The 115343-nt window shown below is 45.0% G+C and carries 112 protein-coding genes, 1 other RNA gene, 2 pseudogenes, 2 riboswitches and 1 other annotated feature (2 of these 118 cut by a window edge); of the genes and pseudogenes, 33 read left to right on the forward strand and 82 right to left on the reverse strand.

Translation table 11 applies throughout. From position 1 onward, the window contains the following. Positions 1-318, reverse strand: the 5' end (the start) of a protein-coding gene (locus CDO84_RS15960) for an aminotransferase class I/II-fold pyridoxal phosphate-dependent enzyme (RefSeq protein WP_014480818.1). The gene continues 945 nt to the left of window position 1, outside the view; 318 of the gene's 1263 nt are visible here — the first part of the coding sequence; its start codon is at positions 316-318; its stop codon lies off the left edge, out of view. 867 nt (positions 319-1185) lie between these two features. On the opposite strand from CDO84_RS15960, the pseudogene CDO84_RS15965 reads away from it, so the two are divergent. After that, positions 1186-1971, forward strand: a pseudogene (locus CDO84_RS15965) (oxidoreductase); the annotation flags it as partial. Between the two features lie 89 nt (positions 1972-2060). Then, positions 2061-2522 (forward strand): metalloregulation DNA-binding stress protein MgrA, encoded by a 462-nt coding sequence (gene mrgA / locus CDO84_RS15970; RefSeq protein WP_014665328.1) that lies wholly within the window; start codon positions 2061-2063, stop codon positions 2520-2522. A gap of 44 nt (positions 2523-2566) precedes the next feature. Here mrgA and htrB read toward each other — a convergent pair whose 3' ends face one another. Continuing rightward, the gene (gene htrB / locus CDO84_RS15975; protein ID WP_040081867.1) at positions 2567-3943 is read right to left on the reverse strand and encodes a serine protease Do-like protein HtrB; all 1377 of its coding nucleotides are present in this window, start codon (positions 3941-3943) and stop codon (positions 2567-2569) included. 277 nt (positions 3944-4220) lie between these two features. On the opposite strand from htrB, the gene cssR reads away from it, so the two are divergent. Together cssR and cssS are read left to right on the forward strand one after the other, a co-directional pair. After that, positions 4221-4898, forward strand: coding sequence for a two-component system response regulator CssR (gene cssR / locus CDO84_RS15980; protein WP_040081865.1), 678 nt, complete (start codon positions 4221-4223; stop codon positions 4896-4898). Next, the gene (gene cssS / locus CDO84_RS15985; RefSeq protein ID WP_014665331.1) at positions 4895-6250 is read left to right on the forward strand and encodes a two-component system sensor histidine kinase CssS; all 1356 of its coding nucleotides are present in this window, start codon (positions 4895-4897) and stop codon (positions 6248-6250) included. The genes cssR and cssS overlap by 4 nt, the downstream gene beginning before the upstream one ends. A gap of 28 nt (positions 6251-6278) precedes the next feature. Here the strand turns inward: cssS and spxO are convergent, their stop codons facing one another. Then, positions 6279-6443 carry an anti-adapter protein SpxO gene (gene spxO / locus CDO84_RS15990; protein WP_003221681.1) on the reverse strand — a complete coding sequence of 55 codons (165 nt, stop codon included), beginning with the start codon at positions 6441-6443 and terminating at the stop codon, positions 6279-6281. Between the two features lie 167 nt (positions 6444-6610). Here spxO and CDO84_RS15995 point away from each other — a divergent pair, with 167 nt between their 5' ends. Continuing rightward, positions 6611-7486, forward strand: coding sequence for a TetR/AcrR family transcriptional regulator (locus CDO84_RS15995; protein ID WP_014665332.1), 876 nt, complete (start codon positions 6611-6613; stop codon positions 7484-7486). A gap of 39 nt (positions 7487-7525) precedes the next feature. Here CDO84_RS15995 and fumC read toward each other — a convergent pair whose 3' ends face one another. Continuing rightward, the gene (gene fumC / locus CDO84_RS16000; protein WP_014665333.1) at positions 7526-8914 is read right to left on the reverse strand and encodes a class II fumarate hydratase; all 1389 of its coding nucleotides are present in this window, start codon (positions 8912-8914) and stop codon (positions 7526-7528) included. A 66-nt stretch (positions 8915-8980) separates the two neighbouring features. Beyond that, a complete protein-coding gene (locus tag CDO84_RS16005; protein WP_003244599.1) occupies positions 8981-9166 on the reverse strand; it encodes a YvzF family protein in 186 nt (61 codons plus the stop codon). A gap of 117 nt (positions 9167-9283) precedes the next feature. Between CDO84_RS16005 and gerAA the strand changes: the two genes are divergently transcribed. From gerAA to gerAC, 3 genes are read left to right on the forward strand one after another with little or no spacing between them, the layout of a single operon-like run. Then, on the forward strand, positions 9284-10732 hold the full coding sequence (gene gerAA, locus CDO84_RS16010) for a spore germination receptor protein GerAA (protein WP_014665334.1): 1449 nt from the start codon (positions 9284-9286) through the stop codon (positions 10730-10732). Then, a complete protein-coding gene (gerAB, locus tag CDO84_RS16015) occupies positions 10701-11798 on the forward strand; it encodes a spore germination receptor protein GerAB (RefSeq protein ID WP_040081862.1) in 1098 nt (365 codons plus the stop codon). Before gerAA ends, gerAB begins: the two co-directional genes overlap by 32 nt. After that, positions 11795-12916, forward strand: a complete 1122-nt coding sequence (gene gerAC, locus CDO84_RS16020) for a spore germination receptor protein GerAC (protein WP_040081861.1) — start codon at positions 11795-11797, stop codon at positions 12914-12916. The genes gerAB and gerAC overlap by 4 nt, the downstream gene beginning before the upstream one ends. Before the next feature lie 7 nt (positions 12917-12923). Here the strand turns inward: gerAC and liaR are convergent, their stop codons facing one another. The 11 genes from liaR to CDO84_RS16075 all read right to left on the reverse strand — a co-directional run bounded on the left by liaR (position 12924) and on the right by CDO84_RS16075 (position 22938). Then, the gene (liaR, locus tag CDO84_RS16025; protein WP_040081859.1) at positions 12924-13559 is read right to left on the reverse strand and encodes a two-component system response regulator LiaR; all 636 of its coding nucleotides are present in this window, start codon (positions 13557-13559) and stop codon (positions 12924-12926) included. Continuing rightward, the gene (liaS, locus tag CDO84_RS16030) at positions 13537-14619 is read right to left on the reverse strand and encodes a two-component system sensor histidine kinase LiaS (protein ID WP_040081857.1); all 1083 of its coding nucleotides are present in this window, start codon (positions 14617-14619) and stop codon (positions 13537-13539) included. Before liaS ends, liaR begins: the two co-directional genes overlap by 23 nt. Further along, positions 14616-15341 carry a cell wall-active antibiotics response protein LiaF gene (gene liaF, locus CDO84_RS16035; protein ID WP_040081855.1) on the reverse strand — a complete coding sequence of 242 codons (726 nt, stop codon included), beginning with the start codon at positions 15339-15341 and terminating at the stop codon, positions 14616-14618. The genes liaS and liaF overlap by 4 nt, the downstream gene beginning before the upstream one ends. Before the next feature lie 33 nt (positions 15342-15374). Next, positions 15375-16247: a LiaG family protein gene (liaG, locus tag CDO84_RS16040; protein ID WP_040081854.1), complete on the reverse strand. Its 873-nt coding sequence runs from the start codon at positions 16245-16247 to the stop codon at positions 15375-15377. A 100-nt stretch (positions 16248-16347) separates the two neighbouring features. Next, the gene (gene liaH, locus CDO84_RS16045; RefSeq protein WP_040081852.1) at positions 16348-17025 is read right to left on the reverse strand and encodes a stress responsive protein LiaH; all 678 of its coding nucleotides are present in this window, start codon (positions 17023-17025) and stop codon (positions 16348-16350) included. Positions 17026-17051: 26 nt separating this feature from the next. Beyond that, positions 17052-17432 (reverse strand): cell envelope stress-induced membrane anchor protein LiaI, encoded by a 381-nt coding sequence (gene liaI / locus CDO84_RS16050; protein ID WP_040081851.1) that lies wholly within the window; start codon positions 17430-17432, stop codon positions 17052-17054. A 161-nt stretch (positions 17433-17593) separates the two neighbouring features. Then, complete coding sequence (locus tag CDO84_RS16055) at positions 17594-18862, reverse strand: MFS transporter (protein WP_014665343.1); 1269 nt, start codon at positions 18860-18862, stop codon at positions 17594-17596. A 168-nt stretch (positions 18863-19030) separates the two neighbouring features. Beyond that, positions 19031-19618, reverse strand: coding sequence for a cob(I)yrinic acid a,c-diamide adenosyltransferase (locus tag CDO84_RS16060; RefSeq protein ID WP_040081849.1), 588 nt, complete (start codon positions 19616-19618; stop codon positions 19031-19033). Positions 19619-19641: 23 nt separating this feature from the next. Beyond that, positions 19642-20970, reverse strand: coding sequence for an ABC transporter ATP-binding protein (locus CDO84_RS16065; RefSeq protein WP_082032974.1), 1329 nt, complete (start codon positions 20968-20970; stop codon positions 19642-19644). Next, on the reverse strand, positions 20970-22031 hold the full coding sequence (locus CDO84_RS16070) for a FecCD family ABC transporter permease (RefSeq protein ID WP_040081846.1): 1062 nt from the start codon (positions 22029-22031) through the stop codon (positions 20970-20972). The genes CDO84_RS16065 and CDO84_RS16070 overlap by 1 nt, the downstream gene beginning before the upstream one ends. Beyond that, positions 21994-22938, reverse strand: coding sequence for an ABC transporter substrate-binding protein (locus tag CDO84_RS16075; RefSeq protein WP_040081844.1), 945 nt, complete (start codon positions 22936-22938; stop codon positions 21994-21996). The genes CDO84_RS16070 and CDO84_RS16075 overlap by 38 nt, the downstream gene beginning before the upstream one ends. Positions 22939-23044: 106 nt before the next feature. Further along, positions 23045-23184, reverse strand: a riboswitch (cobalamin riboswitch). A 152-nt stretch (positions 23185-23336) separates the two neighbouring features. On the opposite strand from CDO84_RS16075, the gene CDO84_RS16080 reads away from it, so the two are divergent. Beyond that, positions 23337-24128, forward strand: coding sequence for an SDR family NAD(P)-dependent oxidoreductase (locus CDO84_RS16080; RefSeq protein ID WP_040081843.1), 792 nt, complete (start codon positions 23337-23339; stop codon positions 24126-24128). A 37-nt stretch (positions 24129-24165) separates the two neighbouring features. On the opposite strand, the gene CDO84_RS16085 is transcribed toward CDO84_RS16080, so the two are convergent. The 5 genes from CDO84_RS16085 to sigO form a co-directional block, all read right to left on the reverse strand. Beyond that, the gene (locus CDO84_RS16085; RefSeq protein WP_040081842.1) at positions 24166-25044 is read right to left on the reverse strand and encodes an SMP-30/gluconolactonase/LRE family protein; all 879 of its coding nucleotides are present in this window, start codon (positions 25042-25044) and stop codon (positions 24166-24168) included. A gap of 71 nt (positions 25045-25115) precedes the next feature. Next, the gene (yvrG, locus tag CDO84_RS16090; protein WP_040081841.1) at positions 25116-26858 is read right to left on the reverse strand and encodes a two-component system sensor histidine kinase YvrG; all 1743 of its coding nucleotides are present in this window, start codon (positions 26856-26858) and stop codon (positions 25116-25118) included. Next, entirely contained in the window at positions 26855-27568 is a 714-nt protein-coding gene (yvrH, locus tag CDO84_RS16095; RefSeq protein WP_003243545.1) for a two-component system response regulator YvrH, read from the reverse strand. The genes yvrG and yvrH overlap by 4 nt, the downstream gene beginning before the upstream one ends. A 151-nt stretch (positions 27569-27719) precedes the next feature. Continuing rightward, on the reverse strand, positions 27720-27959 hold the full coding sequence (rsoA, locus tag CDO84_RS16100) for a sigma-O factor regulator RsoA (RefSeq protein WP_014665355.1): 240 nt from the start codon (positions 27957-27959) through the stop codon (positions 27720-27722). Positions 27960-27962: 3 nt separating this feature from the next. Then, on the reverse strand, positions 27963-28493 hold the full coding sequence (gene sigO, locus CDO84_RS16105; RefSeq protein WP_082032973.1) for an RNA polymerase sigma factor SigO: 531 nt from the start codon (positions 28491-28493) through the stop codon (positions 27963-27965). Between the two features lie 201 nt (positions 28494-28694). On the opposite strand from sigO, the gene CDO84_RS16110 reads away from it, so the two are divergent. The 3 genes from CDO84_RS16110 to CDO84_RS16120 all read left to right on the forward strand — a co-directional run bounded on the left by CDO84_RS16110 (position 28695) and on the right by CDO84_RS16120 (position 30596). After that, positions 28695-28847, forward strand: a complete 153-nt coding sequence (locus CDO84_RS16110; protein WP_003244090.1) for a YvrJ family protein — start codon at positions 28695-28697, stop codon at positions 28845-28847. Positions 28848-28967: 120 nt separating this feature from the next. After that, positions 28968-30125 carry an oxalate decarboxylase gene (gene oxdC, locus CDO84_RS16115; RefSeq protein WP_040081839.1) on the forward strand — a complete coding sequence of 386 codons (1158 nt, stop codon included), beginning with the start codon at positions 28968-28970 and terminating at the stop codon, positions 30123-30125. 60 nt (positions 30126-30185) lie between these two features. Then, positions 30186-30596 (forward strand): acid stress-sensitive anti sigma factor RsiO, encoded by a 411-nt coding sequence (locus CDO84_RS16120; protein ID WP_014665358.1) that lies wholly within the window; start codon positions 30186-30188, stop codon positions 30594-30596. A 33-nt stretch (positions 30597-30629) separates the two neighbouring features. Here CDO84_RS16120 and CDO84_RS16125 read toward each other — a convergent pair whose 3' ends face one another. From CDO84_RS16125 to CDO84_RS16150, 6 genes are all read right to left on the reverse strand, one after another. After that, positions 30630-31856, reverse strand: coding sequence for an ABC transporter permease (locus CDO84_RS16125; protein WP_040081838.1), 1227 nt, complete (start codon positions 31854-31856; stop codon positions 30630-30632). Beyond that, a complete protein-coding gene (locus CDO84_RS16130) occupies positions 31849-32538 on the reverse strand; it encodes an ABC transporter ATP-binding protein (RefSeq protein WP_040081837.1) in 690 nt (229 codons plus the stop codon). The genes CDO84_RS16125 and CDO84_RS16130 overlap by 8 nt, the downstream gene beginning before the upstream one ends. Next, positions 32522-33715, reverse strand: a complete 1194-nt coding sequence (locus CDO84_RS16135) for an efflux RND transporter periplasmic adaptor subunit (protein WP_040081836.1) — start codon at positions 33713-33715, stop codon at positions 32522-32524. The genes CDO84_RS16130 and CDO84_RS16135 overlap by 17 nt, the downstream gene beginning before the upstream one ends. 170 nt (positions 33716-33885) lie before the next feature. Further along, positions 33886-34695 carry an ABC transporter ATP-binding protein gene (locus CDO84_RS16140; RefSeq protein WP_040081834.1) on the reverse strand — a complete coding sequence of 270 codons (810 nt, stop codon included), beginning with the start codon at positions 34693-34695 and terminating at the stop codon, positions 33886-33888. Positions 34696-34710: 15 nt separating this feature from the next. Beyond that, a complete protein-coding gene (locus CDO84_RS16145; RefSeq protein WP_040081832.1) occupies positions 34711-35721 on the reverse strand; it encodes a FecCD family ABC transporter permease in 1011 nt (336 codons plus the stop codon). Further along, on the reverse strand, positions 35721-36767 hold the full coding sequence (locus CDO84_RS16150; protein WP_040082511.1) for a FecCD family ABC transporter permease: 1047 nt from the start codon (positions 36765-36767) through the stop codon (positions 35721-35723). The genes CDO84_RS16145 and CDO84_RS16150 overlap by 1 nt, the downstream gene beginning before the upstream one ends. Positions 36768-36973: 206 nt before the next feature. Between CDO84_RS16150 and CDO84_RS16155 the strand changes: the two genes are divergently transcribed. Continuing rightward, positions 36974-37921 (forward strand): iron-hydroxamate ABC transporter substrate-binding protein, encoded by a 948-nt coding sequence (locus tag CDO84_RS16155; protein WP_014665365.1) that lies wholly within the window; start codon positions 36974-36976, stop codon positions 37919-37921. Between the two features lie 53 nt (positions 37922-37974). Next, on the forward strand, positions 37975-38247 hold the full coding sequence (locus CDO84_RS16160; protein ID WP_040081831.1) for a hypothetical protein: 273 nt from the start codon (positions 37975-37977) through the stop codon (positions 38245-38247). A gap of 38 nt (positions 38248-38285) precedes the next feature. Here the strand turns inward: CDO84_RS16160 and CDO84_RS16165 are convergent, their stop codons facing one another. Next, positions 38286-39695: an amino acid permease gene (locus tag CDO84_RS16165; protein ID WP_014665367.1), complete on the reverse strand. Its 1410-nt coding sequence runs from the start codon at positions 39693-39695 to the stop codon at positions 38286-38288. A 103-nt stretch (positions 39696-39798) separates the two neighbouring features. Then, positions 39799-39978: riboswitch (Lysine riboswitch) on the reverse strand. Between the two features lie 116 nt (positions 39979-40094). Beyond that, the gene (sspJ, locus tag CDO84_RS16175; RefSeq protein WP_014665368.1) at positions 40095-40235 is read right to left on the reverse strand and encodes a small acid-soluble spore protein SspJ; all 141 of its coding nucleotides are present in this window, start codon (positions 40233-40235) and stop codon (positions 40095-40097) included. Positions 40236-40400: 165 nt separating this feature from the next. On the opposite strand from sspJ, the gene CDO84_RS16180 reads away from it, so the two are divergent. Together CDO84_RS16180 and CDO84_RS16185 are read left to right on the forward strand one after the other, a co-directional pair. After that, positions 40401-40883 (forward strand): metal-dependent hydrolase, encoded by a 483-nt coding sequence (locus tag CDO84_RS16180; RefSeq protein ID WP_014665369.1) that lies wholly within the window; start codon positions 40401-40403, stop codon positions 40881-40883. A gap of 99 nt (positions 40884-40982) precedes the next feature. Then, positions 40983-42836 (forward strand): LTA synthase family protein, encoded by a 1854-nt coding sequence (locus CDO84_RS16185; protein ID WP_040081829.1) that lies wholly within the window; start codon positions 40983-40985, stop codon positions 42834-42836. Between the two features lie 28 nt (positions 42837-42864). Here CDO84_RS16185 and CDO84_RS16190 read toward each other — a convergent pair whose 3' ends face one another. Beyond that, positions 42865-43791, reverse strand: a complete 927-nt coding sequence (locus tag CDO84_RS16190) for a substrate-binding domain-containing protein (RefSeq protein ID WP_040082510.1) — start codon at positions 43789-43791, stop codon at positions 42865-42867. 110 nt (positions 43792-43901) lie between these two features. On the opposite strand from CDO84_RS16190, the gene modA reads away from it, so the two are divergent. Both modA and modB read left to right on the forward strand, forming a co-directional pair. After that, a complete protein-coding gene (modA, locus tag CDO84_RS16195) occupies positions 43902-44684 on the forward strand; it encodes a molybdate ABC transporter substrate-binding protein (RefSeq protein ID WP_040081827.1) in 783 nt (260 codons plus the stop codon). Then, positions 44656-45348 carry a molybdate ABC transporter permease subunit gene (gene modB, locus CDO84_RS16200; RefSeq protein WP_148267357.1) on the forward strand — a complete coding sequence of 231 codons (693 nt, stop codon included), beginning with the start codon at positions 44656-44658 and terminating at the stop codon, positions 45346-45348. Before modA ends, modB begins: the two co-directional genes overlap by 29 nt. A gap of 29 nt (positions 45349-45377) precedes the next feature. Here the strand turns inward: modB and pgoN are convergent, their stop codons facing one another. After that, positions 45378-46208: a glyoxal/methylglyoxal reductase gene (gene pgoN / locus CDO84_RS16205; protein ID WP_040081825.1), complete on the reverse strand. Its 831-nt coding sequence runs from the start codon at positions 46206-46208 to the stop codon at positions 45378-45380. Between the two features lie 222 nt (positions 46209-46430). Here pgoN and yvgO point away from each other — a divergent pair, with 222 nt between their 5' ends. Further along, positions 46431-46916: a stress response protein YvgO gene (gene yvgO / locus CDO84_RS16210; RefSeq protein ID WP_014665375.1), complete on the forward strand. Its 486-nt coding sequence runs from the start codon at positions 46431-46433 to the stop codon at positions 46914-46916. Positions 46917-46962: 46 nt separating this feature from the next. Here yvgO and CDO84_RS16215 read toward each other — a convergent pair whose 3' ends face one another. The 11 genes from CDO84_RS16215 to csoR all read right to left on the reverse strand — a co-directional run bounded on the left by CDO84_RS16215 (position 46963) and on the right by csoR (position 62816). Further along, a complete protein-coding gene (locus CDO84_RS16215) occupies positions 46963-48975 on the reverse strand; it encodes a Na+/H+ antiporter (protein ID WP_040081824.1) in 2013 nt (670 codons plus the stop codon). Positions 48976-49217: 242 nt separating this feature from the next. Next, positions 49218-50933, reverse strand: a complete 1716-nt coding sequence (cysI, locus tag CDO84_RS16220; RefSeq protein WP_040081823.1) for an assimilatory sulfite reductase (NADPH) hemoprotein subunit — start codon at positions 50931-50933, stop codon at positions 49218-49220. A gap of 25 nt (positions 50934-50958) precedes the next feature. Continuing rightward, positions 50959-52776 carry an assimilatory sulfite reductase (NADPH) flavoprotein subunit gene (locus tag CDO84_RS16225; protein WP_040081822.1) on the reverse strand — a complete coding sequence of 606 codons (1818 nt, stop codon included), beginning with the start codon at positions 52774-52776 and terminating at the stop codon, positions 50959-50961. A 170-nt stretch (positions 52777-52946) separates the two neighbouring features. After that, positions 52947-55271 (reverse strand): DNA helicase IV, encoded by a 2325-nt coding sequence (gene helD, locus CDO84_RS16230; protein WP_040081821.1) that lies wholly within the window; start codon positions 55269-55271, stop codon positions 52947-52949. A 192-nt stretch (positions 55272-55463) separates the two neighbouring features. Beyond that, complete coding sequence (locus CDO84_RS16235; RefSeq protein WP_014665381.1) at positions 55464-56072, reverse strand: trimeric intracellular cation channel family protein; 609 nt, start codon at positions 56070-56072, stop codon at positions 55464-55466. Positions 56073-56256: 184 nt separating this feature from the next. Beyond that, positions 56257-56673 carry a disulfide oxidoreductase gene (locus CDO84_RS16240; protein WP_014665382.1) on the reverse strand — a complete coding sequence of 139 codons (417 nt, stop codon included), beginning with the start codon at positions 56671-56673 and terminating at the stop codon, positions 56257-56259. Between the two features lie 4 nt (positions 56674-56677). Next, a complete protein-coding gene (gene bdbD / locus CDO84_RS16245) occupies positions 56678-57346 on the reverse strand; it encodes a disulfide bond formation protein BdbD (protein ID WP_040081820.1) in 669 nt (222 codons plus the stop codon). Between the two features lie 119 nt (positions 57347-57465). Then, positions 57466-59574, reverse strand: coding sequence for a heavy metal translocating P-type ATPase (locus CDO84_RS16250; RefSeq protein WP_156122880.1), 2109 nt, complete (start codon positions 59572-59574; stop codon positions 57466-57468). 158 nt (positions 59575-59732) lie between these two features. After that, complete coding sequence (copA, locus tag CDO84_RS16255; RefSeq protein ID WP_040081818.1) at positions 59733-62144, reverse strand: copper-exporting P-type ATPase CopA; 2412 nt, start codon at positions 62142-62144, stop codon at positions 59733-59735. Positions 62145-62227: 83 nt separating this feature from the next. Further along, entirely contained in the window at positions 62228-62437 is a 210-nt protein-coding gene (copZ, locus tag CDO84_RS16260; protein ID WP_040081817.1) for a copper chaperone CopZ, read from the reverse strand. Between the two features lie 73 nt (positions 62438-62510). Next, complete coding sequence (gene csoR, locus CDO84_RS16265; protein ID WP_003228404.1) at positions 62511-62816, reverse strand: copper-sensing transcriptional repressor CsoR; 306 nt, start codon at positions 62814-62816, stop codon at positions 62511-62513. Positions 62817-62943: 127 nt separating this feature from the next. Between csoR and CDO84_RS16270 the strand changes: the two genes are divergently transcribed. Then, on the forward strand, positions 62944-64020 hold the full coding sequence (locus CDO84_RS16270) for an oxidoreductase (RefSeq protein ID WP_040081816.1): 1077 nt from the start codon (positions 62944-62946) through the stop codon (positions 64018-64020). 36 nt (positions 64021-64056) lie between these two features. Here the strand turns inward: CDO84_RS16270 and azoRB are convergent, their stop codons facing one another. The 11 genes from azoRB to secG all read right to left on the reverse strand — a co-directional run bounded on the left by azoRB (position 64057) and on the right by secG (position 73946). Next, positions 64057-64692 carry an FMN-dependent NADH-azoreductase AzoRB gene (gene azoRB, locus CDO84_RS16275; protein WP_040081814.1) on the reverse strand — a complete coding sequence of 212 codons (636 nt, stop codon included), beginning with the start codon at positions 64690-64692 and terminating at the stop codon, positions 64057-64059. A gap of 137 nt (positions 64693-64829) precedes the next feature. Then, positions 64830-66746, reverse strand: coding sequence for an FUSC family protein (locus tag CDO84_RS16280; protein ID WP_040081813.1), 1917 nt, complete (start codon positions 66744-66746; stop codon positions 64830-64832). A 171-nt stretch (positions 66747-66917) separates the two neighbouring features. After that, positions 66918-67319, reverse strand: a complete 402-nt coding sequence (locus CDO84_RS16285) for a YvaD family protein (RefSeq protein ID WP_040081811.1) — start codon at positions 67317-67319, stop codon at positions 66918-66920. Further along, entirely contained in the window at positions 67316-67675 is a 360-nt protein-coding gene (locus tag CDO84_RS16290) for a DMT family transporter (protein WP_014665391.1), read from the reverse strand. The genes CDO84_RS16285 and CDO84_RS16290 overlap by 4 nt, the downstream gene beginning before the upstream one ends. Then, positions 67672-68244 (reverse strand): TetR/AcrR family transcriptional regulator, encoded by a 573-nt coding sequence (locus CDO84_RS16295; RefSeq protein ID WP_040081810.1) that lies wholly within the window; start codon positions 68242-68244, stop codon positions 67672-67674. The genes CDO84_RS16290 and CDO84_RS16295 overlap by 4 nt, the downstream gene beginning before the upstream one ends. Before the next feature lie 110 nt (positions 68245-68354). Further along, positions 68355-69149 (reverse strand): SDR family NAD(P)-dependent oxidoreductase, encoded by a 795-nt coding sequence (locus CDO84_RS16300; RefSeq protein WP_040081809.1) that lies wholly within the window; start codon positions 69147-69149, stop codon positions 68355-68357. Positions 69150-69331: 182 nt separating this feature from the next. After that, positions 69332-69694, reverse strand: a transfer-messenger RNA (tmRNA) gene (gene ssrA / locus CDO84_RS16305). A gap of 176 nt (positions 69695-69870) precedes the next feature. After that, positions 69871-70341, reverse strand: coding sequence for an SsrA-binding protein (smpB, locus tag CDO84_RS16310; protein WP_003220025.1), 471 nt, complete (start codon positions 70339-70341; stop codon positions 69871-69873). A gap of 144 nt (positions 70342-70485) precedes the next feature. Continuing rightward, positions 70486-72825, reverse strand: a complete 2340-nt coding sequence (rnr, locus tag CDO84_RS16315; protein ID WP_040081807.1) for a ribonuclease R — start codon at positions 72823-72825, stop codon at positions 70486-70488. 18 nt (positions 72826-72843) lie between these two features. After that, entirely contained in the window at positions 72844-73584 is a 741-nt protein-coding gene (locus CDO84_RS16320; protein WP_003242610.1) for an alpha/beta hydrolase, read from the reverse strand. Positions 73585-73715: 131 nt separating this feature from the next. Further along, a complete protein-coding gene (secG, locus tag CDO84_RS16325; RefSeq protein WP_003220028.1) occupies positions 73716-73946 on the reverse strand; it encodes a preprotein translocase subunit SecG in 231 nt (76 codons plus the stop codon). A gap of 148 nt (positions 73947-74094) precedes the next feature. On the opposite strand from secG, the gene CDO84_RS16330 reads away from it, so the two are divergent. Further along, positions 74095-74868, forward strand: coding sequence for an alpha/beta fold hydrolase (locus CDO84_RS16330; protein ID WP_040081805.1), 774 nt, complete (start codon positions 74095-74097; stop codon positions 74866-74868). Positions 74869-74901: 33 nt separating this feature from the next. Here the strand turns inward: CDO84_RS16330 and CDO84_RS16335 are convergent, their stop codons facing one another. After that, positions 74902-75135 (reverse strand): helix-turn-helix domain-containing protein, encoded by a 234-nt coding sequence (locus tag CDO84_RS16335; RefSeq protein WP_009968172.1) that lies wholly within the window; start codon positions 75133-75135, stop codon positions 74902-74904. 152 nt (positions 75136-75287) lie between these two features. Here CDO84_RS16335 and rghR point away from each other — a divergent pair, with 152 nt between their 5' ends. From rghR to CDO84_RS16355, 4 genes are all read left to right on the forward strand, one after another. After that, a complete protein-coding gene (rghR, locus tag CDO84_RS16340; RefSeq protein WP_014665397.1) occupies positions 75288-75695 on the forward strand; it encodes a transcriptional repressor RghR in 408 nt (135 codons plus the stop codon). Between the two features lie 29 nt (positions 75696-75724). Next, positions 75725-76144, forward strand: coding sequence for a helix-turn-helix domain-containing protein (locus CDO84_RS16345; protein WP_014665398.1), 420 nt, complete (start codon positions 75725-75727; stop codon positions 76142-76144). 91 nt (positions 76145-76235) lie between these two features. Further along, positions 76236-76562, forward strand: a complete 327-nt coding sequence (gene catR, locus CDO84_RS16350; RefSeq protein ID WP_003242888.1) for a catDE operon transcriptional regulator CatR — start codon at positions 76236-76238, stop codon at positions 76560-76562. A gap of 133 nt (positions 76563-76695) precedes the next feature. Next, positions 76696-78396 (forward strand): methyl-accepting chemotaxis protein, encoded by a 1701-nt coding sequence (locus tag CDO84_RS16355; protein WP_040081802.1) that lies wholly within the window; start codon positions 76696-76698, stop codon positions 78394-78396. 39 nt (positions 78397-78435) lie between these two features. On the opposite strand, the gene opuBD is transcribed toward CDO84_RS16355, so the two are convergent. From opuBD to opuBA, 4 genes are read right to left on the reverse strand one after another with little or no spacing between them, the layout of a single operon-like run. Beyond that, on the reverse strand, positions 78436-79116 hold the full coding sequence (opuBD, locus tag CDO84_RS16360) for a choline ABC transporter permease OpuBD (protein WP_040081801.1): 681 nt from the start codon (positions 79114-79116) through the stop codon (positions 78436-78438). A 16-nt stretch (positions 79117-79132) separates the two neighbouring features. Then, a complete protein-coding gene (opuBC, locus tag CDO84_RS16365) occupies positions 79133-80053 on the reverse strand; it encodes a choline ABC transporter substrate-binding lipoprotein OpuBC (RefSeq protein WP_040081800.1) in 921 nt (306 codons plus the stop codon). 11 nt (positions 80054-80064) lie between these two features. Then, positions 80065-80718 (reverse strand): choline ABC transporter permease OpuBB, encoded by a 654-nt coding sequence (gene opuBB / locus CDO84_RS16370; RefSeq protein WP_040081798.1) that lies wholly within the window; start codon positions 80716-80718, stop codon positions 80065-80067. A gap of 14 nt (positions 80719-80732) precedes the next feature. Next, positions 80733-81878 carry a choline ABC transporter ATP-binding protein OpuBA gene (opuBA, locus tag CDO84_RS16375; protein WP_040081797.1) on the reverse strand — a complete coding sequence of 382 codons (1146 nt, stop codon included), beginning with the start codon at positions 81876-81878 and terminating at the stop codon, positions 80733-80735. A 283-nt stretch (positions 81879-82161) separates the two neighbouring features. Here opuBA and CDO84_RS16380 point away from each other — a divergent pair, with 283 nt between their 5' ends. Further along, positions 82162-82695 carry a GbsR/MarR family transcriptional regulator gene (locus CDO84_RS16380; protein ID WP_040081796.1) on the forward strand — a complete coding sequence of 178 codons (534 nt, stop codon included), beginning with the start codon at positions 82162-82164 and terminating at the stop codon, positions 82693-82695. 31 nt (positions 82696-82726) lie between these two features. Here CDO84_RS16380 and opuCD read toward each other — a convergent pair whose 3' ends face one another. From opuCD to opuCA, 4 genes are read right to left on the reverse strand one after another with little or no spacing between them, the layout of a single operon-like run. Continuing rightward, positions 82727-83401: a glycine betaine/carnitine/choline/choline sulfate ABC transporter permease OpuCD gene (gene opuCD, locus CDO84_RS16385; protein WP_040081795.1), complete on the reverse strand. Its 675-nt coding sequence runs from the start codon at positions 83399-83401 to the stop codon at positions 82727-82729. 17 nt (positions 83402-83418) lie between these two features. Beyond that, positions 83419-84336, reverse strand: a complete 918-nt coding sequence (gene opuCC, locus CDO84_RS16390; protein ID WP_040081794.1) for an osmoprotectant ABC transporter substrate-binding lipoprotein OpuCC — start codon at positions 84334-84336, stop codon at positions 83419-83421. 13 nt (positions 84337-84349) lie between these two features. Continuing rightward, a complete protein-coding gene (opuCB, locus tag CDO84_RS16395; protein ID WP_003228349.1) occupies positions 84350-85003 on the reverse strand; it encodes a glycine betaine/carnitine/choline/choline sulfate ABC transporter permease OpuCB in 654 nt (217 codons plus the stop codon). Positions 85004-85025: 22 nt separating this feature from the next. Continuing rightward, positions 85026-86168: an osmoprotectant ABC transporter ATP-binding protein OpuCA gene (opuCA, locus tag CDO84_RS16400; protein ID WP_003243370.1), complete on the reverse strand. Its 1143-nt coding sequence runs from the start codon at positions 86166-86168 to the stop codon at positions 85026-85028. Positions 86169-86431: 263 nt separating this feature from the next. On the opposite strand from opuCA, the gene opcR reads away from it, so the two are divergent. After that, positions 86432-86989 carry an opuC operon transcriptional regulator OpcR gene (gene opcR, locus CDO84_RS16405; protein ID WP_014665408.1) on the forward strand — a complete coding sequence of 186 codons (558 nt, stop codon included), beginning with the start codon at positions 86432-86434 and terminating at the stop codon, positions 86987-86989. 18 nt (positions 86990-87007) lie between these two features. Here opcR and CDO84_RS16410 read toward each other — a convergent pair whose 3' ends face one another. Then, positions 87008-87643, reverse strand: coding sequence for an NAAT family transporter (locus CDO84_RS16410; RefSeq protein WP_080478277.1), 636 nt, complete (start codon positions 87641-87643; stop codon positions 87008-87010). 96 nt (positions 87644-87739) lie between these two features. On the opposite strand from CDO84_RS16410, the pseudogene CDO84_RS16415 reads away from it, so the two are divergent. Beyond that, positions 87740-88129, forward strand: a pseudogene (locus CDO84_RS16415) (YvbH-like oligomerization domain-containing protein); the annotation flags it as partial. Positions 88130-88261: 132 nt separating this feature from the next. Then, positions 88262-88960, forward strand: coding sequence for a zinc ribbon domain-containing protein (locus tag CDO84_RS16420; protein ID WP_040081793.1), 699 nt, complete (start codon positions 88262-88264; stop codon positions 88958-88960). A gap of 35 nt (positions 88961-88995) precedes the next feature. Here CDO84_RS16420 and CDO84_RS16425 read toward each other — a convergent pair whose 3' ends face one another. Beyond that, positions 88996-90813 carry a zinc ribbon domain-containing protein gene (locus CDO84_RS16425; RefSeq protein ID WP_040081792.1) on the reverse strand — a complete coding sequence of 606 codons (1818 nt, stop codon included), beginning with the start codon at positions 90811-90813 and terminating at the stop codon, positions 88996-88998. A gap of 126 nt (positions 90814-90939) precedes the next feature. On the opposite strand from CDO84_RS16425, the gene CDO84_RS16430 reads away from it, so the two are divergent. Beyond that, on the forward strand, positions 90940-91404 hold the full coding sequence (locus CDO84_RS16430; protein ID WP_040081791.1) for a GNAT family N-acetyltransferase: 465 nt from the start codon (positions 90940-90942) through the stop codon (positions 91402-91404). Between the two features lie 327 nt (positions 91405-91731). Here CDO84_RS16430 and eno read toward each other — a convergent pair whose 3' ends face one another. The 7 genes from eno to araE all read right to left on the reverse strand — a co-directional run bounded on the left by eno (position 91732) and on the right by araE (position 100643). Then, positions 91732-93024 (reverse strand): phosphopyruvate hydratase, encoded by a 1293-nt coding sequence (gene eno / locus CDO84_RS16440; RefSeq protein WP_003151625.1) that lies wholly within the window; start codon positions 93022-93024, stop codon positions 91732-91734. Between the two features lie 29 nt (positions 93025-93053). Further along, the gene (gene gpmI, locus CDO84_RS16445) at positions 93054-94589 is read right to left on the reverse strand and encodes a 2,3-bisphosphoglycerate-independent phosphoglycerate mutase (RefSeq protein WP_040081790.1); all 1536 of its coding nucleotides are present in this window, start codon (positions 94587-94589) and stop codon (positions 93054-93056) included. After that, positions 94582-95343: a triose-phosphate isomerase gene (tpiA, locus tag CDO84_RS16450; protein WP_003243394.1), complete on the reverse strand. Its 762-nt coding sequence runs from the start codon at positions 95341-95343 to the stop codon at positions 94582-94584. Before tpiA ends, gpmI begins: the two co-directional genes overlap by 8 nt. Before the next feature lie 30 nt (positions 95344-95373). After that, a complete protein-coding gene (locus CDO84_RS16455) occupies positions 95374-96558 on the reverse strand; it encodes a phosphoglycerate kinase (RefSeq protein WP_040081789.1) in 1185 nt (394 codons plus the stop codon). Between the two features lie 316 nt (positions 96559-96874). Continuing rightward, on the reverse strand, positions 96875-97882 hold the full coding sequence (gap, locus tag CDO84_RS16460) for a type I glyceraldehyde-3-phosphate dehydrogenase (RefSeq protein WP_003219957.1): 1008 nt from the start codon (positions 97880-97882) through the stop codon (positions 96875-96877). 46 nt (positions 97883-97928) lie between these two features. Next, positions 97929-98951, reverse strand: coding sequence for a gapA transcriptional regulator CggR (cggR, locus tag CDO84_RS16465; protein WP_014665418.1), 1023 nt, complete (start codon positions 98949-98951; stop codon positions 97929-97931). A gap of 297 nt (positions 98952-99248) precedes the next feature. Beyond that, complete coding sequence (gene araE, locus CDO84_RS16470) at positions 99249-100643, reverse strand: arabinose-proton symporter AraE (protein ID WP_040081788.1); 1395 nt, start codon at positions 100641-100643, stop codon at positions 99249-99251. 204 nt (positions 100644-100847) lie between these two features. Here araE and araR point away from each other — a divergent pair, with 204 nt between their 5' ends. After that, positions 100848-101936 carry an arabinose utilization transcriptional regulator AraR gene (araR, locus tag CDO84_RS16475; RefSeq protein WP_040081787.1) on the forward strand — a complete coding sequence of 363 codons (1089 nt, stop codon included), beginning with the start codon at positions 100848-100850 and terminating at the stop codon, positions 101934-101936. 48 nt (positions 101937-101984) lie between these two features. Here the strand turns inward: araR and CDO84_RS16480 are convergent, their stop codons facing one another. Beyond that, positions 101985-102995, reverse strand: coding sequence for an LLM class flavin-dependent oxidoreductase (locus CDO84_RS16480; RefSeq protein ID WP_040081786.1), 1011 nt, complete (start codon positions 102993-102995; stop codon positions 101985-101987). Positions 102996-103151: 156 nt separating this feature from the next. Further along, positions 103152-104030, reverse strand: coding sequence for a LysR family transcriptional regulator (locus tag CDO84_RS16490; protein ID WP_040081784.1), 879 nt, complete (start codon positions 104028-104030; stop codon positions 103152-103154). Between the two features lie 99 nt (positions 104031-104129). Here CDO84_RS16490 and CDO84_RS16495 point away from each other — a divergent pair, with 99 nt between their 5' ends. After that, complete coding sequence (locus tag CDO84_RS16495; RefSeq protein ID WP_040081783.1) at positions 104130-105047, forward strand: DMT family transporter; 918 nt, start codon at positions 104130-104132, stop codon at positions 105045-105047. A gap of 40 nt (positions 105048-105087) precedes the next feature. On the opposite strand, the gene CDO84_RS16500 is transcribed toward CDO84_RS16495, so the two are convergent. The 9 genes from CDO84_RS16500 to CDO84_RS16540 form a co-directional block, all read right to left on the reverse strand. Then, positions 105088-106431: an amino acid permease gene (locus CDO84_RS16500; RefSeq protein ID WP_040081782.1), complete on the reverse strand. Its 1344-nt coding sequence runs from the start codon at positions 106429-106431 to the stop codon at positions 105088-105090. Between the two features lie 68 nt (positions 106432-106499). Next, positions 106500-106735 (reverse strand) — a binding site (T-box leader). 97 nt (positions 106736-106832) lie between these two features. Next, complete coding sequence (locus tag CDO84_RS16505; RefSeq protein ID WP_040081781.1) at positions 106833-107879, reverse strand: glycosyl hydrolase family 18 protein; 1047 nt, start codon at positions 107877-107879, stop codon at positions 106833-106835. 108 nt (positions 107880-107987) lie between these two features. Beyond that, complete coding sequence (lutC, locus tag CDO84_RS16510; protein WP_040081779.1) at positions 107988-108710, reverse strand: lactate utilization protein LutC; 723 nt, start codon at positions 108708-108710, stop codon at positions 107988-107990. Beyond that, positions 108710-110149, reverse strand: coding sequence for a lactate utilization iron-sulfur protein LutB (lutB, locus tag CDO84_RS16515; RefSeq protein ID WP_040081777.1), 1440 nt, complete (start codon positions 110147-110149; stop codon positions 108710-108712). Before lutB ends, lutC begins: the two co-directional genes overlap by 1 nt. Before the next feature lie 26 nt (positions 110150-110175). Further along, positions 110176-110892 carry a lactate utilization iron-sulfur protein LutA gene (gene lutA, locus CDO84_RS16520; protein WP_014665428.1) on the reverse strand — a complete coding sequence of 239 codons (717 nt, stop codon included), beginning with the start codon at positions 110890-110892 and terminating at the stop codon, positions 110176-110178. A gap of 189 nt (positions 110893-111081) precedes the next feature. Further along, the gene (gene yvfU / locus CDO84_RS16525) at positions 111082-111684 is read right to left on the reverse strand and encodes a two-component system response regulator YvfU (RefSeq protein ID WP_040081775.1); all 603 of its coding nucleotides are present in this window, start codon (positions 111682-111684) and stop codon (positions 111082-111084) included. 16 nt (positions 111685-111700) lie between these two features. After that, the gene (gene yvfT, locus CDO84_RS16530) at positions 111701-112816 is read right to left on the reverse strand and encodes a two-component system sensor histidine kinase YvfT (RefSeq protein ID WP_040081774.1); all 1116 of its coding nucleotides are present in this window, start codon (positions 112814-112816) and stop codon (positions 111701-111703) included. Between the two features lie 3 nt (positions 112817-112819). Next, positions 112820-113557 carry an ABC transporter permease gene (locus tag CDO84_RS16535; protein WP_014665431.1) on the reverse strand — a complete coding sequence of 246 codons (738 nt, stop codon included), beginning with the start codon at positions 113555-113557 and terminating at the stop codon, positions 112820-112822. Further along, positions 113558-114463, reverse strand: a complete 906-nt coding sequence (locus CDO84_RS16540; RefSeq protein WP_082032948.1) for an ABC transporter ATP-binding protein — start codon at positions 114461-114463, stop codon at positions 113558-113560. It abuts the gene before it with no gap. A gap of 282 nt (positions 114464-114745) precedes the next feature. Between CDO84_RS16540 and rsbQ the strand changes: the two genes are divergently transcribed. Further along, positions 114746-115343 carry the 5' portion of a sigma factor SigB/phosphatase RsbP regulator RsbQ gene (gene rsbQ / locus CDO84_RS16545; RefSeq protein ID WP_014665433.1) on the forward strand. 212 nt of this gene lie beyond the right edge of the window, so the window shows 598 of its 810 coding nt (coding positions 1-598); it begins with the start codon at positions 114746-114748; the stop codon falls past the right edge of the window.

Below are 115343 nucleotides of genomic sequence, written 5' to 3' on the forward strand. Positions count from 1 at the left end.
AACTCCACTTGTTGTTACTCCGTACTTTTCTAATGCTTCTTTAGATGCTTTTAATACTAGGTGATGACCATTGAGTCCAGAATAGTTATAAGAACCAAGGTGTAACAGTTTTTTATATTGTTCCTCTTTTGGAAGGGGGGAAGTGGACTCTACTGAATATGCCGCAGAAACATAACGATGTGGAATGCTTTTAAACGTCCGTCCCATGACTTTCATATGATCGGTTTCTGTCAGCCAATCATATAAAAGCTTATTTCGTCTTGTTTTTGTTGATTGAAAAGTTAAGTCTCTATTCCTAGTGTTTACTAGACTCTCCATTTGCAACTCTCCCCAAAAATCCTATTTTTATACATTATAGAATTAAATGTAATATATTTCAATTATTTTGTAATAAAATAAAAAACCATTGATTACATTTAAATACGCCTATACGATCAATGGTATTAACGTGGATATTTACTTAAAGAACCGGATTTTTGTACGATACTGAAACTGATTATTATTTTTTTGGCAAACTGATTTATGCTGTTCAAATTAACTCCTTCAAAAACCCTTAATAGTATTGTGGGAAGAACTCATACATCTCGGGCGATAACCAGTGGCACTTTCTATCGAAAATACTCCACCTTTTGACCTCTAATGAGAGCATAACAATAGTAGAGGAAACTTAAAAAGCAACTAAGGAAGGTAGCGGATTTTTGTTGCAAAGGGACAGCCACCCGAGGAAAACCGTAGGAGGTCATACGGCGACCCGGACATCGATGCCCAAATACTTTGTGTTCATGGCCGCAACAGCAGGTGAAACTCAAGCTGCTGCAGAATCTGAAGGAGACATACTTTATTTCTGTCCAAGATTTTCGTCCGGGTACAACTGTAAACATCTGATCTGCCGCGATCCGATCGTATTAGTCCGAAAATGCTCCGCGTTTACTCATCTCTATTAGATTGCATCAGAAAAGATTAAAATGAAACCGGCTACCGATTGGAAAGCTACAGTTTTTCCCATGAATCAGTTGTCAACCTTTCTGAAAAAGTTTCTAGCCTATTAAGATTAGAAGCAAGTGACATCAATCTTTAGCCGATGAGCCTTTGGACTATGGTAGGGAATTGAAATTCAAAAAGGCACTCGTAAAACAGCTACTCTTCGCTTAAGGAGCAGCTTTCCCTTCTTCTTTTTTATAAACGGCAGTAAGGCTCGCCCGATCATTTTTCGTGATTGCCACATCAAGACAGCCTGAAAAAGCGGAACAGCTTCGGGAATTGGCTGCAGCACACAATGTGTCTGATTCCATTCTCATTACGGCTCTTGATGTCACCGATGAACAATCTATAATCTCATTCGGAAAAGCCATTAGTGCTTACGCCCCGATCGACCTACTCGTCAACAATGCTGGAACGGCTTATGGAGGATTTATCGAGGATGTGCCGATGGAACATTTCAGACAACAATTTGAAACGAACGTCTTCGGAGTGATCCATGTGACAAAAACCGTGCTGCCTTACATAAGAAAGCATGGCGGCGCAAAGATTATAAACGTGAGCAGCATCAGCGGACTGACCGGGTTCCCTGCGCTCTCGCCCTATGTAGCTTCCAAGCATGCATTAGAAGGTTTTTCTGAAAGCCTGCGTATCGAGCTGCTTCCGTTCGGTATCGAAACCGCTTTGATCGAGCCAGGCTCATACAAGACATCGATCTGGTCAACCTCATTATCAAATTTTATGTCGGTGCCTGCTGACGATTCAGCCTATCATCAATACTATAAAAAGATCCTTTCATACGTTGAAAAAAACGGAGAAGAAAGCGGAGATCCCCAAGAGGTTGCCGACCTCATTTATCAATTGGCAACAACAAAGCATTTAAAAAAATTGCGATACCCGATTGGAAAAGGCATCAAGCTTACCCTGCTGTTCCGATCGCTTTTTCCTTGGTCTGCGTGGGAATCTATTCTGAAGAAAAAACTATTCAGCTGACTTAAATTATAATTATTATAATTTAGTATTGATTTTTATTTAGTATATGATATAATTAAGTCAACAGATCACAAGGAGGACGTTATCTTATGAAAACCGAAAACGCAAAAACAAATCAAACATTAGTTGAGAATTCAATGAACACACAATTATCAAACTGGTTTCTTTTATACTCTAAGCTCCACCGTTTCCATTGGTATGTGAAAGGACCTCATTTCTTTACATTGCACGAGAAATTTGAAGAACTTTATGACCATGCGGCGGAAACAGTCGATACCATCGCTGAGCGCCTGCTGGCGATCGGCGGGCAGCCTGTTGCCACAGTGAAAGAATACGCTGAGCATGCATCTATCACAGACGGCGGAAACGAAACATCAGCCTCAGAAATGGTACAAGCATTGGTTAACGACTACAAACAAATCAGCAGCGAATCTAAATTCGTGATCGGCCTGGCTGAAGAAAATCAAGACAATGCGACAGCGGACTTATTTGTCGGATTAATTGAAGAAGTTGAAAAACAAGTGTGGATGCTTTCCTCTTATTTAGGATAGCAAAAAAGCTGAACCTTAATTGGGTTCAGCTTTTTGTTTTCTTCTTAGCTTGAGCTGCTTTCTGTCTGCTTCGTCAGTGTCACGTTCAACGTTTTCGTTTTTCCATTTCGCAGCACTTGGATTGTTGTTTGATCTCCGACTTTTAAGTCTTTGTAAAGGATCTGGCGGATATCCGCGCTGCTTTCCACGTCTTTACCGTTTAGTTTGACAATAACATCCTCAGATTTTATGCCTGCTTTTGCCGCAGGTGAATTCGCTTGAACTTCTTTTACATAAACACCTTTACCTAATTGATCCCCAAACAAGCCGAGCGTATTTTCCTGATAGGTTTCAGGAACTTGCGCCATGTCAATCATTTGCACGCCCAAAAACGGACGATCCACTTTTCCATTTTTCAGCAGCTGGTCAACAATCGGCTCGACATCATTGCTTGGGATCGCAAATCCGAGTGATTCCACACCGCTTTCGCTCACCTTCAAGCTGTTGATGCCGATGACCTGGCCGCTTGCATTGATTAACGGACCACCGCTGTTCCCCGGATTGATCGCTGCATCAGTTTGCAGCACGTTCATTTCCACCGTGCCCTGTGTTGTATCCACATCAATTGTCCGGTTCAGCCCGCTAATGATGCCTTGTGTCACCGTACCGGAAAACTGCTGTCCGAGCGGGTTGCCGATAGCGATTACCTTTTCGCCCGTGCGCAGCTGTGAAGAATCACCAAAGCTCGCCACTTTTTTGACGTTCTTTCCGCTGATTTCCAAAACCGCCAAATCAGTAATGGCATCGCTGCCGACAAGCTTGGCAGTTTCCGTTTCTCCGTTGTATAGCGTAACAGTCAGCTTGTTCGCGCCTTCAACGACATGGTTGTTTGTAATGATATACGCTTTATTGCTGTCTTTTTTGAAAATAACACCTGACCCGGTTCCGCTTTCACTTTCTGAGCTGGAGCCGCCGCCCGTGCCGAATGTGTTATTTTGAGAGGTTTGGATATTTGAAATTCCGACAATCGTCGGCTCTAAATCCTCTACCATATCAGCGACGTTTGAAGCGTTCGTTATCGGTGTCGAAGTAAAATTATCAGACTGCACCTGTTTATTTGCAGAAGCGGTCTCGGTCGCCTGATTTTGGTCTGACGGCAGATAAGGCGCGATGCCAAGCATAAGGCCCCCGCCGATAATACCGCCTAAAATCGGGCTTAGCCATGCGGCTCTCCGCTTCTTTTCTTTTTTCACAGCCGTTTCTTGCTTTTCCATTTCTAACGCAGAAGCTGTTTCCTGCCGTCCCGCATCATACGACACAGGCGCGTCAAGCAATTCTTGTTCAGAATGTCCTATCAGCTTCTGGTTTTCTGTATTAGACTGTTCTGTATGTGAAGGTTCTGTTTGATGTTGATCGTTTTGGTCATCACGTCGATAATCCATGTTCTTGCACTCCTTTAACGGTTATTCATTTATCGTTACATATTCATCGCATGTACAAGTTCAATTGTCCCAATAATGAGGAGAAAAGCAAAGCACCAAAATAGAATATGTTTGATCATCCTACATCTTCCTCGCTCTTTTTCTCTTCCTTTCTTCCCTTAACCATATCATAAACAAACATTGTGGGATAAAAATGAAAAGAATATGTGAAATTATGAAAATTGCCAGCCGTATGTTAAAACTAGTTTATAATGACGTTGAAAGGATGTGAAGAGCCTTGTCATACACCATTTATCTAGTTGAAGATGAGGATAACCTGAATGAACTGCTGACGAAGTATTTAGAGAATGAGGGCTGGAACATTACATCTTTTACGAAAGGTGAAGACGCCAGAAAGAAAATGACACCGTCTCCCCACCTGTGGATTCTCGATATCATGCTGCCGGATACCGACGGCTATACATTAATTAAAGAAATCAAGGCGAAAGATCCTGACGTGCCGGTCATTTTTATTTCCGCCCGTGACGCAGATATTGACAGAGTGCTTGGCTTAGAGCTTGGCAGCAATGACTACATTTCAAAACCGTTTCTGCCGCGGGAGCTGATTATCCGTGTGCAAAAACTGCTGCAGCTCGTATATAAGGAAGCTCCTCCTGTACAAAAAAATGAAATTGCCGTCTCCTCGTATCGGGTCTCTGAAGACGCCCGCGAGGTCTATGATGAAAACGGAAATATCATCAATTTGACGTCGAAGGAATTTGATCTCCTGCTATTATTTATCCATCATAAAGGGCATCCATACTCTCGTGAGGATATCCTCTTAAAAGTATGGGGACATGACTACTTCGGAACAGACCGGGTCGTTGATGACCTCGTTCGGAGACTGCGCAGAAAGATGCCAGAATTGAAGGTAGAGACGATTTACGGTTTCGGCTACAGGATGATGTCATCATGAAAAACAAACCGCTCGCGTTTCAGATATGGGTTGTTATCTCCGGCATCCTGTTAGCGATATCGATTTTACTGCTCGTGTTATTTTCAAACACGCTGCGCGATTTCTTCACCAATGAAACGTATACGACGATTGAAAATGAGCAGCATGTTCTGACGGAGTACCGCCTGCCGGGTTCAATTGAAAGGCGCTATTACAGTGAGGAAGCGACGGCGCCGACAACCGTCCGCTCCGTACAGCACGTGCTCCTGCCTGAAAATGAAGATGCTTCTTCAGACAAGGATTTAAGCATTCTGTCGTCTTCGTTTATCCACAAGGTATACAAGCTGGCTGATAAGCAGGAGGAAAAAAAGAAACGGTACAGCGCCGACGTCAATGGCGAAAAAGTGTTTTTTGTCATTAAAAAAGGACTTTCCGTCAATGGCCAATCAGCGATGATGCTCTCTTACGCGCTTGATTCTTATCGGGACGATTTGGCCTACACCTTGTTCAAACAGCTTCTGTTTATTATAGCTGTCGTCATTTTATTAAGCTGGATTCCGGCTATTTGGCTTGCAAAGTATTTATCAAGGCCACTCGTATCATTTGAAAAACACGTCAAACGGATTTCAGAACAGGATTGGGATGACCCAGTAAAAGTAGATCGGAAAGATGAAATCGGCAAATTGGGCCATACCATCGAAGAGATGCGCCAAAAGCTTGTGCAAAAGGATGAAACAGAAAGAACTCTGTTGCAAAATATCTCTCATGATTTAAAAACGCCGGTCATGGTCATCAGAGGCTATACACAATCAATTAAAGACGGGATTTTCCCTAAAGGAGATCTTGAAAACACTGTAGATGTCATAGAATGCGAAGCGCTTAAGCTGGAGAAAAAAATAAAGGATTTATTATATTTAACGAAGCTGGATTATTTAGCGAAGCAAAAAGTGCAGCACGACATGTTCAGTATCGTGGAAGTGACGGAAGAAGTCATCGAACGATTGAAGTGGGCGCGGAAAGAACTATCGTGGGAAATTGATGTAGAAGAGGATATTTTGATGCCTGGTGATCCGGAGCAATGGAACAAACTCCTCGAAAACATTCTGGAAAATCAAATCCGCTATGCTGAGACAAAAATAGAAATCAGCATGAAACAAGATGATCGAAATATTGTGATCACCATTAAAAATGACGGTCCGCATATTGAAGATGAGATGCTCTCCAGCCTCTATGAGCCTTTTAATAAAGGGAAGAAAGGCGAATTCGGCATTGGTCTAAGCATCGTAAAACGAATTTTAACTCTTCATAAGGCGTCTATCTCAATTGAAAATGACAAAACGGGTGTAACATACCGCATAGCAGTGCCAAAATAGACTGTAGATGTTTTTGCAGTCTATTTTTTTATGTGAAAGAATAGCCGTTAAAATCTCTGTAATTTGTTTTGAGCGGCTGTTTGCATTGATGAACCCATTTTTTCTCTGACAAGGTCTGCTTCGGATATTTGACTTTCTCCACTTTGATACCTCTGTTTCGCAAGCGGCTGATCATTTCGTCCAATTCTCTCATTCTAGATTCACCCTTTCGCTTGAGCTTTGACCATTCGGTCATCTCAATTTATAATATAAATAATACATGATAAAAAAACAAGTTACAATAAGGTTAATTTTATAACAGAAGGTGTGACTATATGGTCATATCCTAGCAGGCCTCAGGGCTCCGAAAGGGTGGAACCATTGAAGGAAAAAGAAAAGCTGATTATTGAAACAGCCTTAAAACTGTTTGCACAAAAAGGATACAACTCAACATCAGTCCAAGAAATAGCAAAAGAATGCAAAATATCTAAAGGCGCTTTTTATATTTATTTTCCTTCGAAAGAAGCGCTTCTTCTGTCTATGCTGAACTACTATTATGATAAAACGTTTACCCGAATTTTAAATATTAAAACGAAGGACGAAAGCCCCAGAACGGCTTACCGCAAACAGCTGACCGTACTCTATGAAAACATCCTTGAACACAAGGATTTTATCAGCATGCAAATGAAGGAAGGTTCTCTGCCTTACACAGAGGAAGTGGAGCAGTGCGCAAAAAAAATCCGCCAGTCCTCACTTCAATTTCATATCGACAGTCTGCTGAACATCTACGGAAAAAAAGCGGAACCGTACACTGCAGAGCTTTGTTTTTTAATAGAGGGCATCAGCCAGATTTACCTGGAATGCATGATTTTGCTCGGGTATGCTGTGAAGCCGTCTCAATTAGCTGACATCATTATGAATCGAATTGATGATATGGTAAAAGGCATGTCTGAACGGCACGAAAAGCCTTTCATCACATTGGAAGAGGCGAGCTCTTTATTTGGGCCTCTTACGCACGGCCGGCCTGACCCGCTGACTGAATCGATTGTGAAAAGCCTACGTGACAAAATTAACAGCTTACACACAAACTCCTCTCTTGAATTATCGGAGAGCTTGGATATACTTGAAGCAGAAATGAAGAAAAAAACACCGAAGCTGGCAATTATAAAAGGGATGATTCATAATCTGACGGAGTCTGAAGCGCTCGCTAAAGATGCGGAGCAGCTTAAATATTTATTAAAACAGCAACATATTTAGAAGAACGGCTGCTTAAAAAGCAGCCGTTTTTTCTTTCTATTACGCCTTTGGTTTTACCATGTCTTCCGGCTTAACCATTTCGTTAAATTGCTCCTCTGTCAGCAATTCAAGCTTCAAAGCCGCTTCTTTGAGTGTCAATCCCTCTTTATGGGCAAGCTTGGCGATTTTCGCCGCGTTTTCATAACCGATATGCGGGTTCAGCGCCGTAACAAGCATTAATGAATTTGACAGGTTTTCCTGAATGGTTTCTTTATTAGGCTCAATACCGATCGCACATTTATCATGGAATGAATTCATGCCGTCACTGAGCAGCTGCACAGATTGCAGGAAGTTGTAAATAATAACAGGCTTAAACACGTTCAGTTCAAAGTTCCCCTGACTCGCCGCAAAGCCGATTGTCGCATCGTTCCCCATGATTTGCGCTGCGATCATTGTTAACGCTTCGCTTTGTGTCGGGTTGACTTTACCAGGCATAATGGAGCTGCCCGGCTCATTTTCAGGAATGACGATCTCCCCGATGCCGCAGCGAGGTCCGCTTGCCAGCCATCTGACATCGTTCGCGATTTTCATTAAGTCAGCCGCAAGCGCTTTTAATGCGCCATGCGCATAAGTGATTTCGTCATGGCTTGTCAGCGCGTGGAATTTATTCGGCGAGCTGCTGAACGTTTGGCCGGTCAGTTTGGTGATCTCTTCTGAGACAAGCTCTCCAAACTCTGGATGAGCGTTGATACCCGTTCCGACAGCCGTTCCACCAATTGCAAGCGCACGCATTTTATCAGTCGCTTCCAAAATCATTTCCTTCGAACGGTCCAGCATGTAAACCCATCCGCTGATTTCCTGTCCGAGGGTCAGTGGCGTAGCATCCTGAAGATGCGTGCGTCCGATTTTGACAATATCATTGTATGCTTTCGCTTTCTCATCCAATGTATTGCGAAGCTGATCAAGCGCCGGCACAAGCTGCTCGTAAACAGCCAAAACAGCGGCAACATGCATCGCAGTCGGGAATGTGTCGTTTGAGCTTTGGCTGCGGTTCACGTCATCATTTGGATGAATCGTTAGATCAGAGTTCTTCTCTTTTAATAAAGCAGTCGCACGGTTGGCTACCACTTCGTTCATGTTCATATTGCTTTGTGTGCCGCTTCCGGTCTGCCATACAACAAGCGGGAAGTTGTCATCGTACTTGCCTTTGAGCACATCATCACAAACTGCTGCAATCGCTTCTGCTTTTTCAGCATCCAGATTGCCAAGGCGTTTATTAGCAAGAGCCGTGCTTCGTTTTAATATTGCAAACGCCTTCACAACACGCATCGGCATTTTTTCAGAACCGATCTTAAAGTTCTCCTTGCTTCGCTGTGTTTGGGCGCCCCAAAATTTATCAGCAGGAACTTTTACTTCTCCCATGGTGTCTCGTTCAATTCTGTATTCCATTTATGTATCCCTCCATAACGGTTGCTTCAATAGATCATAATTCGCCAATGACACAAAAAATCCTTTTTATTTTTCGATCTTGGCAGATTTTAATTTTAATTCAAGATATACGCGGGAATCCTTTGAATATTTGTATTTTGGATTCGTCCTGCCATACTCCTTTGATGTATAAGAGACATCATAATGCTGTTCAAATGATCTGATGAGCTGTTCGATTTCTTCTTGTTTACCAGCAAGTCTTACCTGTGCCACTTCGTCTCCTCCGCTTTCATAAAAAAACTTACTCCATGAAATACTCTAACACAGTATATCATTTTTTTAACAGGAAAAGATAACCTCTACTAAGGTTTTGGATAAGAGGTGACCTCATTGGAACAAACAGAGTTTAAGGAATATATACACGATAATTTAGCATTGTTGCTTCCAAAATTAAAAGAAAACGATGATCTTGTGAAAAATAAAAAAATGCTTGCGAACGGATTGGTTTTTTACTATCTCTATTTCAGTGAACTGACTGATGAGAATAAGGTGTCAGAAGCCATTAAAACTTTGATCAAAGATGAAGAGACCTTAACGCTTGACCAGGTCAAAAAACGCCTTGACCAGCTTGACGCAAGACCTATTGAAACCGCCAAAAAAACAATTGAATCGATTCTCAACGGCAATTGTGCCGTGTTTATCAACGGATTAGACAAAGCCTATATTCTAAGCACAGGAAAGAAAAAAACAAGAAGCCTGACAGAGCCGACAACTGAAAAAGTAGTTCGCGGCCCAAAAGTTGCGTTTGTAGAGGATATCGATACAAATCTCGCTCTGATCAGACAAAGAACCTCTCATCCGAAATTAATCACCAAAAAAATCATGATCGGCGAAAACAAGCTGAAGCCTGCAGCCATTATGTATATTGAAGGCAAAGCAAAAAAGTCCGTCATAAAAGAAGTAAAAGCGCGGCTTAAAAATATCCAGCTGGAGGATATCCAGGACAGCGGAACGCTCGAGGAGCTCATTGAAGATAATAAATATTCACCTTTTCCGCAGATTCAAAATACGGAGAGACCTGACAAGGTATCTTCAGCCCTGTTTAACGGCCGTGTGGCAATTTTGGTCGACAGTTCACCATTTGTGCTGCTGGTGCCGGTTTCTCTCGGCATCCTGATGCAGTCCCCGGATGACTACTATGAACGCTGGATTTCAGCATCTCTTATCCGGTCGCTGCGTTTTGCTTCTATCTTTATCACCTTGTTTTTGTCATCGATTTATATTGCACTTGTTTCCTTTCATCAGGGGCTTCTGCCGACCGCGCTCGCCGTCACGATTTCGGCAAACAGGGAAAACGTGCCGTTCCCTCCGATATTTGAAGCCTTGCTGATGGAAGTAACTATCGAGCTGCTAAGGGAAGCCGGACTGCGACTCCCCAATCCGCTCGGACAGACGATCGGCCTCGTCGGGGGCGTAGTAATCGGACAGGCGGCTGTAGAAGCGAATCTCGTCAGTTCGATTATGGTCATTGTCGTCAGTGTCATTGCCCTGGCATCCTTTACTGTTCCTCAGTACGGAATGGGGCTGTCTTTCCGGGTGCTGCGTTTTATTTCGATGTTTTCCGCCGCTATTTTAGGGCTGTACGGCATTATTTTATTTATGCTTGTCGTTTATACGCACTTAACGAGACAAACGAGCTTTGGGTCTCCGTATTTTTCGCCAAACGGATTCTTCAGCCTGAAAAATACGGATGACTCCATTATCCGTCTCCCAATTAAAAACAAACCAAAAGAGGCGAATAATCCAAATGAGCCAAAAACAGACTCCACTGAAACTTAATACCTTTCAAGGTATTTCGATTATTGCTAATACAATGCTTGGGGCCGGACTTTTAACCTTGCCTAGAGCGCTGACCACTAAGGCTAATACGCCTGACGGCTGGATCACGCTGATATTAGAAGGTTTCATTTTTATTTTCTTCATTTATGTAAACACGCTCATTCAGAAAAAACATCAATACCCTTCACTCTTTGAATATTTGCAGGAAGGGCTTGGGAAATGGATCGGCAGCATCATCGGCCTTTTGATCTGCGGCTATTTCCTTGGCGTAGCCAGCTTCGAGACCCGGGCAATGGCTGAAATGGTGAAGTTTTTCCTGCTGGAGAGAACGCCCATTCAAGTCATTATTTTAACGTTTATTTGCTGCGGCATTTATTTAATAGTCGGGGGCTTAAGTGATGTGTCGCGGCTGTTTCCCTTTTATTTAACGATAACCATTATTATTTTGCTGGTTGTGTTTGGGATCAGTTTAAAAATTTTTGATATTAATAATTTGCGTCCTGTTTTAGGCGAAGGCCTTGGACCTGTTGCAAATTCCCTTACTGTCGTTTCCATCTCTTTTTTAGGAATGGAAGTGATGCTGTTTCTTCCTGAACATATGAAGAAAAAGAAATACACGTTCAGATATGCTTCTATAGGATTTTTGATTCCGATTATCTTATATATCGTTACGTATGTTATCGTTGTCGGGGCTTTGACCGCTCCCGAGGTGAAAACGCTGATTTGGCCGACTATTTCTCTCTTTCAGTCCTTTGAGCTTAAAGGCATATTTATTGAACGGTTTGAATCGTTTTTACTGGTGGTCTGGATCATCCAGTTTTTCACAACTTTTGTCATTTACGGATACTTTGCCGCTAATGGGTTAAAGAAGACATTCGGATTATCGACTAAAAAAAGTATGGTGATCATCGGCATAACGGTCTTTTATTTTTCTCTTTGGCCGGATGACGCCAATCAAGTCATGATGTACAGCGATTATCTTGGATATATTTTCATCTTCCTGTTTCTGCTTCCCTTCATACTCTTTTTCATTGTAGCTCTCAAAAGGAGGATTACAGCAAAATGAAAACCCGGATTTTATGTATGTTTATATGCACCCTATTGCTGTCCGGATGTTGGGACAGCGAGAATATCGAGGAATTAAGCTTGGTGATCGGAGTAGGCCTAGACAAGCCCAACGATAAAAATTTAGAGCTGACACAGCAGATTCTCGTGCCGAAAAAAATCAGCGCCAAGGAGGGCTCTTCATCTGACCCGACACAGTTGTCTATCACAAAGGGGGAAACTGTCCATCAAATGATGAGAACCTCTGCATTAAAGCATAATCCTACGTTTTCACAGCATTTGCGACTTATTCTGCTTTCCAAGAGCGTGATTGCGGATGAGATTGGAATGGACGCGATCATTAACCAGTTTGTCAGAGACAACGGAACAAGGAGGAGTTCCTACGTCTTTATCACCAACGGCCGAACTAAGGATATATTTAAAATGAATGATGAAGGCGAGCCCGCATCCAACGTGATATATGATCTGACAGAGAATAATAAGGTGACGATCAGAATGATGGAGCCAGTTACATTGGGGGAGATCTCAGAACACTTAACCTCTGACGATTCATTCCTCATCCCTCATGTCGGTAAGGAAAATGGCAAGCTCGCGATAAACGGAGCCTCTATCATCAAAAACAAATTATGGCACCGGGATCTCACCCCGATTGAGGTTCAAAATGTCAACTTATTTTCAGGCACTGTCGAAGGAGGCGTCATTGACTTGAAGCGCGATGGCCATCTCTTTTCTTATGAAGTATATTCGAGCAAGCGGAAAATCAAGACGGACTACAAGGATGGAAAGTTCAAATTCACTGTCACCCGAACTATTGAAGGTCGTCTGTCTGAGGACTGGAATCCAAATGAAGATTCGTTTAAGGATTCATATATTAAAAGTATTGAAAAGACAGTCGAAAAACAAGTACACAAATCAGTAACGACATTTATTACAGAGAAGCTGCAGAAAGACATCAAAGCGGACGTAACCGGATTGGGAAACCAAGTCAGAATTCATTATCCTCAAAAGTGGAAAAAGATCGCAAGAAAATGGGACGATGATTATTTCAGCAATGCGGAAATAGACTACCGGGTCAATGTGATCGTCAGAGACTTCGGAACGAAAGGCGCAAACAAATAGGAGCCGCCTATTTTACGAGATGATTTCGATGCGCGTACACCGCCGCCTGCGTCCGGTCACTGACATCCAGCTTTGATAAAATATTCGTAATATGTGTTTTGACTGTTTTAATCGTAATAAACAGTTCCTCGCCTATTTCTTTGTTTGTTTTTCCTTCTGCGATCAGGCAAAGTATTTCGAGCTCCCGTTTCGTAAGTGATTCATGCGGGAGCGCGTTTTCACCTGAGTGGCGCAGCCTGGACAATACTTTTCCCGCCACTTTTGATTCCAGCATTGGCTCTCCCTTGCTTGCGGCGCGAATGGCATCGGCGATTTCTGCCGCTTTTGAGGTTTTCAACAGATAGCTGAGCGCGCCAGCTTCAATAACCGGGTACACTTTGTCATCATCAATGAAGCTTGTGAGAACAATTATTTTCGGGTCGGAAAGCTCCCGGCAAATTTGCTTTGTAGCTTCGATGCCATCCATGCCTTCCATGACTAGATCCATTAAAATGACATCAGGCAATAGTTCCGCAGCAAGCCGAACACCTTCGCCGCCGTCCGATGCTTCGCCGATGACTTCAATATCTGGCTGCGCCTCCAAAAAAGCCGCGAGCCCCATTCTGACCATTTCATGATCATCAATCAATAATACTCGAATCACGTTCGTTCTCTCCTTTTTCTTCCGGGAAAATCGGGACCTTCACTTCGATTTGTGTGCCTTTTCCTTCTACTGAAATCACTTCGGCAACCCCGCCGATTTCACTTGCACGTTCTTTCATAGAATTTAAGCCGTATGAGGATGCTTTCACCTGGCCCATTTTAAAGCCTTTTCCATTATCAATCACCTTCAGACGGAGCTGACTGTTCTTTATACCCAGGATCACGGTTACTTTAGACGCTTTTGAATGTCTAAATACGTTTGAAAGGGCCTCCTGCACGATTCTGAACAAGTGGTCTTCAACACCCTTGGATATCGCTGTGTCTTGTATATCCCACTCAATATCAAGCGGCTGATTTTTTCGGAACTCGTCCAAAAGCTCCGTAAGGCCCTCCTTCAGCCCTTTTCCTTCAAGGGTGACAGGCCGTAAATGGAGCAGCAGTGCCCTCATCTCATTTTGGGCTTCGCCTGCCATATGCTCGACCATCTTGATCCGCTTGACTGTTTTATCATCAGCATCCTTCACATGTTCCAGCACGGCTGATGTCATCATCGATATGGCAAAGAGCTGCTGGCTGACAGCATCATGCAGGTCTCTGGCCAATCGCTGGCGTTCTTCCGATATGACCGATTTCTTCATTTGCGCCTGCCATTCCGCACGTTCATTGGAAAGCTTCTGCAAGGATGCGACTTGAAGCTCCACGCGCTTCGCCATTTCGTTCAGCTGATCAGCGGCCAGGCCGATTTCATCATCTCCGAGCGGCGGTATGCGATAAGCGAAATTGCCGTTTTCAAAGGTTAAAATCGATTCAATTAATGTATCAACCCTTGTCTTCAATCGGTTGCCGTACATATACCCTGAGGCGAAACCAATCGTCACGCTGATCAGCAGCAAAATTAGGATAAACGGTATTCCGAACCAGCTTGATAACAGCAAAACACGCGGATCGAGCCGATAGTAAAACATCATAAAGGTAATCAAGCAGGCAAAAAGCAGGAGGCTGATTCCCGTTGTCATGCGGATGGCGCGCCATTGAAGACTGGCAAGCAGTTTTTTTCTCATACGTACTTCACATCCACATCACCGATAAATAGGGAAACGGACACTTTGACCCGGCGCTTTGACTCGCTGAAATCAGTTGACGCGGCATATACCTTCGTGCTTAATCCGCTTTTCTTCGAGCCGATCAGATTGATGTCACCTATGAAAACAGCCGAGCTGACAGCCACTTCAAGGTCCGAGGGTACATAAATATCAACGTTTCCAATGACTCCGCTAATGACGATCGTGCTTTCTCCTTCGGGAATCATCGCTTTAGATAAATCGATTTTGATATCACCGATAAAACCAGAGACATTTAAATCATTCAGGTCAAACGGCTGCTTCATCATTTGCAGCTCTCCGATAAAAAAGCTGCGCATGTCAGGCTGTTTCACATCTTTCGGCGGCTCATGATGTTCTTTTTTATTGAGGTTGACCCGTTTCTCATTCGGTTCGAATATCGGCTTCCCTTTGACAAGCCTGTAGCCGGCGTAAATCAGGAATGCGGCAAACGCATAGCCGAATAAATTAAAGGTGATGCTGAAGAGGTTTTTCAAAAATAGAAACGCGGCAAAGATATACATGACCGAGCCAAGCCAATCACGGGAATATTTTTTAAGGAAATAGCCGGCAATCAGAAAAAAGAGCGGCCAAAACAGCAGATCGCCTATTCCGATAATTTGCAAAAACATACTGATGCCGAATAAAGCAATGATAAATCCAAGAAGCTGTTTTTTTGTCATTCCTGGTGTCCGCCTCCTTTCTTCTGCCTGGTGCTACCGAATCGTTACATCCCCGCTGTCCGTTTTGATACCGATTGGATGCCGGCCGCTTCCTTGCGAGCCTGTGATGTGATGCTGTTCTTTATGTGCTGTATCAGCAAATGAATACGGCGAACTGACGTCACCGCTCGCTGATTTCGCTTTGACTGTAAAGCTGCCGTTTTTGGGAAGGCTTAGATTGGCATCACCGCTTGTCAGCGTGACAGATAGGGGCCCGGTTACCTTTTTCAATACAGCATTAAAATCTCCCGAAGTCATTTTTACATCGAGAGAGCCTGATACATCAGCCAGATTTGCGTCTCCTGAAGCTAAGTCAATGCCGGCTGTTTTGTAATCGGTATTTGAAATGGTGACATCTCCGGATGACCCCTTTACTTTCAGTTCTTGAAGACGGACGTCTGTCACTCTCGCATTTCCGCTCGCAGATACTGCGTTCAGCCTGGAAAGCGCAAGATGGTCATTCCCGGCCACAGACACGTCCCCGCTTGAGGTTCGCACTGTCAGATCACCTTTGTAATCATACGGAAGCCGGACGATAAGAGTCGAACGGTTAAACCCATTCAAAAATTGAAATTCTTTTTCCTTTACGGTCAGCACCAGTTTTCTTTTGTTTTCAGTCACAAATAACTTTCCCGAGTCTCCTTCAATGCCTGCTGATATGTCATTTCGTTCTTCCGCTATAATCCGGACATCCTTGCTATCGGACTCTATGACCATGCTGTCAATGTCCCGCGGCAACGCGCTGGCTGAATCGGCTTCTGTGCCATTTATGAAACCCAAGCCTGCGGCAAACACGTCTTTTACGACGACGGCGAAAAAGACAAGAATACCGGCAATGATCAACAGTTTGCCAAGCATTTTTTTCATTCGGTTTCATCCTTCTCATTCATTCTATTATAAAGGAAAAGCTTGCGAATTGATACGTGCGGAAGGGAAGGACTTGACCGCAAATCCTTCCCCGTTCCGCTTATTCATTTGCCGCTTGTGTCTTGTCTGATTTTTGCAGTGAGAGCGCCCGCATTTTTTCAATCTCCGCTTCCACATCATCTGCGAATTCTTTGCGTGTGAGTTCGGTGCCGGCTTCCGCTGACTTTGAATAATCCGCGCGGATTTCCATTTCTTCAATACGATTTTCAATACGTAAAAATTCACGATACGCACTTTCACTGTCAATTTTGTCAAATGTCGTATTCATATGCTCTTTAGCTTTCGCCGCATTTGCCCGCGCAATCAGCGCCTGTTTTTTATCCTTTACGTCTTGAAGCTTTGTTTCAAGTGCCGCCAGCTGTTCTTTCAGGTCAGCCAGCTGACTGTTAGCCTGTTCATAGGAAACTTTATGCTCTGCCGCCTTCCCTTCTAAATACTTCATTTCAGTCAGCGCTTTTTTCGCCAGTTCTTCTTCACCTGCGTCAAAGGCGAGCTGTGCCTGTTTTTTCCGTTTGCCAGCCACTTCAGCGGCTTCTTCATATTTTTTCTTAAATTGATAGGCAATCGTGTGCTGTTTCACAATTGTTTGCTTTGCTTTTGCAATGTCACTTTCCATATCGCGTACATATTGATTCAGCATTACCTTTGGATTCTCCATTTTATCAAGCCCTTCATGAACTGACGCCACAAACATGTCTCTGATTCTTTTTAATACCATACCTGATTCCTCCTAATATATTGATATTATTTTTTCTTCAAAAATTCTTCCCATTCGTCATCAAAGTGAGATTGGTAGGCAGCTGAAGCCGGTTCAGGCTCAAAAGATGATACACCGTTGTCAGCTGATCCGTTTTTCATCAGCTTCCAGCCGTAATACACCATAGCGGCTGCCAATGCGATTCCGACGACAAACGGAAGTGAGCAGATGAGCATAATGGCTCCGATACCGCCCACGATGATTCCCGTGATGGTTTTTCCTGCGGCAAACCTTTTGACTCCTGCGTATGTCATTAAGCTCCCGATGGCGAGCGGGATGATAAAGCCGAAGCTTCCTCCTCCAAAAAAGACGGAGATCCCAAATACAATTAATAAGAATCCGCCTACTGTTTTTTTGTTTATCTTCATGCAGATCCTCCTTTCGTTTTCCTTGTCTTCATCTTATACAAGTTGGCATTTATGCAAAACGAATCAGAGATTGATTTTTATATAAGACCCGAGTCGTATCTCGCACCGGACCCATAAGCACAAAAAAACGCCATGCACGAGGCATGGCGTTTCAAAACCCTTTACAGATGAACACTTGCTTCCCTTTCTTTAATCAGGTCGGACCTTTCTGCTTTGGCCAGTTTTGTAAACAGCAAAATTCCGATACCCGCAATAATTTCGACAATCCCTCCGGCAGCGATCACTTTTCCTGAGCCGAAAGCATTTGCGGCATATCCGCAAATGACAGCTCCGGCAGGGATCGAAATATTGGAGATCATATGTATAACGGCGTAAACCTGCGGCTGATCCTCACTATCCACAGACGTCTGGATAATCGTGTACTCAGGAACATTAACAGCACTGACTGCGGCGCCAAAGGTAAACGCGGCGAAAAACACGAGCGGCAAAAAGGTGTTCATCCCGGTAATAAAGAAAGCAAATCCTTCAATAATGCCGGCAGTGACGAAAAGCAGCCCATACCTGTTTACTTTGACTTTCGCCAGCACAAATCCTAATAAAAATGCGCCTGCGGCGGTGGTGGCCTTTAAAAGCGAGTAAACGATCGGCTGGCCGTTTAAATCTTCCGCAACGTATACGGCTGAGAGCGCTTCCCAAGGGGCAGCCGCGAAATTCATAAAGATACAGTAAATAGCGAGCGGATATAAAATCTGATGCTTTCTGACGAGCCTAAAACCGCGTTTCAGTCTTCCGATATACGTGCCTCTCTGTGTCACAACAGCAGCCTCTGATTGAGACTCAACCGCAGTGTACTTAATAAAAAGGACGAGAAAACCTGACACCAAATAGAGCACAAGTGCGATAAGCATCGTATAAGAAGGGCTGATAAATGTAAGAAAAGCGCCGCATAATGTGACAGCCCCGAGCCGGACAATTTGAGCGGAGGATTGCAGCACAGCGTTTGCTTTTTGAATGCCCTGTTCATTTACGATTTGAGGAATCAAAGCGATTGAGGCGGGATTGTAGGCAGCTCCAGTAGCAGAATGCACAATCATAAGCGTCATGACAAACCACAGCGGAGAGAAGCCCGCAAAATGGCATAGAGGGATAATCAAAACAATTGCTGCCCTTGTCAGATCTGAAAAGTACATCCAAAATTTCAGCGTGCTCTGTTTCATAAATGGCCCTGTCACAGGCGCCAGCACGGCTTCCGGCAAAAAAGTGACAGCAATCAATAAAGCAGTGCCGATCGCACCTTTGCCATCATAAATTAAAAACCATAATATTGAATTAAATGCGAACATATCGCCGGATATCTTGACTATTCTTGAGAAAAACAGATAATTGAAATTTCTCTTCCAGATGCTATCACTTTCAATTAAATTCACCATCCATCAGAGCCCCCCACTGCCTATTTTTTACATCTATTTATTACAATATCTCATTTTTCCATTTTTCAGTCAATAATTCATAAGGTTCATTTTTTGTCGCAAAATGGGAAATTGACAGGGTGAAAAACAAAAAAGCCGGCATGTATATGAACACGCCGGCTCTCACTTTTACTTTTCCGATTCAATGCTGTTTCGGTCCCGAAACACAATAGCACTTCTTTCATATTCTACATCGCCAATACCGCTTCTTGCATTCACAACCCGTGCAGCGGCAAAGAAATAGTCGGACAGTCGATTGAGATAACGCAGCACTGTTTCATGAATCTCCTCCGATTTCATCAGTGTCACCACTCTTCGCTCTGCCCGCCTTGTAATGGTACGCGCCACATGGAGAAGCGAAGCACCCTTCGCTCCGCCTGGAAGAATAAATTTCTTCAGTTCCGGCGCTTCTGCAGTGTAGGCATCAATGCGCGTTTCTAAAAAGGAAACAGATTCTTCCGTTAGCTTATAGTCTTTTCTTTCTGTGACAATTGCCAGATCGCCTCCGCAGTCAAACAGCTCATGCTGGATGGTCAGCAGCTCTGCTGTCAGATCTTCAAAACCGGGCTGCCCGGAAAGCTCTGCCAAAGCAAGCCCGAGAAAGCTGTTAAGCTCGTCAACCGTGCCGTAGCTTTCGACGCGGGGACTGTCCTTGTCCGTTCTGCCCCCGATTAAGCCCGTTTGTCCCTTATCGCCTGTTTTTGTATATAGTTTCATACCTGAACCTCCTTTACACAGACTTATTCAAACAGCTCAGCAGCCTCTTTTACACATTCAGCTGTTCCGTTCTTTATCAATTGATTCAGCTGCTGTTCTGTGTTTTCGGATTGCTGAGTTTGGGTCGCGGCGACGAGAATATCACCTGTATCTCGTCTGTCTCCCAGCACTTTCGTCCGTTCTGCTTCGGCAGCCATAAGAGCTTTGATGAAGAATTGATCTGACGCATAGCCATTAATCAAAATCCAAATGGAAAAGCCGGTCAGAACGCATATGAAAACAGATAACTCTTCATCCTCAAACGTTCGATAAACGAAACGGTCAAGCCTTTCTGAAGATGCGGTCGCACACGTTTCCTCCAGTTGAAAACCGTTCTCTGAAAGATAGGCTGTAAGTCCTTTTATCGGATCTGACTGATCTGGCAGCCGTTTATGGATCAGCGTTCTGCTCCACGAAAACCCTGCACCTATAGGCGTCGAGGACAATGTTCGAAGGGGGATTTCCGCTTGCAGAAGAATCTCATCACGCCCCGCTTGGAGCAATGCTTCAAATGGGGTAAACTGGCACTTCGCGCTGTCTTTTTCAGGCTGAATCACAATCATCGGTTTAGGTGAGCTTTGATGAACCAAGGCGGTGACATCTGTATCGTACACCGCCTTTATGCGATGTTCTGTAACAGCATATTCCGGTTTTTGCTTAGGCCCTGCGGTGCCGTTTTTCATAAACATGAGCCCATCACAGTACAGGCTTGCGGTGTTCAAATCATGAAAAACGCTGACAGCTGCCAATCCGCTTTCACTCGTCAAGCGTTTGATCAGATCAAGCAGGTCTTTTTGATAAGCCAGATCGAGAAAATTGGTCGGCTCGTCCAAAAATAAAATACGCGGCTGCTGCGCCAAAGCTTGGGCCAAATACACCCTCTGCTGTTCCCCTCCGCTTAGTTCGCGGACCGGCTTTTGCGCAAAAGCGGCCACTCCTGTTTGCTCCATTGCTTTCTGTACAATGGCTTTATCCTTTTCAGTCTGCTGTCTGAACAGCCCCGTTTGGAACGGATATCTGCCAAAGGCCACAGTTTCTTCGACCGTAAAGGTGAAGGCTTGATCCGTTTTTTGCGGCAGGACAGCCATGATTTGCGCCAGTTCCTTCGGTTTATAGTCCGCCAGCGGTTTTCCGGCCAGATAAACGCTGCCTTCTTTGGCCGGCAGCGTTCCTGTCAGCAAGTGCAAAAGCGTGGTTTTCCCGCTTCCATTAGGGCCGAGAATTCCGAGGAATTCCCCCTTCTCCACTGTTAAGCTGACATTGTTGACCAGACAGCTGTCGCCGTATCCTCCCGACAATCCTTCTGCCTTCATCATAAGCTTTTCCTCCCGCGGTGCTGCCGAATTAAAATTAGAGCGAACACAGGCGCTCCAGCCAAGGACGTAATGATCCCGATCGGCAGTTCAATTGGCTCAATGATCGTTCTGGAAAGCAGATCGGCTAAAACGAGAAACCCTGCCCCGAGCAAGGCGGACAGCGGCAGTAAATGCCGATGGTCTGTTCCCCACAAAAGCCTTGTGATATGCGGAATGACAAGGCCGACAAAGCCGATCGTTCCTGACACTGCCACAGCGCTTCCGGTCAAAAGAGAGCCGGCTATTAAAATCAGCATCTTCCTTTGCTGAACGCTGACTCCGAGAAGCTTTGCTTTGTCTTCTCCATATGTCATCACGTTCAGCTCCCTTCCGTTTATAATCAATAAAATGGTTCCCAAAAGAAAAAACGGAAGAAACAGAATAACATAACTCCAGCCTCTCATTGAAACGCTGCCAAGCAGCCAATGCACAATCGGAAGCAGGTTGTCTCCTGTCAAGGCGATGATAAGAGAAATAAATGCGCCCAAAAAAGAGTTGATGATAACACCAGTCAAAATGAGGGTGGAAACAGACATCGAAGTGTGAACGAGGCGGCTGAAGGAAAGGACCGCCGCGATCGTGGCAAGCGCCGCGGCTACACTCATAACCGGGAGTGTAAACCCTCCGATGCCAGGAAGCTGCAGGCTAAAGAATAGGGTCACAACCGCGCCAACTGAAGCACCGGATGAAACACCGAGCGTATAGGGATCAGCAAGCGGATTTTTCAGCAGCCCCTGAAAAGCGGCCCCTGCGATAGAAAGAGCCGCCCCCACAAGGGCGGCCAGCACAACTCTCGGCAGTCTGATATTCATCATAATATTTGTGTACATCGGATCATCAGAGCCGATAGAGCCGCCGAAGCCTTGATGCCAAAAGACACGAAAGACTGTGGGAATAGGAATTTGCAGGCTGCCGCAAGAAATTCCTAAGATGATGCTCACGGCTAAAAATGAGAAACCAATGATATATGCGGTAAAACGATTATTTCTTAAACGTATCTGGGTAAATGCTTTCCGCAAGTTCTTCGACCCCTTCGATCAGACGGGGACCCGAACGTGTCACAAGATCAGGGTCCACATCATATACACGATGATGTTTCACAGCATTGATTTCGCTCCAGCCATCGCGTTTTTCCACAGCTTTCGCTTTCACACCGTCCGTTGTAACAATTGCATCAGGATTGAGTTTTACGATCGCCTCATCTGTCATTTGCACCCATCCAGTCTGATCCGCCGCTGCGTTTTTAGCATGGATGACATTCAGCATTTCATTCATAAACGTATCTTTTCCGGTTGTATAAATGTCCGGGTCAGGAGAAACCTCGATAAATACACTTTTCCCCTCGTCCTTTGAAATGGTTTTCGCTTTTTCTTTAATATCCTTTATATCTGATTTCATGCTTTTCACGAGCTGATCGGCTTGTTTCTCAGCCCCGGCAGCTTCTCCAATCATTTCGATTGATTTGTACACCTCGGAGAATGATTGTGCATCATTGACAGTCAGCACGGTAATGCCCGCAGCCTTCAGCTGTTTGATGGCATCCGCTGATGCTGACATGGAAGACTCGTGAGCCAGAACGAGATCCGGCTTTAGAGAAATGACTTTTTCAACGTTTATATTCATATCTCCGACTTTTTCAACCTTTTTGACTTCCTTTGGATAGGTATCGTTTGTGGTGACACCGACCACTTTGTCACCGAGGCCGAGCGCATATGTAATTTCTGTGTTGCTCGGCATTAATGAAACAATCTTTTTCGGCTCTTTTTTGATGGTTACATCCTGGTTTGACGCATCATCAATGGTGACAGGGAACGCTTCTGTCTTTTGTTTTGCCTTGGAATCCTTCTGATCCGCAGAATTGCCGCAGCCTGCCAGCATAACAGCGGCCAGCAGGAGCGCAGTCCATATCCCGACTCGTTTTTTCATACACTTTTCCTCCTAAAAGAACTAAAAAAAGCATCTCTACGACGGTAAAGATGCTGTAAACAACACAAAAAAGCCTATTGTTTACACATCATCTGTCCTCGCAGAATTCGTGCTGATCAAACAGGCAGGTATCCTGGCTCTTGGCGCTTTGGCCAATTACAGTGGCGGGACCGCACCGGCTTGTACCGGTTTCCCTTTTAAGCCGGCTGTTGTCCACGGACCGGCACCTATTTGACATTCGTATCCTTTTTTCGGAGTAATTATACTATATGACTGACAGGCTTGTATATGCGTCCTGAATGACTTTTCCCGTATTGTGTATGGGAGCAAAATCCTCGTAAACACTAAATTTGATCTTGTATACTTAATACCATCATCAATCAAAAGGAATGATTCTTATGAATTTACAGCTAAAAAACAAACTCGTCTTAATCACCGGCTCAACGTCCGGCATCGGGAAAGCCGCCGCAAAAAGCTTTCTGCAAGAGGGTGCGGCAGTCATTGTCAACGGACGCAAACAGGAGACTGTCGATCGTACCATTGAAGAGCTTTCTGGCTATGGAACAGTGCACGGTGTTGCTGCCGATTTGTCAAAAACAGATGAAGCAGCGGCTTTTATCGAAAAAGTAAATGAAATCGGTGATATCGATATCCTTGTCAACAACCTTGGTTTCTTCGAGGTAAAAGACTTTGCCGATGTGACAGATGAAGAGTGGAATCAATATTTCGAAGTGAACGTGATGAGCGCTGTTCGGACAAGCCGGCACTTCCTTCCAAAGATGCTTGCCAAAAACAGCGGCCGCATTTTAAATATTGCAAGTGAAGCAGGCATCAAACCGCTGCCAACGATGATTCCATACTCAATGACAAAAACGGCGCTGATCAGCCTGTCAAGAGGAATGGCTGAAATGACAAAAGGCACAAATGTGACGGTCAACTCAGTGCTTCCGGGACCTACTTGGACAGAGGGCGTGGCATCCTATATGGAAGGCGCCGCACAAGCAGCCGGCCAGGATACAGATACATTTATCAAAGACTATTTCAAGGTCAATGAGCCAACTTCGCTTATTCAGCGATACGCGACAGCAGAAGAAGTCGCCAACACAATCGTATTCCTCGCGTCTGACGCCGCCTCCGCCATTAACGGCACGGCACAGCGTGTGGAAGGCGGCATTATCCGTTCTCTGTAACATGCAAAAACGCATCCGTCTATCGGATGCGTTTTTTTTATACGTCTCCAGCAAATGGTACCGGATGATATCCGCCTGTTTCCAGTTGTGCTGAAAACAACCCTCCAGCGTGAGGCTGCTCGAATCTTTCTTTTTCTGTCATTTGTTCCGTTGCCGTTGTAATGTAAAGGGTTTTTAAGTCTCTGCCGCCAAACGCGCAGCACGTGACATACTTAGCCGGCACGCTGATTGAATTGATTTCTTTTTTCTCAAACGGGTCAATGTGAACAACGCGGCTGCCGCCAAACAGCGCCACCCACAGCATGCCATTTTGGTCGATTGTCATGCCGTCCGGCAATCCGTCTGATTGGTCAAAACGATAGACAGGTTCTGGATTTGAAACATCTCCGCTTTGAGGGTCATAGCTGTAGCGCACAATCTCCTTCGTCGGCGTGTCGATGTAATACATCAAATTCCGCTCGCGATCCCAATCCAAACCGTTTGAGGTCGAGACTTGATCTTTGATTTTGACAAGACTGCCGTCTAGATTCAAACGGTACAGCGATGCCTGTTTTTGCTCGCCTTCCATGCTCGTCGTCCCCGCCCACAGCCTTCCGTACGGGTCACATTTAGCATCATTAAATCTCAGGCTCTCATGCATGTCCTTTGGCTGTTTAATTTTTTCCAAGCTATCATCCCGAAGATGATACAGGTAAAACCCGTCCTTCATCGTCATAATCAGTTCATCCTTGGAATATTTCGCAAGCGCCGTCACAAAGGATTTGAATTTGATCGATCGGTTGATTTTTTCTTCAGGGTCAAAAATGTGGAGCTCGCTCCCCAGGATATCAACCCAATATAAGCGGCCGTTTTCTTCATCCCATAACGGGCCTTCTCCAATCACTGCCCTAGTGTCTGCTTCCAATACTGCATCCATGTGTTACACCTCTTTAGCTTCAGTCTATATATTGTTATTCCCGGCAAAGAGGTGTCCAAACCACATGATGTTTATTGTTTTTTAAAAAGGATGGTAATGACCGTCCCAATGTCCATTCTGCTGTTTACATGGATCGTTCCGTTATGCAGATGGACAAGCTCCTTGGCAATCGCGAGCCCGAGACCCGTTCCGGCAGTTGAATCTTTTGTGTTCGTCCCTCTGTAGTAACGGTTAAACAAATGGGTAATCGTTTCTTCATCCATTCCTTTCCCATTGTCCTTCACCTTTAAAGAAATATGATTTTTTGTTTGTTCCAGAATGACTTGAATCTCTGTTCCTTTGTTGTTGTGCTTCACGGCATTCCCAAGGAGGTTTTCTAATATGCGCCTGAACCACGCTTCATCAAGTGCAAATTCAATATGCTCTTCTTTGGATACAAACGAGATATCATACCCTTCAGAAAACGGATTTTTCTTAAAATCCTCAATGACATTTTTAAAAAACGGGATAAGGCTGGTAAGCCTTCTCTCAATAGGAAGAGCATCATTTTTCAGCCGATATGTTAAATTTAAATCTTCAATCAGCTTGGACATGTATTCAGATTTTTCTCTGACAACCTGCCCCATTTCTTTCACTTCTTCCGGCGACCAGTCATACTGCTTCGACTCGAGCATCATGCTGTAGCCGTAAATGCTGCTGAGCGGTGTTTTTAAGTCATGTGACAAACCGGCGATCCATTCTTCCCTTGTCGCCTGGATTTTTTCCCTGTTTCTTTTATCCCTTCTCAGCGTTTCGGTCAGCTGATCCATTGATTCAAATATCTCTCCGAAAAAGCGGTACGGCTGTTTGATTTTCCCCTTTTTATTTTTGCTGACAGGATGGCCTTCCCGGTTTCTGGGTTCCTCAAGCTTCCCTTTTGACAGATTGACCAGCCATCGAATCGTGTGAAAAATCGGCAGCCCGAACCGGAACATATACCAAACGGTCATCCAAATGATATACATGAACAAAACGCCCATAACAAGAAACATCGCTTTTAATACAACCTTCAGGAATGATTTGTTAAACTCCTGATCGGTTACATAGACAGGGTTCGGCACCGTAGCGACCATCCATCTGTCTTTATTGAGAATCTTAACGGAAATTTCCCGCTTATAGTTCCAAGGTTTAGAGCTGTATTTCAGCAGCTCCAGCTGGTTCATCGTTTTTCTTTCGCTTTTTGTGCTGTTGATGCTGTCGAGAATGTTTCCATTGCTGTCTAACAGGTAAATAGCGCCTTTTTTCTGCTTAATATAGTCGATGGTGCCAGACTTATAGTGCGCTAGAGCGTCTATCTTTTGTTCACGCTTTTCAACGGAAGTCAGGAGCTGTTCACTCTTTGATTTCCAGCCGAACAATAGAAGATACGACTTATCTTCAATATTGATAGCCCAATAATTCAGTTTATAGTTATGAAGCTTTTTGATTTTATAAATAGACAATAGCTCTTTCTTGGTATAGGTGCCCGGCACGTCTTTTGGCACGCCGTAGGAATAATCAGTGTTTCCTTCCGAATCAATGATTTGCATCCAGCCGTGCTGTTTATCGACAGATTTCTTCAGGAAATTATCCACTTCCCATGTCCCGTCTTCGTTTACATCGAGATATGCTTCAAGTGTGTCGGTCGTCGCCTTCGTCAGTCCCGAATTGGATTCCGCATCGCTAAAACGAGCGTCTAAATAGAAAAACGACGCAACAAGCATCACCGTAAGCAGCAGGATCACAATCAGCATCTGCCCGAAAAAGTGAAACAAAAACTTCCATCTTAACCTCATGACCGCTTGCCTTCAGGATTTGGGATAAAACGATAGCCGAGACCTCGAACGGTTACAATATACTCCGGATTGCTCGGATCGCGCTCAATCTTCTCCCTAAGCTTGCGAATATGAACCATGACGGTGTTGTTGTCACCATAGGAAGGATAGCCCCATACTTTTTCATATATTTGATCCTTGGAGAGCACCACGTTTGGGTGTTCACAAAAATACTGCAAAAGCTGCAGAAGCTGAGCTGAACAAGCAACAGCTTCCCCGCCTACGATCAGCTCGGCATTTTGCGGAGAAAAAGTAAAATAATCATATGTGTATGTTTGATTTGAACTCGTTTCTTTCGATTGATATGTACGCTTGAGATGCGCTCTGATCCGCGCCGCTAATTCCAGCGGATTAAATGGTTTTGTGATATAGTCATCAGCTCCGACCGCAAAGCCCGATAATTTGTCCGCGTCGGATGATCTTGCCGTCAGGAAAAAAATCGGAGCGTCTGAATACTCTCTGATCAGCGTGCAGGCTTCAAAACCGGACATTCCGCCCATCATGACATCCAGCACAATTAAGTCAACCTTATTGGCCTTCACAACAGGAATCGCTTCTTCTGCGCTTGCCGCATCCAGTATATTTCGATAACCTTCTTTTTCGAGAACGCGTTTGATCATGTCCACAATCGCTTTCTCATCGTCTACGATTAAAATTGACGCATTTTCCACTTTTATGTTCCTTTCTGTCACTGTTTTTTTCATCTTATCATTATATCGTTTATTTATGGTACATTTTTGAATACATTGGAGCTTGGCAAATCAAAACAGCAAAAAAGGAGCAAACAAGCGCTCCCTTTTGATGTTTTTTTATATGAAAATATTATGAGTTCTCATCTACCATGTACAAAATAAACTCCCAAAATCCAGGGACATCCTGACACAAAAGCATATCAGCCTTTTCAAACATTTTGATCTTCAGCTCTTGCTCTAAATCTTCTCTTTCTTGATAGGACGTATTGCTGAGTTTTTTTCTGATCATCGGTGAAAAGCATGCAATCAGGTGCTCAATGTCAAAAGTCTCGTCATTTTGTTTCTTTTTTTGTTCAAACTGGCCGTTCACAGCTTACTTTTCCCCCTTTTTTTGCGCCGCTAGCTGCTTTCTGATATTCTCCAGCCCCTTTTTATGAATGTTGGAAATGTTTTGCCGGGACTCCCCTAATGAATCTGCAATCTCCTGCATCGTGGCACCGTGAAGATACACTTTCGTCAGCACGCTTTTTTGTTTGTCAGTCAGATTCTGAATCGCTTGGTAGAGCTGATAATCCTGAACATGCTGACTCAAATCATCCTGCCGGTCTAAAAATTCGTCAAATGCATCGCTTCCTGTTTCGGAAGGAAGTCGATCTCCTGCCTCCGGATGATCAACCGTCAGCGGATACCGTTTTTGATTTTTGCGAACCCGCTTATCAAAATCAATAGAAAAGATGCGAATCATTGAATTCATATACTTGACGATGCGGATTTCTTTATAAAATTGCTTAAATAGCTCGTCCAATGATTTTGCATCTTTTTCGTTAGGGCTTTCCATTACGTTTTTGAACAAACGGTAATGCTGAGGATTGCTCAAAAAATGCTTCACGATGGGATGCTTCATTATCTCCTTACATTTTGACCGTAAAAGACTTTGATAGTCCATCAAACCGCCTCCCTACTAAATTAAATGAAGGAAAGCAAAAAAAAGTAAACTACTACTTTCCGCCTAGTGTCTTCCAAAATACTTTGCAGCAGTTTACGTTTTATCGGATTTCCTTCACTTACATACATGACTGCAGAAAAAGAAGGGAGGTATTTTCCTATGGATCAGGTTTTTATAGAGGAAGTCGTAAAACAAATCGGCAATTTGGGGTTTCCCGCGCTGATTGCAATGTACCTGCTGACCCGGTTCGAAAAGAAGTTTGATCAACTCATAGAACTAATGACAGAACTGAAAGATCATGCAAAAAAATAATTTTTCAATCAAAGTTGACTTTTCACTGATTTTTTTCACTTAACAAAACAGAAGGGAAAACGAAAGGCCTTTCACCTTCTCTTTCTGCTATCACAATTAAATCTAAGGAGGAAACATTTCATGAAAAAACAAAATGATATTCCGCAGCCAATTAGAGGAGACAAAGGAGCAACGGTAAAAATCCCACGCAATATTGAAAGAGACCGGCAAAACCCTGATATGCTTGTTCCGCCTGAAACTGATCATGGCACCGTCAGCAATATGAAGTTTTCGTTCTCTGACACTCATAACCGATTAGAAAAAGGCGGATATGCCCGTGAAGTGACAGTACGTGAACTGCCGATTTCAGAAAACCTTGCATCTGTAAATATGCGGCTGAAGCCAGGCGCCATTCGCGAGCTGCACTGGCATAAAGAAGCAGAATGGGCTTATATGATTTACGGAAGCGCAAGAGTCACAATTGTTGATGAAAAAGGGCGCAGCTTTATTGATGATGTAGGTGAAGGTGACCTTTGGTACTTCCCGTCAGGCCTGCCGCATTCTATCCAAGCGCTGGATGAGGGGGCTGAATTCCTGCTTGTGTTTGACGATGGATCATTCTCAGAAAACAGCACGTTCCAGCTGACAGATTGGCTTGCCCACACTCCAAAAGAAGTGATTGCTGCGAACTTCGGCGTGACAAAAGAAGAGATTGCTAATTTGCCAGGCAAAGAAAAATATATATTTGAAAACCAACTCCCTGGCAGCTTAAAAGATGACATTGTGGAAGGGCCGAACGGCGAAGTGCCTTATCCATTTACTTACCGCCTTCTTGAACAAGAGCCGATTGAATCTGAGGGAGGGAACGTATACATTGCAGATTCGACAAACTTCAAAGTGTCTAAAACCATCGCATCAGCGCTTGTAACAGTAGAACCCGGCGCCATGAGAGAGCTGCACTGGCATCCGAATACACACGAATGGCAATACTACATCTCCGGTAAAGCAAGAATGACCGTCTTTGCATCTGACGGCCATGCCAGAACGTTTAACTACCAAGCCGGTGATGTCGGATATGTACCATTTGCAATGGGTCATTACGTTGAAAACATTGGGGATGAACCGCTTGTCTTTTTAGAAATCTTCAAAGACGACCATTATGCCGATGTATCTTTAAACCAATGGCTTGCCATGCTTCCTGAAACATTTGTTCAAGCGCACCTTGACTTAGGCAAAGATTTTACTGATGTGCTTTCAAAAGAAAAGCACCCAGTTGTAAAAAAGAAATGCAGTAAATAATAGACTTACAGCTTGCAGAGAGCACTCGTTCTCTGCAAGCCTTCATAAGGAGCTGAACCTGTGAAACATCAAACGTCTTCAAAACTTTTATTGCGGCTCTCCATCAAATACTTGCTGGCCGCAGCAGCAGTGGTGTTGACCTATTTTGCTGTCATCTATATATTATTTTCTTTAGCGGGAACGAGCTACCGCTCAGCAGCTCATGTCCTGCTTTTTGCTGTGTTATTTCTTATCCTTGGGCTATTCCTAGAACCATTTGAACGCCTGATGATACATAGTTTTACATTTTTCAAGACAGACAAACGCTTATTCATTCTCCTGGCAGGCATCGTCCAGCTTCTGTTTTTATGGATGACTGCTCATACAACAGACGAAATGATCAGCGACATCTGGCTGTCTACCACTGAAGAAATGATCATCGCAGCCGTATTTTTGATTTTAGACAAATGCAACTCAGCACTTCCCAGCTAAAAAAAGAACGCATTCCAATTGGATGCGTTCTTTTTATTCATAGCGCAGCGCGTCTACAGGCTGAAGCTTCGATGCCTTGATGGACGGAAGCAAGCCGAAGATAATGCCGACTGCCATTGAAAAGATGAGTGCTCCGACAACAGCTGGAATGGAGACGATAAAAGGCATCGGAAAAATGACCGTCAGCAGCTTGGCGATGCCGAAGCCCGCCAGCACACCGAGTATTCCGCCAATGCTTGTCAGCACGACAGCCTCGGTTAAAAATTGAAATAAAATCACACGCCGCTTAGCACCGAGCGCTTTCTTAATTCCGATTTCTCTCGTGCGCTCCGTTACGGAAACGAGCATAATGTTCATGACGCCGATACCGCCCACCAAAAGTGAAATACTGGCGATTCCGCCAAGCAGCAATGCAAATGACTGATTAAAGGACTCCACTTCCTGCGCGATCTCCTGAAGATCCATTACACTGTACTCTGCTTTCTCCAACTCAGCTTCTGACAGTCCCTGATTTAAAAGATCCGCAGCCATTACACCCGCTTCTTGGATATGCTCAGAAGAGTCAGCCTGCACGGCAATCTGGGTTGGCGCGTCAAACCCTTCAATAAGCGGCCACACTTTTTTCGGCACGTACAAAACCGGATTTGCATAGTCGCCTTCAAACATGCTTTCCTGCTGATTTTTTTCTTTAAAAACACCGACGACCTTAAACGGCACACCATTCATTTCAATGCTTTTATGCAGAGCGTCTCCTTCTGGAAACAGTTCATCTCTGACAGCTTCATTGATCATCACCACCTGGTGTGTGGTGTTTAATTCGTTTTCCGCCAGCTTTCTCCCTTCGGTTATTCGGATTGGGAACATATCGAAGTAATCATCGTCCACTCCGTACACTTGGGGATACGAAACGTTTGTTAAATGAAAAACGCTCGCGCCTTCTGACATGTAATATAAGGATAATCCTTTGACAATAGGATCAGATTTGATCGCCTTTACTGTATCTTCCGCTACAGGCGGCGCGGATGTATACGATACCTGAGGGCCGCCCTCCTCTTCACCGCCAGACGGCTGGTAGACAACGTTGATCGCGTTGTTTCCCATGCCGATCATACTTTGCTTTAATTGCTCACTTTGGCCCTTCAGCATCGAGACAATCGCAATGATCGCCGCTATGCCGATAATCACGCCGAGCATTGTCAGAATGGATCTTAATTTATGAGAGAAAATGGATTGAAAGGAGATTCGAATATGTTCAAGCATGGCTGATATCCCCTTTCTCATCTAATACCAACTCTCCGTCTCTGATAAAAACGGTTCTATCAGCTTTTTTGGCGACGTCCGGGTCGTGGGTTATCATAATAATGGTCTTGCCTTCCCGATGAAGTTCGGAAAACAGTGACAAAATTTGTTCACTTGATTTGGTATCAAGCGCCCCGGTCGGTTCATCAGCTAAAATAAACCTCGGCTGATTGACAAGGGCTCTCGCTATCGCCACCCGCTGCTTTTGACCGCCGGACAGCTTAGGCGGTTTGTAGGAGACCCTGTCTTTTAATCCGACCTTTTCCAGCGCTTCATATGCCCGTTGCCTTCTCTCTTTTTTCTTCACTTTATTGTAAATCATCGGCAGCTCGACATTTTGCAGCGCGGTGAGACGCGGCAGCAAATGAAAAGTTTGAAACACAAACCCGATTGATTCGTTGCGAATTTCGGCTAAAGCTCCGTCTCTCCCTTTCAATATATCGATCTGATCAAGCGTATAGGTTCCCGAGGTTGGCCTGTCCAAACAGCCGATAATATTCATTAACGTTGACTTTCCAGAACCCGAAGGCCCCATAATAGCCAAAAACTCCCCTGCCTGGACGGTCAGATTGATATGTTTCAAGATTGGAACTTCTTCTTTTCCCAGCTTGTACGATTTCGAAATATTATTCAGTGTCAGCATTGACTGTAACCTGCTTTCCTTCCTTGACCGCTGGATCAGGGTAGATTACATAATCTTCCGGCGTCAGGCCGCTCTTAATTTCCACCATGTTATTTTCATCAGTCTCGCCGATTTCAACAGGCTGCTTGACCGCTTTCTGCTTCTCATCCGCTTTCCACACGTACGGTTCGCCGTCATCCTGAATGACCATGTCGGACGGCAGCTTGATCGTATCCGCATCATCATCATCACTCACCACTTCGATGTTGACATGATAGCCGACTTCAAGACCTTTATGGCTGTCTAATAAAATGGTAAAAGGATAGTTAGAGGACTGAGGATTCATTTCTTCATCAGAAAAGCTTTCTGATTCTTCACCCTCGCCTGCTCCCGCTGGAAGCTTGCCAATCGAGGTGACCTTTCCTTTCCACTCACCCTCACCGCCTGTTTTCAGTGTGACCTTGACTTTGCTGCCTTTTTTGATCGTGTCCATTAACAGCTCGTTGATTTGACTCTTGACTAGATATTTGCCTGTCGAAACAATCTGGATATACGGGCCTGTTGCCTGGTCGCCTGTTGCCCCGTCAGCGATATCCTGATTGACACTTTGAACGATTCCGTCATGCTTGCTTGTAATGACATTGGAACCTTTGTTTTTCGTCAGGCCAGCCAGTTCTTTTTGATGCTGTTTCAGTTCGAGCTGGCTTGTTTTCAAATCGAAATTCGCTTGGTCAATTTCATCTTGAAGCTGGGCTTTCTCTTCTTTCCCTGCCGCTTTCAGCTTCTTTTCCGTTTCTGTTATTGATTTTTGCAAACGGCCGATTTGCAAAGTTGTCATTTCGATTTGCAAGTTAGCCTGCTCAATTTCATCAGAGTGATCCTCACCCTCATACTCAAAAAGCTTATCACCCTTTTTAACCTGATCGCCTTCTTTGACGTATGTTTTTTTAATACTGCCTTTTTCTGAATCTATGTATACTTTCTGCTGTTTTTCAGGTTCAACCTTTCCAGAAAACGTTTGGCCTGATTCTGAATCTCCTCCCATGTATACCGCTACCGATTCAGCATAGGGCTCCGATGATACGGCAATTTGGTTCATGTGAGTAAAAAAGTAAAAACCGCCGGCGCCGATCCCAGCCAGTACAAGCACACCAGCACAAATCGCACCGCCAATAAGCCATTTTTTCTTCTTGGACACAACGATCTCCTCTTTCTGTAAACATTGTAATATTTTCGAAACATTCTAACCAATATTATCTATTAATTCAAAAAGACTTGCAATCTTTTTATTAAAATGACGGAATCAAATAGAAAAATTGTATTTTCGCGGCGAATAAAAAAAATCCCGGCTTCGAACCGGGATTTTTCTTACACAGAAACAAGCTCTTTTTCATTTTTAATCAGATCATAGGTCAAGCATACAGGTTTATTTGTACGGGGATCACTCACGATTTCAGCATCAATCTGAAATACCCGCTGCAAAATATCCGGTGTCATGACCTCAAGTGCAGTACCTTCCTTGATGACCGTGCCTTTTTTGAGCGCGATCATATAATGGGAAAAACGAGCTGCGTGGTTAAGGTCATGAATGACCATTAAAATTGTCCGCCCCTGCTCTTTGTTGAGTCTGTCAAGCAGCTGCAGAATTTCAAGCTGGTGTGCAAGATCAAGATACGTCGTAGGTTCATCCAGCAGCAGCAGCTCCGTCCCTTGCGCAAGCGCCATGGCAATCCACACGCGTTGACGCTGTCCGCCTGACAATGCCTCAATCGGCCGTTCAGCAAATACAGCCATGCCTGTTTCTTCAAGCGCCCATTTGATAATCCGGCGGTCTTCGTCATTTAATCTGCCGAATCCTGATTGATGCGGAAACCTGCCGTACGACACCAATTCGTGCACCGTTAGGCCGCTCGGCGCTTCAGGTGTCTGTGGCAGAATCGCCATATCTTTCGCAATGTCTTTTGTAGACATTTTATGAATCGCTTTGCCGTTTAAATAGACGGCCCCTGCATGCGAACGCATAATTCTGGACATTGTTTTTAAAATCGTTGATTTCCCGCAGCCGTTCGGGCCAATTAAGGTGGTAATTTTCCCTTTAGGAATCGATATATTTAAATCCTTTACAATCACCCTGTCGCCATAACCGATTCCAAGCTGTTCCGTTGATAATGAATTCATATTCGGCCCCCTCCTCTAATTCGCTTTCATCAATAAATAAATAAAGTAAGGCGCACCTAGCACGGAAATGACAAGTCCGACCGGAATTTCTGATGGTGCCAATACATTTCTCGCCATTGTATCAGCGAGCAAAAACAGGAATGCGCCGATGAGGGCGGAGACCGGTATCAGCGTCTGGTGACGCGGACCGGTCAGCCTTCTAGCCACATGAGGCGCGATCAATCCGAGAAACGCGATGCCTCCCGCAGCTGCCACACATGAAGCGGCAAGAGTGACGGCTGCCAGAAGAAGAATCCGTCTCTCCCTTTCAACAGGAGTGCCCAGTCCGGTCGCTAGTTGGTCTCCTAGCTGCAATATGTTCAAATAGCGTGCCTTATATAAAGTAAATGGTAGCAAGATCACAATCCAAGGAAGGATCGCCCAGATCATATTCCAGTTCGCCCCCCATATTGAGCCGGATATCCAAACCGCGGCTTGCATAAAATCATGAGGATCCATCTTGAGCTGAAAAATCAGCAACAGGGCGTTGAATCCGGCATTTACCCCGATGCCGACTAAAATCAGCCGAATCGGTGTGACGCCCTTTTTCCATGCCAGAAGATAAATGAGAAACGCAGCGAGGATTGCTCCTGCCAAAGCACTGAACGGCAGCATAAATGTTCCGAAAAAGCTTAGATCTGAAGCTGATCCTTGAAAAAAGTATATAAAAAGCACAACAGCAAGTGAACCGCCGGCGTTAATTCCGAGAATACCAGGCTCGGCAAGTTCATTTTGAGACACGCTTTGCAAAATGGCTCCAGCTACGGAGATCCCTGCTCCAACAAGCAAGGAAAGGATGATCCGGGGCAGCCTGAACTCAAATAAGACAAGTTCATCACGCGCTGTCCCTTGGCCGAAAAAGACCTGAAGCGTTTTAAGCGGTGCAATTTTGATAACACCCAAATTGAGACTGATAAAAAAGACCAGCACGATGAGCATAAGGGTCACAGCCATTACGGCGAGCGATTTTCTTGTTGTTGTTTTCATTACAGCCCTCTCCTTTCACGACGTGCCAAATAAAAGAAAAAGGGAACGCCGATGAGAGAAGTCAGTGCGCCGACAGGCGTTTCAAAGGGTGCGTTTATGAGTCTCGCCGCTATGTCAGCAAAAACAAGCAAGACAGCACCGAGCACCGCCGAGCAGGGAATGATCCACCGATAATCCACACCGACCAAAAACCGGGTAATATGCGGAATGATCAGCCCGATAAATGCGATGGTGCCGGCTATGGAAACCGCAGCTCCGGTCAAAATCACTACGATAAGCATGCCAACCAGTTTCACCGCTGATGTATATTGTCCTAGCCCTTTTGCCAGATCGTCACCGAGACTTAACACTGTCACAGACCGGGCGATGAAAAACGCGAGCGTTAAACCGACAGCCCCTGCAATAAGCAAAAGCTGGACCCCCGACCATTTCACACCCGCTACCCCGCCTGCGTACCAAAAGCTGATATCCTGAGCCACATCAAAGCGGATCGCAATGGCGGTTGAAATTCCGGTAAAGAAATAAGTAACTGCCGTACCCGCCAGAGCAAGCTTTACAGGCGTAAGCCCGCCCCTTGAAAACATGCCGATGCCCATTACCGTCGATGCCCCCAGTCCCGCTCCCGCAAAGGACCATAGCACAAGCCCCATTGCAGAAAGTCCGGGAAAAAAGGCAAACGCAATCGAAACCGCAAACGCAGAGCCTGATGTCACACCCATAATCGAAGGTTCTGCCAAAGGGTTTCTCGTCATCCCCTGCATGATCGCTCCCGACACTGCTAACAATGCGCCTACAAGAGCGGCAGCCGCCGTTCTCGGCAGCCGAAGATCATGTATAATTTGGTGAGATGTCTTTGTCGGCTGATAATGAAAAATGGCGTCCCATACAGTGTGCAAATGAATATCCGCTGCACCGAGGGATATGGATAAAAGTGCGCCAAGACAAAGCAGGCATAGACCTGCAATAAGGACGATAACCGCGCCATATGTCCTTGACGTCCATTGGATTTCTTCTGATGCAGTCTGTATATTTTTATGTTGACTCAACTGCCGTACTTCCTTTCTGATACTGATAATGATTATCAATTGCTGTTTCAGTATATCACTTTTTTCAACAGATTTAATAGCGTGTTTTGAACAAAAATGAAAATGCATTTGCAAAAATATCGTGTCAACCGGCACTTGCAGTGGTATAATCACAGTTGATAATGATTCTCTTTTTCATCTATTTTTTTAGAAAGAAGGTATGAGATATGTCCCATATATACAAGAAACTCGGAGCCGCGTTTTTTGCCCTGTTATTGATTGCAGCGCTGGCAGCCTGCGGGAATAACTCAGAAAGCAAAGGCTCTGCCTCTGATTCAAAAGACGCAGAAACCTTTACATACAAGGCTGAAAACGGAAATGTAAAAATCCCCAAGCATCCTAAACGGGTGGTTGTCATGGCTGACGGCTACTACGGCTACTTCAAAACACTTGGCATCAACGTTGTCGGTGCACCTGAGAACGTATTTAAAAACCCTTACTACAAAGGAAAAACAGCCGGCGTCGAAAACATCGGAGACGGCACTTCGGTTGAAAAGGTCATTGATTTAAACCCTGACCTGATTATCGTCTGGACAACACAGGGTGCTGATATTAAAAAGCTTGAAAAAATCGCGCCGACTGTCGCAGTAAAATACGATAAGCTCGACAACATCGAACAGCTGAAAGAATTTGCAAAAATGACAGGAACTGAAGATAAAGCTGAAAAATGGCTGTCCGAGTGGGATAAAAAAGTTGCGGCAGCTAAAACAAAAATCAAAAAAGCGGTCGGTGACAAAACCATTTCCATTATGCAAACGAACGGAAAAGACATTTACGTATTCGGTAAAGACTTTGGAAGAGGCGGAAGCATTATTTACAAAGACCTCGGCCTGAAGGCGACAAAGCTGACAAAAGAAAAAGCCATTGACCAGGGACCTGGTTATACAAGTATTTCATTAGAAAAGCTTCCTGACTTCGCCGGAGATTATATTTTCGCAGGTCCATGGCAATCAGGCGGTGATGATGGCGGCGTATTTGACAGCTCCATTTGGAAGAACCTGAACGCCGTTAAAAATGGCCATGTCTATAAGATTGATCCGATTGGCTTCTATTTCACCGATCCGATTTCATTAGAAGGCCAACTGAAGTTTATTACGGAAAGCTTGACTAAATAAACGAAAGAGCCGGACAGGCGGCTCTTTTTTTCATGCAATAAAAGGAGCGGCTCATGTTAAACCACATCGGATATTTTTTTACTCAATTCATATTAAGCTGTATCATCATCGCGATCAGTTTTTTTAACGGGCTTTATATCGGAAAACCTTTTTCAGATGTGTTTTTTGTTTTTATCTTAGTCCTTATTCTGTTTGGTTTGCTGGAGAGGCTGAAAAACCGTTTTTTGCAAATACGATTATCCGTAAAGGTTTTTCTTTCTATTTCAGCTTTCCTGTCAGCTGTTTTAACAATCGGGTTGCTAACAGGAGAAATTGCATTTCAATAAAAAAAGACACCTGACAAAACAAATCAGGTGTCTTTTCATTATGCTTGTTTTTCTTTTTGAAACTTTTTATTCACAAATGGATAAACAATCAAGCCGACAAAGAATAAACCGATTCCGAGAATAAATGTCGTTAAATCTGCTGTGCCTGTTACAATAACAAACACGGAATATGCACACGCCAGTATCGCGATCAATCCGTCTCTTACACGGGAGCCTTTCAGCTGGTCATACGTTTCACCTTTGATGACTAGCTTCAAGCTGTAAATTGCAGATACCAGATACGGTATTAAATATGCGAGTGTCGCCGCTGTCGTTAAAAATGTAAATGCGTCACTTATTGTCCGGGAAATAACGGAGAAAATGAAGACCTGTGACATGACGTTTGTAATAATGAGTGCAATGACCGGACTTCCCTTTTTATTCGTTTTTGCAAAAACTGCCGGGAAATCTCCTGCTTTAGCGGCTTGGTATGGCACCTCAGAGCCAAGCAAAATCCAGCCGAGCATCGTTCCGAATAAACAAAGGATAGCCAAAAGCGCCATAATCACGCTTCCCGCGTTTCCAACAATCGCATAGAGTACATCAACAAATGGTTTTTCAGAGCCGACAAGCTTATCATGCGGCAGAACACCCATCGTAATTAAAGTCACTATAATATAAATGCTCAAAGCAATCAGCAAGCCGGTAATCGTCGCACGTTTCACATCACGCTGAGAACGCGCACGGCCGGACAGGATCACCGCGGATTCAATTCCGACAAACGCCCACAGTGTAGAAATCGCGGCGTTATGAACCTGGCCGCCAATTCCAATGCTTGTGCCGTTTTCTCCTTGAACCGGGAAATAAAAATGACCGAATAATGTCGTTTGAAACACAAATAAACCGGCAACGATAAAGAAGACAAAACCTAATACTTTAGAAAGCGTTGTGACAAAGTTCAATTTACTTGCACCGTTAATGCTGGCAACAAGAATCGTGTGCGTTCCCCATAACAAGATCGTACATACGGCAAACGTCAGCAATTGGCCGAGGGTCACCTCTTGCCCGCCAATCGAAAACATCTCACGTTTGTCAACCAAGATCGGGAAGAATGAAGTCAAGTAACCGGCGAGACTTGTGATGATCGCCACGTTGCTGATCCAGCTCGCCACCCAGTAGCCCCACACCATTGTGAAACCGGCAGCGTTGCCTTTCTTCGGATCGGAAAACAGCGCTCTGGCATAACTTTGCGGACCCGCTGTCAGTTCAGGCTTGCGAATGGACAAGTGCCCGAACACAAGCGCAATCATCAACACGCCGGCACCTGTCAAAAGCCAGGCGGACGTAGCGCCAAACGGACTTGCGATTGAAGCAAGCGAGCTCGGCAAGGAGAAAATTCCTGATCCAACCATATTTCCAACGACAAACGCCGTTAATAACCAAAAACCCCATTTTTTTGTCTGTTCCATTCCAGTACCTCCATGATTCTTTGTACGGACCAGACCCCGAGATCATATAAACGCAAAAAAAGCCTGAACAAAAGTCCATGCTTAAAGAAACACACACCCTTGATCTCCGGATAGCCCTCCGCGAAAAAGCACGCGGCAGTCCTGCACTTATTCAGATACAGTCCCAGCATAGAGAAGGATCGGCTTTCTCCACACTTCGGCGCTGATGCCTTTTACACATGTTTAACAGCTCCTGTCAGCCTAGCATGTGTGACTCATCATCCACGCAACCTCTACCTCACTGAGAAAGAGTGAGGATTTAATTATTCAGTTACTCCCAGAAGGTTATCAAAGAAAGGATGATCTGTCAAAGGGAACAGATGGAAAATACGGATAGAGCCAAGCCCTATCCGCATGTGATTATCGATTATTTTTCTTTTTTTGCACAGCTTCTTGAAGCGGATCATCTTTTAGAGCTGAACCTGCATCTTCAAGAGCTCCTTGGATTACGCTTTTTTCTTTTTCGGAACGTTTTCCTTTATCTTTATTAAAGAAACCCATTCGTATCACCTCTTTTTAAAAATAGGTACATGTTTAAGATGCCTTTTTCCTGAAAAATTATGCGGGAAATTTTTTATCGTCCAAAGTCCTGTTGATCAAACATACATTCTCTTGATATATTTGTAATTCAGAGATTTTTTGCAAAAGATAAAGGAGAAGCGGCAAATGACAGGAAAAACACACATCATGGGAGGCATCGCTTCTTGTACGGCAGCAGCTTATTATTATGGATTTGATCCAGTGCTTATGGCTGCGTCAGGCGCGGTTGGGGCATTGATTCCCGATATCTGCCACACGCAAAGCAAAATCGGGAGAAAATTTCCTATTTTATCGAAAGTGGTCAGCTCCGTTTTTGGCCACCGTACCTTTACACACAGCCTGCTGTTTATGCTCATCATGTTTTTTATCACTTCTACATATATTCCAGATAAAAACATCTCAGCCGGCTTAATGATCGGAATGGCGAGCCACTTGATTCTTGACGCTTGGACGGTGAACGGAATCAAATTACTATTCCCTTCAACGATCCGCGTGCGGCTTCCATTATATATGAAGACAGGCAGTTTTTCTGAGCAGCTCGTGCTAGCCGGCCTGACCCTTGCTTCATGTTACTACTTTTATATGCTGTTTCATGGGCGCATGTTGTAAACGCGAGTGCTGAAACTTGTCTGAACCGGCGGTTTTTAGTAGGTTTTACTTAAGAAGCATTTCATGCAGATGATCAAGAAAACGTGAGGAGTCATATTGATGAAAGGAACCTTTTTTCACAATCAGCGGTTTTTATGTTTTTCGATCTTGTTTATGTGGATCAAAACGTATGTGATATATAAACTCGGCTTTGATTTGCAGATCGACACTCTGTTGGAAGAGCTGATCTTGCTGATCAATCCGCTCAGCTTTATCCTTCCTTTATTCGGGATCGGCCTGCTTCTGAAAGGAAACAAGCAGCGGGTCTTTTTGCTGATTGCCAATTTGGTTCTGACTGTCATCTTGATCTCCAATACGATTTTTTACGGCTTTTATATCGATTTTATTACCATTCCGGTTTTATTTCAGGCCAGCAACATGAGCGATATGGGCAGCAGTGTAAAAGAACTGTTCCATCCTCTGTTTATTGCCCTGTTTGCGGATTTGGTTTGTCTGCTGCTGCTCGCCAGAAAAACGAAACAGCCGCAGACAAAAGCCGCTCCCCGCACGATCAAACGGTACTATGCAGCTTCCTGCGGCATGATTTTATGCACGCTGGCACTTGCAGAAGTACAGCAGCCGAAGCTTTTGGCACATTCCTTTGACCGGGAAATGCTCGTCAAAAGCATCGGTCTGTTTCAGTTCCATATATACGATACGATTTCTCAGACTGTTAATATAAGCGCGAAGGCATTTGCCGATGAAGACAGCATATCTGCCATTAAAAATTACACAGAGGCTGATTATAGCAAGCCTGATCAAAGCAAATTCGGACTGGCAAAAGGACGCAATGTCATCTTTGTAACACTTGAGTCGACCCAAAGCTTTGTATTGAATGAAAAAGTCAATGGAAAAGAAATTACCCCATTTATGAATGATCTCGTTAAAAAAAGCTATTCCTTTGATCATTTCTATCAGCAAACAGAACAAGGGAAAACATCTGATTCAGAATTCATCGTTGCTAACTCAATGTATCCTTCCCTTAGCGGCGCCGTCTTTTTCACGAAAAGCGACCATCAATTTCATACGATGTACAAATCGCTGAAACAGCATGATTATTATTCAGCCGCCTTTCATGCCAACCATAAAACATTTTGGAACAGAGATGTCATGTACGATACATTTGGGATTGACCGCTTTTTTGATGTTGATGACTTTCATGTCACTCCCGGAACATCGACAAGCTGGGGCTTAAAGGATAAGGAATTTTTAGAGCAGTCCGCCGAAAAGCTGAAAAGTCTGCCGCAGCCATTCTTCAGCAGTTTCATCACGTTAACGAATCATTTTCCGTTTGAGATTGATAAAAAGGATCAGCTGATTGATGAATACGATTCGAGCAGCGCCCTGCTAAACCGTTATGTGACAACGGTGCGCTATGAGGATGAGGCATTAAAGCATTTTATCAAAAAACTGAAGGACGAAGGCTTATACGAAAATTCGATGATTGTATTTATGGGGGATCATTACGGCATTTCAGAAGCCCATAACGAGGCGTTGGCAGAGTTTTTAGGAAAAGGCGATATCACGCCGTATGACAATGTTCAGCTCCAGCGGGTGCCGTTTATCATACATATCCCGGGAATTACCGATCAACAGCCGGAAACCATCTCTGATGTTGGCGGACAAGTCGACGTCAGACCGACACTGATGCATTTACTCGGCGTTGACACAAAAGGCGATATTCAATTCGGCAATGATTTGCTGTCGGGCGATCGCACACCATTCGCCGTTCTGCGAAACGGAAGCTTTATTACGAACGATTTTATATACACGAAAAACACGTGCTACAGCAAAAAAACAGGTGAAATACTGGAAGATCAGGATGCGTGCCTCCCTTATAAGGAGAAAGCAAACGAAGAGCTGTCTCTCTCTGATAAAATTTTAAATGGTGACCTGCTCAGGTTTTCCGAATGAAAAAATCCCTCTATATAAAGAGGGATTTTTACGTTTCCAACATCACCTTGCCAGTCAGCTTTGTTTCATAGCCATTTAAATGAGACAAGTTCGCCTTGTAGTCCTCAGAATTCAAAATCTCCTTCACGGCTTTGAGCAGCTGCTCATTTTTTTTCAAAACGATGATATCATATTGTTCATCGATGAGCGGGATAAAATCAACACGTCCCATATGTGCCGCGTGCTGCGCCCCGATTCCCGCGTCAGCCTGTCCGCTTGAAACTTGTGAAGCGGCAGCGTAATGATCGGTCACGATATCGCCGTATCCCTTTACATCAGCCGGCTTCACACCAAGCAAGCCAAGCTGTTCATCAAGGAGCACCCTTGCGCCAGAACCCTTTTCCCTGTTGATGATCCGGATATCAGCTCTTTTCAAGTCTTTCCAGCCTTGAATGTTTTTCGGATTCCCTTTTTGCACATACAGACCTGCTTTGCGGAGAACGACATTGATGAGACAAAACGGTTCACCTGACAAAATCCGTTTTACATAAGGCGCGTTATACTGGCCCGTTTCTGCATCGTACAAATGAAGGCTGACAATGTCACACTTGCCTTGATACATATCAATCAGGCTGTTTAAGCTTCCTTTGTATTTACGGAGCGGCGTCTCCTGAATGGCATTCTCCAAATGCTTGCTGAGAAGATCCATCGAAATGTCCTGTCCGCTGATCATGACATTCGGTCTGCCGTCCGGTTCAGCCTCCTGCATCTGTTTCTGCGCTTCTGTTGCAGCGATGGGCTGAGACATTCTCATATTCGTCTTATATTGCTTTAAATCTTCTTCATCCACACGCATCTGCCTTCCAACACGGTAAGCAGGCAGCACGCCTTTTTTAATCAAATCATAAACGGTCAGCTTTGATACCTTTAGCAGACCTGCAACTTCTTCTATCGTATAGGAAGAGGTTTCATTCATCATCATCACTCTCCTATTTTATTATACCTTTTCGCCGAATGTAAAAAAACCCACATAAACCAAACATAATCAGTTATAATTAGATATAACTAATCATAAGGGGTGCAATCATGTTTAAGAAGTATTCTATTTTAATCGCAGCCTTAACCGCTTTTCTGCTTGCAGCAGGCTGTTCTTCAAATCAGTCTTCAACAGACAGCGGGAAAAAAGTAACATTAACGATCTCAGCTGCCGCAAGCGCGCAGGATGCACTTGAGGAAATCCAAAAAAATTATGAAAAAGAGCATCAAAATATTACCATCCAAGATAACTATGGCTCATCCGGCGCCTTGCAAAAACAGATTTCTCAAGGAGCAGGAGCAGATCTGTTCTTCTCAGCTGCTGAGGATAAATTTAAAAAGCTGGTGGATGATGGGGATATCGCAAAAAAAGACAGCACTGATTTAGTCGGCAATGAAATTGTGCTGGTCGTACCGAAAAACGGAGATTCACCTGTGACAAGCTTCAGCAATCTGGCTGAATCAGAAAAAATCGCACTCGGCACTCCGGAATCCGTACCGGCAGGAGCTTATGGGAAAGAATCACTGACAAAACTGTCTTTATGGGACAACGTGAAGGATAAAATTGTGTACGGAAAAGACGTTCGCCAAGTTCTTTCTTATGTGGAAACCGGCAATGTAGACGCAGGTATTGTTTATAAAACAGATGCCCTGGTCTCGAAAAAGGTCACCATTATTGACGAGGCAAAAGCAGATACACACAGCCCGATTGTCTATCCGTTAGGAATCGTAAAAGATACAAAACACCGTAAGGAAGCGAAGGAATTTTACGAATACCTGCAATCTGATGAAGCAATGAAAGTATTTGAGAAATATGGTTTTACTGCTGAGTAACATAAACGCTTCAGAATTCTTAACACCTGTTATGCTTTCCTTTCAGGTGGCGGCAGTTGCCGGAATTGTTGTCATTATTCTCGGAACACTTGCTGGGGCTTGGATGTCACGGGCATCATTTTTCGGAAAAACTGCGCTCGAAACATGTTTTATGCTTCCGCTCGTTCTTCCGCCTACTGTTGTCGGTTTTATTTTGATCGTCATTTTCGGAAAGCATAGCTTCATCGGACAAGCCATCGAGTGGATCTTCCGGCAGCCTGTCATTTTCACCTGGTGGGCCGCTGTGATCGCCTCGGCTGTTGTAGCCTTTCCGCTCATGTATCAATCAGCCAAAACCGGATTTGCTGATATTGACCCCGATATACAGGGTGCGGCAATGGTAGACGGCGCAAGCAGATGGAAGGTCTTTATCCATATCTCCGTCCCGCTTGCCTATCCTTCATTGCTAACCGGGAGCATCCTCAGCCTAGCGCGGGCGCTCGGAGAATTTGGCGCAACACTCATGTTTGCCGGGAACATCCCCGGTGTTACACAAACACTGCCGACGGCCATATATGTTGCATTGGATTCCGGAAACAATACCCTTGCCTGGGCGTGGGTCGTCTGTATTGTTGTCATTTCCTTTTTGATGCTGTTTTTCATTCAACAGAAAAAAATGCACTAAAAAACTCCCCGTAAAGGGGAGTTTTTTGATTAAAACAGAAGCTCATCAGGATTTGGGCCGACACGCTCATCTTTGTTTAATGCGTCAATTTTATCCATGTCTTCTTGAGACAATTCGAAATCAAAAATATCAGCGTTTTCGATGATACGGTGTTCTTTAATGGATTTTGGAATGGTTACAACTTCATGCTGCAGATCCCAGCGCAAAATCACTTGAGCTACAGATTTATTATGCTTTTCTGCAATCTGTGTCAGTACTTCGTTATCCAAAAGCTGCCCCTGCATGAGCGGAGACCATGCTTCCAGCTGAATGCCGTGTTTTTTACAATAGTCTCTTAATTCTTTTTGCGTCAAACGAGGGTGAAATTCAACTTGGTTCACCATCGGTTTGATTTCAGCATCTTTTAACAGCTCTTCTAAATGATGAACTTGGAAGTTGCTGACGCCGATCGCGCGGATTTTGCCGTCTTTGTACAGCTTTTCAAGCGCGCGCCATGTATCTTTAAATTTATCTTTTCCAGGCCAATGGATCAAATATAAATCTAAGTAATCAAGCTGCAGTCTTTCCAGGCTTTTTTCAAAGGCAGCAAGCGTTGTTTCATAGCCTTGATCTTCATTCCACACTTTTGATGTGATGAAGAGCTCTTCTCTTGCCACACCGGATTCTTTAATCCCGATGCCAACACCTTCTTCATTTTTGTAGATCGCTGCTGTATCAATGCTGCGGTAGCCGTTTTTAATTGCCGCTTTCACTGATTCAGTCGCTTCACTGCCATTTTCCACTTTAAAAACACCCAGACCGAACCAAGGCATTTCAACTCCGTTATGTAACTTTACCGTATCTTTTAAACTTGTTGGCACTTGAACATCCATCCTTTCACTGAAATGTAAGCGTCTATATTATCTCACATTCCTCTCAGCCGATACCAATAATACGCTTAAGGCCCTGTTTTTGCTTCTTTTTTCACAGCCAAGGTAAAACAGGGTACTATTTTTTTCCTATTTTAACAATATTGAGATTACAAATACATGGAGCCGGGTATGCGTTTAGTGTAACCAAATGAAAACAAAGGAGGAAACAACTTGAAACGTATTCGTATCCCAATGACACTTGCTCTTGGTGCCGCTTTGACAATTGCCCCTTTGTCCTTTGCTTCCGCTGAAGAAAATCCTGCTCCGAAGATCTCGCAGACAACAACCGCCGGAACAACTGCCGCTGATGTAGGTTTAAACGTCAACCTGGATGTACTTGGAATTGCCAACCAGATCGCTGATGCCATCAAATCCGCACAGAATCGGGATGGATTTGTGAAGAATCTCATGGAGTCTTCCTTCTACGCGTCCGGCCAAAAATATAACGTCATGGTATTTAACTTAAGCCAGGAATATGAAGATCATTTGAACGGTGTGCAATTTTATGGCTCAGCCGTTTATGACGGCATTACGTATGGCATTTGGGTATTTGAAGACGGAACGTTTACAAACAAAGGTGATGGCGGCTGGATTAACTGGGCCTTTAGAGGCTGGTTCGACCGGGATGGCAGCACTGTCGAATTTCATCGCCCTTAATATAGAAAAAAGCTGGCGCTCTCACGCACCAGCTTTTTTGCTGCATTTATTCGCCGCCTTCAAGCATGGCGGCTTCGACATCATTAATGTATTGGCGAAGCTCATGGGAGATGTCCCGGGAAATTTCTCTTTCCTCGAACAGCGTTTGAATTTCATTTCTGATCGCCTGCACAGCCTTCAGCTTCACTTCCAGTTTTTGATTTTCAAAATGTGCGCTTGATTTTAACTCATGATGGCTGTTTTCCAGCCTGAAAATTAACTGTTTATAGAATGTAATGACAGATAAAAACACTTCCTTATGTTCTTCCGTCTTATGCTTTTCCAAATATTCTATCGCTGCTTTTGCCGTTTTTACTCTTGTTGCCCGTATCAATCCCGCTTCATTTAATATCGACATCTCCGGCTTTTTATGTTCACCGAAGAAAATCCAATACATCAGCCTCTTGAGCCTTGTTTTTGATAAGCCGACCTTAAACGGGTTGGCATACAAAATTTCCAACTCGTTAAATCGTTCTTGCAGCACATTTGCTGTTTCTTCCGGGATGTCTCCCCGCTCCAGCATTTTCATCAGTGCCTCTTGCTCAGCTTTAACCCCTTGCGCACGGACCTTTCGCTCATGCTTTTTGATACGATTAGATGACGTATACTGCTGAAAACGAAGGTTTTTCATTTTCTCATTGTATTCAGCTATCACCGCAAGAGAGGCCGTTTTGTTTGTATCGTTCATGTCCTCTTTTATCGTTTGAAGAGCTGTTTTGATCAATTTGCGTCTCGCCGTCAGCAGCTTCTTATTTCGTTCCTCGTCCTCTTCTTCTTTTTCAGTCAGAACCGGCAGCACTACGGTGGCAATGACAAGCGTGCATAAAATGACGCCGGCTGCTAAAAAGAGAATCAGATTTCTTTCCGGAAACGGCGTGCCGTCCTCCAGGAAATACGGAATGGAGAAAGATCCCGCAAGCGTTACTGCTCCACGCACACCGGAAATCGAAATTAACAGTGTCGAACGAAGACCCGGTTTATAGATGTTTTGATCTTTATTAAAGAACCATTTGCCGTTCCAAAAGAACAGCACCCACAGGAATCTGAGGAGCATTAACGTAAATGTGATGACCAGGATATAGCCGATCACCTTCATGTTGCTGATGGCGGTATCGTTAAAGATAACAGAAATCACATCAGGGATTTGCGTGCCGAGAATAACAAAGACCAGGCCGTTCAAAATAAATAAAATAATGTTCCACGTACTTGAGGAGACGATTTGCAGCTTGATCATCGTTGATTCCAGACGATCCTGTTCAACCGCATGAGTGATCCCTCCCGCCACAACAGCTAAAATGCCGGAAACGCCGATTTCTTCAGCGGCCAAATAAATCACAAACGGTGTCAAAATTTGAATCAGCATATGCATCGTGACATCCTGCATGCCAAGGCGGCGGAGAAATAGGCGAAAACGAATAATCAAAAATGAAATGATTACCCCGCACAGCAAGCCCCCAAGAGAAATAAAGACAAAGCTGACAGCCGCTTGCGCTAGTGAAAATGCACCAGTCACTGCCGCCGCAATCGCAAACTTAAAGGCTACAAGACCTGACGCATCATTCATCAGCCCCTCACCTTCAAGCAGGCGAAGAATCCCTTTTGGCATTTTCACTCTTCCTGATAATGCGCTGACAGCGACGACATCAGTCGGTGAAAGAATGGCCGCAAGTCCAAAGGCCGCTGCCAGCGGAATATCAGGAATCATCCAGTGAATCGTATAGCCGCCTACAATCACAGTTGCGAACACAAGGCCGAGGGCAAGCAATAAAATGGGCGCTCTTAAATTCCAAAGCTCCGCCCGCGGCGTCCTCTTTCCATCATTAAATAGCAGAGGCGCGATAAACAGAACAAAAAACAATTCGGTGCTTAATTCAAAATGAAGTCCCTGTGGAAATGAGGCGGCAAGAATCCCAAGGGCCACCTGAATCAGCGGCACCGGAATAAACGGAATAAATCGGTTCACGATATTAGAAATCGCAATAATCGTTAATAAAACAAGCACAACTAAAAATATGTCCAAATGCATGACCTCCTTCGTTGTTGTCTTTCGTGCATGGTGAGTCTTGTCTAAAAGTCGCTGAGCCAGGCTGGCCTTGCATCCGATACGTGGTTTCGCAGGAGTTTCCTCCACACTTGTCTTCTTTTATAGTACCCTTTTTAGGGTATTTTTTCTCATGATATGCTCACAGTGAACTTTTTTGCATCAGAGCAAATTGCAAAAAAAGAGACAGGAAGCTATTCCCCGTCTCTCGTCTTTCATTCTCAATCATGAAAATTCGTACCGTCAGTTGTTGCTTTAATAATGCCGGCGCGGATAACAAAGTCACCGAAATGCTCGCCTTCCTCACGTTCTTTCGCATAGCGGGAAAGAAGGACGCGAAGCTCGCTTAAAATGTCTGCTTCACCGATGTTTTCACGGTACATTTTGCTTAAACGGCTTCCGTCAAAGGCAGCGCCAAGATACATATTATATTTGCCCGGCGCCTTTCCGATAAATCCAATCTCACCGAGTGCGTGGCGTGCACAGCCGTTCGGGCATCCTGTCATGCGAATGGTGATTTCCTGATCACGAAGGCCGTTTTCGTCAATAATCTCTTCAACCTTATCTAAGAGGGTTGGCAAATAACGTTCTGCTTCCGCCATTGCCAATCCGCAGGTTGGAAGAGCGACGCAAGCCATCGAGCTGCGGCGAAGTGCTGAATGATGCTTGCCGTCAGTTAGGCCGTATTGCTCGATTAACGCACTGATTTCATCTTTTTTCTCGCTTGAAACGTTTGCGATAATCAGGTTTTGATTGGCTGTCAGACGGAACTCGCCTGTATGAACTTTGGCGATTTCCCGTAAGCCTGTCATCAGCTTATAATCATCGTAATCCGTTATACGGCCGCCTTCGACAAACAGCGTGAAATGCCATTTATCCTCGATGCCTTCCACCCAGCCGTAGCGGTCGCCGTTATGATCGAAATGATATAGCTTCGCTGCTTCCAGGCTCCAGCCGAGACGGTTTTCCAATTCTTCTTTTACGGTATCTAAACCGAGGCGGTCAACCGTGTATTTGAACCGCGCATTTTTGCGGACAGAACGGTTTCCGTAATCGCGCTGAATCGTAATCGTTTTTTCAGCAACGTCATACATTTGATCGGGCCGGCAGAATCCGATGACCTTGGCTAATTGCGGATATGTGGCTGTGTCGCCATGCGTCATTCCCATGCCGCCGCCAATCGCCACGTTAAAACCGATCAGCTTGCCATCTTCGACAATCGCAATGAATCCAAGATCTTGTGAAAAGACGTCAATATCATTAGACGGCGGAACGGCAATACCGATTTTAAACTTCCGCGGCAGATAGAGCGGTCCGTACATTGGCTCGACTTCTTCCTCCGGCGTGCCGGCCACTCTTTCCTCATCAAGCCAAATTTCATGATAGGCTCTCGTCCGCGGCAGCAGATCATCACTTAATTTCTTAGACCACTCGTATACCTCTGAATGGATTTCAGACTGATAAGGGTTTGATGCGCACATGACGTTACGGTTTACGTCTCCGCAGGCTGCGATCGTATCCAAAAGCGCTGAGTGGATCGTCTGGATGGTTTTCTTCATGTTCCATTTCAAAATCCCGTGCATTTGGAACGTTTCACGTGTCGTCAGTTTTAATGTGCCGTTCCCGTATTTCTGAGAAAGGTCATCCATGACAAGCCATTGCTCAGGCGTTGAAACGCCCCCTGGCATACGCACGCGCAGCATGAACTGATAGGCCGGTTCAAGCTTTTGCTTTTGGCGTTCATTGCGGAGATCGCGGTCATCCTGCAAATAACTGCCGTGGTGCTTCATCAGGCGGTTGTCATCATCAGGAATTCCTGCACTGATCCGATCGAGCATCACTTCTTTCAGTGTGCCGCGCAAATAGTCGCTTTCTCTTTTAATGCGTTCAACATCACTTGGAGAGCCGTCCGGTGCTTTTAAGATTTTGGTCACCATGTTGAAAAACTCCTTTCAAGTCAAATCAGTATACATCACGCTGATAGCGTTTTTGCTGCTGCATATCGGCAAGATAAGCTTCCGCTTCTTCGCGGCTCATATTGCCTTCTTTTTCGATAATTTCAAGTAATGTGTTATGGACGTCATGCGCCATATGCTTTTCATCTCCGCAAATGTAAACAGCCGCTCCTTCTTGAAGCCATTCGAACAACTCTGCGCTCTGTTCAAGCATGCGGTGCTGCACATATACTTTTTCTTCCATATCACGTGAGAACGCCACATCCATTTTTGTCAGCACACCGTCTTTGAGCCAATTCTGCCACTCTGTCTGGTAAAGGAAATCCGTGACAAAGTGCTGATCGCCAAAGAACATCCATGCTTTTCCTTCTGCTCCCGTCTCCTCACGCTCCTGCATAAAGGAACGGAAAGGTGCGACGCCTGTCCCGGGGCCGACCATGATAATTGGTGTTTCAGGATCTTTCGGAAGCTTAAAGTTTTGGTTGTGCTGTACATAAACAGGCAGTGTGTCCCCCGGTTGCAGTCGTTCCGCACATAAAATTGAGCAGACGCCTTTTCGTTCACGGCCGTGCGCATCGTAGCGGACTGCGCCGATTGTTAAATGCACTTCATCCGGATTTGCGGATAAACTGCTTGCAATCGAATAAAGGCGGGCAGGCATTTTTCTCAAAATCGAGACGAATTGCTGCGCAGATACACTGAATGGGCCATAATCACGGACGAGATCAAGCAAATCGCGTCCTTCAATATAAGCTTTTACATTCTCCTCATTTCCCGGGGCTAAAAGGTCTCTAAGCTCCTCACTTCCCGTCAATTGGGCTGCTTGTTCAAGAAGCGGTTTTGTGAGAACGGTAATCTCATAGTGAGAAATCAGCGCTTCTTTCAGCGGACGGACATCACCTTGCTTATTAAGCGTCACAATTTCTTCCGGGTCCCAATTCATTTCCTTAAGGAGCAGTTCGACAAGCTCTGGATCGTTTTCCGGATAGACGCCGAGGCTGTCACCAGGCTCGTAAGTCAGGCCAGATCCTTCAAGAGACAGCTCCACATGACGTGTTTCTTTATTTGATCCTCTGCCGTTTAAATTCAAATTTTCTAACACTTCAGCCCGAAACGGGTTTGTTCTGGAATACGAAGACTCACCGGTTTGAGCCGCAGCCGCCGGCGCAGGTGCGGCGCTTCCGCCCCCAGCTTCATTTAATCCCTTCAATACACCCTCAAGCCATTCGGCTGCCGGTTCATCATAGTCAAGATCGCAATCAACGCGCGGAGAAATCCGTTCTCCTCCGAGTTCTTCTAAGCGCTGATCAAATTCTTTCCCTGTCTGGCAGAAAAATTCGTACGAACTATCACCAAGCGCCAAAACGGAAAAACGCAGATTTTCAAGCTTAGGCGCCCGTCTTCCGTGCAGAAATTCGTGAAACGACAGCGCGTTATCAGGCGGATCGCCTTCACCGTGCGTACTAACCACGATTAAAAGATTGGTTACCTTCTTCAGCTGATTCGGCTTAAAATCGCTCATGGATGAGACGGTCACTTGAAAACCGCTCTGTTCAAGCTGCTTGCCGGCATTTTCTGCAAGCCCCTGTGCGTTTCCTGTTTGTGAACCATAAAGAACGGTCACTTCTTTTGAAACGGCCGGTGCTGGTGCCTCCACAGACACAGCTGCCGCCGGCGCACCCGCAGTTTCTTGGGCGGAAACAGATTGTGCGGATAAATATCCGCTCAGCCAGATTTTCTGGGATTCGGTCAAGGTCGGCAGAAGGCGGTTAAGGAGCTCTGCCTGCTCCTGATTAAACGGACTGTTCATTACCTGAAGTTGCAACGTATCCACCTCACAAAGTTATAAACTGATCGAAAATTGCATCTAATTGAACTTTACCGGAATACTAGGCTTAAGTAAAATATATTTACATGATGATAACTATTAAGAATCCTAATGATAAAACAGCCCTGCTTCATGTAAATAGAAAAAAGAGAAGGACTCCCTTCTCTTCATTCCGCAATCTGATATAAGTGAGGCGGCACAGCGGTTACAAACGGACTGGCTTCACCTGTATAAAATAACGTCAGCATGTGCATTGCACGGGTGCACGCAGTATATAAAAGCCTGCGGTCGTGCTCTGTATGATAGTGTTCTTCAGATGCATCATAGACAAGTACTGCGTCAAATTCAATTCCCTTCGCTAAATACACCGGGATCACGCAAACTCCCTTTTGGAATGGTTGATTTTCTTTATGAATCAGGCGAACATCTGCATATTCACTCATGTGGGCGTGCGCCTGTATGCATTGCTGCACAGCCTTGCAAATGACGGCTATTGTTTCGTGCCCTTTTTTCTTGAGCAGTCCAATTTCTTGCGCGAGCTTTTGGCAAAGGCTCTCATGTCCTTCAGTTTTGACCACGATCGGCATTTCCCCGTTTCTGTTAAACGGCTCAATATCCGCTCCATCTTGAAGCATCGCTTTTGTAAACTCGACAATCTGCCTTGTCGATCTGTACGTTCTCTTTAAACGAACATACTCAGCAGGCTCATCTTCAAAGCACGCATCCATACGCTGATCCCCGTGTATGGCATGAGCGTAGATAGACTGATTGATATCACCAAGCACTGTCATGCTGGCAGCCGGAAAAATGCTTCTCATGTAAGCCATCTGCAGCGGTGAATAGTCCTGAGCTTCGTCAATAAATAGGTGTTTGATTTTCGTATTTTTCTTTCTGCCCTCAATCAGATCCTGCATATAAAGAAACGGTGCCGCGTCCTCATAGAGCAATTTATTTTCCGTAAATGCCGAACGGGTCAGCTCTCCTATCGCTGCCGTCTTCTCATGCTGGGATTCCCCTTCCCATCCGGAAAACAATTGCAGATACAGCTGGTTCACATCAAGAAATGCCAGGAGTCTGACCGCTTGTTTGAGCGGTTTGAAAGCTTTTTTCACAATGATGGCGGCAAGCAGCTGCTGCTCTCTTTGATAATCGTTAAACGTACTCTCGCTGAACCGTTTCCTTTCCTGCAGTTTCTTGTACACGTCCAAGTAGTCCTCTTTGTCGAGCAGCTCAGCTTCATGAACGACCCAATCCTTTCGACGCTCCTTTTTCTCAAGCTTGTTTAGCTCACTCAGCAGCCACTTCGCGGTTTGTTCCATCCGGTTCGGGATCGAGTGATTTTGATCCAATGAGTAAAAATAGGATTGAATCTGTTCCTTTGTAATCAGCTTTTGGCCGCGGAAAACAATATTTTTAAAAATCATCCCTTCAGAGGACAGCCTTGTGACGTATTCACCAATGAATTGCTGAAAAGATAAACCCGCCTTCCATGTGATACCCGCAAGCCTTGTTGAAAAATCGCCTTCCTTTGTTTCAGTCAGGCAATATTCAAGCTGGTCAAAGGGGCTTTCACATTGAAACCTGCGGCCAAGCCGATGCTCGATATATTCCTGAAACGTCGCCTGCTCCATATTCTCTTCTCCTAACTCAGGCAAAACAGAGGAGACATAGCTGTTAAATAAGAAGTTAGGAGAAAATAAAACGATTTGTCCGGCATCAATGACGCCGCGGTGCCTGTATAACAAATAAGCGACACGCTGAAGCGCTGCCGAGGTTTTTCCGCTCCCAGCCGCTCCCTGCACGATCAGGAATTTGCTTTTTTCATTACGGATAATTTGATTTTGTTCTTTCTGAATCGTAGACACGATGTTTTTCATTTGGGTATCGGAATGATGGCTTAATACCTCTTGCAGCATTTCATCGCCAATCGTCATATCGGTATTAAACATCGCCTTGAGATCGCCGTTTTTGATCATAAACTGTCGTTTCAGCACCATTTCCCCTTCTATCGTTTCACCGGACACCTCGTACTCCGCTTTTCCTGGGGAATAATTGTAGTACATACTTGATATCGGCGCCCTCCAGTCATAAATCAGAAAGTGTTCCTCCTTCTCATCCAAACAGGAAGCTAAACCGATATAAATTCGCTCTGCCTGCTCCTCGCCGTTTTCAATAAAATCAATCCGGCCAAAATAAGGCGATTTTTTTAATTGTTGAATTCGTTTGAGCTGCTGGGCCATGCGCCGATGATTCCGTTCCCGATCAGACAGCAGCTCTGCCTGCTGCTTAATGCTTGCCATCGTTTCAACCGCTTCATGGGCATCATCAAAATTAACCTTCACATCCTCCCAAAAGCTTTTTCTTAATCCGATGATATCATGCTTCAACCCGCCCGCAGACGTTTCCAGAAACCGCTCTTTTTTTCCGAGTTCCTGCAGCACCTCATCTATTCTTGACTGCTCTTCCTTCCATTCCTTATCCTTCTGATTCATGAACGGCACCTCCAGAAAATAGTTGACAAACATAGATGAAATACTGTAAAATATAATTGGATACATATATCAAATATATGATGAAAACTGGCAAATACAATTTATCTTATCACATTTACCCAAAATCAATCAAGGTTTGGGTTATTTATATGCAAAAAAACCGACTTCACATCGAAATCGGTTTTTTTGCTATTAATTATCTAAGCGAAAAGAACGGTTTGGCAGCTTCCAATTAAACATATAGGAACAAACCCTGCAGACAACGAGCACAAAAAACAGAACGTATAAGCCTACCGAGTTCCCCAGCCAGCCCAATCCGACGATTAATCCGCCGAGAGCCGCCCAGACCGCGTAAATTTCCGCCTTCAGCACAAGCGGTTTGCGCCCGGCAAGAAGGTCGCGGATGATTCCGCCCCCGCTTCCCGTCAGCACCGCAGCCACAATCACGGCACTAAGCGGATGGCCCATTTTGACGGCATACAGTGCGCCTTGGATAGCAAAGGCTGCGAGGCCGATCGCATCTGACAAATTGCCCCACTTATTCCAATGCTTCAGCAGCAGCTTCGGAAACAGAAACACAATTGTAATAGATAAAAGCGCGATTTGAAAATACGCTCCCTGCTCCCATAGCGCTGACACCGGAACACCAATCAGCAAATTGCGGATCGCTCCTCCTCCAAAAGCTGTAACGATCCCTAATATATAAACTCCTAAAATATCGTATTCCTCTTCCATCGCAACAATTGCGCCGCTGACTGCAAACGCAATGATGCCAATCACACTGAGCAGCTCCCAAGCCATTCTGATGACTCCCTTTATGTTTGTTAAATTTTCTGACGACCTCTAGATTTTATAATCGCTCAAGCGTAAAAGCAATAACATTTTTATGAGAAAAAAAGATAAATTTAGAGGGAATACGGCTATTGCTGATGGACATGAGTTTTGCGAAATTAAAAAGCGCCCAGGCATACGAGGCGCTTTTGGGTTATTCAGATTTTTCGCCCTTCAGCAGGCACATAAAAACGATAATCAGGATAAAAGCAATCAAGGCCAGGAATGGAATTGTAATAAAACCAAACCAGTTAATATATTGGCCCGAGCACGGCACGCCGCTTACACACGGCTTAATGCCGCTAAAGCCGGGCACTTTTTGCTCTAAGTAATGCATGATCGAAATAAATGCCCCGATCATCGCCATCGGAAGCACATATTTTTTCACGCGTGTGTCCCCTTGAAAGGTGGCAATGCCTAAAATCAGGACGAGCGGATACATGAGGATACGCTGGTACCAGCACAGTTCACATGGAATGAACTTTCTGATTTCACTAAAATACAGGCTGCCCAGCATAGCGACAAGAGCCACAACCCAGGAAGCATATAAAAATACGATTCTATTTTTCATATCGTTACTTCCCTTTCAGCTCTTTTTCTATCGTTTCTTTGATTTCATCATAATTCGCAAAATTTTTGATCACTTTATCATTGACGTAAATCGTCGGTGTTGCATTTATGTTCATTTTTTGATTAAGGTCAGAATCCTTTTCCACTTGAGAAGCGAATGTTTCCTTATCAAGATTTTTCTTGAGCGTCTCAGGTTTTATCTTTGTGGTGCTTTTTGCAAGATCACCGAGAACGCCCGGGGTTACCCATTCCTGTTCTGTATCCGGCTGTTTTTCGAACAGCTTTTCATGGAAGTCCCAGAAAGAGTCAGGGTCTTCCTTCCATACTTCTTCTGATGCAAGAGCCGCTAATCTTGAACCTTTTCCATGGAACATGACGTTCACGAAAGAAAATTTCACATCGCCCTTATCAATAAAGTCTTTTTGTATTTTTGGAAAGATGTCACTGTTAAACACCTTGCAAGACGGACATTTGTAATCTCCGAATTCTACTACAGTTACCGGTGCATCGTCCTTGCCAAGCACAGGCTGGCCTTTAATAGACGGCTGTCCGGAAACCGCTTCGTCGCCTTGTTCCGTTTTGTTATTAATGATGACAATGGCTGCTAGCAATGCAACGACCACAACCGTAAGGATGACCGCGAATTTCGCAGAAGACTGCTGTTTCTTTTTCACTCCGACACCTCATCGTTTTAAAATTAAAAAAGAAGCGGATCGCAATTGACCCACTTCTTTATTTTAACAAGACAAGCACAGATAAGAAAACCCCGAAAAAATGAATTCTCTCCGACAATTTATTTGTTTTTAAGACGCATAACACGCATGGCGTTTGCAACAGCCAGCAGCGTAACGCCGACATCAGAGAAAACCGCTTCCCACATAGTCGCAATTCCAAATGCACCAAGAATGAGGAAGATCGCTTTTACGCCTAAAGCAAAGCCGATGTTTTGCCACACGATACGCCGTGTCCGTTTCGCAATCCGAATCGCTTCCGCAATTTTTGACGGCTGATCTGTCATCAGCACGATGTCTGCGGCTTCTACCGCGGCGTCTGAGCCAAGGCCTCCCATCGCGGCCCCTATATCTGCGCGGGCAAGCACTGGTGTATCATTGATGCCGTCACCGACAAAAATGAGTTTTTCATTAGGCAAAAGCTTGGCTTCCAATGCTTCGACCTGCGCGACTTTATCCTGCGGGAGCAGCTCTGCATATACCTCATCGATGCCAAGCTGTTTTCCGACCGCTTCCCCCGTTTGTTTCGAATCACCCGTCAGCATAGCTGTCTGTTTGATCCCAAGCGACTTCAGATCAGCAACTGCTTGTGCTGCGTCTTCCTTTACTTCATCCGCTATGATGATTGCTCCGGCATATCGTTGACCAACGGCAACGTGTACGATTGTTCCGGCTTTTTCATCCGGGACATCCTCAATTTGTTCTCTTTCCATGAGCTTTTTATTCCCGGCAAGGATCTCAGTTCCATTTACCTTTGCAAAAATGCCGTGGCCGGATATTTCCTCATATGATTCTATGGCGTCAGGGGAAAGCATTTTTCCATAAGCTTTACGCACTGATTCGGCAATCGGATGCTGTGAATGAAGCTCAGCGTATGCCGCCGCTTCAAGTAAGCTGTCCTTTGTAAATCCTTCCGAAGGCTTGATTTCTGTCACTTCAAAGCTGCCTTTTGTTAATGTTCCCGTTTTATCAAACACCGCGTATTTGACTTGATTCAAGGCTTCTAAATAATTGCTTCCCTTTACAAGCACTCCAGCCTTCGAGGCCGCTCCGATTCCTCCGAAGAAACCGAGCGGAATAGAGACAACTAGCGCACAAGGACAAGAAATCACTAAAAAGATAAGCGCGCGGTACACCCAATCGGAAAGAGCGGCGCCAGAAACAACAAGCGGCGGAACAAAAGCCAGCAATACCGCGATAATGACAACAGCAGGTGTATAATACTTAGCAAACTTCGTGATAAAGTTTTCTGTCCGGGCTTTGCGGCTGCTCGCATTCTGAACCAGGTCTAATATTTTTGATACTGCTGAGTCCTGATAGCCCTTTGTGACTTCAATATGCAGAACGCCGTTTTGATTGATAAAGCCTGACATGACCTCTTGTCCTTCCGCAGCTTTTCTCGGAACGGACTCACCTGTCAACGCAGATGTATCAACCATCGCTGACCCTTGCACGACCTTACCGTCCAGGGGTATGCTTTCTCCCGGATTAACCACAATGATATCTCCTGTCTGAACATCCTCCGGAGAAACCTGTTCGATGCCGTTTTTTGTTTTCACATTGGCGTAATCAGGCCGTATATCCATTAAGGCACTAATTGATTTTCTGGACTGGCTGACTGCGGCTCTTTGAAAAAGCTCACCGATTTGATAAAACAGCATAACGGCGACTCCCTCAGGGTATTGCTGAATCAGAAAAGCACCAATTGTGGCAAGGGCCATCAAGAAATGTTCGTCAAACACTTGGCCGCGGATGATGTTTTTGACTGCGCGGATGACAATGTCACCGCCAATGATCAAATAAGCAGCGAGAAATAGGCAAAATTCAATGGTGCCTGAATGAACCAAATATGCCGCTGCGCCGAGAATGACAGCCGCCGCCATTCTGATTAGCATATTGACCATTCGATTACGATAGCCGTCATCCGCTGATTTCTTTTTATGCTTTTGGCGAACCGTTACATGCGGATCGATTGATTTCACTTTTTTCTCTATTTTATTTGTGACCCATTGCTCTTCTTTCCCATCGGCCGAGACAGTTAAGGTGCTTGCCGCAAAATTTACCGCGCATCCGTCAATTCCTTTTATGCCTTTGACTCCATTTTCGATTTTTTGGGCACAATTGCTGCAATCCAAACCGTCCAGAACGTATTCCTGTTTCACTAGTCTCACCTTACCTTCCGATTTAGGGTTCCCTCTTCAAAGCGTATCAATGAGCATTGATTTGTTATACATATATGAGCATATACTCATATAATAGTTACACCTATTATATGTTGTTTTCCAAGAAAGTGTCAATGAAAAACAAAAACCGGCATATCGCCGGTTTTTCATTTTACTTTCTGCAGACGAAGAGCGTTCAGAACTACGGAAACGGAGCTGAATGCCATTGCTGCTCCCGCTATCCATGGTGCTAAAAATCCTAGCGCTGCGATTGGGATGCCGAGGCTGTTATAGCCGAGCGCCCAGAATAAGTTTTGTTTAATGTTTTTCATTGTCAATCTGCTCATGCGAATGGCGTCGGCAATGCTGTTTAGATCGCCGCGAATCAGCGTAATGTCAGCTGTTTCCATGGCAATATCCGTGCCTGTTCCAATCGCCATGCCGATATCGGCTGTGGCAAGCGCCGGCGCATCGTTAATTCCGTCGCCTACCATGGCTGTTTGGCGGCCTTCTTTTTGCAGGCGGGCAATTTCTGCCGCCTTTTGTTCAGGAAGGACTTCCGCAATAACACTCGTAATTCCCGCTTCCTTCGCGATGGCTTCTGCGGTTCTGCGATTGTCTCCTGTCATCATGATGACATCAAGCCCCAACTCTTTCAGACGAGCAACAGCCTTCTGCGACGTGTCTTTTATCGTATCTGCAACCGCTACTAGCCCCGCTGCCTCCCCATCAATGGATACAAGCATAACCGTTTTCCCTTCGGCCTCAAGCTCTTCCATTTTGGCGAGAAGAGCCCCATGCTCAACCTGTTCGCTCTCCATTAGCTTTCTTGTGCCGACGAGAATGCTTTTCCCTCCGGCTTCAGCCAAAATGCCTGCGCCGACTTTCGCTTCAAAACGGGTTAGCTTCGGTATCTCTAGCCCTTTTTCTTTCACGCCAGCCACAATTGCTTCGCCGAGCGGATGCTCCGATCCCGTTTCCGCTGCCGCTGCAAATTGAAGCAAATCTGTTTCTTCAAAACGTCCGAATGGAATGGCATCCGTCAGACGCGGCTTCCCGTTTGTCACGGTTCCGGTTTTATCAAGAACAATGGTATCGAGACGATGTGTTTTTTCTAAATGCTCGCCGCCTTTAAATAAAATGCCGAATTCAGCAGCGCGTCCAGATCCAGCCATTATGCTCGTCGGAGTGGCAAGACCGAGGGCGCACGGACAAGCAATGACAAGAACCGCAATGAACTTGCTGATCGCTTCAGCAAAATCGCCAGGAGCCGCCCAAAGATACCAAATGAGAAAAGTGAGAACGGCAATCCCCAATACAATCGGCACAAAAATGCCTGAAATCTGGTCAGCGAGACGCTGGATCGGCGCTTTTGACCCTTGTGCTTCCTCAACAATTTTGATGATATGAGAAAGGGCAGTGTCCTTCCCGACGTTGACAGCTTTAATTTTCAGGAAGCCGTTTGCGTTAACGGTTGAACCTGTCACACTGTCGCCAGGATTTTTATCAACAGGAAGACTTTCTCCTGTAATCATCGATTCGTCAACCGCCGAGCGGCCTTCAATCACTTCTCCGTCGACAGGAATTCGTTCACCAGGTTTGACGTAAACAATGTCATGAACGAGCACTTCGGCGATCGGGACGATTTGCTCCTTTCCGTCTCTTACGACAGTCGCTGTTTTCGCTTGAAGCTTCATCAGCTTTTTAATCGCATCCGAGGAACGTCCCTTTGCTTTTGTTTCAAACAACTTGCCTAGTAAAATCAGCGTCAGCAAAATCGCGCTTGTTTCATAGTAAAGGCCGTCTGTATGTCCGTTGGAACCAAGGCTTTGAAAAGTAAGATATAGACTATAGGCGTAAGCAGCAGTCGTTCCGAGCGCGACCAATACATCCATATTGGCGCTTTTATTTCTGAGTGCCTTATATGCACCCGCATAAAACGGCCAGCCGATCAGAAACTGGACTGGTGTCGCCAGCGCAAACTGCATCCACGGATTGAGGAATATATCCGGCACCCAAATGAATGATGTAAATGTAAAATGGCTCACCATCGCCCAAAGCAATGGGAACGACAGAACCGCTGAAAAGATCAGTCTCGCCGTTTGCTTCCGTTCTTCTTTCTTTTTAGCAGCAGCTGCTGCACCGTCCTGATCATCCTTCAGCTTTAGCTTATATCCAAGCTTATCTACCGCTGCTTTCAGATCGCTGACAGACGCTTCTTTTGGATTGTATTCGACTGTAACTGTTTCTAAAGCGAAGTTTACAGGGGCGTTTGCGACGCCTTCTATTTTGTTAAGCCGCTTTTCAATCCGATTGGCGCAGGCCGCACAGGTCATGCCTTCAATATCGAATTCATCTTTTTCTGTAACGACATGATAGCCCAGCTTCTGTATTTTTTCCTGAATTGCTGCAGCCCCTGTTTCAGCAGGATCGTAGATTACATTTGAAGTTTCCGTTGCCAGATTGACATTGGCATCTGCGACACCGGGCATCCGCTTCAGGCCTTTTTCAATTCTGGAAGCACATGCCGCACAGGTCATACCAGAGACCTGCATTGCGACTTCCCTTTGTTCACTCAATATACTCACTCCTTTATATACACCCGGGGGGTATATAAAAATGAAAGAAATATCGCATCTCCATAAAGGCGCGATATCTTGAATCAATCGGCTACATCATAGCCCTGATCTTCTATCGCATCCGCAATGTCTTTGACGGATACTTTGTCAGCATCAAACGAAACATCGACTTTACCCGCTTCCAGATTGACATGAACAGCACTGACGCCGTCCAGTTCTCCTACGCTCGTTTCTACTGCTTTGACACAGTGCTGACAAGACATTCCTTCGACTTGCAATGTTTTTTGTTCCATATGAATTCCTCCTGTTTATTCTTTCTGTTTTCATCCTACCATACCCCCGTAGGGTATTACAATAAAAAACGCTTTATGATTTTGTGAACTTTTTAAATACATCCAACAGCTCAGAAATGGCTTGTTCCCCGTCTCCGCTTTTGATGGCATCCGCTACACAATGATGGGCATGATCCTCAAGCAAATGAAGCGCCACATTTTTCATTGCCGCTTGAACAGCTGAAATCTGCACAAGAATATCTACACAATATCTATCGTTTTCCACCATGTTTTGAATGCCTCTGACCTGACCCTCAATCCGCTTAAGCCGGTTTGTAATCTGATCTTTTTCTTTCGAGCTTTTATGGTTTAATGTTTTATGTTCGTTATGCTTTTCCATGCGTACACCTCTGTTTAATGATATTAATTCCCATTATACTGATTGTCCAAACGGTTGTCTAAGCATGCCGACGCAAAAATTGAATCAGTTAGGTTTTACCATTTCATCAGGAGGGTATATACTTCTGTTGATAACGCTTTTAAAGGGGAGAAGAAAAGTGGATACGATCAAGGTTGGAATATTAGGATACGGATTGTCCGGTTCTGTTTTTCACGGGCCGCTGCTGGCTGTTCTAAATGAGTATCACATCAGCAAAATCATGACATCACGGACGGAAGAAGTGAAACGGGATTTTCCTGATGCTGAAGTTGTGCATGAGCTTGAGGAAATCACAAATGACCCCTCCATTGAGCTCGTCATTGTCACCACACCGAGCGGCCTTCATTACGAGCATGCTATGGCGTGCATACAAGCGGGAAAACACGTCGTGTTGGAAAAACCGATGACAGCGACGGCCGCAGAAGGGGAGAAATTAAAGAAAGCCGCTGATGAAAAAGGCGTATTGTTAAGCGTATATCATAATCGGCGCTGGGATAACGACTTTTTAACGATTAAAAAGCTGATCTCTGAGGGATCTCTTGAAGATATCAATACATATCAAGTCTCCTATGACCGGTACAGACCTGAGATTCAGGCGCGGTGGCGGGAAAAAGAAGGCGTTGCCACTGGCACGCTGTATGATCTCGGCTCCCACATTATAGACCAGACCCTGCATTTGTTTGGGATGCCTAAAGCCGTGACTGCAAACGTAATGGCTCAGCGGGAAAATGCCGAAACGGTTGACTATTTTCATTTAATCCTGGATTACGGCAAGCTTCAAGCCATTCTATACGGAGGATCAATTGTTCCGGCAAACGGTCCCCGTTATCAAATCCATGGAAAAAGTTCCAGCTTTATCAAATACGGAATCGACGGGCAGGAAGATGCACTCAGAGCGGGAAGAAAACCAGAGGGTGACAGCTGGGGTGCGGACGATCCGGAGTTTTACGGACAGCTTACAACCGTTCATGGCTCCGATAAAAAAACAGAAACCGTTCCATCAGTAAATGGCTCCTATCTCACTTATTACCGAAAAATAGCGGAAAGCATACGAGAAGGTGCTACGTTGCCAGTCACTGCTGAGGAAGGTATTGATGTCATCCGCATCATTGAAGCCGCGATGAAAAGCAGTAAAGAGAAACGAACCATTATGCTGGAGCAGTAAAACAAAAGCCTCCCCAAATAAGGGGAGGCTTTTTCATTAGAATGTTTTTCCTGCTTCTTTCGCACGCTTAATCGCGTCTTCTTTGATTTGCTGTGCTTTATCAGGCTCCGCATTATGTCCCTCTACGAAAATGCCATCGAATGATGGTACCCCGAAGAAGTTCATCATGATGCCGATGTAGCGGTGCCCCATTTCCATCTCAGCCGCAGGGCCTTCTGAATAGTAGCCGCCGCGCGCTTGGATATGAATTGCTTTTTTATCAGTCAACAAGCCAATAGGGCCTTGTTCTGTGTATTTGAATGATTTTCCTGCAACAGCAACAGAATCGAGATACGCTTTCATCACTGGCGGGAATGAGAAGTTCCATAAAGGAGTAACAAATACATACTTATCAGCTGATGCAAATTGATCGCTAAGCTCTCCCAAACGGCCTACTTTCGCTTTTTCGCTTTCAGAAAGCTCTTCAAAGCCTGTACCTGACTGAAGCTTTCCCCATCCGCTAAATACATCTGCGTCAATGTGCGGGATGTTTTCTTTGTACAAATCGATATGTACAACTTCATCATTTGGATTCGCTTCTTTGTAAGATTCGATAAATGCTTTACCTGTTGCCATACTGTACGAAGTTGCTTCGTCATGCGGATGAGCAGTGATATATAATACTTTTGCCATTTTTACCAGCCCTTTCGTTTTTAAAAATCACACATCAATTATTATCATACAGATGCATAATGATTATTCTATCTCTCTTAGACTTTATTATAGAGACAAAGAAATTTACTTTCAAGTAAAACATCTCGAATTAAAGATTATTTAACTTTCCAAACAGCTTTCTTTTCAAAAGCTGTTCTCAAGCCGGAATACAGCGCGGACAGTTCTTTACTGATTCGAGGATAATGAGGGACATGCGGCACTTGAATATCCGCCGGCATCCTTTTCACTATAAAGGATTGCTCAGCCTGTTCAAAAAACGCCCGCAGCTGGTTGATCTCTTCATCAGAAAACGGAGCAGGCGGACGGCGGTGAGCTTGGGCCGAAAGCAAATAGTACCCTAAGTGCTGAGCACCGGAAATGGCAGGCCAGAGCGCCTCCGCATTCGCATGAGGAAACTCTCCAAGGGCCTTGTCATACGCATCCCGAAGCCTGACAAGACTCACCCTTAACTTGTGTTCGTCGGCATTCTGCCCGGTTAACAGTTTCTCCATAAACTGCCCTTCCAGCCGGATGACGTTCCTCATCAGTTCAGGCAGTCGCTTCGTTGAAAACCGCCGCCACAAAAGCATTGTTCCCAATAGCCCGATCACGCTGCCGACAGCTACGTCCGTCAGCCTCGCTAGCATAAAATAACCGGTGTCCGCGCCGCCATGCATACTTTCTGTGATAACAAGCGCATTTGCGGTTAAAAAGGGAACAGCCAGCGCATAATTGCGGACGATCAGCATCTCAAGAAGACATTGCAGCGCTGCAATACAAAACGCAATATAAACACCGCCCGGCTTAAAAAACAGGATTGCGCCTGCCAGCATAACACCGATCACCGTTCCGACCGAACGCTGAATAGCCCTGTGAAGCGTAAAAACAACAGTAGTGCCAAGCATGACCGCTGCTGCCGAAAGCGGAATCCAATAGGAGCGTGCAAAGCCGAATGCGAGGGCAAACATATCGGCGGCAAACAGAACAATTCCGTACTTTAACGCTCTAATTAAAACTGGAGACTTCCAGTCAAAAGCATTTCTCAAAAAGTAAAAAGAGGATGGCAGGCGGCTCGGTTCCCCATCAAGCTGCTTTTCCAAACGTCCTGAAGCGATATGCAAAACCTCGTTGATTTCTTCAAACAGCTTTCGCTTTGGCTCAGATTCATTTTCATTAATCTGAAACGTATTGAAAATCCGTGCATGTGCAAGCATATCTCCGGTTTGACGAAGTGCCTTTTCAATCTGCGCGGTCTCTCCATCCGGCGTTTCAGCTGAAAAATGAATAATGGCAAGGAATATGTCGTCAGCTTTTTCAAGCAGGCGGAAAAACCGTTCATCATGCCACGATTTTTTCCGTCCGTTCCCTTTACCCAGAACGGTTTGGCGGGCTGTTCTGAGCATGAGCACCGTCTGATGCTGCGCATGATGAAAACCTGGCGTTCCGACGGCTGAAAGACATGCAGCCAGCTGATCATATGTTTTTTGCAGCACCGCTCCCTCCGGTCCATGCTTGTTCCATAACCAGCCGATTAGCGTGATGCCCATGGCGAAAATGCCTCCGAGAAACGTCAGTCCCGCTCTGAACAACGCTTGTGAAGGATCGGCCGGAAGACCGGAACTGACTAAAAAGGCAAGGACAAAAAACATCGGCGCAGGGCCTTGAATGCCGAGCGCGCTAAAAATAAACATTGCCGCTGCACCGACCATCCCCAAAACAGCCGCCATCATCCAAAGCGTCCCGGACAAAAGCGTCCCTAAACAAAATGAGAGGGCGATCCCAATAGAAACCAAGAGCAGCTTCAAGGCGCGCTTTTTGTAAGATTCACCGCCAGCATATAAATAAACAAAGCCTCCGATACTTGCAGTTAGTCCGTAATCCGTGTGACCCGCTAATGCGCCGACCAGCACAGGAAACCCTGAAGCGAAACCTGATCCGATAGCCTTTTTCCAAGGAAATGGATTCGCATGAATGCGAAAGGCATCCTTCACGATAGGCATGATTCTTTGATTGTTCTCAGCAGTTTTGTTCATTTGACAAAATCCTTTTCAATGAATATATAGAACTCTTCCCATTTCTTCGCTTTAGTATGCCCAAAAACACGGTTAGCTCCTCAATTGGTGTGCCCGATAAAAAACAGAGACTTAAACCGTCTCTGCTTGCATGACATCAGTTTATTCGCAATATCATAAAAGCGGCACCTGTCAGGACTGCTTCGTCCTTCTGCTTTCCTTTAAGAGCAGGTGGATAAAAAATAAAGGGTAAATCAATAGATACCCATTAAACAGCCACCACACAAGATCAAAGTCCCTGCTGAATGTCCAGAATGATATCGCCTGCAGGCCTGAACAACAGGTCAGCACAAGAGAAATCAGCGCCATCAGCTTCCACTCAGCACGATTCACCCGCTGTAAGTACAAGCTGTACAACCCTGTCACAGAGATCAGGATATCCAGAGGAAAAAAAGACCAGTTCCAGGCGATCATAAACGGATGGTCATGATGTTTAAAGGCCCAGTTTTCCGGTATGAGCGAAAACCCGGCTGACAGCCAGTACAAGATAAAGCCAATATCAGTCACGAGAAAAAAGAGCTTCATATATCTCATTTGTACTGCCCGCTTTTATGTACCGGCTCAGACACCCCAGCCTGCTCGATCAGGTTTAAAGACACAACACCGGCAATAATCAATCCAATTGAAATGACTTTCATGACACTAACATGTTCTTGAAAAAACAAAAAACCAACCACTGTAATCAGGACGATTCCCATCCCTGACCATACAGCATATGCAACAGATACGTCTATTGATTTTAGCGTAAGCGTCAGAAAGAAAAGACTCCCTCCATAAAAGAAAATCAACAGCACACTGGGAATAAGTTTTGTAAAACCGGACGATAGCTTCATGCTGACCGTTCCCGCAACCTCAAACAAAATCGCCAAGCATAGAAACACCCAATTCACGTTGCATCAGCCTCCTCATCAGCTGTTATACCGTTAAACAAAACATCTACAATTGATTCAAGAACCTCTCCTGTCGTGAACTGATGTTTCAGCGGATATTCAGGGTCATACACTTGGTTGATGCTCCCTATATACATGTGAACAAACAGGTCCGGATTGATGTTTCTGATTCTCTTTTGCTGTTTGCACTCGTTTAATAATGCTAGGACGATCGCCCATTCTTCCTTAATAAACGTGTCTAATGTAAGCCATGCGTCATAATGGTATTTCTTTAGTTCATTTAATAATCCCATGTTCAGCAGTTCCATCCCCTGCGGAAGGCTGATCAGCATTTTTTTCACCTTTTCGAGCACATTTAAACGTTCATTTTCATAGATGTCTCTTTCCATTTGCTTCATTTCAGCTATAAATTGTTCGACAACCGCCTCAACAAGCTGATCTTTAGATGAATAATATGCATAGAGCGTCCGCTTGCTTGTTCCCAGCGCTGCCGCCAAATCATTCATCGTAAATGAAAATCCTTTCTGTTTAATTAGCCGGATGGTTTCCGCCAGAATTCTTTTATCCATATCAATCCCCCGCTTTCGGTACTACAAAAACTGTTTAAGTACCAAAATTATACGACAGCAATTTATGGAAATCAACAATATATAAAAAAACCTCTCCAATTGGGAGAGGTTTAAAAGACACTGCGGACCAAACCGCCGTCCGCCCGAAGCGCTGCACCATTGATTGCGGAGGAAAGCGGGCTGCTTAAAAATGTCACGAAGTGGGCGATTTCTTCCGGACGGATCAGTCTTTGAATAATAGATGTCGGCCGGTTTTCTTTCATAAAACGCGCCTCAGCTTCTTGAACAGTCAGGTTTTCATCAGGATACAGCGAGTTCAGCATGGTTTCCACACCCTCTGTTAAGGTAGAGCCCGGCATGACGGTGTTGACTGTGACATTCGTGCCGGTTGCCAGCTCCGCCAAACTGCGGGAAATGGACAGCTGCATTGTTTTCGTCGCACTGTAATGGGCCATCTCCTGTGACGGCATAATCGCCGCTTCACTGGCAATGAAAATCACACGTCCTTCTTTTTTCTCGATCATGTTATGCAAATACTTGCGTGTCAGCCTTACACCGCTCATAATATTCACTTCAAAAAAACGAAACCATTCATCATCCGGAATATCAAAATACTCCGCCGGTTCAAAAATCCCTAAATTGTTGACCAAAATATCAACGTGCGGATATGCCTGAAACAGCTCATTGCAGCCTTCTTCTTTTCCCAAATCAAATGCAGCCGGATACAGGACCGCTTCAGCATGTTGTGTTTTCAATTCATCTATCGTCTGATTCACTTTCTCTTCCCGGCGTCCGTTAATAATCACTGCCGCCCCTTCTTCAGCTAATGAAGAGGCAATAGCTTTTCCGATCCCCGATGTCGAGCCGGTAACCAGTGCGGTTTTTCCTTGTAAATTCAGCTTCATTCTTCATCCCTCCGTTTTTGATTCCTCTTATTTATTAACAGGAATCTGATTGGTGAAACATCTGCTCTGCAAACAGTATGAAACAGCTGGGATTGAAATGGAAGTACGCACTTTTTGGTGCCTGTGATTTGGAGAAAAAATAAAGCAGAACCTCTTGAGAGGTTCTGCTTTATTGTCAGTATGTATGGAGACGGTGGGAGTCGAACCCACGTCCAGAAACATCGATTACTTAAGCGTCTACGAGCGTAGCCTGCATATTTATGGTTTCACTCATCTTCTTGCCTGCGGGCGGGCCTTCCGAGAGCTAGTCTGTTCATCTCTTCTTACGTTCTCAGACGGGAACGCAAGCGTAGCCTACTTAGATGTGCTCTTCACAGACACATAGGCAATGTCAGGAAGAGCTCGCTGCGCTTATTAGGCAGCTAATGCTACGTTTTGGTTAAAACTGTTAGTTTTGCCAGTTATATTTAAGTGCGTGTTTACGAGATCGCCTCTCGGCTCGCAGCTCAAGCTCGATCCATCCCTGTCGAATCCGTAACGTCCCCTTGGTATAAGGGAAATACGGGAGAAAATATCAAGCTCTCACTCAAACTGGCTATAGTCTTATTATAACATGATCACGGCTCTTTTCAATTGTCAAATCCTTCAAATGAATATCGTTGTGATCTGATCGTGAACACAGTATAGCACAGGCCTGATTTTCGAATCAAGCACTATGCCTTTAGAAGCCTTTTTGACTGTCTCTGAATGCTCTTTCGATTTCCCGCTTCGCGTCCTTGCGCTTCAGGTCTTCCCGTTTGTCATAGTTCTTCTTTCCTTTTCCAAGGCCGAGAAGCACTTTGGCAAAGCCATTTTTCAAATACAGCTTTAGCGGAACGAGAGAATAGCCTTTTTCCTTTGTTAACCCGATCAGCTTGTTAATCTCCTTACGGTGCATTAACAGCTTTCTCGTACGGAGCGGATCGTGGTTATAGCGGTTTCCCTGCTCATATGGGCTGACGTGCATATTGTGGAGAAACACTTCTCCCCGTTCGATTTTGGCGAAGGAATCCTTAAGGTTTACGCGGCCGGCGCGAATCGATTTGATTTCGGTTCCTTGCAGAACGATGCCTGTTTCATAGGTTTCTTCTATAAAATAATCGTGGTTGGCTTTCTTATTTTGAGATAATACTTTTCCTGACCCTTTTGGCATGCCAGAACCTCCTCTCTCTAAGGAAAAACTGTCCACCTTTTGCGATACGCTCTATTTTACCAAATGTCACGTACCGCTACAATGAAAAGCTGTTTCCGAAAGAAAGCAAATAGAGCGCTGCGGCCCTATTTGCTGGTTGAGCTGTTATTTCTTCTTTTTCCGTTTCTGTTTCGGCGCATTTTGGAAGCCGCGTTTTTTCTTTTTCTTCTTCGGCTTAGTGAACCATTCTCCTTTTTCCTCAGACGGCGCTGGAGAAACAGGTGTATTGGTGCTTTGAACGCGTTTTCTGGCAGGCTTTCCGCGTTTTCTGCTCCGGCTGCTGTCCAATTCTCTCGGACGGCGTGGAGAGCCCTTCATGCCGACGATTTCAAAGTCGATATTGCGCTCATCCTTATTGACATCGACAACCTTGACTGTGATTTCATCCCCGATGCGGAAGACGTTTCCTGTCCGCTCGCCGATCATTGCGAAATGCTGTTCGTCAAAACGGTAGTAGTCATCTGTCATAAAGCTGACGTGTACGAGTCCTTCGATTGTATTCGGCAGCTCGACGAACATGCCGAAGTTTGTCACAGAGCTGATCATGCCGTCAAACTCTTCACCGATTTTATCAAGCATGTATTCCGCTTTTTTCAGATCATCCGTCTCACGCTCGGCGTCAACTGCACGGCGCTCCATAGATGATGTATGTTCAGCGATATCCGGCAGGCGTTCAGCCCACTTTTCCTGTGTCGCTTCATCGACTTTGCCGTTGATCAAATACGTACGGATTAGACGGTGAACGATTAAGTCCGGGTAACGGCGGATCGGCGATGTGAAATGCGTATAGAATTCCGTTGACAGACCGAAGTGCCCCAAGCTTTGCGGGTCGTATTTCGCCTGTTTCATCGAACGGAGCATAACAGTAGATATAACCGTTTCCTCAGGTCTGTCACGCACAGCGTCCAGAATGCTTTGCAGGGCGCGCGGGTGAATATTTCCCGCCGTTCCTTTCACCACATAGCCAAATGTCGTCACAAACTCTAAAAACTTTTGCAGCTTTTCAGCATTCGGCTCTTCGTGAATCCGGTATATAAACGGGACGTTCATCCAATGGAAATGCTCCGCTACTGTTTCATTTGCCACAAGCATAAATTCTTCAATGAGCTTCTCGGCGACAGAGCGTTCTCTGATCACAACGTCTTTAACCGCTCCTTCGTCATCGACAAGCACCTTTGCTTCTTTGAAATCAAAGTCAACGGCGCCGCGGTCCATCCGCTTATCGCGAAGAATTTGAGCCAGGCGCTCCATGTCTTTGAACATCGGAACAAGAGGCTCGTATTTTTGTTTCAGCTCTTCATCATCGTCAACAAGAATTTTATTCACATCTGAATATGTCATTCTTTCCGTTGTTTTGATGACACTTTGGAAGATCTCGTGCTCTGTCACCTGTCCCTGACTGTTAATGGTCATTTCACAAGAAAGCGTCAGGCGGTCAACCTTTGGATTTAAGGAGCAGATGCCGTTTGACAATCTGTGCGGAATCATCGGGATGACACGGTCAACCAAATACACACTCGTCCCTCTTTCAAGCGCTTCTTTGTCAATCGGTGAGTTTTCGGTTACGTAATGGCTGACATCAGCAATATGAACGCCAAGCTTGTAGCTTCCATCGTCCAGCTTCGTCACGGTAACTGCATCATCCAAATCCTTCGCGTCCGCCCCATCAATGGTGACAATCACCTGGTCACGGAGATCACGGCGGTCTTTCAGATCTTTTTCATCAATTGTGTCAGGCGTACTAGATGCCTGCTCCATCGCATCAGCTGGAAATTCTCCCGGCAGGCCATGCTTATGAATGACCGATAAAATATCAATGCCCGGATCATTTTTGTGGCCGAGAATGGTTTCAATCTCACCCTCAGCGTTCATGCGGCCTTCAGGATAGCTCGTCAGCTTGACAACAACCTTATGCCCTTCCGCAGCTCCATTTTTCCCGTTTTTCGGAATGAAGATGTCACTCGTGATTTTTTTGTCGTCCGGAATGACAAAGCCGAAGTTTCTCGTTTCTGTATACGTGCCGACAACCCGCTGAATCGCTCTTTCTAAAATCCGTATAACGGTTCCTTCCTGCCTAGAGCCGCTTGACTGTGAATTCAGGCGAACCATGACGATATCGCCGTTCATTGCCGTATTCAGCTCATTAGGCGGAATAAACACATCGCTTAACGACGTATCCTCAGGCAGCAAAAAGGCGAATCCTTTCGCATGCGCTGAAATCTTTCCTTTTATTAAATTCATCTTCTCCGGAATGCCGTAGCGGTCGCTTCTCGTCCGTACGATAAGCCCTTTTTCTTCCAAGGTGACTAACGCTTTGACGAGCTCTTTAAACTCCTCGGCTTCCGTAATTTTTAACATCTCCTCTAGTTCCTGAACAGTCAAAGGCTTATATGCCTCTTCCTTCATAAACGAGAGAAGCTTTTCCATAAATGCTTCTTTTTCCATTATCCGACCTCCTGTTGATTACCAATCGAGCTTCTCTAAAAATTCATACACATCCTGATGGACGAGGTCACGTTCTTTGTCGAGTGTAATGACATGGCCTGATTCCTCGTACCATTTCAGCTGTTTATCATCAGTTTCCACTTCGTTGTAAATAATATTGGCGCTTTCGGTATTAATCATGTGATCATGACGGGCCTGCACCACAAATGTCGGTGAATAAATCATATCGACATTGTTCCGCACATCAGCAATTAAGTCTTGCAGCGCCTTGAGGGTATTCATCGGCGTTTTTTCAAATTCTTTCATTTCCTCTTCAATTTGCTCAGGGCTTTTCCCCTCAAACTTTTTGTAATTGCGAGCGTATGAAAGAACACCCTGATACATGACCTCTTCACTCTTAATATGCATCGGTGCGCACATTGGGACAATTCCCTTTATGGGTACAGTGTAACCCAATTTCAGCGAAAAAACCCCGCCAAGCGACAGTCCGCAGGCAGCAATGCTCTCATAGCCTTCAGATTTTAAGTATTCATAGCCATCCATTACGTTTTTCCACCAGTCTTCAGGCCCCGTATGTACAAGTTCTTCAGGCGGGACGCCATGTCCTTCATATTGAGGCGCGTGGCACGTATAGCCCCGTTCATTCAAATATCTTCCCAGCATCCTTACATCCGCTGTATTTCCTGTAAAGCCATGCAGCAAAAGCACCGCTTTGTCTCCGCCTTTAAATGTAAATGGTTTTGGTGTCACAACTTTCATGCTCATGTCTCCCTTTCTATCTGCACGATCATTATAGTTTTCCACAGTTTAATCAGAAAAAAACGTTATGAATATCAGCCAGAAACGTGAAAAAGGCCTGACTTCACATCAGACCTTATACAAACATTGCCCTATAGGATATAAGCAAGCGCAATCGTTAACACGAAAAACAAGACTGCCAGCACTACCGTAATGCGGTGCAAAATTAAATCAAGACCTCTTGCTTTTTGTTTCCCGAAGAGCTGCTCCGCTCCGCCTGAAATCGCACCAGATAATCCGGCGCTTTTACTGGATTGAAGCAAAACGACAATAATAAGTGCAATGCTGACGATAACCAATAAGGTAATCAAAACTGCGTGCATCCCTTACACCTCCAGACTCACTGGCTACATTACTTCTATTTTACATGAAAAGGGTTGGCATGTCACGCTGTATCAGACGCCAAAAGGCCGGATAAGACGTTTTGTCTTGGTTATCCTATTCATATGAAAAGGTCAAAGGAGAAAAGCGATGCCGCTTATCAGCATAGCCAACAGGAAACATCTTTTTTATGAAGAATATGGACAGGGAATCCCTATCATTTTTATCCACCCGCCGGGCATGGGACGCAAGGTTTTTTATTATCAACGCCTTCTTTCAGAGCATTTCAGGGTGATTTTTCCCGATTTAAGCGGGCACGGTGACAGTGAACACACGGGTGAACCCGCTTCTATTTCCTATTATGCGAACGAAATCATACAATTCATGGACGCTTTGTACATTGATAAAGCTGTGTTTTTCGGGTATTCCGCCGGGGGCTTAATCGCGCAGCACATCGGCTTCATCCGCCCGGACAAAGTGTCACACCTGATTCTGTCCGGCGCCTACCCCGCTGTTCATAATGTAATTGGCCAGAAGCTGCACAAACTGGGAATGTATCTGCTTGAAAAAAACCCCGGTTTGCTCATGAGAATCCTCGCTGGGAGCCACACAAAAGACAGACAGCTTCGCAGCATATTAACAGGCCATATGAAAAAAGCAGACCAGGATCAGTGGCATCAGTATTATCTGGATTCGCTAGCCTACAACTGCATTGAACAGCTGCCCCGGCTAAACATGCCAATGCTTTTTATGTATGGCGGCCTGCGGGACTGGACCTTTACAAACGCAGGCTATTACCGAAGGGCTTGCAGCCATGCCGAATTTTTCAGATTGGAATATCAGGGACATCAGTTGCCGACAAAACAATGGAAAACATGCAATGAACTGGTGACAGGGTTTGTGCTGACACATCATTCAAGATAGAAAACGCTTGGATCTTCTTGCGTTTTTTCTCTTTTATTGACTTTTGTCAACAAAATCATAGTAAAAAAGATCCTCAAATTTCAAATTAAAGTAGTGAAGCATTTTACCGATCACAAGCTGCCCCGGCCTCCTTTCACCATTCAGCACACGGCTCAGTGTGGCGGGTGAGACTCCGATTTCCAGCGCAAGCTGATTAAGGGAATAATCGTTATTAACCATATACTGCAAGACATAATCACGTCTAATCTGTATCTTTTCTACTGGCACTTTCCTCACCTTCCATTCCTGAAAAAACTTTTTTCTATAGTTTTACATTACGGCTTATGTTAACTTTTGTCAATACATTTCCAGTCTACCTATTCCCTTTAGTCAATAAACATACTAAAATATGAGTAACAGTGAGGGACGGGGTGAGACATATGGAAAGCTTTGGCGAACAATTGCGGGCATTGCGCGAGGAGAGAAAGTTAACGGTCAACCAGCTGGCGACTTATTCAGGCGTAAGCGCGGCCGGCATCTCCAGAATCGAAAACGGAAAACGGGGCGTTCCCAAACCCGCCACCATCAAAAAACTGGCGGAGGCCTTAAAAATTCCTTATGAGGGGCTTATGTACAAGGCTGGTTACATCGAAGAAGTTCATGAAGCCAAGGCTCCTTATGAAACGAAGTGCAAGCTGCTCGAAAAAGCGGAGGCCTATGACCTGAAAAACCTTGCGCTTCTTGAGAACGAAAAATGGCAATATCTCAATAAAGAAGATTTGCTCATGCTCGATCATTATTTTTCGTTTATTTCAGACGAAGCCAAAAAACGGTCTGCTGATGACTGACTATTGATAGAAATGAGAGGCGATAGACCATGTCACCGTTCGGACAGCAATTACGGGAGCTGCGCCGCGCCCGCAAACTGACAGTGAATCAGCTTGCGGTGTACTCAGGCATCAGCTCGGCCACCATTTCAAAAATTGAAAACGGCAAACGCGGGACGCCAAAACCCGCCACGATCAAAAAACTGGCGTCCGTCCTGAAGGTGCCGTACGAAGACCTAATGGCCGCCGCAGGCCATATTCAGGCCTTTCCTAAAGAAATCCGCGAAGCATCTGAAAGCTATCAGTCCGTTTATGACATTTATCAGACGGCTGTCACGCGCGGAGCGGAGCACCTCCCGATTTTCAATAGCCGAAAATGGGAACATCTTTCAAAGCAGGATATTGAAAATCTCAGCAAATACTTCGATTTTTTATCTTCGGAAGCAAAAAAACGCGCTTCTTCCTCATAATCCCCTATTCCTCTTTCTGCATTTCATCAATCACGCTTGCATACCTTCCCTCGTTATTTGCGTTATAATAGTGACAGACGAGGTGAAAAGTATGAACCAATCAGAAATGTGTCCTAGATTTGAAAAAGCAGTCGACATCTTAAGTAAACGCTGGGTCGCTTTAATCGTATTTCAGCTCTTGAACGGGTCGCAGCGATTTAGCGAAATTGAAGCAGCACTTCCAAATCTAAGCGGCAGAGTTCTGTCAGAACGGCTGAAAGAACTTGAGCTTGAAGGAGTAGTAAAGCGGGATGTCATCCCTGAAACTCCTGTTCGCATCGAATATTCATTGACCGATAAAGGAAAGGCGCTAGCCCCCATTTTAGGTGAGATTTCTAAATGGGCGACTGAATGGATTGACCCTTCCTTTCTTGACTAATTGCTAAAACGGTTCTGATCTCAAAGACGAGAAAAAGAACCGTTTTTTATTTTTTTATTTTCCAGGTGAAAAAAAGATATCTCAGCCGATATATAGTACATCCACACATTACGTTTTTAAAGGAGACCACTATATGCGACTGACGATTTCCCGCAAATTCAGCCTGGTATTTTTGACACTGATCCTGATCAATTTACTTGTAGGCGGAATAGGCGTTCTTAATATGCAGCATATCATTCAAAAAACAGATGAAATCAACACAAAATGGATTGACGGCATCAAAGGAATCACTTCAATTAATTATGTAACCGAGCACCTGTCTTCTAAAGAAAAGGACTTTCTGATTTATACAGACAAAAGCAAGATGGATACACTTGATCAAGAAATGAATCAAATCATGGAAGACATTAACCAAAAGCTTGATAGCTATAAAAAAACAATCTCCACTGATAAAGAGCAGAAACTGTTCGAGCAGCTTCAAACTGAAGTGAACACCTATATCGATATTCATGCGCAAATAATCGAGAGCGGCCGCACAAATGACATGGACAAAGCAAGAGGTTTATTGGTTCAAACTGAGGCCAGCTTTGAGGATATGAAAAAAACAATCACTCAGCTTGTTGACTACAATAAAGAAGGCAGCAACACAGCAGTAAAAGAAACGAAGGCCGTCTATCAAAAAGGGCTCATTTATACTGCTCTGCTTGTGGCAGCTTCGATCATCGTCAGCATTTTCATCTGGCTTTATATCGCGCGAAACATTGTAAAGCCTATCATTCGCATGAAGGAGTCTGCCAATCATATTGCCGAGGGAGACCTGTCGAACGACATGGAGCCGCTCAACTCAAAAGACGAGCTGGGCGACCTGAATGAAGCGCTGCAAAAAATGGTAGGGAATCTGAGAGATATTGTCGGATATTCTAAAGACATCTCAAGCCGGGTTCTTTCTTCTTCACAGGTGCTTGCTACCGCAACGAATGAAACAAGATCCGGCAGCAAACATATTACTGAAACGATGAACGAAATGGCTGAGGGCTCTGAACAGCAGGCCCAAGACGCTGTAACGATTGCCGAATCGATGAATGAGTTTACCGAAAGCATTGATAAAGCCTATAATCACGGCATTACAATCAGCGATACGTCTCAAAACGTTCTCGAACTCGCGGTAAGCGGAAACGAAAATATGGATACGTCATTACAGCAAATGAAAACCATCCACCATATCGTTCAAGAAGCCGTGCATAAAGTGAGATCACTTGAACAACATTCTCAGGATATCAACAAGCTCGTTCAGGTCATCAACGGGATTGCCGAGCAAACGAATTTGCTGTCCCTTAACGCCGCGATTGAAGCTGCCCGCGCAGGAGAAAGCGGCAAAGGCTTCGCCGTTGTGGCTGATGAAGTCAGAAAGCTGGCTGACGGCGTTTCTGATTCCGTGCAGGACATTACCCGGATTGTAAATGGGACACAGCAGGAAATCCACTCCGTTATTAAGTACTTGGAAAGCAGCTTTACAGAAGTCGAAAAAGGAACGGAAAACCTGACAGACACCGGACAGGCTATGCAGCATATCAAACAATCTGTCACTCATGTTGCAGACAGCATTAAGGAAGTTACGGATGGCCTGAAGCAGTTAACAAACCAATCGATTACCATCAATCAATCGATTGAAAATATCGCTTCTGTATCCGAAGAGTCGGCCGCCGGCATTGAAGAAACATTTTCAATTACCGAGCAATCCGCCCATTCGATGGATCAAGTGCTTCAAAATGCTGAGGAGTTGGAGCGGCTGGCGAAGGAGCTTAATGCAAAGATGGATCAGTTTATAATTTAAATAGAAAAAAGAGGCTGGACTCCAGCCTCTTTTTCTATTCTATGCAGCTGATTGAACGTGTTTGGCTCTTGTTCTTTTTTTCTTCACCGGACTTAATGCCCGCTCCAGCCAGGCCATGAGCAAATCGGCTGCCACCGCCATCACCGCAGTCGGTATCGCCCCGGCTAGAATAATCGCAGTTCCATTTGTCGCGTTTGATCCGCGGACAATCATGTCCCCAAGGCCTCCTGCGCCGACAAATGTGCCGATTGCTGTAATCCCAATGGCAATGACGAGAGCCGTGCGAAGGCCCGCCATGATGACAGAAAGCGCGAGCGGGAGCTCAACCATTCTGAGCACTTGGAATTTCGTCATGCCCATTGCTTTTCCCGATTCTAGGTAGGCATGCTCAATGCTGACAATCCCTGTGTACGTGTTTCGGATAATCGGAAGCAGGGAATACAGAAATAATGATACAATTACGGTATTTGCGCCGAGCCCCATAACAAGCATCAAGACGGCCAGCATAGCGAGCGCGGGGATTGTTTGAATAACGTTTGTTACGGCGAACACCCAAGCTGACAAACGGCGAAAATGCGCGATGAGGATTCCGGCCGGGACCCCGACGACAGCGGCAAACAAAACGCCGTAAGCCGACATGAGAAAGTGGCGGCCAAATTCACCCATGACGTAGCTGCCATTCTGCGCGTAATACGTCATTAACTGTTCAAGCACGTTCATTGACCCCTTCCCCCTTTCACGATTCGAAGTAGTGATGTTTTTCTAAATATTCCTTGGCAACGACAGACGGTTCCTTTAGATTGCCGTCGACTTCATAGTTAAGCGCCTGCATCGTGGCTGTGTCGATTTTTCCGATCATTTTCTTGATGATGCCTTCAAGCTCAGGATGTTCTTTGAGCACCTTTTCCGGAATAACCGGAGAGCAATCGTACGGCGGGAAAAATTGTTTATCGTCCTTCAGTATTTTGAGACCATAGGACTTGATTCTTCCATCGGTTGAATACGCAAGCACAATGTCCATTTTTCCGCTTTTCACCGCATCGTACACAAGGCCGATCTGCATTGGATACGTGCCGCCGAATGTCATGCCGTAGGTTTTCGTAAAATCCTGATAGCCGTTTCCTTTGAGCTTCATCCAATAGTTATCGACGCCAAGCTTTAATTGCGGCGCCTGTTTTTTTACGTCTGATACGGTTTCTAAATGATATTGATCTGCCAGCTTTTTGCTGACCGTAAAGACGTACGTATTATCAAACCCGTAGGAGTCATACCATTTTAAATCGTATCTTTTTTTAAACTCCCGCTGAGTAAGCGCCAGCGCTTTGTCCGGGTCTTTTTCCGGTTGCATTCTCAACGTTCCTGTCAGCGCGTCTCCCGTATATCTTGTGGCTGCAATGTCGATTTCCCCGTTCATTAAAGCCTGCTGCTGCACCGCGTTGGAGCCAAGATTTTTAATTGTTGTTGTTTTGAGATCAGTATGGTGTTCGATCAACTGGCCAAGCATGCTGGCGATGATTTCTGATTCGCTCATGCTTTGCGCGCCGATTTTAATGGTCTGGTCTGGAGCGGCGCTGAGACCAGGAAGCGAACAGCCGCTCAACGTCAATGTTGCCGCAAGTGCTAAACCAATCATTAATGTAAGATATTTTCTTTTCATAAGCCGCCTCCTTATGACACTTCCTTCAACCTTTGCATGCCGGCAGGTGTCAGTTTTCGTTCAGCCACTGCCAGCACATAATCAATCACAATCGCCAATATTGTGACGGGAACCGCGCCCCCGATGATATATTCCGGCTGATATAAATTTAGTCCGATAAAAATGTAATCACCCAATCCGCCGCCTCCAATAAAAGAAGCAAGCGTGGCCCAGCCGATTAAGTAAATCGTCGATGTTCTAATTCCCGCCATGATCACTGGCGCGGCAAGCGGCAGCTCCACCAAGCGGACTTGTTCAGCCGGCGTCATTCCGATGCCTTTGCCAGACTCGAGCAAATTTTTGTTGACGCCGCGAATGCCGGTATACGTGTTGCGAAGTATCGGCAATACGGAATAGAAAAACAAAGCCACAATGGCTGGAACCTTCCCTACACCAAGGAGCGGGATAAAAAAGGCAAGGATAGCCAGACTCGGCAGCGTCTGAATGATATTCACAATGCCGATAATGGTGCCGGCTCCTTTTTTCATTCTGGTCAGCATAATGCCGAGGGGGACGGCAACCAGCACGCCTAAGATAACAGCAATGAGCGATATCGTAATATGCTCGTATGTTTTATAAAAAAGCTCGCCTCCGTTGGTTTGCAAAAATTGAACAATATGATGCATGACTTATCCCCTCCCTATGACAATACCGCGAGCTGCTTTTCTTCTCCCCAGAGGGAGTCATACACGATATCGACCAGACTTGCTCTCGTCACAATTCCGATTAAACGTCGGTTTTCATCCACAACAGGGACATATTTGACACCCCGTTTTAAAATTTTGCGGACCGTGTCGCGCAGCAATGTGCCTCCCAATACTGTGTATAGATCTTCATGTAAAACCTCTCCTACGAGATTGGCCTTTTTCCGGCATTGATCAATGATTTCAACATCGACATAACCTTGCAGAACGTGGTCGTCATCGACGACAAGCAATGAATCGACCCGTTCCTGCCTCATCAGCTGAATGGCCTCAGAAAGCGTTTTGTCCGCGGTGATCGTTACAGGCTGAGTATTCATAATCTGGTCAACCCGTTCAACATCCGGGCTGGATGACTGAATCAGCCGCTCCTTGCCGATAAATTCCTCAACAAATTCGTCTGCCGGATTTCTCAAAATGTCATCGGGCGTTCCAATTTGAACGATTTCTCCCGCTTTTAAAATCACAATCCGGTCTGCCAGCTTAATCGCTTCATCCATATCGTGGGTAACAAATACGATGGTTTTATGTAAGGTTTTTTGCAGTTTTTTAAATTCTTCCTGAAGGGAATCCCTCGTAATCGGGTCGAGTGCCCCGAACGGTTCATCCATTAAGATAAGCGGCGGCTCCGCGGCAAGTGCCCGTAATACACCAATTCGCTGCTGCTGCCCCCCGCTTAATTCATGAGGGTAACGGTCTAAATATTCTGGCCCCATATCGACCAATTTTAAAAGCTCACGCGCCCGCTCTTTCCGTTGCTGTTCCGGCCATTTCAGCAGTTTTGGGACGAGTGAGATATTCTGCTGAATGGTCATATGGGGAAACAAGCCGATTTGCTGAATCACATAGCCAATTTTGCGCCTGAGCTCTACAGGATCCTGTTCCATAATGTTTTCGCCGTCAATGAAAATCTTCCCGGCGGAAGGCTCAATTAATCGGTTAATCATTTTCATCGTTGTCGTTTTTCCGCAGCCGCTCGGCCCGATAAAACAGATAAATTCGCCTTTTGCAATCTTAAGATTCACGTTGTTCACGGCTTTTTTGCCGCCCTTATATGTTTTCGAGACATTTTCTAATGTCAGCAAACATCGCACCTCCAAAATTAAGTTTATTCAATTTGTTCAGTTTAAATTTAATTTTTCAGACAATTGAATGCTTCCCATTATAGATTAAAGTTTATAAAATAAAAAGTTTACAATTTGTTCATATTATTTATAAAGTATGTGTAAACGCTGATTTACCTGCATTGACGTGTGTTGATCTCCTTATTGCTCCAATTTCCTGCCAAATTCTCTTTTGACAGCATTTTCGCCGTATCAAAAATGTGGTATATTGACATCGGAATTGTTAGCTGAAAGGATGAAACCGTTGGAGAAAGATCCGTTAACGATCATTGAACAAGCCGAGGACCATTTTATAGAAAGAATTGCGGAAAACATGCATGCATTTGGAATGCCCTCTACCGTCGGACGTGTGCTGGGCATTATTTATATGAATCGAAAACCGATGACGCTTACCGAATTATCTGAGGCCACCGGCATGAGCAAAACACGCATGAGCCAGGTAGTGCGGGAAATGCTTGATGCCAATATCGCCGAGAAGGTGTTCGAAAAGGGCGTCCGAAAAGATTTATATGAGGTTGAACAGGATTACTATCAAACGTTTATCACGCTGTTTTCAGCCACCTGGAGCAAAGTCGTCAGCAAAAACAAAATGATGCATAAAAAACTCAATCGGGAGCTGCTTAGCGTGTTGGATGAAGAGCTTACTCCTGAAGCGGAAAAAAAAGTGAATGAACTGCTGAAGGAATTAAAGGAATGGCTCGATTATTATAATTGGCTCAGCCGTTTGATTGAGTTTTTTGAGAGCGAAGACATTTTTAAATATGTGCCCAAGCCGTAAAAAACGCCCTGTTATTACAAGGCGTTTTTTCTTATGCAGCACTGGCCAGGTTTTTCTTCTTTTTCTTTTTAATCGGGCTTAACGCTCGTTCAAGCCAGCCCATGACCAAATCGGCAATCACCGCCATCAAAGCTGTGGGGATTGCTCCAGCTAATATAATCGCGGTTCCGTTTGTGGCATTTGATCCCCTGACGATGATGTCTCCGAGACCTCCTGCTCCGACAAATGTCCCGATGGCCGTAATGCCGATGGCAATGACAAGCGCAGTGCGCAGGCCGGCCATTATGACAGAAAGCGCAAGCGGAAGCTCGACCATCCGCAGCACTTGAAATTTTGTCATCCCCATTGCTTTTCCGGATTCAAGATAAGCATGTTCAATGCTGATAATCCCTGTATACGTATTTCTGATAATCGGCAGAAGAGAATACAGAAATAATGACAATATCACCGTATTAGCGCCAAGCCCCATGACAAGCATCAGCACGGCGAGCATGGCGAGAGCCGGGATCGTCTGAATGACGTTCGTGACCGCAAAAACCCATCCGCTTAATCTTCTGTATCTGGCTATCAGGATGCCGAGCGGAATTCCAACAATGGCGGCAAATAAAACGCCATACACCGACATCAGAAAATGGCGGTAAAACTCCTGCAGCACGTAACCGCCGTTTTGCGAATAGTAAGTGCCAAGCTGCTGTAGTACTTCCATATGATCCGCCTCTTTTCTTAGTCAAAATAATGATGTTTCTCTAAAAATTCCTTTGCTACGACAGACGGCTCCTTCAGCTTGCCATCCACCTCATAGTTCAGCTCCTGCATCGTTTCCGTATCGATTTGCCCAATCAGCTTATTGATCACACCCTCAAGCTCGGGATGCGCCTTAAGCACCTTTTCCGGAATCACCGGTGAACAGTCATACGGCGGGAAGAAACGCTTATCATCTTTTAAAATTTTCAAGTCATAGGCTTTAATCCGTCCATCCGTTGAATAAGCCAGAACGGCGTCCATTTTCCCATTTTTGACTGCGTCATAGACTAGCCCGATCTGCATTGGATACGTTGTGCCGAACTCAAAGCCATATGTGCTGACAAAGCCTTTATACCCATCGCCTTTTCGTTTCAGCCAAGCATTGTCGACGCCTAATTTATATTGGGAGGCATTTTTCTTCAGGTCAGACACGGTGTTAATATGCCCCTTCTCCGCAAACTTTTTTGTTACGGTGAAGGCATATGTGTTATCAAAGCCGTAGGAATCAAACCATTTATAAGAAAAGCGCTTTTGAAACTCGTTCTGCACAATGTTCAGCGCTTTTTTCGGATCTTTCTCCGCTTCCTTGCCGAGGGTGCTTGTTAAATCAGTTCCGGAATAGCGCGTGGCAGAAATATCAATGTCACCGCCCAGCATCGCTTGGTGCTGCACATAGTTTGACCCGAGGTTTTTCACTAAAGCGGTATTCAAATCTGTATCATGTTCAATAAGCTGCGCGATCATATTCGCTACAATTTCTGATTCAGTCATGCTTTGCGCCCCGATTTTGATCGTGTCGTCTGAAGCGCCGCCGAGTCCCGGCAGAGAACAGCCGCTTAGCAGTATGACCAAACCTAGAGCGCACGCGCCAAGCCATTTGATTTTTTTCGTTTTCAACAGTGCCAACTCCTTACGAAACTTCCTTCATCCCTTGCAAGCCTTTCGGCGTCACCTTTCGTTCTGTCACAGCCAGCACATAATCAATGATAATGGCCAGAATTGTGACAGGCACGGCACCGCCAATGATATATTCAGGCTGATACAGGTTCAGGCCGATAAAAATATAGTCCCCGAGGCCGCCTCCCCCGATAAACGACGCAAGTGTCGCCCAGCCGATTAGGTAGATCGTTGATGTGCGGATACCCGCCATGATGATGGGAATCGCCAGCGGGATTTCGACGAGCCGAATCTGCTCCCAGCCGGTCATGCCAATCCCTTTTCCCGATTCCAGCAGGTTTTTATTTACACCTTTAATGCCGGTATACGTATTGCGCAGGATCGGCAGCACCGAATAGAAAAATAAAGCGACAATCGCCGGCACCTTTCCTACGCCGAGAAGCGGAATAAAAAAGGCTAAAATCGCAAGACTCGGCAGGGTTTGCACAATGTTTACGAAACCGATAACCGCACCTGCGCCTTTTTTCATTCTGGTAAGAGCAACACCGAGCGGCACTGCAACGATAATGCCCAATACAACGGCTATGAGTGAAATATATAAATGCTCTCCTGTTTTATACAGCAGCTCTCCGCCGTTCGTTTGCAAAAAAGTCATCATTTGATTCATCTTAAAAGAGCTCCTCCCCTGGTCAGATCGTCATGAGCTGGTTTTCCTCGTCGCCCCATATGGAATCGTATACGATATCAACGAGGCTCGCTCTTGTCACAATCCCTGCTAAATGGTTTTGTTCATCGACGACCGGAACATACTTGATCCCCTGCTTCAAAATTTTTCGGACTGTATCGCGAAGTAGCGCCCCTTTTTGAACGGTATATATATCTGAGCGGTATACATCGCCAACGATGCTCGCTTTTTTGCGGTTTTGATCAATCATTTCCACATCAACATAGCCCTTCAGCACGTTTTGCCGGTCCACAACAAGCAGCGAGTCAACACGTTTTTCTCTCATCAGCTGAATCGCCTGAGAAAGCGTTTTGTCCGCAGATACCGTCACCGGCGTTCTGTTCATCATTTGCTCTACCCGCTCGATATCCGGTCTTGACTGAATCAGGCGTTCTTTCCCGATGAATTCTTCAACAAATTCATTTGCCGGATTCCGGAGAATCTCATCTGGTGTGCCGACTTGAACGATTTCTCCCGCTTTTAAAATCACAATCCTGTCAGCAAGCTTAATCGCTTCGTCCATATCGTGGGTGACAAACACAATCGTTTTGTTTAGCGTTCTCTGCAGTTTTTTGAATTCTTCCTGAAGGGAATCACGTGTAATCGGGTCAAGCGCTCCGAACGGTTCATCCATTAAAATGAGAGGGGGTTCTGCGGCCAGCGCGCGCAGCACGCCGATTCTTTGCTGCTGTCCGCCGCTGAGCTCATGGGGATAACGGTCTAAATACTCCGGACCCATATCCACAAGCTTTAACAGCTCTCGCGCCCGTTCTTTCCGTTTTTCCTCAGGCCATTTCAGCAGCTTTGGTACGAGTGAGATGTTCTGCTGGATGGTCATATGGGGGAACAAACCAATCTGCTGAATCACATAGCCGATTTTTCTCCTCAGCTCAACAGGATCCTGTTCCATAATATTTTCTCCGTCGATAAAGATCCTTCCAGACGATGGTTCTATCAGCCTGTTGATCATCTTCATCGTTGTCGTTTTTCCGCAGCCGCTCGGGCCGATAAAACAGATAAACTCACCTTTGGCAATATCTAAATCAATGCTGTTCACAGCTTTTTTGCCGCCTTTATATACTTTTGACACTTGTTCCAATTTCAGCAATCCGTGCACCTCCGCAGGTTTCCATTAAATTTTCTGAAAAGTATAATCCTTATTATAATTTGAACTTTGTAAAATAAAAAGTTTACAATGTGTTGAAATTATATGTTATTTATAGATTATTTATTGTTATGACCGAGACGGAAAGGGTGTTCTTACAATTACGCCGGATACCTCCCACTTCCTCTGCATTCAGCTATTTTCAACATCAGGAAGAAATATGATATATTGACACCATCAATTGCCATTTGAAGGGATGATCAGCTGTGAAAAAAACCGCTCTCGACATCATTGAACATGCTGAAGAGCATCTCATTGAGAAGATTGCCGAAAATATGCATACGTTTGGAATGCCTTCAACTGTCGGACGTGTGCTCGGAATTATTTATATGAATCGAAAACCGATGACCTTAAGCGAGCTCTCTGAGGCTACGGGCATGAGCAAAACACGGATGAGCCAGGTTGTCCGTGAAATGATCGATGCCAATATCGCCGAAAAAGTGTTTGAAAAAGGTGTGCGAAAAGACCTTTATGACGTCGAGCAGGATTATTATCAAACCTTCATTTCTTTATTCGCGGCGAATTGGACAAAGGTCGTGAGCAAAAACAAAGTGCTTTATAAAAAATTAAACCGGGAGCTGACTGATCTTTTACAAAGGGACGGGCTTACCCCGGAAGCGGAAGAGAAGGTTAATCAGCTGCTGAATGAATTAAAAGAATGGCTTCATTACTATGACTGGCTGAGCAGATTGATTGAATTTTTTGAGAGTGAGGAAATCTTTCAGTATGTGCCGAAAACAAAAGAAAGCAGCTCTCTAAAATAAGGGAGCTGCTTTTTTGCATCATGAGGTTAAGACCGGAAACATGCCTTTCAGCCCGGCACCGATCATCCCGACCGCAACCACGGCTAAGATTAATCCCATCAGTCTGGTAATCACATTCATCTCGGTTTTTCCGAGTTTGCTGCTAATGAAAGCAGAATAGTGGAAAAAGAGAAAGGTCAGGGCAATCACTGCGGCTATGCCAATCATGACAGCGACATAATGACCAATGCCGCTATGACCGGCGGAAAGGCTCATCACTGTTGCAATCGTTCCGGGCCCAGCAATAATCGGAATGGATAAAGGCGTGACGGATATATCGGCTTTTTCCTTGCTTTCCTTATGTTCATCATGATGAAGAGATTGCACGTGTGATTCTTTCGCATTCAATAGATTATAGGCAATGCCGAAAATGAATATGCCGCCCGCCACTCGGAGCGCATGAATGTTGATATCAAACAGTTTAAAGATAAGATGGCCGAAAACCAAAAAAGCCGCCAAAATAAAAAAGGATAAAATAGCTGCCTTCCGGGCAATCGCTTTTCTTTCCGCTGATGTATAGCCTTCTGTCAGCGTCAGAAATATCGGTACGTTTCCGATCGGATTTGATACTGCGAATAAAGAAATGAAGACGTGAACGATGAATGAGAACATCATATACCTCCTTGTTGGTATTGTCTGTACAGAAAATAGAATTATTCTTCCCCCTTTTACCCGGAGGTGATTTCCCGGTAAACCTTTATAGCCTGTTAGAAACGCTACCCTTATTCGCAATACAAAATCTCTGACGTTTTTCTTGAAACTGCCGGAAAAGTCGATTTGGATGTTGAAATTAAGCTTAAGCTGGGCGGTGAATAATTCGACATTGATGTCCACAAAGACCAGATTAAAAAATGAAAAGACTTTTATAAAGCTCTTCTCCGCATCGCTGAAACAACCTATGAAAATGACATTTTAATCAATCAAGCGGAGCAAATCTTAGATAAAGCAGTGACGATTCTTCACCATACCCGCCCTGAGCACGTCAATTGAAACGCAATATAAAGACTGACCGAATTCGGATTCACTTGGCTGACATCCGTTCGCTCGCAGTATCATATCAAGGATTTTGGAGATGTATTTGAGAAATATATGAATAACTAGCATAAAAAAAGACACAGCTGCTATAAGGCTCGTGTCTTTTTTTGTATGAATATTGATTACTTTACAACTTTTTTCTTTTATAATAAAACTATTAGTCTATTTTCCCTATATTACAGGTAAAGGAGTTATTTTATGTATTGTCCTCAATGCGGCCATCAAACTGATGGCGGAAAGTTTTGTGAGAAATGCGGTTCGCCGCTCCCTGGTCACTCAGGCCAACAGCAGGCATCTCAGACTGGAGCCGCTGCAAAACAAGCAGCAAAACAGTTCGGTTCATTTGTCCTGGCCGTCCTGAAACGCCCTTATCAGGAATGTAAAGCAACAGGCGGAGAGCAGTTGATCAGCGCGGTGATCACGCTGGTTCTTTTTAGTTTGCTGACCCCTTTGATGTTTTATATTCTTTTTTCAGACGGTCCCGGAAGCGTAAGCTTTACAGCAATCTTCTTAGAGCCAACCATTTATTTTATTTTATTTCTATTTGGCCTGCATGCATGCATTTTTTTCGCCCTGAAAATCGCGGGGAACCAAGTGTCTTTTAAAGATTCATTCTCAAGATTCGGAGCGTTTCTCATTCCGTTTACGGCTATTTTGATTCTTGCCCTTTTCTTCTTTTTATTACATACAGACATTTGCTTTACTATATTAGCCGTTGGTTTAATCGGTGCATTCTTCGCCATTCCTCCTGCGATGCTGAGCAGTTACCAGCATTCATATAAAGGGAAGGTTGACGTCATTTACTCAACGATTGTGATTTATCTGATCATCTGCGTCACATTTCAGCTTATTATCGAACACTATGTCAAAGAGATTTTCCGTTATATGCTCTTTTAAAAACAACCCCATCACCTGCTGGTGATGGGGTTGTTTTATTGAATAGACGTTAAGTAAATTCTTCCGTTCTTCACTACGCCGGTATAGGTCCAGTTATATGTTCTGAGCTTTGGACTGCCGCCTGATTTTGTGATATAGAATTCCTCATACGTCTTAATCGTGATAGCTGAACCATTTTGGCTCCAGCTTTTCACTTCATAGTTATTAAAGTCTTCTGTTGTCCCCTCTTTATTTAATTTCGCCACAAGATGCTGCTGGTCGGAATAAAGGGAGCTGCCTTTCTCAAGGCTGTCTTCCATTAGTGAGAAATTATTTTGATTGACGGCATCTGCCTGACTTTGCAGATAACTGCCCATAAATAATGTCACTTGTTCATCTGTAACATCGCCGCTTGCAGAGTTTCCACTGTCTTTGTTTTTCGAACCAGCCCAAGCCGATGTGTATGTCTCTGGTTTATCATTTTTGATTTTCTTTATATTTGTGCCTGCAGATTCGAATGTTGATTCTGCATCTTCAAAAATCCACTTTTTCTGTTTTTTATCATATGAAAGAAGATATTCATAACTCGGACTGTCATCAGTCATTTCAGATTTTGAATAGTCGCTATACGAAGAAGACTGGTGGAGTTCTTTTCCTGTTACCGATACCTGCCACGTCCCGTCGTTATTCTGAGAGAGGGCAAATGTGTCCAGGTCAAAATCAGTTTCCAAGTATCTATCTTTTAAGTATGAGTCCGTATTTTTCATAGAATCAACGGTATCCTTCGTCTCTGCCTTCCATTTGGCACTCGCCTCTGTCATCTGGGCTGTATTCCCATCGGATAGCGCTTTGGAGTATTGTTTTGTTGTTTTGACAATTGTGTTCATAATCTGTTCCTGTGTATTTTGATCAGGAATTAATGTTAACTCCATTTCTTTATGTTCGATGGGAACGCCGGCTGTTTTTGTTTTTCCCCACGGAAATTCTGCCTCGACTGAAGCTGTCATTGATCCATCTGTCAGCAGCGGGCCGTATGTTACGGATTTGAATGGATCTTTATGAATCGACTTGCCGTTAATCAGCAAATCTCCCTTCCCGCTTTTGATGTCATCCGCTAAGCTGAATGTCACATCGTCTGCTTCCAATGAGAGGTCTACACGAAAGCTGTTATCGCCAACTGCCTGAATGTCTTCTTTTTTCACAAGATCGACGACATCGTTTTTCAGTTTGGCTGAGACTGTATATTCACCGGGAATGTACGGACCAAGGGTTTGTGCTTGATCGGCTTTCTTTACAGATCCGGCTTCCTCTTTATTGACATATAAATCGGTATTTTTATAATTGCTGGCCACTTCAAAATAAACAGGTGCTATCTTTAAGTCGTAATGATCGAATACCAGCAGGCTTTTCCCGTCTTTTTCCGCATGTACGATGTCCTTCTGGGCTGCTTCATCACGCAGCGATGCAAAAAGTTCATCCTTTTTGTCTGGATGGTCCTTCAAATATGTAAGAAACGGTTTTACATTGTTTTTAGTGAGCTTCAGCTTGTCATTTACCGGTGTGAGAAGAGACGCGATTTGATCCTTGTCCTCATCATTTACGGCCTGTTCAAACTTGTCAATTAACCTATCCTTTGAAGTAAAGTACGCTCCGGTTTTATATGCGGCGAATAATATAACGCACGCTGCTGCAATGCTGCTCCATAAAATGATGGTTTTCTTAGGGATCGGTTTTCGCGGAGCCTGCCTCGTTTCGGCAGTGCTTGCTGTTTCTGAATCGGCCTGTTTACTGCTCCCTCCGATCGGGGTGCCGCATTCTTTACAAAACTTGGCCCCTTCATTATTCTTAGTACCGCAATTCTTGCAAAAAAACATGACTTTCCTCCTATTCTACTAAATTGATAACATTTACTACTTTTCATATTTTATAATAAAACAGAATGAAATTGGGAACGAATGAAAAAATTAAATGTCTATCAGACTAAAAAAGGTGGTAAGAATATGCAAAAGCTCAGGATCGAATTAAGAGAAGATACAAATGACGAATTATATGATCTATTGCTGCTCGCCGATCCGTCCAAAGACATTGTAGATGAATACCTTGAGAGGGGAGAATGTTACACGGCTTGGGCCGATGATGAGCTTGCAGGTGTTTATGTGTTGCTAAAAACAAGGCCGCAAACGGTTGAAATTGTAAATATTGCCGTAAAAGAATCTCTTCAGAAGAAGGGCTTTGGCAAACAGCTTGTACTTGACGCCATCGAAAAGGCGAAGGAGCTGGGGGCGGACACAATTGAAATCGGCACGGGGAATTCAAGCATTCATCAGCTTTCTCTCTATCAAAAATGCGGATTCCGCCTTCAGGCAATCGACCATGATTTCTTTATCAGACACTATGATGAAGAGATTTTTGAAAACGGGATTCAATGCCGCGATATGGTGAGGCTTTATTTAGATCTTTCATAAAAGAGCTGATGGCTTTTTTCCCGGTACCCCGCTGCATTCCCTGTCTCACTGATATGATAAAAAAGCCAGCATGAGAGTCAGACCGACAGACAGATATAATCAGCATCCATAAACACTAGAAGGCCTGTGTAAACAGCTACTGAAAGAGGTTCTACAATCAGAAAAAATAAGTGACAAAATTCTTCCGAAGTATTCAGTCGGGACGTCTTTAAAAAACTCAAAACTGTTTGTACATCAATATAGGAAATAGACAGGAGGAGAATAAAAGCTGGAGCTAGGAAAGTTTGCATAAAAAAACCGCCGAGACTTAACTCGGCGGTCTTTTTATTACTTGTTTAAGTTGTAGAAAGAGTTGATACCGTGGTATTGAGCAGTTTCAGCCAACTGATCTTCGATGCGAAGAAGCTGGTTGTATTTCGCAACACGGTCCGTACGAGACGGAGCACCTGTTTTGATTTGTCCTGCGTTTGTTGCCACAGCGATGTCAGCGATTGTGCTGTCTTCAGTTTCACCAGAACGGTGAGAGATAACAGCAGTGTAGCCTGCGCGTTTCGCCATTTCGATTGCATCGAATGTTTCAGTCAATGTACCGATTTGGTTTACTTTGATCAGGATAGAGTTGCCTACGCCGTTTTTAATACCTTCAGCAAGTTTTTTCGTGTTTGTAACGAAGAGGTCATCACCGACAAGCTGAACTTTTTTGCCAAGACGCTCAGTAAGAAGCTTGTGGCCTTCCCAGTCGTTTTCGTCAAGTCCGTCTTCGATAGAGATGATTGGGTATTTAGAAACCATTTCTTCGTACCAGTCAACCATTTCAGCAGATGTTTTCACAACGCCTTCGCCAGACAGATGGTATTTGCCGTCTTCTTTGTTGTAGAACTCAGAAGATGCAGCATCCATTGCAAGTTTCACTTCTTCGCCAGGTTTGAAGCCGGCTTTTTCGATTGCTTCAACGATTGTTTGAAGCGCTTCTTCGTTAGAACCAAGGTTTGGAGCGAATCCGCCTTCATCACCTACAGCTGTGTTCATTCCTTTAGCAGAAAGAACTGATTTCAGGCTGTGGAAGATTTGAGCGCCCATGCGAAGTGCTTCACGGAAGTTAGGAGCACCTACAGGCATGATCATGAATTCTTGAATATCCACGTTGTTATCAGCATGCTCTCCGCCGTTTACGATGTTCATCATCGGTACAGGAAGAGTTTTTGAGTTGAATCCTCCAAGGTATTGGTAAAGAGGAATTTGTAAGAAATCAGCAGCAGCACGCGCACAAGCCATAGATACGCCAAGGATTGCGTTCGCACCAAGTTTGCCTTTGTTTTCAGTGCCGTCAAGCTCGATTAAAAGCTGATCGATTGCGTTTTGTTCAGTTACATCAAAGCCAAGAAGCTCTGGAGCAATGATTTCGTTTACGTTGTTAACAGCTGTTAACACGCCTTTTCCAAGGTAACGGTCTTTGTCGCCGTCACGAAGCTCAACCGCTTCGTATTCACCTGTAGAAGCTCCGCTTGGCACTAATGCGCGGCCGAAAGCTCCTGTTTCTGTATATACTTCAACTTCAACTGTTGGGTTGCCGCGGGAGTCTAATACTTCGCGTGCATAAACATCAACAATGTATGGCATGAGTTTTGTCTCTCCTTTTGATTTTCAAATTATTTTTGAATTAAAGATGTTCCTGTCATTTCTTTCGGTTTTTCAACACCGAGAAGGTCTAATAACGTTGGTGCAAGGTCTCCTAGGATTCCGCCTTCACGCAGCGTAACGCCTTCTTTCGTTACAATCACAGGGACTGGGTTTGTTGTATGCGCAGTGTGCGGTTCGCCTGATTCTGTAATCAGAATGTCAGCATTACCGTGATCAGCGGTAATGATAGCGTGTCCGCCTTTAGCGAGAATCGCGTCAACGACTTCGCCTAAGCATTCGTCCACTGCTTCAATTGCTTTAATTGTTGGTTCAACCATTCCGGAGTGGCCGACCATATCAGGGTTTGCGAAGTTCAGAATGATCGCGTCATGCTTGTCAGCTTCAATTTCTTTGACAAGCGCGTCTTTCACTTCATACGCACTCATTTCAGGCTTCAAGTCATACGTTGCAACTTTAGGCGAGTTGATGAGAATACGCTCTTCACCCGGGAATTCAGCTTCACGGCCGCCGCTCATAAAGAACGTGACATGCGGATACTTTTCAGTCTCTGCAATTCGAAGCTGTTTTAATCCGTGCTGAGATAATACTTCTCCGACTGTGTTATCAAGATTTATCGGTTTAAACGCTACATAGCCGTCAACTGTTTCACTAAAGTGAGTCAGGCAGACGAAATACAGGTTCTTTGGATAATTCTCGCCGCGGTCGAATTCACGGAAGTCTTTGTTTGTGAACGTGTTGGAAATCTGGATGGCGCGGTCCGGTCTGAAATTATAGAAAATCACAGAATCGCCGTCTTGGATTTTCGCAACAGGCTCACCGTTTTCTTTTGTGATGACAGATGGAATCACGAATTCATCGTAGATACCATTTGCATATGAATCATCAACAACATCTAGGGCGCTGCGGTAAGATGGGCCTTCGCCGTACGCCATTGCGCGGTACGCTTTTTCTACACGGTCCCAGCGTTTGTCGCGGTCCATAGAGTAGTAACGTCCGGAAATACTGGCGATTTCACCCACACCGATTTCCTTGATTTGATCGTTCAACTGGTTGATGTACGTTTTCGCTGTCTGCGGACCTACATCACGGCCGTCAAGGAAGCCATGGATATAAACCTTTGTCAGCCCTTCTTTTTTCGCAAGCTTTAACAGTGCGAATAAATGGTTGATATGGCTGTGCACGCCTCCGTCGGATAAAAGACCGAACAGGTGCAAGGCTTTGTTGTTTTCTTTCGCGTTGCTGATCGCGTCAAGGAATGTTTGATTGCGTTCGAACTCTCCTTCACGAATGGCAACATTTACGCGTGTTAAGCTTTGGTACACAATACGTCCCGCACCGATATTTAAGTGACCTACTTCGGAGTTCCCCATTTGCCCTTCAGGAAGACCTACAGCCTCGCCTGAAGCAGTCAATGTTTGATGAGGATACTGGTTCCAATAGCGGTCAAAATTCGGTTTTTTCGCTAAAGCGACAGCGTTCCCTACTGTTTCGTTACGTAATCCGAACCCATCAAGAATGATGAGTGCAGCTGGTTTTTTACTCATATTGACCTTCCTCCAATAATTGAACGAATGACTGTGGCTCAAGGCTCGCGCCGCCGACCAAAGCACCGTCAATATCGGACTCTGCCATATATTCTTTAATGTTTGCAGGCTTTACGCTTCCGCCATATTGGATGCGAAGCTTGTCTGCAGCTTCTTGGCTGAAGCTTTCAGCGACGGTTTTACGGATATGCGCACACACGTCATTCGCATCTTTCGCTGTAGAAGATTTGCCTGTTCCGATTGCCCAGATTGGCTCATACGCAATAACAGAAGCAGCAACTTGTTCTTCAGAAAGACCAGCAAGGCCTTTTTTCACTTGGTCAGCAACAAGATCATTTGTTTTGCCGGCTTCACGCTCTTCAAGCGTTTCACCTACACAGATGATCGGCACAATGCCGTGTTTGAAAGCTGCGTGTGCTTTTTTGTTAACTGTTTCATCAGTTTCAGCGAACATTTCACGGCGCTCAGAGTGGCCGATGACGCAGTAGTCAACGCCAAGGTCTTTCAGAGCAACCGGGCTGATTTCGCCTGTGAACGCGCCGCTTTCTTCGAAGTGCATGTTTTGAGCGCCGACTTTTAGGTCAGTGCCTTTAACAGCAGAAGCAAGCTTTTCTAAGAAAAGTGCTGGCGCGCAAACAACAGCTTCAGCTTTGTCTGCTGCTGGAATGGAAGATTTCACTTCTTCAACGAAGCTGACAGCTTCGCCGAGTGTTTTGTTCATTTTCCAGTTACCGGCGATAATTGGTTTTCTCATCTGTTCCACTTCCTTATAGCAGTTTTGAGATTATTTATCGTTCAGTGCAGCTACCCCTGGAAGCTCTTTGCCTTCCATAAACTCAAGGGATGCGCCGCCGCCTGTTGAGATGTGGCTCATTTTGTCAGCAAGGCCGAATTTTTCAACCGCTGCCGCAGAGTCTCCTCCGCCGATGACAGAGTATGTATCTTTCGCCTCTGCCAATGCTTCCGCAACCGCTTTTGTTCCTTGAGCGAACAAGTCGATTTCGAATACGCCCATCGGTCCGTTCCACACGACAAGTTTGCTGTTTTTGATGACGTCAGCATACGTTTCGCGTGTTTTCGTACCAATGTCGATTGCTTCTAAATCACTAGGGATTTCAGAGATCGGCACAATTTTCACGTTTGCATCGTTAGAGAAATCATCTGCAACGAGTACATCTTCAGGCATGTAGAAGTTAACGCCTTTTTCTTTAGCGCGGTCCATAAATGATTTCGCAAGCTCGATTTTATCTTCTTCAAGAAGAGATTTACCGACTTCATAGCCAAGCGCTTTTACGAAAGTATAAGCAAGACCTCCGCCGATGATCAGGTTGTCTACTTTATCAAGAAGACTTTCGATAACACCGATTTTGTCTTTTACTTTCGCTCCGCCGATGATCGCCGTGAACGGGCGGTCAGGGTTAGAAACCGCTTTTCCGAGTACATCAAGCTCTTTTTCCATTAAGAAACCTGCAACTGCTGGCAGATGCTCGGCAATTCCAGCTGTAGATGCGTGAGCACGGTGGGCAGCACCGAATGCGTCATTTACATATACATCTGCAAGCTCAGCAAATGCTTTTGCAAGCTCAGGATCATTTTTCTCTTCACCAGGATAGAAACGTACGTTTTCCAATACAAGAACGTCTCCGTCCTTCATCTCGGAAATTTGTGCTTTTACAGCATCGCCGTAAGCTTCATCCGCTTTTTTCACTTCTTTGCCAAGCAGTTCGCCGAGACGTGCAGCGACAGGAGTTAAACGAAGCTCCTCAACTACTTCGCCTTTCGGGCGGCCTAAGTGGCTCGCAAGAAGGACTTTTGCGCCTTGTTCTGCAAGGTGTTTGATTGTTGGAAGCGCAGCACGGATACGTGTATCGTCTGTTACTTCCCCGTCTTTCATTGGAACGTTAAAGTCAACGCGGCAGAATACAACTTTGCCTTTTACGTCGATGTCTTTGAGAGTTTTCTTATTCATGCCTAGGAGATCCTCCTTCAAAATGGTTTGCATACAGCACGAAAAACGTGAAACCGTCTGGACAAGCGATAACGCCGCTAGGGCAGATCGCAGTCTTTTTTCGGCACAGGGCAGTTCGTCTAAAAGCCAGGGCAGCGGCCTTAGGCGAAAGCGCCGGCAAAGCTGCTAAAAAGCGGTCGTTTCTCTTTCACAGAGCGTTTTCTGAAAGCCGGTCTTCATGGAAAAAGGGAAAGGGAGTCCGTCCCCTTCCCTTGTCCGCTTTCATTATAGCGCTTCTATTCAAAAGAACCAAGTCAGGTCCTTTTTCAGCTATAAATTAAAGACCTTTTTTTGCGATGTAAGCTGCAAGGTCAACAACGCGGTTAGAGTAGCCGCTTTCGTTATCGTACCAAGAGATTACTTTTACCATGCTGCCTTCCATAACCATTGTAGAAAGAGCATCGATTGTAGAAGAGTTTTTGTTTCCGTTGTAGTCGCCAGAAACTAATGGCTCTTCGCTGTAGCCAAGGATTCCTTTAAGGTCGCCTTCAGCTGCTTCTTTAAGAGCTGCATTTACTTCTTCAGCTGTTACTTCTTGGTTCAGTTCAGCAACCAAGTCAACTAGAGAAACGTTTGGAGTTGGAACACGCATTGCTCCACCGTTCAGTTTGCCTTTTAGTTCAGGAAGAACTAGAGAAACTGCTTTAGCAGCACCAGTTGATGTTGGGATGATGTTTTCAGCTGCTGCACGCGCACGACGGTAGTCTTTGTGCGGAAGATCAAGGATTTGCTGATCGTTTGTGTAAGAGTGAACAGTTGTCATCATACCGCGTTTGATGCCGAACTTATCGTTAAGTACTTTTGCAAACGGCGCAAGGCAGTTTGTTGTGCAAGATGCGTTAGAGATAACATCGTGGTTAGCCGCATCGTATTTATCTTCGTTAACACCCATAACGATTGTGATATCTTCTTCGTTAGCAGGAGCAGAGATGATTACTTTTTTCGCGCCAGCTTCTAAGTGTTTCGCAGCGTCTGCGCGTTTTGTGAAGAAACCAGTAGATTCAACTACGATTTCAACGCCTTGTTTGCCCCAGCTAAGTTTAGCAGGATCGCGTTCTGCAGAAACTTCAATTGTTTTGCCGTTAACAACAAGGTTGTTACCGTCAACTGAAACTTCAGCGTCTAATTTTCCGTGTACAGAATCATATTGTAAAAGGTGAGCCAGCATGTTAGCATCTGTTAAATCGTTAACCGCTACTACCTCAACTTCAGGATTGTTTAATGCTGCGCGGAATACGTTACGTCCAATACGACCAAAACCGTTAATACCGACTTTTACTGCCATGATTGTTTCCTCCTTTAAATAAGTGAGAGATATTTATATTGAGGGATTATTCATCCCTTAATAACTTCTTTGCGGCTCCTTCGTCTGTGACGAGAACCGTGTTGCGCGGCTTTTTAAAGTAAGCCTCGATCGCCTCGGCTTTTGATGATCCGCCCGCTACTGCAATAATATCGGGAATGGCGTCTATGTCATCCAGCTGCATTCCGACAGAATGCACTTTGTGGACCACTTCGCCGTCCGCATTAAAATAGTAGCCAAACGCTTCTGTCACCGCGTCGTTATCATCTATTTTCTTTAAGTCTTCTAAAGGTGTGTTTCTGCGCTGAGCCATAGTTTTAGCTTCGCCGATTCCGTGAACCAGCATACTCGCTGATTTAATGGTGTTCAGCACCTCTTTGACAGAAGGCTCTTCAATAATAGATGAATAGGCGCCTTGTGACAGCTGTCCCGGAACAAACAAAAGCCGGTAAGTGCCTGAAGCCTTCTCCGCCATATGCGCGCATATGGTGTTCGCCTGGTTTTTCACGTCTTCGCCTAAACCGCCTCTTGCAGGCACAAACAAAAGCTCGCGGTTTTTAGAATCCGGCGTCATCATTTCGGCGACAGCTTCAATTGTCGTACCGCCAGTTACAGCGACGATATTTTTGCCTGAAAATCTTTTTTTCATACATGCGACAGCCGCTCTCCCCATTTCTTTTTTGACCCATGGAGAGTGATCGCTGTCTCCGGATACGATAATGACATCCTTTAGATTTAAACGTTCTTTTAATGTCTTTTCCAAAAGCGTCAAACCTAAAACATCTTTCATTGTATCTTCCAGAACAGAAAGCAGTTCATAGCCCTCTTCTGTCAATGTCATGCCGTTTGTCTTAATATCGACCAGGTTCTGTTCCTTTAAAAACTGAACCTCGCCCCTCAGCACACGCTCGCTGATTTCGAGACTGGCAGACAGGCTTCTTCGCCCGATGGGTTCTGTCAGCCTGATATACTGCAAGATTTCAAACCTCTTTTGCATAACGAGCAGAAGATCAGGCAATAATTTTTTTTGAGCTTGTATTAACTGGTTCATGACTCAAACGTTCCTTCCTTTTTTGCTGGACATTATATGTCCCGCTATGACAAAAAACGTCCCATCATAGCCAAAAAAAATCATTTCTGCTTTCTTTAATTATTTTAACAGGGTGGAATTGTTTATTCAACTGTTAAGAGCCAATTCATCGACAATATTCGCAGAGTTTTCATGCCGCGGCGTTTTAACTAGCACTATTTTTTCCTATATATCTTTATCTTATACAGAAATCGCCAAATGGTGCATCCCAATATAAACAGCCCTTCCCAGAGAAAGGGCTGTTCTTTTAAAGCGTTTTCATTTTATCCAGAGCTTTTCAATTTCTTCAAGCGATTTGTTCTTCGTTTCCGGGCAGATTGTTACGACAAACAGGAAGCAAAGGATGTTAATCACCGCGAAGATCCAGAATGTATAGGCGAGCCCGAACGAATCAATCATCATTGGCACAAACTGTCCGATCGCCCAGTTTGCTCCCCATAAAAAGATGGTCGCAATGCCCGCAGCCCGCGCACGCAGATGGTTCGGGAAGATTTCAGAAATCATAATCCATGTGATCGGTCCAACCGAGACACAGAAAGCAGCGACAAAACCTAATATAAGGATGATCATCATGATCCCGCTTGTTAACTCAAAATAAAACGACGTCCCGATTAAAATCATAAAAATAGCCATAAAAGCAGAACCGATGGACATCAGTTTTTTCCGTCCGACTTTATCAATCAGCAACACCGCAATAACGGTAAAGATGACTTCTACAACTCCAACGATACAAGTCGTCACGAATCCGGCGTTTTGCCCGAATCCCATCATTTTAAAGATTTCCGGCCCATAGTAAGTAATGGCGTTCATGCCGATGACTTGGTTAAACAGCGCCAGCAGGATTCCAATGATAAGCGCCTTTCTGAGACCCGGCTTAAACAGCTGGGAGAGCGACCCCATTTGTTCTATTTTTAATGAGTTCTCAATGTTCTTTAATTCTTCTTTTGCAACAGTTTCTCCATTAATACGTGTCAGAATCTTTAAAGCTTCGTTTGTTTTGCCCGCTTTCGCCAGCCATCTCGGGCTTTCCGGGACGACGAGCAGGACAAGGAAAAAGATGACGGACGGCACCATTCCATAAGCAAGCATCCATCTCCAGCCGGTGTGCACGCCCCATTCGTATGTTCCGGACCGCTGCACAGCCAGATTAATAAAGTATGTTGCGGAAATACCCAGGATCGTAAAGAGCTGATATAAGGATGATAAACTTCCGCGTATGGCGGGCGGCGCCGCTTCTGTAATGTACGTAACAGAAAGCGATGAGCCCATCCCGATTCCCAGGCCCCCGATAATCCTTGCAATGATCAAAGTGGACACGTCTTGAGAAAGCGCTGAAACGATTGCTGATATCGCAAATAACAAAGCGGCTGTCATTAAAATTTTTCTCCGGCCGAATCTGTCACTTAAAAATCCGGATATCCCGACGCCCACAACTCCTCCAATCATAATGCTTGAAATGACAAGTCCCTCCATAAACGGACTCAGGCTGTATAAATCTTTCAGAAAACCGATGGCGCCAGAAATCACTGCCGTGTCATAGCCATACAATAAGCCGCCAAGCCCCGCCGCGCATGAGATCAAAATGACAAATCCCATTGAATGGCTTCTTGTTACAGGAACATTTGGTTCTAATTGAGTTGGAGTATTCTTCATTTCCCTGCCCTCCCGAAATGTTGAGTAAAGCGTTTTCATTTCAACCTGTAATTGTACGTACTTATATTAAAATTTAATGAAAATTACATTTAATTAGTACGTACAAATATAGAATAATCTTGTTTGCATTTTCTGTCAATGTTTTCTTCCAAAGAACGCTATGATATACTGAAATTTGTCCGTATACATTTTGGAGGAATGGATATGTTACCAAAATACGCGCAAGTAAAAGAAGAAATTAGTTCATGGATTAATCAAGGCAAAATACTGCCCGATCAAAAAATCCCTACCGAAAACGAATTAATGCAGCAATTCGGCGTCAGCCGGCATACCATTCGCAAAGCGATAGGAGACCTCGTATCACAAGGTCTGCTGTACAGCGTGCAAGGCGGAGGCACCTTCGTCGCTTCACGCTCAGCGAAGTCAGCGCTGCATTCCAATAAAACGATCGGTGTTTTGACAACCTACATATCAGACTATATTTTCCCGAGCATTATTAGAGGAATCGAGTCCTATTTAAGCGAGCAGGGATATTCTATGCTTTTGACAAGCACAAACAACAACCCGGACAATGAAAGAAGAGGCTTGGAAAACCTGCTGTCCCAGCATATTGACGGACTCATCGTAGAACCGACAAAAAGCGCCCTGCAAACCCCAAACATCGGCTACTATCTGAACTTGGAGAAAAACGGCATTCCTTTTGCGATGATTAACGCGTCATATGCCGAGCTTGCCGCACCGAGTTTTACCTTGGATGATGTGAAAGGCGGCATGATGGCGGCTGAGCATTTGCTTTCTCTCGGCCACACGCACATGATGGGTATTTTTAAAGCTGATGACACACAAGGCGTGAAACGGATGAACGGATTTATACAGGCGCACCGGGAGCGTGATTTGTTCCCCTCTCCAGATATGATTGTGACATTTACAACGGAAGAAAAAGAATCAAAACTCCTGGAGAAAGTAAGGGCCACACTGGAGAAAAACAGCAAGCATATGCCGACAGCCATTCTTTGTTATAACGATGAAATTGCGCTGAAGGTGATCGATATGCTGCGGGAGATGGATCTAAAAGTGCCGGAGGATATGTCTATCGTCGGGTATGATGATTCACATTTCGCCCAAATCTCCGAAGTGAAACTAACCTCTGTCAAGCACCCGAAATCCGTGCTCGGTAAAGCGGCGGCGAAATATGTGATTGACTCCCTTGAGCATAAAAAGCCAAAGCAAGAGGATGTTATATTTGAGCCTGAGTTGATCATTCGCCAGTCCGCACGAAAACTGAATGAATAAAAAAAGCAATGTATGGGTCTCCCCGCTACATTGCTTTTTTTATAGCTGTTATCTGTTTTCCCAAACATCAGCGATGATTTCAAACGAACGCATTCTGTCTGCGTGTTCATAGGTTTCTGAGTTAACCATAATTTCGTCAGCCTGTGTCGTTTTGACGAAGTCTTCAAGCTTCACCTTCACTTCTTCCGGTCCTCCGACAATCGTGGAGCTTAGCTGCTCATTGACCATCGCTTTTTCATACGGGCTCCAGATTTGGTCCATATCCTCAACAGGCGGTTTCAGCTGGTTCGGCGTACCGCGGACAAGATCAAGAAATCTTTGATAATGTGAAGTCGCAAGGTGCTGCGCTTTCTCGTTTGTATCTGCCGCGATAATGGTGACGCCGACCATCGCATACGGTTCGTCGAGCACTTCAGACGGCGTGAAGGAATTGCGGTACAGCTCTAAGGCAGGAACCGTATTCGCCGGCGAGAAATGGGCCGCGAACGCAAACGGAAGACCAAGTTCGCCAGCCAGACGGGCGCTGAAGCCGCTTGAGCCCAGCAGCCAAATCGGCACATCTATGCCCTCTCCCGGAATAGCGCGGACTTGATTGCGCACATTTCCCTTCGGTTTAAAGTAATTGCGCAGTTCCTCTAATTGTTCAGGAAAATCCTCTCCGCTGTTGATGTTTCTGCGGAGCGCTCTTGCTGTCAATTGGTCCGTTCCCGGCGCACGTCCGAGCCCCAGATCAATCCGCCCGGGATACAATGTTTCTAGTGTGCCGAATTGTTCAGCAATGATTAATGAAGAGTGGTTCGGGAGCATAATGCCGCCGGAACCGACGCGGATTTTCTTAGTGCCTCCGGCAATATGGCCAATCAAAACTGCGGTGGCAGAGCTTGCCACACCTTCTATATTATGATGCTCAGCAAGCCAGTAACGGTGATATCCCCATTCCTCCGCACGGCGCGCCAAGTCCATGCTGTTTCGGAATGATTCCGCGATCGTTCCTCCCTGAACAACCGGAGATAAATTCAAGACAGAAAGCAAGGTATCTTTGCGTTGGTAGTTAGACATATTGTTCTCCTTTGCAAATGTGTTATCAGGAAACAGCCCAAAGCTGTCAGGTCATGATCGAATGTACTTCTATCACACCATAACACAACTGCATTCTGGAATAAAAGAATTTGATTCGATGAAATTCGAACAATATAAAACGAACGGTTTGGGACGTTATTCTGCTCTAAACAGCTCCTTAGCCATCTCAATAAAGAGCTTAGCCGCCAGAGAAGCCTCCTTCAGCGACGGAACAGCTAGCTGCACATCACGGTATACCTGCGGGTCCAACTCTCTGGTCACCACATGCTCCGGCAGCGGCATGTGCGACATGGACATTTCTGATAAAATCGCGAGACCAAGTCCTTCTTTGACCATACTGATCGAGGTGTTCATGTTATAGACTGTGAAAGCGGCGTTCAGCGTAGCGCCCGCTTGCCTGAACATATCGTGAAAAGGTGATTCATAGCCGCCGTCGCAGACGATCATCGGTTCATCATCGAGATCTTTCAGCGTAATGGCTGAACGGCTGCAAAGCGGGTGATCATCCCTGAGCACGACTGCCATTTTGTCTTTTTTCAAATGAATGTACTCCATCTCCTCTGTTGGATACAGAAGAATGCCGACATCTATCATCCGCGTGTGAAGCCACTCCTTGACTTCATTTACAGTTCCCTCGTGCAGCACAAGCTCCAGTTTCGGATATTTTTGTTTAAATTCACTGATTAGCTTCGGCATAAAATAAGCCGAGGCAGTTGAGAATGTGCCAATATGGATTGTACCCAGTTCAAGCCCTTTTTCCGCGGCTGCGACCTGCTCAACTTTTTCAATACCTTTTAAGACTTCCCTGATGTGTACTAAGATCTGTTTTCCGGTATCAGTCAGCATCAGGCCATTTCGGCGGTCACGAATAATCAGCTTTACATCAAGCTCAGCTTCGATTGCAGAAATCGCATGGCTGACAGCCGGCTGTGTCATGTTCAGCGCCTGACCCGCTTTTGTAAAGCTTCCCGTTTCAGCTATTTTGACGAAAACCTTTAATTGTGTAATAGTCATAACAATTTACTTATGCTCCTCATAAAAAAGATTCATTTTATTTATCTTACGTTCTACCGTATCATATGATGGAAAAGTTCTACAAGGAGTGAATGAACAATGAAGCAGCTCTCAAAAACGCGGACAGCTCTCCTGCTCGCATTTCTCGTCATCATGTGGGGCGTCAATTGGCCGCTGTCCAAAGCCGCGCTCGCCTATTCGCCGCCCTTATTATTCGCGGGCATCCGAACGCTGATCGGCGGGCTTTTATTAGTCATTGTCGCACTGCCGCGTATTCATAAATTACGCTTAAAAGAAACGTGGCCGATTTATTTGGTTTCTGCACTATTAAACATTACGTTATTCTACGGCCTGCAAACGATCGGGCTGAATTATCTTCCGGCCGGCCTGTTTTCTGCAATCGTCTTCTTTCAGCCTGTTCTGATGGGCGTATTTTCTTGGCTGTGGCTCGGCGAATCCATGTTTGTATTGAAAGTGATCGGGCTCATCCTCGGTTTTGCGGGAGTAGCCGTCATTAGTGCCGCGGGCTTTGGCGGGCATATTTCTGTCATTGGGGTTCTGCTGGCGCTTGGCTCCGCAATCAGCTGGGCGCTCGGAACAGTATATATGAAAAAAACAGGCAGCCGCGTCGATTCCATCTGGATGGTCGCCTTGCAGCTGACGATCGGCAGCGTGTTTCTGCTTATATCCGGTCTTTGGACAGAAAGCTTTTCCGCGATCCAATGGACAGCTCCGTTTATCACGAGCCTGCTGTTCATCTCTGTATTCGTTATCGCACTCGGCTGGCTTATCTTTTTTACACTTGTCGGTTCAGGAGAAGCAAGCAAGGTCGCATCTTATACGTTTTTGATTCCGCTCATATCGATCGTGGCCAGCTCCATTTTCCTGCATGAACCGCTCACCCTTAGCCTCTTGGCAGGGCTGCTGCTGATTGTCACAAGCATCTGTCTCGTGAATACAAAATCAAAAGCGCAGAAAGCAGCGGCGATTGGCATAAATGAGAAAGCTGCACAATAATAAAAACCCTCTTGCCTGATGCGGCGAGAGGGTTTCTTATCTACTGGTGTTTGCGTCCTTTGACCAAATACGCAACGGTAATCAAAAGGTAGATCGCCGCAGTAATGCCGGTAATGACAATTGACGTTGTCATGACGACCCCGATCAGAATGGCGAGTAATGCCACAATCGCAAACCATGTCGTGTATGGGAACCATTTTACATAATAAGCCGGTTTTTCCGTTTGCTGTTTTCTCGATTTCAAATGAGCGAATCCGATGATCAGCCAAATGAATAAAACGGTATATCCCAATGATCCCATTAAATAATTAAATGTTTGGCTTCCCGCGAACAGAGAAATCAACACGCCAATATAGAGAGAAGAAGTGCACATCAGAATCGCAAACATCGGTACGTTTTTCGATGAAAGCTTCGAGAAGACCTTTGGAAGCCTTCCGTCACTTGCCTGTGTATACAAAATGCGTGATGATCCGTATAAACCTGAATTCATAGAAGAAATGATCGCCAGCAGGATGACTGCGTTCATGATATGATCCGCGCCCGGAATGCCTACCATTTTAAAGACCATCACGAAAGGACTTTCCGGAACGGAATTGACTTGGTTCCACGGAATCAGGCTGACGATGATGAAAAACGGCAGCAGGTAAAACGCGACAATCCGTGTCAGTGTGCTACGGACAGCTTTCGGGACAACCTTTTCTGGATTTTTTGTTTCAGCAAGTGTCACTCCGATAATTTCTGTACCGCCGTAAGAGTAGATGACGACAAGCATCGCCGTAATCAGCCCTGTGCCGCCGTGCGGGAAAAATCCGCCGTGCTCTGTCAGGTTTGAAAATCCAGCAGCTGTATGATCACCGAATGATACGAATAAAAGCAATAACCCTAAAATAATAAAGATGATAATAACGGTAATCTTGATCATGGCCAGCCAATATTCAGTTTCGGCGAAAATTTTAACAGAAAGCAAGTTTACGATCGTGACGATAAGAGAAATCCCCAATGCCAGCACCCAGATCGGGCAGCCCGGGAGCCAGTATTGAATGAATATCGCAGCTACAACAGCTTCAGCCGCAATATTGAGCACCCACATTTTCCAGTAGATCCAGTCCAAGAAATAAGCGGCGTAATTCCCCAATACCTGCTGGACAAGATCACGGAAGGTTCTGGCGTTGCGGTTTCGAACAGCCATTTCCGCGAGCCCCTGCATAATAAACAGCAAAATAATTCCGCCGAGCAGGTAAGCGATAATGACAGATGGCCCTGCCACATCGATCGCTGAGCTGCTCCCCTTAAATAAACCTGCGCCGATTGCTCCGCCCAGCGCCATCATCATAATATGGCGGGACGTCATCGTGCGTTTTAACGTTTGATTGTCGTTTTTCATCCTCTTCTACCTCTCCTTCTCGTTTTCAAAAACAAAAAAGCCCGCCGCCCCTTATCTAATCTAATAGATAAAGAGACGACGAGCCTTCGGCTGACCGCGGTACCACTCTTGTTGATTCTTCATGAAGAATCCTGCTTTTGACCTGTAACGAAGGTTAGCCGTTAAAACATAGGGAATATTCAATCTATTCCGTTCCGTCTTACCACTCCCGGGCGAGTTCAAAGAAGAATCAGGCTGCGTCGCACCACCCCGCAGCTCTCTGTTCTGATTACTTTCTTTTACTGCTCCCAATCTATGCGTTTTAGTTTTCTGAAAAACTCAAATTTTATGATCTGAATATATTAACATAATATACGTGCTTCTCTTTTCCCTGTCAATAACTTCAGAGAAAAAAGAAACTGTTATTTTGTCCCTTTTTGAATCGCTTTCCAAAAGGATTCTGACTCGTTTCCTAATGCGTAGACTGAAACACCTGCTATTTTATATTGCTTTGCCAAATGGCTTTTCGTTTGAACGGTTTTTTCGTTTTCATACCACACGACATGTTTATGCTTCTTTTTGTCAACATAAGAAAACGTCATCGAACCTGTTTTTTTGTTGAATGCCGGCTTTGCTTTTTGCTTTTGAATGAGGGATTTGAGTTCATTCCATTCCCTCACAGAGCTTCCGCTTCCGCTTCCGCTTCCGTCTTTTACATCCCAATCATAGCCGTACGCGGGGATGCCCATGATGACTTTATTGGCTTTGATCTTTTTGACTGAAAACTGCAGAGAGCTTTTGATCCAGTTTGTGCTTGCCACTGATCCTGGCTCACCCCAAATGCCGTGTTCGTCGTAGGTCATGACTTGTACGAAGTCGGCATATTTGCCGATTTTCGCATAATCATACGGCCAGCTCCAATCATCATTTTTATCATCAGCGCTTTTGGCCGGAACAGATACCATTGTTTGAATATGTTTCTTTTTCAAAGCCTGTGAGACATCTTGAATAAAACGTGAGTATTTAGATCGGTCTTCTGGATTCACTGCTTCAAAATCGATATTGATACCGTAGTATGAGTGCTTTTTCGCCAAAGATATGAGCTGATCAGCGAACCGTTTTTTCGCTGTTTTATTACTCATGACCCGACTTGCCAAATCTCCGTCAAAGTCATAAATGGCATCATTATAGTTTGAAATGACAGCCCATGTCTTGATTTTTTTCTTATTCGCATATGTCAGCTGCTTGCTTGGGGCATCGCCAATGATTTGTCCGTTTTTTTCAAACGCAAATGTATCGGTTGCGATGGCATTCATGTATGTATGATATTTCGTAAGAGAATTGTATGAAGCCGTATCCCCAGTCGTGTAGCCTAATGTCATACCGGCTGCCTTCGCTTCTCCTTTTGTATACATAAACAGAACAATCGCAATCGCCAGTGAAACCGCTATGATCAGCCATTTTTTCATCACATTTCCTCCTGTATCAAGTCATACTCTTCTCATCGGCCAAAAAATTGGAAGTTGAAGTTTTTTTCAAGCAAAAAGCCCGGCATATGCCTGCCGGGCTTTCTGAGTTTAGCGGTCAGAGACGAGAATATAGGCTGCCTTTACTGGCCCGTGCACTCCTACAACTAAATCCATTTCAATGTCGGCTGAGTTGCTCGGTCCGGTAATGTAGTTGATACATGAAGGAACAGTGACACCGTCTGCAATGTTTTGGCGGATAATATCACTGGCTTGTGTCATTCTTGGCACAATGCTTGATTTCGGCACAATCGCAATATAAGTCGTCGGCAGAAGGCTGACAGATCGGCCGATGTCTTTTGAGGAGAAGAGGACAACCGTCCCCGACTCAGCCAATGTAATTTCGCTGAATGTAATCCCTACATTGGCTTGCTCCGCTTTTTTGATATTTTCCTCGCCTTTGTCAGCATCCCACTCCCAGACTGGCGTTCCCTCGCTCGGCCAATCCTTGGTGAGCAGGCTTTTCAGTCCGTATGCTTCAAAGCGGGGGTCCTTCGGAATGATGACAGGGCCTCCGGAGAAGCGGCTGACTTGCTCGCGCAGGGCATCGTAAAGGCCGGTTGAATCCGTTTCAATCAGCTCTGTATGGATTTTGACACAATGGTTTTTGAGCACTGTGACTAAGTCATCCGCTGAATATCCTTCAAGTGTTTTATATTGCGGCTGATGCGCCCACTCAGGAACTGCCACGCCTCCTGTTCTTCTTTCACGGCCAAGGCTGGATGCGATTCGGTTTAAAAAGCTCTCTTGATTCTGAATGGTTCCCTTCGTCATCACTGCTCCTCCTTCGTGCGTTCACTTGTTTCTCTGTCTGCAAACCAGTCTCTGAATCTCGATTTATGTGGTGCCGGGAAGTCGCGGATCTGTGTCCAGCTTTTGAGCGGGCCGGGTCCCTTCGAAATTTTTTCGTCCTCTGTAAAAGGTGTCATGGCGACCGGCGCCCATTTTGAGCCCATTTTGTATAGTGACAAGGAGGATGCGCCAAGTCCGAACGCTTTCATCGCAAGCTTTTCACTGATCGGCGCTCTGCCTTCTTTTTCGACGATGTTTTGGCGATGCTTGAGAAGGAGCTCGTGCAGCGGAATTTTGACCGGGCAGGCTTCTGTACAAGCAGCGCACAGTGAAGAAGCGTACGGCAGCTCCTTATAATCGTCATAACCGCCGAGCAATGGCGATAAAACCGCTCCGATCGGCCCCGAGTAGATTGAGCCGTATGAATGTCCGCCGACATGGCGGTACACAGGGCAGACATTGATACAGGCGGCACAGCGGATACATTGCAGCACAGACTGGAATTCTGTTCCTAGGATGTTGGATCGTCCATTGTCAACGATGACAAGATGGAATTCTTCCGGACCATCCACTTCACCTTCCAGCTTCGGACCCGTTAATGCTGTAATATAACTTGTCAGCCGCTGTCCGACAGCACTTCTTGTCAGCATGCTGACAAGCACTTCAAATTCAGAAAATGACGGGACAATCCGTTCCATTCCCATGACGGTAATTTGTGTTTTCGGCAAGGTGCTCACAAGCCGTCCATTTCCTTCATTGGTCACAAGGCTGACAGAACCCGTGTCCGCAATGGCGAAGTTACAGCCGGTAATGCCGATATCCGCTTCCAGAAACTTTTTCCGGAGAATGGCACGCGCATGCATGACAAGCTCTTCCGGTTTTTCTGTATGTTGATAGTCCAGCCTTTCTTTAAACACATCGCGTATCTGCTCTTTATTTTTATGAAGGGCGGGCGCGACGATATGTGACGGCGGATCGTGATCATCAATCTGCAAAATATACTCGCCGAGGTCGGTTTCGACGACTTCACAGCCTTCCTTCTCCAGCACCTCATTCAGATTGATTTCCTCTGTAACCATTGATTTTGATTTTACGATTTTCTTCCCGTTCTTCTTTTGAATGACGTCGCGAATATAAGAAGACGCCTCTTCCGCTGTTTCCGCGAAATAGACATGTCCGCCTCTTTTCGCCACATTTTCGGCAAGCTGTCCGAGATAGAAATCAAGGTTTTCAAGGACATGCTGCCTGATTTCCTCTGATAAAGAACGCCACTCCTCCCAGTTTCCCAGCTCTTCGGCTGCCTCTAGGCGCCGCGTCCGCAGACGCTCCTGTGCACCTGAAACAGCGCCTCTCATAAATTCATTATCAATCCCCTGTGATACCCGCTCTTTAAAAGCGTCAGTACCGATTTTCATCGCCATGATCCTTTCCCCCTCTGAATCCAGTTTTATCTGCTGTTGAGCACTTCGGCGATGTGCATCACTTTGACATTCTTATCTTTTCGGTCAAGCCGTCCCCCGATATTCATCAAACAGCCGCAGTCAGCACCGATCAGCACCTCTGCTCCCGTTTCCTCCACACATTCGACTTTTTCATCGACCATCTGCTCTGAAATCTGCGCCATTTTGACGGAGAACGTTCCTCCGAATCCGCAGCAGTTATGTTTGCCCGGAAGCTCTGTAAACTGCAGTCCCTTTACATGGCTCAACAGCTTCATCGGCTCCTCCCGAACCCCGAGCAGCCTTGTCATATGGCACGACGTATGTAAGGTCGCTTTTGTATGAAGGGTCGCGCCGACATCCTCTACCCCAAGGACGTTCACGATAAAATCTGTCAGTTCATACGTTTTATCCGCCAGCTTTTGCGCTTTATCGGCCCATTTCGGATCATCCGCAAACAAGTGCGGGTATTCCCGGAACATCGTTGTGCAGGAACCGGAAGGACTGACAACATATTCGGAATCCTGAAACGTTTCGATCATCCGTTTCATTGCTTTTTTGGCGTCATGTACATAGCCGCTGTTGTAAGCCGGCTGCCCGCAGCAAATCTGCCCCTCCGGAAAATCAACCTCGCACCCAAGCCGCTCCAGCAGCTCAACCGTTGCTTTTCCGACATTTGTTTGAAACATATCAACAAGACAAGTGACAAAAAGTGAGACTTTCATGATGAACCCCTCTCTCATCCCTAATATATGATCAGGTCATCTGATGACCTGAGTTAAAATAACTATATGAATATCGTACACTATTCTGATAATAGAAGGGAAGGGTTTTCTGGGGATATTTTCATTAGCGGGCATATCAAAAACACTCCTGATCTCCCAGGAGTGCAGTAAATGGTGAAAAGTATACGGTTAAATCCATCCCTTTTCCTCAGCAATGCTGGCGGCTTCTGTCCGGTTTTTCGCATGAAGCTTTTGGATGATTTCTGAGATATAGTTTCGGACTGTGCCTTGAGATAAATAGAGCTCCAGCGTAATGTCTTTTGTTGTCTTGCCTAAAGCCGCAAGCCTCAGAATTTCTTGTTCTCTAACGGTTAGGGGATTTTCGTCTCGCATCATATTAAACGTCAGCTCGGGGCTGAAGACACGTTTTCCCTCTACACATTTTCGAATGGCATCGGCCAGATCGTCAATTTCTCCGTCTTTCAGCAGATAGCCATGTGCACCGGCTTTTACCGCACGTTCAAAATATCCGGGGCGGGCAAAGGTAGTTAAAATAATGACCTTGCTGACGCAGCCTTTTTTCATTAATTCCTCTGCCACATCCAGTCCGCTTCGAACCGGCATTTCAATGTCCATGATGCATACATCCGGCTCCAGCTTCAAAATAGCATGTAGCGCCTCTTCCCCGTTTAATGCTTGTCCGATGACTGTCATATCCTCTTCTAAATCAAGCAAAGATCCCAAAGCGCCTAAAAGCATTCGCTGGTCCTCAGCAATAAACAGACGAATCATTCTTTTCGTCCTCCAATCATTCTGCTTTTTTAATCAGCGGAATCGTCAGAGTCACAACCGTTCCGTTATGATCTGAAACTGTTAATCCCCCTTCAATGAGCATGAGCCGTTCTTCCATTCCCCGCAGGCCATTCCCAAAGGTTTTCCCCTTCGCTGCTCCCTTTCCGTCATCCCGTATCACGATCCTCATTTTGCCAGCAAACTGAGAAATGGTGATGGCGCAGTGAGTTGCTTTGCTGTGCTTGATGATGTTAGTCACGGCTTCCCGCATACACATACTGATAATATTTTGAGTGACGGGAGATATCGCTGAAAAGTCGTCGGCTCCTTCGTATTGAAAGGTAATGTTCCCCACCCTTAAAATGTGCTGAATGTTTACGAGCTCCTCTGTTATCGTGACCGTCCTCATATCAGAAACCAGCTCTCGGACTTGCTTGAGTGCGGCTCGCGAGCTGGTTTCCATTTCTTTTGCCTCATGCTTGGTCCGTTCTGCATCAGATGCAGCCAGCCGCTGAATGAGCTGGCTTTTTAATGTAAGCAGCGACAAGGTATGGCCAAGAGTATCGTGAAGATCACGGGCGATTCGAACACGCTCCTCTCTTTTAGAGAGTTCTTTTATCTGTTCGTTGGCTTGTGCCAGCTTAGCTTCAAGCTCAATTCTCCGAAACATAGAACGAATGCCGAATGGAGAAATGAGCATGATGACGAGAAACGGGAGAACAGAAAAAAGCTCCCGAAGCGTGACTGAATTCACGATAAATTGGTATAGGCATGGAAAAAGCAGGATAAAGATTAAAGCGCAGAACGCACGGTTAAAATTCGTTTTCTCTTTGTAATAACCAACAAAGTTTGCCGGGAAAAAACCTAAGTATATATAGGTGATATTGTAAAACACACTATATATCAAAATAACCGCCATTTGAACGATAAGCCAATATGTAAACGAAGCTCTGCCCACGCAGCAGAATAACTGGCGATATGCCGCGATAAATAGAAGCAGGATGCCATATCCAATGACCTGTTTGATGCCTGATTCTTTCAATAAAGAGAGGAACGGCATAATGGTGTACACCAGAAAGATATAAGGGAAAAACCCGAATTGCTTCGGGAAAATTGATATTGCCTTTTTCATGTATTACACCGCTTCTTGTTTTCTTCTAATATATTTAGATAGTAGCATGAAGAACATCATATAAGCGATTAATATCAGGATATTTTTCCAATCCGGACTCCCGCCCCGCACTAGTTCCCACGCGCCGCTCCCGAAATGATAAGACGGAAGCCACTGGCCAATGTTCTGCATCATGTCAGGCATGACCTCAAACGGCATCCACATCCCCCCGCCTAAAGCCAGCAGCATATAAAGCACATTACTGATTCCGGCCGCTGTTTCTACTTTTCTCATGAGGCCGATTAGTGTGCCTAATGCTAAAAAAGGCAATGCGCCAAACAAAATCCACAGTCCGCTCATCATCCATTCAAACGGTGACAAGGCAATGTCATTGATCATTGCGCCGAACAGAAAAATGACGGTAATCGATAAAACGTGAATGACACTTTGTCCGATCATCTGAGCTAATAAATAGATATGATCTGGAAGAGGCGTAAGGCGGATAAAGGCAGTCCAGCCTTGTGACCGTTCTTGAACCATACGGATGCCCAGTGTCATGATAGAGGAACCCATCACGCTGAAGACTGTCATTGACATTAAGTAATGGGCGTCCCATGCACGTTGGTCGGGAACGTTGGTATTCACTACATTGGTAAAGAGATAATAAAAGACTATTGGCATGATCAGCGACCAAAGCACAAAATACTTGTTCCTAAGCACCCTTTTCATTTCAGCTATGCTTTGCTTCTGCAGCATGTTCACTCACATCGCCTCCCTGTTTCCGTCAGCCAGCCGGCGAAATGCCTCATCGAGCGTCCCGTGTTCAATTCGAATATCCCGTGCTGGGATGTTTTCTTGAAAGATCAACGCCAACACTTTGTCTGTATTTGATGTTTGGATGATGATTCTTTGATGCCTGCGGAACACTCGCTCTACTTCCGGGTGCCGAGACAGCTTTTCCAACGATTCATCTGAATGGAGCGCAAAGGAAACAGACTGTTTTTGAATTCTTGAGCGGATTTGCATCGGTGAGTCATCTGCCACAAGCCGTCCATCAGCAAAAAATAAGATTCGCTGTGCGGCATCGTCTGCTTCCTGTAAATAATGCGTTGAAAAAATAATCGTTTTTCCTTGGTCCGACAGTCCGTGAATGGTCTGCCAGAATCGATGTCTTGATGAAGTGTCCATGCCGACTGTCGGTTCATCAAATATAAGCAGCTCCGGATTCCCGGCAAGAGCCAAAGCAAAGCTTAAACGGCGTTTTTGTCCGCCGGATAATTTTTCTGCTCTTGTTTTCAAATCTTCTTTGGTGAGTGCTGTTAACGAAACGAGTTCTTTCATGGACAATGGATTCGGATAATAGCTCCGGAAGAGTTCAAGGATTTCATCCACCTTAAGGCCCGGCATGACACTTACTTCCTGAAGCATTACACCTATTTTTTCACGAACCTGTTGATCATCGGGAACCCGGTTAAATAGTTTGATTTCTCCCTCACTCGGTTTCAGCAATCCTAATATCATAGAGATGACGGTCGTCTTCCCTGCCCCATTTGGCCCGAGAATGGCTGCAATTTCTCCTTTTTCAATACTGAAGCTGATGTGGTTTACAGCGGTTTTTTGCTGGAACTGTTTTGTCACGTTGCTTACTGATATTGCCTCATTCATCACATGAGCACCTCCTGATAGCTTACATTGATTGTAAAATGCCGGAGCAGCTGTTGTTAGTATGGGGTGTCATGATGATGGAGTGACAAATGTCATTTTCTTTCTCACCGTTAGTATCTAGGCAATCCTCCTGCATCTTCCAATTCATCCACCTTTTCTATCACCCATGTCCTCTTTCTTTTAAACTGCTATGACTTTCATAGAAAGATACACTTTTCAAAGCATGCGAGTGTTATGATAGACACATTGAACTTTATATTACTTTCCGGCTGAAAGGAGCCAATCATGAACGAAGCGATTTTGTCTAGAAATCATGTGAAGGTGAAAGGCAGCGGCAAAGCATCTATCATGTTCGCACCCGGTTTTGGATGCGATCAAAGCGTGTGGAATGCCGTAGCACCGGCCTTTGAAGAAGAGCACCGGGTCATTTTATTTGATTACGTCGGTTCGGGACATTCAGATTTGCGCGCATATGACCTGAATCGCTACCAGACACTTGACGGCTATGCCCAAGATGTCCTTGATGTTTGTGACGCTTTAGATCTGGAGGAAACCGTGTTTGTGGGGCACTCCGTCGGAGCCGTGATAGGGATGCTTGCATCCATCCGCCGCCCGGAGCTTTTTTCCCAACTGGTGATGGTAGGGCCTTCTCCTTGCTATTTGAATGATCCGCCTGAGTATTATGGAGGATTTGAAGAGGAGCAGCTCCTTGGTTTGCTGGAGATGATGGAGAAAAACTATATCGGTTGGGCAACTGTATTTGCGGCAACCGTTCTGAATCAGCCAGATCGGCCTGAAATTAAAGAAGAGCTGGAAAGCCGTTTTTGTTCTACTGACCCTGTCATTGCCCGCCAATTCGCAAAAGCGGCGTTTTTTTCTGATC

Source organism: Bacillus sp. MD-5, assembly GCF_002201875.1.
GTDB lineage: Bacteria > Bacillota > Bacilli > Bacillales > Bacillaceae > Bacillus > Bacillus stercoris.

Bases quoted from the DNA above. Each gene is read 5' to 3' on its own strand.
- CDO84_RS16165 (WP_014665367.1), bottom strand. From the start codon at position 39,695: ATGGAACAGACAAAAAAATGGGGTTTTTGGTTATTAACGGCGTTTGTC.
- secG (WP_003220028.1), bottom strand. From the start codon at position 73,946: ATGCACGCAGTTTTGATTACCTTATTGGTTATCGTCAGCATTGCACTT.
- smpB (WP_003220025.1), bottom strand. From the start codon at position 70,341: ATGCCAAAAGGGTCAGGAAAAGTATTATCTCAAAATAAGAAAGCCAAC.
- mrgA (WP_014665328.1), top strand. From the start codon at position 2,061: ATGAAAACCGAAAACGCAAAAACAAATCAAACATTAGTTGAGAATTCA.
- lutA (WP_014665428.1), bottom strand. From the start codon at position 110,892: ATGAAAGTCTCACTTTTTGTCACTTGTCTTGTTGATATGTTTCAAACA.
- CDO84_RS16355 (WP_040081802.1), top strand. From the start codon at position 76,696: ATGCGACTGACGATTTCCCGCAAATTCAGCCTGGTATTTTTGACACTG.
- CDO84_RS16430 (WP_040081791.1), top strand. From the start codon at position 90,940: ATGCAAAAGCTCAGGATCGAATTAAGAGAAGATACAAATGACGAATTA.
- azoRB (WP_040081814.1), bottom strand. From the start codon at position 64,692: ATGGCAAAAGTATTATATATCACTGCTCATCCGCATGACGAAGCAACT.
- yvfT (WP_040081774.1), bottom strand. From the start codon at position 112,816: ATGAAAAAGGCAATATCAATTTTCCCGAAGCAATTCGGGTTTTTCCCT.
- CDO84_RS16080 (WP_040081843.1), top strand. From the start codon at position 23,337: ATGAATTTACAGCTAAAAAACAAACTCGTCTTAATCACCGGCTCAACG.
- CDO84_RS16235 (WP_014665381.1), bottom strand. From the start codon at position 56,072: ATGGCTTGGGAGCTGCTCAGTGTGATTGGCATCATTGCGTTTGCAGTC.
- cggR (WP_014665418.1), bottom strand. From the start codon at position 98,951: ATGAACCAGTTAATACAAGCTCAAAAAAAATTATTGCCTGATCTTCTG.
- CDO84_RS16490 (WP_040081784.1), bottom strand. From the start codon at position 104,030: ATGACTATTACACAATTAAAGGTTTTCGTCAAAATAGCTGAAACGGGA.
- eno (WP_003151625.1), bottom strand. From the start codon at position 93,024: ATGCCATACATTGTTGATGTTTATGCACGCGAAGTATTAGACTCCCGC.
- yvrG (WP_040081841.1), bottom strand. From the start codon at position 26,858: ATGAGGTTAAGATGGAAGTTTTTGTTTCACTTTTTCGGGCAGATGCTG.
- CDO84_RS16500 (WP_040081782.1), bottom strand. From the start codon at position 106,431: ATGAAAAACGACAATCAAACGTTAAAACGCACGATGACGTCCCGCCAT.
- CDO84_RS16055 (WP_014665343.1), bottom strand. From the start codon at position 18,862: ATGGTGAATTTAATTGAAAGTGATAGCATCTGGAAGAGAAATTTCAAT.
- opuCD (WP_040081795.1), bottom strand. From the start codon at position 83,401: ATGGAAGTACTACAGCAGCTTGGCACTTACTATTCGCAAAACGGCGGT.
- sspJ (WP_014665368.1), bottom strand. From the start codon at position 40,235: ATGGGTTTCTTTAATAAAGATAAAGGAAAACGTTCCGAAAAAGAAAAA.
- CDO84_RS16060 (WP_040081849.1), bottom strand. From the start codon at position 19,618: ATGAAACTATATACAAAAACAGGCGATAAGGGACAAACGGGCTTAATC.
- CDO84_RS16280 (WP_040081813.1), bottom strand. From the start codon at position 66,746: ATGAACAAAACTGCTGAGAACAATCAAAGAATCATGCCTATCGTGAAG.
- CDO84_RS16480 (WP_040081786.1), bottom strand. From the start codon at position 102,995: ATGTCTAACTACCAACGCAAAGATACCTTGCTTTCTGTCTTGAATTTA.
- CDO84_RS16455 (WP_040081789.1), bottom strand. From the start codon at position 96,558: ATGAATAAGAAAACTCTCAAAGACATCGACGTAAAAGGCAAAGTTGTA.
- araR (WP_040081787.1), top strand. From the start codon at position 100,848: ATGTTACCAAAATACGCGCAAGTAAAAGAAGAAATTAGTTCATGGATT.
- CDO84_RS16300 (WP_040081809.1), bottom strand. From the start codon at position 69,149: ATGAAGCTGAATTTACAAGGAAAAACCGCACTGGTTACCGGCTCGACA.
- gap (WP_003219957.1), bottom strand. From the start codon at position 97,882: ATGGCAGTAAAAGTCGGTATTAACGGTTTTGGTCGTATTGGACGTAAC.
- copZ (WP_040081817.1), bottom strand. From the start codon at position 62,437: ATGGAACAAAAAACATTGCAAGTCGAAGGAATGTCTTGTCAGCACTGT.
- CDO84_RS16190 (WP_040082510.1), bottom strand. From the start codon at position 43,791: ATGAATGAAACCTCTTCCTATACGATAGAAGAAGTTGCAGGTCTGCTA.
- sigO (WP_082032973.1), bottom strand. From the start codon at position 28,493: ATGAAGCATCCCATCGTGAAGCATTTTTTGAGCAATCCTCAGCATTAC.
- opuBC (WP_040081800.1), bottom strand. From the start codon at position 80,053: ATGAAAAGAAAATATCTTACATTAATGATTGGTTTAGCACTTGCGGCA.
- CDO84_RS16185 (WP_040081829.1), top strand. From the start codon at position 40,983: ATGAAAGGAACCTTTTTTCACAATCAGCGGTTTTTATGTTTTTCGATC.
- liaH (WP_040081852.1), bottom strand. From the start codon at position 17,025: ATGGTATTAAAAAGAATCAGAGACATGTTTGTGGCGTCAGTTCATGAA.
- CDO84_RS16180 (WP_014665369.1), top strand. From the start codon at position 40,401: ATGACAGGAAAAACACACATCATGGGAGGCATCGCTTCTTGTACGGCA.
- catR (WP_003242888.1), top strand. From the start codon at position 76,236: ATGAACCAATCAGAAATGTGTCCTAGATTTGAAAAAGCAGTCGACATC.
- gerAB (WP_040081862.1), top strand. From the start codon at position 10,701: ATGAGCCAAAAACAGACTCCACTGAAACTTAATACCTTTCAAGGTATT.
- CDO84_RS16160 (WP_040081831.1), top strand. From the start codon at position 37,975: ATGTTAAACCACATCGGATATTTTTTTACTCAATTCATATTAAGCTGT.
- helD (WP_040081821.1), bottom strand. From the start codon at position 55,271: ATGAATCAGAAGGATAAGGAATGGAAGGAAGAGCAGTCAAGAATAGAT.
- CDO84_RS16075 (WP_040081844.1), bottom strand. From the start codon at position 22,938: ATGAAAAAACGAGTCGGGATATGGACTGCGCTCCTGCTGGCCGCTGTT.
- CDO84_RS16155 (WP_014665365.1), top strand. From the start codon at position 36,974: ATGTCCCATATATACAAGAAACTCGGAGCCGCGTTTTTTGCCCTGTTA.
- lutC (WP_040081779.1), bottom strand. From the start codon at position 108,710: ATGACGAAGGGAACCATTCAGAATCAAGAGAGCTTTTTAAACCGAATC.
- tpiA (WP_003243394.1), bottom strand. From the start codon at position 95,343: ATGAGAAAACCAATTATCGCCGGTAACTGGAAAATGAACAAAACACTC.
- opuCB (WP_003228349.1), bottom strand. From the start codon at position 85,003: ATGAATCAAATGATGACTTTTTTGCAAACGAACGGCGGAGAGCTGCTG.
- lutB (WP_040081777.1), bottom strand. From the start codon at position 110,149: ATGGCGATGAAAATCGGTACTGACGCTTTTAAAGAGCGGGTATCACAG.
- liaS (WP_040081857.1), bottom strand. From the start codon at position 14,619: ATGAGAAAAAAACTGCTTGCCAGTCTTCAATGGCGCGCCATCCGCATG.
- CDO84_RS16330 (WP_040081805.1), top strand. From the start codon at position 74,095: ATGCCGCTTATCAGCATAGCCAACAGGAAACATCTTTTTTATGAAGAA.
- CDO84_RS16130 (WP_040081837.1), bottom strand. From the start codon at position 32,538: ATGCTGACACTGAATAATATTTCGAAATCGTACAAGCTGGGAAAAGAA.
- liaI (WP_040081851.1), bottom strand. From the start codon at position 17,432: ATGAAGATAAACAAAAAAACAGTAGGCGGATTCTTATTAATTGTATTT.
- CDO84_RS16410 (WP_080478277.1), bottom strand. From the start codon at position 87,643: ATGATGTTCTCATTCATCGTTCACGTCTTCATTTCTTTATTCGCAGTA.
- rghR (WP_014665397.1), top strand. From the start codon at position 75,288: ATGGAAAGCTTTGGCGAACAATTGCGGGCATTGCGCGAGGAGAGAAAG.
- csoR (WP_003228404.1), bottom strand. From the start codon at position 62,816: ATGGAAAAGCATAACGAACATAAAACATTAAACCATAAAAGCTCGAAA.
- htrB (WP_040081867.1), bottom strand. From the start codon at position 3,943: ATGGATTATCGACGTGATGACCAAAACGATCAACATCAAACAGAACCT.
- CDO84_RS16285 (WP_040081811.1), bottom strand. From the start codon at position 67,319: ATGAGATATATGAAGCTCTTTTTTCTCGTGACTGATATTGGCTTTATC.
- CDO84_RS16505 (WP_040081781.1), bottom strand. From the start codon at position 107,879: ATGAAAAAATGGCTGATCATAGCGGTTTCACTGGCGATTGCGATTGTT.
- CDO84_RS16495 (WP_040081783.1), top strand. From the start codon at position 104,130: ATGAAGCAGCTCTCAAAAACGCGGACAGCTCTCCTGCTCGCATTTCTC.
- opuBB (WP_040081798.1), bottom strand. From the start codon at position 80,718: ATGCATCATATTGTTCAATTTTTGCAAACCAACGGAGGCGAGCTTTTT.
- CDO84_RS16345 (WP_014665398.1), top strand. From the start codon at position 75,725: ATGTCACCGTTCGGACAGCAATTACGGGAGCTGCGCCGCGCCCGCAAA.
- CDO84_RS16065 (WP_082032974.1), bottom strand. From the start codon at position 20,970: ATGAAGGCAGAAGGATTGTCGGGAGGATACGGCGACAGCTGTCTGGTC.
- CDO84_RS16140 (WP_040081834.1), bottom strand. From the start codon at position 34,695: ATGAATTCATTATCAACGGAACAGCTTGGAATCGGTTATGGCGACAGG.
- liaF (WP_040081855.1), bottom strand. From the start codon at position 15,341: ATGACAAAAAAACAGCTTCTTGGATTTATCATTGCTTTATTCGGCATC.
- CDO84_RS16320 (WP_003242610.1), bottom strand. From the start codon at position 73,584: ATGAAAGTTGTGACACCAAAACCATTTACATTTAAAGGCGGAGACAAA.
- opuBD (WP_040081801.1), bottom strand. From the start codon at position 79,116: ATGAACGTGCTTGAACAGTTAATGACGTATTACGCGCAGAATGGCAGC.
- liaG (WP_040081854.1), bottom strand. From the start codon at position 16,247: ATGAAAAAAATGCTTGGCAAACTGTTGATCATTGCCGGTATTCTTGTC.
- spxO (WP_003221681.1), bottom strand. From the start codon at position 6,443: ATGAGAGAATTGGACGAAATGATCAGCCGCTTGCGAAACAGAGGTATC.
- rnr (WP_040081807.1), bottom strand. From the start codon at position 72,825: ATGGAAAAAGAAGCATTTATGGAAAAGCTTCTCTCGTTTATGAAGGAA.
- gerAC (WP_040081861.1), top strand. From the start codon at position 11,795: ATGAAAACCCGGATTTTATGTATGTTTATATGCACCCTATTGCTGTCC.
- fumC (WP_014665333.1), bottom strand. From the start codon at position 8,914: ATGGAATACAGAATTGAACGAGACACCATGGGAGAAGTAAAAGTTCCT.
- cysI (WP_040081823.1), bottom strand. From the start codon at position 50,933: ATGGTGACCAAAATCTTAAAAGCACCGGACGGCTCTCCAAGTGATGTT.
- CDO84_RS16145 (WP_040081832.1), bottom strand. From the start codon at position 35,721: ATGAAAACAACAACAAGAAAATCGCTCGCCGTAATGGCTGTGACCCTT.
- yvfU (WP_040081775.1), bottom strand. From the start codon at position 111,684: ATGATTCGTCTGTTTATTGCTGAGGACCAGCGAATGCTTTTAGGCGCT.
- CDO84_RS16240 (WP_014665382.1), bottom strand. From the start codon at position 56,673: ATGAAAAATAGAATCGTATTTTTATATGCTTCCTGGGTTGTGGCTCTT.
- CDO84_RS16125 (WP_040081838.1), bottom strand. From the start codon at position 31,856: ATGCTTGAACATATTCGAATCTCCTTTCAATCCATTTTCTCTCATAAA.
- cssS (WP_014665331.1), top strand. From the start codon at position 4,895: ATGAAAAACAAACCGCTCGCGTTTCAGATATGGGTTGTTATCTCCGGC.
- modA (WP_040081827.1), top strand. From the start codon at position 43,902: ATGTTTAAGAAGTATTCTATTTTAATCGCAGCCTTAACCGCTTTTCTG.
- CDO84_RS16295 (WP_040081810.1), bottom strand. From the start codon at position 68,244: ATGGATAAAAGAATTCTGGCGGAAACCATCCGGCTAATTAAACAGAAA.
- CDO84_RS16420 (WP_040081793.1), top strand. From the start codon at position 88,262: ATGTATTGTCCTCAATGCGGCCATCAAACTGATGGCGGAAAGTTTTGT.
- araE (WP_040081788.1), bottom strand. From the start codon at position 100,643: ATGAAGAATACTCCAACTCAATTAGAACCAAATGTTCCTGTAACAAGA.
- CDO84_RS16425 (WP_040081792.1), bottom strand. From the start codon at position 90,813: ATGTTTTTTTGCAAGAATTGCGGTACTAAGAATAATGAAGGGGCCAAG.
- gpmI (WP_040081790.1), bottom strand. From the start codon at position 94,589: ATGAGTAAAAAACCAGCTGCACTCATCATTCTTGATGGGTTCGGATTA.
- oxdC (WP_040081839.1), top strand. From the start codon at position 28,968: ATGAAAAAACAAAATGATATTCCGCAGCCAATTAGAGGAGACAAAGGA.
- CDO84_RS16110 (WP_003244090.1), top strand. From the start codon at position 28,695: ATGGATCAGGTTTTTATAGAGGAAGTCGTAAAACAAATCGGCAATTTG.
- CDO84_RS16085 (WP_040081842.1), bottom strand. From the start codon at position 25,044: ATGGATGCAGTATTGGAAGCAGACACTAGGGCAGTGATTGGAGAAGGC.